Here is a 115343-nt window from a genome sequence, read left to right as displayed (position 1 = left end):
AGCGACAGCGACTGGCAGGAATTCTGAGACCCACCCGCGGCGGCTTCGGCCGCCGCCTCTGCCGATGGACACGTCCCCCGTGCAAAGTCCTACTCCCATCGTTACCGGCCCGCGCGAATTCGAGTTTGCCGACCGTGATTTCCGCCGCGTCTGCGACCTGATCTACCAGCGCGTGGGCATCGCCCTCGCCCCGGCAAAGCGCGACATGGTCTACGGCCGCCTGTCGCGCCGCCTGCGCACGCTGGGCATGCGCAGCTTCCAGCAGTATCTGGACCATCTGGAGCAGGAAGACGGTGACGAGTGGCAGGCGTTCACCAACGCCCTGACCACCAACCTGACCTCGTTCTTCCGCGAGCCGCACCACTTCGACAAGCTGCGCGAGGAGCTGCAGCAACGCTCCAGCCGCACGCCGCTGCTGCTGTGGTCGTGCGCCGCCTCCACCGGCGAAGAGCCCTACTCGATGGCGATCACCGCCTGCGAAGCCTTCGGCACCCTGAAGCCACCGGTACGCATCATCGCCACCGACGTCGATACCCAGGTGCTGGCCACGGCCGGCCGTGGCGTCTACAACATCGACCGCGTCACCAGCCTCGATCCGGATCTGCGCCGCCGCTACTTCCAGCGCGGCAGCGGCCCCAACGAGGGCCAGTGCCGCGTGCTGCCGGCGCTGCGCGAGCTGATCGAGTTCCGCCCATTGAACCTGCTTGCCCCGCGCTATGACGTCGGCGGCCCGTTCGACGCACTGTTCTGCCGCAACGTGATGATCTACTTCGACAAGCCGACCCAGCGCGCGATCCTCGGCCGGCTGGTACAGCACCTGTCCGACGATGGCCTGCTCTACACCGGCCACTCGGAGAACTACCTGCACGCCGCCGACCTGATCCAGCCCTGCGGACGCACCCTGTACCGCCGTGCGGCAAAGGCAGGCGCATGAACGCATCGCTGCGCACCGATGATGTGATGCGTTACCAGGACGCGCGCTTCAAGACCATTGCAGCCAAGCTGCTGCCGACCCAGTACCTGGTGGTCGATGACACCACTGCGCTGACCACCACGCTGGGCTCCTGCGTGGCGGCCTGCCTGCGCGACCCTGTGCTGAAGATCGGCGGCATGAACCACTTCCTGCTGCCCGAAGGCAACGCCGGCGACGGCGCACCCGCGCGCTACGGCAGCTATGCGATGGAACTGCTGATCAACGACATGCTCAAGCGCGGCGCACACCGCAAGCGCATCGAGGCCAAGGTGTTCGGCGGCGCCAACGTGCTCAAGGGGTTCACCAGCAATCCGGTCGGCACCCGCAACGCTGAGTTCGTGCGCCAGTACCTGCAGGCCGAGCACATTCCGATCATCGCCGAGGACCTGTGCGGTATCCATCCGCGCAAGATCTGGTTCTTTGCCGATACCGGCCGCGTGGTGGTGCAGCGCCTGCCGCACGCACACGAAGCCGAAGTGGCCGCGACCGAATCGGCCGTGCGTGCTCGCCTGTCCAAGGCCCCGGTCACCGGCGGCGTGGAGCTGTTCGAATGACCCTGACCGGCAACGCCCCCTGCCGGGTCCTGATCGTCGACGACTCCGCCGTCGTGCGCCAGATGCTCACCGAGATCCTGTCCAGCGATCCGTCCATCGACGTGGTCGGCACCGCCGCCGACCCGCTGCTGGCACGCGAGAAGATCAAGCGCCTGGCCCCCGACGTGATTACCCTGGACGTGGAAATGCCGCGCATGGACGGCTTGGCGTTCCTGGAAAACCTGATGCGCCTGCACCCGCTGCCGGTGGTGATGATCTCCTCGTTGACCGAACGTGGCGCCGACACCACCCTGCAGGCGCTGGCGCTGGGTGCGGTGGACTTCGTCTCCAAGCCGAAACTGGACGTGGCGCGCGGCCTGCAGGGCTACGCCGACGAGATCATCGCCAAAGTGAAGATGGCGGCGCGCTCGCGCGTTCGCCCGCTGGTGCGCGCTGCCGCACCGAAGCTCCTGCTGGACGCCTCCCCAGCGACGCGTCCCGCCACGCCCCAGTTCCGCACCACCGACCGGCTGATCGCGATCGGCTCATCGGCCGGTGGCACCGAAGCGCTGCGTGTGGTGCTGGAAGGCATGCCCGCCGACGGCCCGGCCGTGGTAATGACCCAGCACCTGCCGGCCAGCTTCAGCAGCGCCTTCGCCGAACGCCTGGACCGGCACTCGGCGATGGCCGTACGCGAGGCCAGCGACGGCGAAGCCGTGCTGCCCGGCCACGCTTACCTGCCACCGGGTGGCAAGCACCTGCGCATCATCCGCGACGGTGCGCGCTGGCGCTGCCGGGTCGACGACGGCCCGGCCGTGAACCGGCACAAGCCCGCGGTGGATGTGCTGTTCCGCTCGGTCGCGCAGAACGCCGGCGGCAACGCCATCGGCGCCATCCTCACCGGCATGGGCGATGACGGCGCACGCGGCCTGCTGGAAATGCGCCAGGCCGGCGCACCCACGCTGGTGCAGGACGAGGCCACCAGCGTGGTCTGGGGCATGCCCGGGGCCGCCTTCAAGCTGGGCGCCGCCGAGGAGCAGGTGCCACTGGAACGGATTGCCGAGCGGTTGCTGGCACTGGCCCGCGGGTGATGGGGAGCTGGAGAGCCGAAGGCAACGGCAGGAGCCGTTGCCAACGTCGCTTGCGACGGCCCGTAGGGGCCGCGCAAGGACACCCGGCATAGCCCATGCTCGGCTCCGCATCGGCCAAACGCACCGGCCAGACGACGCATTCAACCCGTTTGCGCTTGCAGCAACCTCGGACAGCGGCGTTTCAACAGTGCTACTTGCGTACATCGGCGTCGTAATCGCCTCACTTGCACCCGGGGATGGCCCCTCGTCGATCCGCCACATTGGACGTGCTTCCCCTACCCCCGCAGCGTGAGGCTCCCTTCCATGGAGCCTCCCCTTGCCCCTTCTCACCCATCACGACATCGGCACCGGCTTTCCGCTTGTCCTCGGCGGCAGCTATCTCTGGGGCCGCGACATGTGGGCACCACAGATCGAGCTGCTGTCGCGGCGCTATCGCCTGATCCTTCCGGAGCTTCCCGGCCACGACAACGATCTGCCCCTGTCAGCCGCCTTCACCACACCCGCGTGCCTCGCGCGCGAAGTCGGCCGCTTGATGGATGCGCTGGGCATCCGGCACTACGCGGTGGCTGGCTTGTCGGTCGGCGGCATGTGGGCAGCGGAACTGGCGCTGCAGCGCCCCGAGCAGGTCCGCTCGCTTGTCCTGATGGACACCTACCTCGGAGCGGAACCGGAGGCCTCCCGGCAACGCTATTTCGGCATGCTCGACATGATCGAACAGCTGGGCTGCATCCCCGAAGCCATGGCCGAACAGATTGTGCCGCTGTTCTTCCGCCCAGGCATCGCCATCGACGATCCGATCCGGTTGCTGTTCCGGCAACGGCTGCTGTCCTGGCCCCGCGAGCGCCTGCTCGACGCGGTCGTGCCGCTGGGTCGCCTGATCTTCGGCCGCCCGGACCGGCTGGGCGCATTGAAGGATCTGGACCCGGAAACAACGCTGATCCTGAGTGGCGAACACGACCTGCCACGCCCCTTGACCGAAGCGCGGCAGATGGCGGACCAGATCGGCTGCCGGCTGCAATCGATCCCCGATGCCGGCCATATCTCCACGCTGGAGAATCCGGCATTCGCCAGCGTGCGCATTGATGCATGGTTGCAGCAGTCGCTGCACGTCGCCTGCTAGCAAGCGGCCGGATGCTGGGTGGCGTCCCACCGGATGCCCCCCCGGCGCTGCACCTCGGCCTTGGAGCACAGCTGCACCGAGTCGTATAGTCAGACGTCGCAGAGCAATGGAACGCCGATGAACGATACGCCGCAATGCCCCGTGGCACGGGTACGCAAGGATGAAGTGCCGGCGCGCCCCCAGCATGAAATGCGCAGTCCGTCGCATTTGCCCCGAGATGCCCTTCATGGCACCGTCGTCTGCGGTGTAATCCCCTATTCCGCGATTCAACGAGCAGGGCAATCCAGTCGGCGTTCTCAGACGCAGAGCACCATGCTCCGTAGTAGCGCTTTACCGGCGCACCCGCGTAATACCTCCATCAGCGACGTGGACCGCTCATGCTGAAATCCGTCCCCAGCCTTGCTCATGTTGCGTTGATCGCATTGATCACACTGGCCATTCCAGGCTGCAACAAGGAACGCTCGTTCCCGGTCTATCGCGAGAATCCTGCGCCCAAGGATGCGCTGCCGATTGTGATTCGGGTCCACGATGCACCCGTGGATGTCCCCGTTCCTTCGGTCTTCGTCACGTATGAGATAGACCCACTCTGTCTCCCTCCGGTCAACAATTGGGAGGGGGTGCAGTACGAGCCGAATCAGCACAAGGTTGAGCTTCAGGCACAGCGCCTCAGTGCTACTGAATTCAGCAGTGTTGTATTCAACGACGGCATGGAAGTTGCCGATTATTACGGTCGCGGCCCGTGCACTTGGACACCCGTGCTCGTGGAAGCTTCATTCGCCTTCATCATCGATGATCGCCCTATCCAAGCAACCGCATGGACTTCATTCACAAAGCTTGAAACCGAGAAACTCTCTACTACCTACGTACATCGCGCCTTACGCCCCATCACTTCAGGGGGATCGCCAGAGTGGACGCCTACCGAGCCTTCGACTTGGTACGAGAAGATGTCTCCAGATAAGCGAAAGAATTACTTCCCAATCGAAATCTCCACGCGGACTGAAGGAACAGCCCAATGAATCCTGGAGCAAATGCAGCCCTCTCAGATCATGTCTACAAGGATCCGCTCCCTGAGCCCAGGGCCATTGTTACCATTGCCGGGACGGAATATCGTGTATTGGCCAGCCTAAACTCCGCCACCGGCTACCAAGGCGTCATTTACCATAATCTCGAATCCAAAGAAGTAATCGTCACCCATCGCGGTACCGAGTTTGATCGCCAGCCTCTGATTGACGGCGGCATCGATGCGGCGATGGTCACCGCCAGAATCAACGCGCAGATTGATGATGCCCTCGCGCTGACCAAGCAGGCAATCGAGCTGGCTGACGCAAATGGATATGGCCAGGTATCCGTTACCGGCCACTCCCTGGGCGGTGCCCTCGCGCAGATCACCGCCCATCACTACAACCTCCCCGGCGACGCCTTCAATCCTTACGGTGCCGCCGGGCTGGCGTATCGCCTCCCTGAAGGCCAGCCGGCCAATGCGGCGCCCTTCACCAACCATGTGATGGCAGGCGACCTGGTCAGTGCGGGCGGCCCTCATTACGGCAAGGTTGAGATGTATGCGCTGCCCAGGGAACTGGAGGTTCTGCGCAACGCCGAGCAGGGCCAGCGCATCGCCTCGCTCGGAACGCTCGGGATGAAAAGCGGCCATGTCATGTCCGCCGCCGTCGCGGTCCAATTGGGTGACTCCCATCGATTGGTTCATTTCCTTGATCGCACGACCGACAAGGGTCCGGTGCAGTCTGTACTGGACAACCCCCAGGCCCGGGTCACGGATCCTGAAGACCTGCGCCGGATTGCCGACTACCGCAGTGATGTTCATCAGCTGCGTGCGGCGGCGACCGTGCTTGTCGGCGGTGGACCGGGTCTGCTGCGCGACGGGGTCAATTACCTGCGCGGCACGGAGGAAGCTGGTGTGCATGCCCGCCACGAAGCTGAAGCCGCGCAGCATGCCCGCAATGCGCTCAAGCCTGGAGAGCAACTGATCCAGGATGCAACCGACCAGGGCGCGCCCTCCCTCGGCAATCCCGGCTTCTCTCCCAGGAACCCACTGCAGGAGAGCATTGAATCCACCTTGGACAAGGCGGGCCTGGATCCCAGGGAGGAAGGCCACCCAGACCAACTTCTCTACCGGCAGATTCGCGACGGTGTATCCGCTGTGGATGCCAGGCACGGGCGCAGCTTCGATGAAACCAGCGAGCGGATGACAGCCAGCCTGCTGGCGGCGGCCAAGAGCAGCGGCCTGGAACGCGTCGATCATGTGGTCCTGGGCAATCCACCCAGCGACGGCTCGGGCCCTCGCATGTTCGTTGTGCAGGGAGCGCCCGACAATCCGGCACACCTGCGGGCGTCGGTAGTGATCAGCGAGGCAATCAGCACGCCCGTGGAGCAGTCGCTCGCCAAGGTCGAACAGATGTCGCAGGTACAGCAGGTTGCCCAGCAGGACCACGCCCAGGAGCAGACCCGGACGGCGATGCGCATGGGCTAGGCCACCTGGCCCGGCGCCCACAAAAAACCCCCGGCTTTCACCGGGGGTTCTTCGTTTCAACGGGATGCCGGCCAGCGGCCGGCACTACCCTCAGGCAGCGACCGTCTTGGCCACGTCCTGGTATTCCTCGATCTGGTCGAAGTTCATGTAGCGGTAGATCTCCGCACCATTGGCGTTGATCACGCCGATGTCCGCCATGTACTCCTCCTTGGTCGGGATGCGGCCCAGACGCGAGCAGATCGCCGCCAGTTCCGCCGAACCCAGGTACACGTTGGTGTTGCGGCCCAGGCGGTTCGGGAAGTTGCGGGTCGAGGTCGACATCGCGGTGGAGCCTTCGCGGATCTGCGCCTGGTTGCCCATGCACAGCGAGCAGCCCGGCATTTCCATGCGTGCACCGGTGGCGCCGAAGGTGCCGTACACGCCTTCCTTGGTCAGCTCCGAGGCATCCATCTTGGTCGGCGGGGCCACCCACAGGCGGGTCGGCAGGTCACGCTTGCCTTCCAGCAGCTTGGCAGCGGCTCGGAAGTGACCGATGTTGGTCATGCACGAACCGATGAACACTTCGTCGATCTTGGCGCCGGCCACTTCGGACAGGGTCTTCACGTCGTCCGGGTCGTTCGGGCAGGCCACGATCGGCTCGTGGATGTCGGCCAGGTCGATCTCGATGACGGCAGCGTATTCGGCATCGGCATCCGGCTCCAGCAGCTCCGGGTTGGCCAGCCACGCTTCCATCTTCTCGATACGGCGCTGCAGCGAACGCGGGTCCTGGTAACCCTCGGCAATCATCCACTTCAGCAGGGTGATGTTGCTGTTGAGGTACTCGATGATCGGCTCCTTGTTCAGGCGCACCGAGCAACCGGCCGCCGAACGCTCGGCCGAGGCGTCGGACAGCTCGAACGCCTGTTCGACCTTCAGCTCCGGCAGGCCTTCGATTTCCAGGATGCGACCGGAGAAGATGTTCTTCTTGCCAGCCTTGGCCACGGTCAGCAGGCCCGACTTGATCGCGTACAGCGGGATCGCGTTGACCAGGTCGCGCAGGGTCACGCCCGGCTGCATCTTACCCTTGAAGCGCACCAGCACCGACTCCGGCATGTCCAGCGGCATCACGCCGGTGGCAGCGGCGAAGGCAACCAGGCCCGAACCGGCCGGGAACGAAATGCCCACCGGGAAACGGGTGTGCGAGTCACCACCGGTACCAACGGTGTCCGGCAGCAGCATGCGGTTGAGCCAGCTGTGGATCACGCCGTCGCCGGGGCGCAGCGAGACGCCGCCACGGGTGGAGATGAACTCCGGAAGGGTGTGGTGGGTCTTCACGTCCACCGGCTTCGGGTAAGCGGCGGTATGGCAGAACGACTGCATCACCAGATCGGCCGAGAAGCCCAGGCAGGCCAGGTCCTTCAGCTCGTCACGGGTCATCGGGCCGGTGGTGTCCTGCGAGCCGACCGAGGTCATCTTCGGTTCGCAGTAGGTGCCCGGGCGCATGCCCTGGCCTTCCGGCAGGCCACAGGCGCGGCCAACCATCTTCTGCGCCAGCGAGAAGCCCTTGCCGGTATCGACCGGCTGCACCGGCAAGCGGAACAGATCGGTCGGGGCCAGGCCCAGCGCTTCGCGCGCCTTACCGGTCAGGCCACGGCCGATGATCAGCGGAATGCGGCCACCGGCGCGCACTTCGTCGAACAGCACTTCGGACTTGACCTGGAACTCGGCGATCACTTCGCCATTCTTCAGCGCCTTGCCTTCGTACGGACGCAGCTCGACCACATCGCCGTGCTCCATCTTCGACACGTCCAGCTCGATCGGCAGTGCACCGGCATCTTCCATGGTGTTGTAGAAGATCGGAGCGATCTTCGAACCCAGGCAGACGCCACCGGCGCGCTTGTTCGGGATGAACGGAATGTCATCACCGGTCCACCACAGCACGCTGTTGGTGGCCGACTTGCGCGAGGAACCGGTGCCGACCACGTCGCCAACGTAGGCGACCAGGTGACCCTTGTCCTTCAGGTCGAGGATCTGCTGGATCGGGCCGCGCTTGCCGTCTTCTTCCGGGGTGAACGGCGCGTCGTCGCGCTTGTTCTTCAGCATCGCCAGGGCGTGCATCGGGATGTCCGGGCGGGTGGTCGCGTCCGGTGCCGGCGACAGGTCGTCGGTGTTGGTTTCGCCCGGCACCTTGAACACGGTGACGGTCAGGCTCTGCGGCACTTCCGGGTTGCTGGTGAACCACTCGGCGTCGGCCCAGCTCTGCAGCACGGACTGGGCGTTGGCATTGCCGGCCTTGGCCTTTTCCTGCACGTCATGGAAGGCATCGAACACCAGCAGGGTCTTCTTCAGACCGTTGGCGGCGATGGTGCCGACGCTGGCGTCGTCCAGCAGCTGCACCAGCGGGGCGACGTTGTAACCGCCGAGCATGGTGCCCAGCAGTTCGGTGGCGCGCTCACGGCTGATCAGCGGGTTCTGCTCGCTGCCCAAGGCGATCGCCGCCAGGTACGAGGCCTTGACCTTGGCCGCGTCATCGACGCCGGCCGGCACGCGGTGGGTCAGCAGGTCGAGCAGGAACTCGGCCTCGCCCTGCGGCGGGTTCTTCAGCAGTTCGATGACATCGGCCGTCTGCTGCGCGCTCAGCGGCAGCGGCGGGATGCCAAGCGCAGCGCGCTCGGCGACGTGGTGGCGGTAGGCTTCCAACATGACAACTCCCGGGTAATGCGTAGGTTGAAAAAAAGTGGGCTCAGGCTTGCGGCACGATCAGCTTCAGGCCCTTGAAGTAGTCGCGGTAAAACGTGTCGTTCCAGGTGATCAGGCCATCGCACTGCAGCAGTGCGTGGGCGCCGACCATGAATTCGTCCAGGCTGCGGCGGCTGCCGCTGCGCTGGCGGTGGCGGCGGTGCATCTCGCCGGCGCGCAGCGCCGACTTGGCTTCCATCGGGTTGAAGTGCACGCCCATTTCTTCCAGCGCTTCGAGCACCTCGGCACCGCCACGCAGCGATGCGCAGACCTCGGCCAGGGTCGCGCCGCAGACCACCACACGGCCACCGACCAGGCTCTGCCTGAGGATGGCTTCCACGGCATCGGCCTGCGGGCCATTGCTGAGCAGCTCGACCAGCACCGGAGAGTCGACGGCGATCATCACGGCTTATTCCTCGTCACGCACCGCACGTACCGCTGCGTCGGACGATTCGAAACCGTCCAGCGCGAACTTGCCGCGCGCCCGTGAAATGGCATCGTCAACACTCTTGCGCAGGATGATACGGCTGCCGTCCAGCTCGACCTTCAGCAGCGTGCCCTTGGTCAGGCCGAGGGCATCACGCACCGCCTTGGGCAGGGTGATCTGTCCGCGTTCTGCAACAGTGGCTTCCATCGGTAGGCCCTCCAGAGTATGCACAAATTATACATACTTCTCCGGGCATACTTCCACCCTGAACAGGACCGGCACCCCGCCAGCCCTTGCCTCGCAAAGGATCGGCCACAAACGTGACATACGCCATACACCTTCCCCTGTAGTCTGGAACCGATGCCGCAGGCCGGAACCCGGCCCGGGTGAATCCATTCAGTTTCGGGTTCATACTGGAACCACCGGGGCCGTCAGGCCCGCGGCGACCGCAAGCAGGTCCGCCCATGCGCGGGCCACTGCAAGCCATCCGCAAGAAGGAGTTACCCCGCATGAGCGATTCGTTCTCCACCCGCAGCCAGCTGAACGTCGGCGGCAAGACCTACGACTACTTCAGCCTGCCCACGCTGGGCCAGCGCTTCGATATCTCCCACCTGCCCTACTCGATGAAGATCCTGCTGGAGAACCTGCTCCGGCACGAGGACGGCGGCATCACCGTCGGCAAGGACCACATCGAAGCCGTGGCCCGCTGGAACCCGGCGGCCGAGCCGGACACCGAAATCGCCTTCATGCCGGCGCGCGTGGTCCTGCAGGACTTCACCGGCGTGCCCTGCGTGGTCGACCTCGCCGCGATGCGCGACGCGGTGGTCAAGCTCGGCGGCTCGCCTGAGCAGATCAACCCGCAGATTCCCTCCGAACTGGTCATCGACCACTCTGTGCAGGTCGACGTGTTCGGCAAGCCGGACGCGCTGGACCTCAACGGCAAGATCGAGTTCCAGCGCAACCAGGAACGCTACGGCTTCCTGCGCTGGGGCCAGAAGGCCTTCGACAACTTCAAGGTAGTGCCGCCGAACACCGGCATCGTCCACCAGGTGAACCTGGAGAACCTGGCCCGCGTGGTGATGACGGCGGACAAGGACGGCAAGGCGGTCGCCTACCCCGATACCGTGTTCGGTACCGACAGCCACACCACGATGATCAACGGCATCGGCGTGCTGGGCTGGGGCGTGGGCGGCATCGAAGCGGAGGCGGCCATGCTCGGCCAGCCGTCGTCGATGCTGATCCCGCAGGTGGTCGGCTTCAAGCTGACCGGCAAGCTGCCCGAGGGCGCCACCGCCACCGACCTGGTGCTGACCGTCACCCAGATGCTGCGCAAGCTGGGCGTCGTCGGCAAGTTCGTCGAGTTCTACGGTGACGGCCTGCAGCACCTGCCGCTGGCTGACCGTGCCACCATCGGCAACATGGCGCCGGAATACGGCGCCACCTGCGGCATCTTCCCGATCGACGCCGAGTCGCTGAACTACCTGCGCCTGTCCGGCCGCAGCGAAGAGCAGATCGATCTGGTCGAAGCCTATGCCAAGGCGCAGGGCCTGTGGCACGAACCGGGCAGCCCGCACGCGCAGTACAGCACCACGCTGGAACTGGACATGGGCACGGTGAAGCCGTCGCTGGCCGGCCCGAAGCGTCCGCAGGACCGCGTGCTGCTGGAAGACGTGCAGAAGAACTACCGCGAAGCCCTGGTTGGCCTGACCACCAACCGTGACAAGCGCAGCGAAGATGTCTCCTCGTTCGTCAACGAAGGCGGCGGTGCGGCGGTCGGCAACGAGCAGCTGGCCAAGGGCTACGCGGACATCGAAACCGAAGGCCGCAAGGTCCGCCTGAAGGATGGTGCAGTGGTCATCGCTGCCATCACCTCCTGCACCAACACCTCCAACCCGGCGGTGATGATCGGTGCTGGCCTGCTGGCCCGCAACGCGGCCGCCAAGGGCCTGAACCGCCAGCCGTGGGTGAAGACCTCGCTCGGCCCAGGTTCGCGCGTGGTCACCGATTACCTTGAAAAGGCCGGCGTACTGAAGGAGCTGGAGAAGATCGGCTTCTACGTGGTCGGCTACGGCTGCACCACCTGCATCGGCAACTCCGGCCCGCTGCCGACCGAAGTCAGCGCCGGCATCGCCACCGGCGACCTGGTCGTCACCTCGGTACTGTCCGGCAACCGCAACTTCGAGGGCCGCGTGCACCCCGAAGTGAAGATGAACTACCTGGCCAGCCCGCCGCTGGTGGTGGCCTATGCCATCGCCGGCACCACCGACATCGACCTGACCACCCAGCCGCTGGGCACCGGCAGCGATGGCCAGCCGGTGTTCCTGCGCGACATCTGGCCGAGCAACAAGGAAATCGGCGATGTCATCGCCGCGACCATCGGCCCGGAGATGTTCAAGCAGAACTATGCCGACGTGTTCAAGGGTGATACCCGCTGGAACACCATCGCCTCGCCGGACGGCAACCTGTACGAGTGGAGCGATGCCTCCACCTACATCAAGAACCCGCCGTACTTCGATGGCATGACCATGCAGACCGGCAGCATCGACGACGTACACGGCGCACGCGTGATGGGCCTGTTCGGCGATTCGATCACCACCGACCACATCTCCCCGGCCGGCAACATCAAGAAGGACTCGCCGGCAGGCCGCTTCCTGCAGGAGCGCGGCGTGCAGCCGGCCGACTTCAACAGCTACGGCAGCCGCCGCGGCAACGATGACGTGATGGTCCGCGGCACCTTCGCCAACATCCGCATCAAGAACCTGATGTTCGGTGGCGAGGAAGGTGGCAACACCCTGTACTACCCGGCCGCTGGCGGCCAGCCGGAAAAGCTGGCGATCTACGATGCAGCCATGAAGTACAAGGCCGACAAGGTGCCGCTGGTGGTGCTGGCCGGCAAGGAATACGGCACCGGCTCGTCGCGTGACTGGGCGGCAAAGGGCACCCTGCTGCTGGGGGTGAAGGCGGTCATCGCAGAGAGCTTCGAGCGCATCCACCGCTCCAACCTGGTCGGCATGGGCGTGCTGCCGCTGCAGTTCCGCAACGGCGAGAATGCACAGAGCCTGGGCCTGGACGGTTCGGAAGTGATCGACATCACCGGCCTGCAGGACGGTGCAAGCAAGCGCGCCACGGTCACCGCAACCAAGGCTGACGGCACCAAGAAGACCTTCGAAGTCTCGGTGATGCTGCTGACCCCGAAGGAAGTCGAGTACTTCCGCCACGGCGGCCTGCTGCAGTACGTACTGCGCCAGTTGGCAGCCAAGTAACTGGTAGCGCCGGGCCATGCCCGGCGGATCCCGGAAGCAAACGCAAAGGGCCGGATCCTCACAGATCCGGCCCTTTGCTTTCGCGTTTGCCGGGCAGGGCCCGGCGCTATCTACCGCCGCGGTGCGTCCGGGTCGGTGCGCAGGGCCTTCAGCAGGCCCCACATGTAGAACGCCAGGGTGAAGGAGAACGGCAGGCCGCACAGCACCACCGCGGTCTGCATCGCACTGAAGTTGCCGGCCAGCAGCAGGCCGACGCTGGCCACGGTGATGCCAGCCGCCCAGAACACGCGCAGCCAGATCGGCGCGTCGTGGCCATCCTCCACGCCGTCGTCAACGCGACGGGTGCACAGGTTGGCGATCATCAGCGTGCCCGAGTCAACCGGGGTCAGGAACAGCACGAAGCCGATCACCACTGCGGCACCGGCCACGTACGGCGCGCCGGGCAGGTACTCCAGCAGCTTGAACAGGGTCATCGCCGCATCATGCTGGGCCACGTCACCCAGGATCGCCTGGCCATGGTTGAGCACCAGGTCGATAGCCGTGTTGCCGAAGATCGACAGCCACGCCAGGGTGAAACCGAGGGGGATCAGCAGCACGCCCATGATCACTTCACGGATGGTGCGGCCACGCGAGATGCGCGCCACGAAAAGACCGACGAACGGCGCCCAGGCGATCCACCACGCCCAGTAGAACAGCGTCCACGAGCCCATCCACTCACGGCCCTTCGGGTCGTTGAGGTACATGTCGAAGCTCTTGCGCACGAATGCGCCGAGATAATCGCCGGTGTTCTGGATCAGACCATCGAACAGGTGCAGGGTCGGGCCAGTGACCAGCACGAACAGCAGCAGGCCGCACAGCAGGCGCACGTTGAGGTTGGAGAGCCAGGCAATGCCCTTCTCCACACCCGCCACCACGCCGATGGTGGCCACCACCATCATCACCAGCACAATTGCCACCAGCACCTGCGGCGTATCCGGAATGTGGAACAGGTAGACCAGGCCGGACTGCACCACCAGCGCGCCGATGCCGAGGTTGGTCACCATCGAGATCAGCGTGGCAAGGATGCCGAAGCCATCGACCATGTCGCCGATGCGGCCATGGATGCGCTCACCGAAGATCGGGTACAGCGCCGAACGCAGCGCCAGCGGCAGGTCGCGGCGGTAGGCGAAATAGCCCAGCGCCACGCCGACCAGCGCATACAGCGCCCAGCCGTGCAGGCCCCAGTGCAGGAAGGTCAGCACCATCGCCTCGCGGCCGGCGGCCACGGTCCCGCCGGGCTGCCCGGGCGGATTGAGGAAGTGGTCCAGCGGCTCGTAGGCGCCGTAGTACAGCAGCGCGATGCCGATACCGGCCGAGAACAGCATCGACACCCAGGCCACGTAGCCGAACGCCGGTGATTCCTCGTTGTGGCCCAGGCGGATGCGGCCGTACTGCGAGAACGCCAGCCACAGCACGAAGCCCAGGCACAGCACGATCAGCAGCATGTACCACCAGCCGAACGCCGCCGAGACTTCGGCCTGCGCCCACTGCAGCCAGTGCTCGCTGCTTTCGGGATAGAGAACGGTAAGCAGCCCGAGGATGCCGATCGACACCGAGGAGCTGAAGAAGACAAAGCGGTTCAAGCGCAGGGGCGAACGCTTGGGATGAGCCAGGGAAGACATGGGGTCGTCTCATCAAGTCCGAGGGAGCACATGGGCGGGGCCGGACCGGTAAACCGGGCCCATGGCGTGGGGCGCGAGCGCATCCTAGGGTTTATTGATTGAACGTTCAATCAATAAAAAGCATAATGGCGGGCAGCCCGATCCTTCGGGTCGCAATCCGTGGAGAGACAATGCCGAAGAAAGGCGTGGAACCGGTACGGCGCGAACAGCTGATCCGGGCCACTTTCCAGACCATCGACGAGATCGGCATGGCCGATGCGACCGTCGCCACCATCGCGAAGAAGGCAGGGCTGTCCAGCGGCATCGTCGCCCACTACTTCGGCGACAAGGACGGTCTGCTCAATGCTGCAATGCGGCAGATCCTGCGCGAACTGAAGGACGCAGTGGCCCGCTACCGCGCCGGCGCCGGCGACGACCCGCGCGAGCAACTGCGCGCCATCGTCGACGGCAACTTCGACGACAGCCAGATCAACGGCACCGCGATGCGCGTCTGGCTGACCTTCTGGGCCGCGAGCATGCACCAGCCGGAACTGGCCCGCTTGCAGCGCGCCAACGACCAGCGCCTGTTCTCCAACCTGTGCCACCAGTTCAACCGCCTGCTGCCCCACCCGCAGGCCCGCTTGGCCGCCCGTGGCCTGGCCGCGATGATCGACGGCCTGTGGCTGCGCGGCAGCCTGGTCGGCGGCCAGTTCAACGCCGAGAAGTCCCGGCGCATTGCTTACGGCTACATCGACTTCCAGTTGCAGGCTGTCGCGCTATAAGCGCTTCAGCACCCGCCCCCTTCCAAGGAGTACGCCCCATGACCACCCTGCCCGTCCAACAGCTCTACATCCACGGCCAGCGCGTCGATGCCACCAGCGGCAAGACCTTCAAGACCGTGAACCCGGCCACCGGTGACGTGATCGCTGAAGTGCAGGTCGCCAGCCAGGCCGACGTCGAACGCGCCGTGCAGAGCGCGGCCGAAGGCCAGAAGGTGTGGGCGGCGATGACCGCCATGGAACGCTCGCGCATCCTGCGCCGCGCCGTCGAGATCCTGCGCGAGCGCAACGACGAACTGGCCCACCTGGAAACCCTGGACACCGGCAAGGCGCTGGCCGAAACCACCACCGTGGACATCGTCACCGGCGCCGACGTGGTCGAGTACTACGCCGGCCTGGCCACCGCCATCGAAGGCATCCAGCTGCCGCTGCGCGAATCGAGCTTCTTCTACACCCGCCGCGAGCCGCTGGGCGTGGTCGCCGGCATCGGCGCCTGGAACTACCCGATCCAGATCGCCATGTGGAAGTCGGCCCCGGCCCTGGCCGCCGGCAACGCGATGGTGTTCAAGCCGTCCGAAGTGACCCCGCTGACCGCGATCCGCCTGGCCGAGATCTACACCGAAGCCGGTGTGCCGGCCGGCGTGTTCAACGTCGTGCAGGGCCCGGGCCGCGAGATCGGCCAGTGGCTGACCGAGCACCCGGTGATCGAGAAGATCTCCTTCACCGGCGGCGTCGCCACCGGCAAGAAGGTCATGGCCAGCGCCGCATCCTCGTCGCTGAAGGAAGTGACCATGGAGCTGGGCGGCAAGTCGCCGCTGGTGATCTGCGATGACGCCGACCTCGACCGCGCCGCCGACATCGCGGTGATGGCCAACTTCTTCAGCTCCGGCCAGGTCTGCACCAACGGCACCCGCGTGTTCGTGCCGCGCAGCATGCTGGCCGCGTTCGAAGCCGCCGTGGTCGAGCGCGTCAAGCGCATCCGCATCGGCGACCCGATGGCCGCCGAGACCAACTTCGGCCCGCTGACCAGCTTCCCGCACATGGAAAACGTGCTGCGCTACATCGAAAGCGGCAAGGCCGAAGGCGCTCGCCTGCTGACCGGCGGCGGCCGTGCCACCGAAGGCGCGCTGGCCAATGGCGCCTACGTGCTGCCGACCGTGTTCTCCGACTGCCGCGATGACATGACCATCGTCAAGGAAGAGATCTTCGGGCCGGTGATGAGCATCCTCGCCTACGACGACGAAGACGAAGTGGTGCGTCGAGCCAACGACACCACCTTCGGCCTCGCCGCCGGTGTGGTCAGCAAGGACGTCAGCCGCGCCCATCGCATCATCCACCGCCTGGAAGCCGGCATCTGCTGGATCAACACCTGGGGCGAATCTCCGGCCGAAATGCCGGTCGGCGGTTACAAGGAATCCGGCGTCGGCCGTGAGAACGGCATCTCCACCCTCGGCCACTACACCCGCATCAAGTCGGTGCAGGTGGAACTGGGCGACTACGCCAGCGTGTTCTGATCGGCGCGCCGCGAGCGCGCACCTTCGTCCGGCCACCGCGCCGATCCGACATTCCGCCGGGACGCCTGCACGCAGCGCGCCCCGGCCTGCAGGAGACACCCATGAGCACCCATAACGAGTACGACTACATCATCATCGGCGCCGGTTCGGCCGGCAACGTGCTGGCCACCCGCCTCACCGAAGATGCCGATGTCAGCGTGCTGCTGCTGGAAGCCGGTGGCCCGGACTACCGGCTCGACTTCCGTACCCAGATGCCGGCGGCACTGGCCTTCCCGCTGCAGGGCAAGCGCTACAACTGGGCGTACAAGACCGATCCCGAGCCCTTCATGAACAACCGCCGCATGGACTGCGGCCGCGGCAAGGGTCTGGGCGGCTCGTCGCTGATCAACGGCATGTGCTACATCCGCGGCAACGCGATGGACTACGACAACTGGGCCAGCATGCCGGGCCTGGAAGACTGGACCTACCTGGACTGCCTGCCGTACTTCCGCAAGGCCGAAACCCGTGACATCGGCGCCAACGACTACCACGGTGGCGACGGCCCGCTGCGCGTGACCACGCCGAAGGCCGGCAACAACGAGCTGTTCGCTGCGATGGTCGAGGCCGGCGTGCAGGCCGGCTACCCGCGCACCGACGACCTCAACGGCTACCAGCAGGAAGGCTTCGGCCCGATGGACCGCACGGTGACCCCGAAGGGCCGTCGCTCCAGCACTGCCCGCGGCTACCTGGACCTGGCCAAGCCGCGCCCGAACCTGACCATCGTCACCCACGCGCTGACCGACCGCATCCTGTTCTCGGGCAAGCGCGCGGTGGGCGTGCAGTGGCTGCACAACGACCAGCCGCAGCGTGCCACCGCCCGCCGCGAAGTGCTGCTGTGCGGCGGCGCCATCGCTTCGCCGCAGATCCTGCAGCGCTCGGGCGTCGGCCCGGCCGACTTGCTGCGCAGCCTGGACATCGACCTGGTGCACCACCTGCCGGGCGTCGGCGCCAACCTGCAGGACCACCTTGAGATGTACCTGCAGTACGAGTGCAAGAAGCCGGTCTCGCTGGCGCCGGCACTGAAGCTGTACAACCAGCCGGCCATCGGTGCCGAGTGGCTGTTCCTGGGCACCGGCATCGGCGCCAGCAACCAGTTCGAGGCCGGTGGCTTCATCCGCAGCGACGCCGAATTCGACTGGCCGAACCTGCAGTATCACTTCCTGCCGGTGGCGATCAATTACAACGGCTCCAACCCGATCAAGGCACACAGCTTCCAGATGCACGTCGGTTCGATGCGCTCGCCCAGCCGCGGCCGCATCCACGTGCGTTCGAAGGATCCGCGCGAACATCCGAGCATCCTGTTCAACTACATGTCGCACGACCAGGACTGGCGCGAGTTCCGTGCCGCGATCCGGATCACCCGCGAGATCTTCGCGCAGCCGGCGCTGGCGCCGTACAGCGGCCGCGAGATCTCCCCGGGCAGTGCGCTGCAGACCGACGCGCAGATCGATGCGTTCGTCCGCGAGCATGCCGAGACCGCCTACCACCCGTCGTGCTCGAACAAGATGGGCCACGCCGATGATCCGATGGCGGTGGTCGACGGCCAGGGCCGCGTGCACGGGCTGGAAGGCCTGCGCATCGTCGATGCCTCGATCATGCCGCAGGTGGTGACCGGCAACCTCAACGCGCCGACCATCATGATGGCCGAGAAGCTGGCCGACGTGATCCGTGGCCGCACTCCGCTGGCCCGCAGCACCGCGCCGTACTACAAGGCCAACGGCGCACCGGTACGCAAGCAGGGCTGACGCAAGCGCCCCGCTTGGGGCCACGGTCGTGCCGGCCGCTGGCCGGCATCTACCGGAATCCCGATCGAGCGCAGATGCCGGCCAGCGGCCGGCACTACCAAGCAAAGAGGCCCCTCGGGGCCTCTTCGCGTTTTCCCTACGGCGGGGTATGCTGCAATGAACGGCCATTGTCGATACGCTCAGGGCCGTAACCTAAAACATCACGATTCCTGGAGGGGGAATATGAGTCTGGATCGTCCCTGGCTGCAGAGCTATCCGAAAGGCGTTCCCGCCGAAATCGACGTCAACGAATTCCATTCGGTCGCCTCGGTCTTCGACGCTTCCGTCGCGAAATTCCGCGACCGTCCCGCCTACTCCAGCTTCGGCAAGGTCCTCACCTATGGTGAGACGGACGCGCTGGTCACCCAGTTCGCCGCCTACCTGCTGGGTGAGCTCAAGCTCAAGAAGGGTGACCGCGTCGCCCTGATGATGCCCAACTGCCTGCAGTACCCGGTGGCCACCTTCGGCGTGCTGCGCGCCGGCCTGACCGTGGTCAACGTCAACCCGCTGTACACCGCGCGCGAACTCAAGCACCAGCTGGTTGATGCCGGCGTCAGTGCCCTGGTGGTGGTCGACAACTTCGGCGACACCGTCGAACAGGTCATCGCCGATACGCCGGTCAAGCACGTGGTCACCACCGGCCTGGGCGACCTGCTCGGCGCCAAGGGCGCGATCGTCAACTTCGTGCTGAAGTACATCAAGAAGATGGTGCCCAACTACCACATCAAGGGCGCCGTCCGCTTCAAGCAGGCGCTCAAGCTGGGCAGCCGCCACGCGCTTCCGCCGGTCGAGATCGACCACGACGACATTGCCTTCCTGCAGTACACCGGCGGGACCACCGGCGTGGCCAAGGGTGCGATGCTGACCAACCGCAACCTGATCGCCAACATGCAGCAGGCGTCGGCGTGGCTGTCCACCTCCGGCATCGAGCCGGGCAAGGAAGTGATCATCACTGCCCTGCCGCTGTACCACATCTTCGCGTTGACCGCGAACGGCCTGGTCTTCATGAAGTTCGGTGGCTGCAACCACCTGATCACCAACCCACGCGACATGAAGGGCTTCGTCAAGGAGCTCAAGGGCACCCGCTTCACTGCCATCACCGGCGTCAACACGCTGTTCAACGGCCTGCTCAACACCCCGGGCTTCGACGAGATCGACTTCTCTTCGGTCAAGTTCACCCTGGGCGGCGGCATGGCGGTGCAACGTGCCGTGGCCGAACGCTGGAAGAAGGTCACCGGCGTGACCCTGGTCGAAGCCTATGGCCTGACCGAGACCTCGCCCGCGGCCTGCATCAATCCGCTCACCCTGCCCGAGTACAACGGTGCCATCGGCCTGCCGATCCCGTCCACCGATGCCTGCATCAAGGACGACAACGGCAACATCCTGGCGCTGGGCGAAGTGGGCGAGCTGTGCATCAAGGGCCCGCAGGTGATGAAGGGCTACTGGCAGCGTCCGGAAGAAACCGCCACCGCCATCGATGCGGACGGCTGGCTGCACACCGGCGACATGGCGAAGATGGACGAACAGGGCTTCTTCTACATCGTCGACCGCAAGAAGGACATGATCCTGGTGTCCGGCTTCAACGTGTACCCGAATGAGGTCGAAGACGTCATCGCGATGATGCCGGGCGTGCTGGAAGTCGCCGCCGTCGGTGTCCCGGACGAAAAGTCCGGCGAAGTGGTCAAGGTCGTGATCGTGAAGAAGGACCCGAACCTGACCGCGGAAATGGTCAAGGAACATGCGCGGGCAAACCTGACCGGTTACAAGCACCCCAGAATCGTAGAATTCCGAAAGGAGCTGCCGAAGACCAACGTCGGCAAGATTCTCCGTCGCGAGCTGCGTGATACGCCCGCCCAGTAAGGGTTTCCGGGCAACGGGAGAGTACAGGGACCCCGCCGGAGACGGCGGGGTCTTTTTATTACCGGAACATGGCCGGTACAGCGCTTGCGGGCGGTTCACGACGGGTGCATAGAATCAGTCGCCGCCGCACGTTCAGCCCGCCCCCTCACTCCTCTCCGTCCGCTCTGCGGTTGGCCGGACGGTCACACGGAGAACTCCCATGTCCGCAGTACGCCCCATCATCACCCGTCCCTCGCAGCACCCTACCCTGCGTATCACCGAAGAACCCGAGCGGGATGTCTACTGGATCCACATGCACGCCAACCTGGTCAACCAGCCGGGCCGGCCGTGCTTCGCCTCGCGCCTGGTCGATGACATCGTCGACTACCAGCGCGAACTGGGCGATCGCCTCAGCGCCTCGCACGCTCTGTCACCCCATGTCGTTCTTGCCTCGGACAGCGACGTGTTCAACCTGGGTGGCGATCTCGAACTGTTCTGCCGCCTGATCCGCGAGGGCGACCGGGCCCGCCTGCTCGACTATGCCCAACGCTGCGTGCGCGGCGTGCATGCCTTCCATGCCGGCCTGGGCACCCGTGCCCACAGCATCGCCCTGGTCCAGGGCAATGCACTGGGTGGCGGCTTCGAGGCCGCACTGAGCTGCCACACCATCGTCGCCGAGGAAGGCGTGCTGATGGGCCTGCCCGAGGTGCTGTTCGACCTGTTCCCGGGCATGGGCGCCTACTCCTTCCTGTGCCAGCGGATCAGCCCGCGCCTGGCCGAGAAGATCATGCTGGAAGGCAACCTCTACACCGCCAGCCAGCTGAAGGAGATGGGCCTGGTCGACATCGTGGTGCCGGTGGGCGAAGGCGTTGCCGCGGTCGAACAGGTGATCAAGGAAAGCCGGCGCATTCCGCACGCGTGGGCGGCGATGCGTGAGGTCAACGAGATCGCCACCATGGTGCCGCTGCATGAAATGATGCGGATCACCGAGATCTGGGTGGACACCGCCATGCAGCTCGGCGAGAAGTCCCTGCGCACCATGGATCGGCTGGTACGGGCGCAGGCCCGGCGCAATGGCGACCCGGCCTGACCGTCTGGCGGGTCAGGACGGGCTGCGCTCGCTGTCGTCGCGGTGCGATGCTCCCGCACTACGGGCAGCCAACGCATTCCTGCCGTTGCGCAGGGCAGTCGCCAGGCTGCCGAGGCGGGCGTTCCATTCACCCTTCAGCTGCCAGTCCGCCATGCGCATGATTTCGCCACTGGAGGCGGCAACCTGGACAAGCCCCAGGTTGCTCGCCACACCGCGCAGCGCGTGTGCGTGCTCGCGGAAATCCTCCCAGGCCTGGCGCTCGCCGCAGCCCTGCAGCTGGCCCATGCTCGCGTCGACGTCCGCCAGGCACTGGTCGATGAACTTGCGTTCGAAGCCATCGCCCATACCCAGCGACGCCAGCTCGTCCAGCACCGCGGTATCGAGCACGCCATCGCCAACCGGCAATGCCGGCACCGACTGGATGCCGGACTCGGCGCGGGTGTTGGCGGCGACATCGGCCAGCACTTCCAGCAGACGGGTGGCCACCACGGGCTTGGCAAGGAAGGCGCGGGCACCGGCCTGCTCGCAACGCAGGATGGACTCGGGGGTGACGTCCGCGCTCAGCACCATGACCGGAACGTAAGGCATGCCACTGGCCTGCATCACCCGCAACTGTTTGAGCAGGTCCAGTCCGCTCATGCCGGGCATGTGCAGATCGACGATCGCTGCGTCGTAACTGGCCTGCTCCAACGCATCGAGCACTTCGGCGCCGCCATTGACGCAGGTGACCTTGTGGCCGGCCTTCTCCAGCAACCGCTGCAGCACCATGCGGTTGGCTTCGTGGTCGTCGGCCACCAGCACCCGCAGGCTGCGCACGCGCGCACGATGGCGCAGGAAGGGATTGGAGAACGCGATGACATTGCCGGCTTCAGCCACCTCGGACGGAACCGCCGGGGCTGATGAGGTGTCTGCGACGTCCAGCGTGATCTCGACCCAGAACACGCTGCCGCGCGGGCTGTTCGGCGCATAACCGACCTGCCCGCCCATCGACTCGACCAGGCCCTTGGCAATGGCGGTGCCCAGACCGGTGCCTTCATGGCGGCGGGCCAGGCCGACATCGCCCTGCTCGAAGGCATTGAACAGCCGGCCGCGCAGCGCCACCGGCACCCCGATGCCGCTGTCGACGATCTCGAATCGCAGGCGCATCCGCTCGCTGCCCAGCACATCGGGGCTGGACACGCGCAGATGCACGTAGCCGCTGTCGGTGAACTTGACCGCGTTACCCATCAGATTGAGCAGGATCTGCTGCAGATGACCGGCATCACCCAGCAGGCGCGGCGGCACGTTGTCATCCACCTGCACGCGATAGTCCAGCGATTTGGAGCGGGTCTGCGGCGTCAGGATCAGGTTGATCGCCTGCAGCACGTCGGCCAGCGCGAACTCGTGCCACTCCACGCGCACCTTGCCGGCTTCGATCGCGGAGATGTCCAGCACCTCTTCCACCAGCGCCAACAGGCTGCGGGTCGAGGCCTGGATGGTGTTCAGGCACTCGCGCTGTTCGTCGTCCAGGCGGGTGGTGGCCAGCACTTCGGTCATGCCGGCCAGCCCGTTCAATGGCGTGCGGAACTCATGGCTCATGTTGGCCAGGAAACGGCTCTTGGCTTCGTTGGCCTGGCGCGCCTCTGCCACCGCCCGGGTCAAGGCATGCAGCAGCGAATCGAAGTACAGCGGAATCGCGCCCAGGCCCAGCAGCAGGCCCCAGCCCAGATAGTCGTGGCCGCGCCAGTACGGCGACAGCATCACCGTGCACAGGAAGGCCAGGCAGCCCATGGCCGTGGCCACGCGCAGGTAGGTGCTGCCGTAGCGCATGCCGTTGCCGATCGTGACCCACAGCATCACCGCATACAGCGGTGCCGCCGGCTCACCCTGGATGGTCATGATCCAGGCCATGCAGGTGTAGTCGGTCAGCATGCCGATCACCCGGCGCACATGCGACACACCCGGATTGACCAGGATCGCGGTCAGCAGGCCGGCGGAGATGGTCAGCTCGAAGGCCAGGATCAACCAGGTGGCGGTCAGCGCCTCACCGCCGCCGCTCAGCGAGCGCCAGCCGAGGTAGCTGATGAACAGCGCCGTGATGATGATGCGGATCAGGTTCTGCGCGTGCTCGCTGTCCTCGCGCCCGGACAGGCGCTGCTTGAAGCGGGCCAGCAGCGAGCGCTTGTCGGAACCAGCGGCGGGAGTCGTATCCATGGTCGGATGTCGCATCCTTCGGCGCAGCAGGGAGGAGCAGCACAACGGTACTGCCAGCAACCCCAACCACAGGGAAATGGCCAGCCCCAGGTTGGCCTGCCAGTAAGGGGTCAACAGCACGGTGGTGCCGAAACTGACCATCGCCAGCACGATGGCAGCGGCCAGGTAACGCGGCCCGAAGCGCAGGCCGTTGCCCACCGTGACCCACATCACCACCGCATACACCCACGCCAGCGGCTCACCCATCTGGATCATGCCGACCGCGATCAGGCCGTAATCGGCCAGCATTCCGGCCACCCGCCGCGGATCGGAGCGCTCCGGCTTCCACAGCAGCCAACCGAACAGCAGCAGCGAAAGTCCCAATCCGGTCAGTACCGTCGCCAGCACGCCCTGGTACTGCTCCAGACGGTGCAGGCGCGCACCGGACAGCAGCACATAGACCAGGATCAGCGAGATCAGCACCACCCGCACGATCGCCTGGCCATGTTCCGAATCCGGACGCTGCGCCAGCCGACGCCTCACGCGTGCGAACAGGTCCTGCATGTCACCCACCCGGTCGCGTCGATGCCGTCGAGTGCTGGGCGCAGATATCCATCAACTGCTGGTGGCCGCGCATCAGCGCATCCACGCAGCGTGGATCGAACAGGCGGCCACGCTGGGCATACAGATAGGCCAGTGTGGCTTCCATGGTCCATGCTTCCTTGTACGGACGGGGTGAGATGAGTGCGTCGAAGACGTCGGCCACGGCGACGATGCGCGCTTCCAGCGGAATCGCCTCACCGACCAGCCCATCCGGGTAGCCGCTGCCGTCGTAACGTTCGTGGTGGCGCAGCGCGATCAATGCGCCGACCTGGATGAAGCGGTTCTGGCTGCCACTGAGCAGCTCATGGCCGATGCGCGGGTGCCGCCGCATGATCGCCAGTTCTTCGTCGTTGAGCTTGCCCTGCTTGAGCAGCACTGCATCGGGAATGGCGATCTTGCCCATGTCATGCAGCGGCGCGGCCATCTCGATCAGGCGCACGTCATCTTCGGGCAGGCCGAGCTGCTCGGCGATCAGCCCTGCCACGCGCGCCATGCGTTCAAGGTAGGCACTGGTACCGGCATCACGGAACTCGATCGCCCGTGCCAACCGCGACAGGGTCTCGCGTTCGCGCTCCTCGACCTCGTGCATGCTGGCCAGCAAGCGCTGCTCCAGCGACAACGCGCGTTGCTTCACGTTCTCGGTCTGCTGGCGCAGTTGCAGCAGGTTGTAGCAGCGCGCACGCAGTTCGCGCGGACGGATCGGCTTGACCAGGAAGTCGATGACACCCGCTTCCAACGCGGCCTGCCGGATCGGCTCGTCACCGACGACGGTGATCAGGATCACCGGAATGTCGCGGTGCTTGGGCAGGCGACGGAAACGGCGGGCGAATTCCAGCCCGTCCATCTCCGGCATGCGGTAATCGAGCAGCAGCAGGTCGACCGGATGCGCCTCGCACCAGGCCAATGCGGTCAACGGATCACCGAAGTCATACACGCTCAGTTCCGGCGCGATATCTTCGATGACGTGACGCAGCATCGTCCGCGCGGACGTCTGGTCGTCAACAATGACGATGTTCAACGCGTACTCTGCCTGGCTTCTCGACCATGCTGGATCATCAGCAGGCGAGGATACCCTGCCGCTGCGAACGCTCGCACCCTGCATCGGCCTGACTCCCGTGTCATGCGTCCCGGTTCATGATCGTCATCACATTGTGAAGCGGACTCTCCACAATGCGCACTCCCCCTGGCGCCGATCAAGCCATAACAGACGTCAAGGTAGTGCATTAACGATACGCCGAGTGCGGGAGGCGTCAATCGCGCCGTCTCATTTCGCGACGGCGCGCACAAACAGGAGTCAAAAAGACGACTTACTGCTCCGGACGCATGTACGGGAACAGCAGCACGTCACGGATCGAGCTGCTGCCAGTCAGCAGCATCACCAGGCGATCGACGCCGATGCCGAGGCCGCCGGTCGGGGCCATGCCGTACTCCAGCGCACGGATGTAGTCGGCGTCGTAGTGCATGGCCTCGTCATCGCCGCCTTCCTTCGCGGCTACCTGGGCCTGGAAACGCTGGGCCTGGTCTTCCGGGTCGTTCAGCTCGGAGAAGCCATTGGCCAGCTCCTTGCCGTTGACGAACAGCTCGAAGCGGTCGGTGTAGCCCGGATCGTTGTCGTTGGCACGGGCCAGCGGCGAGACCTCCACCGGATGGTCGGTGATGAAGGTCGGCTGGATCAGGGTGTGCTCGACCGTGGCCTCGAAGATCTCCAGCAGCAGCTTGCCCCAGCCGTAGGACGGCTTGACGCGGATCTTCAAGCGCTCGCAATGGCGCAGCAGTGCATCGCGGTCGGTGCAGTCGGCAGCAGAGATTTCCGGGTTGTGGTGGCGCACAGCCTCGTCCATGCGCCAGCGGCGGAACGCCGGGCCCAGGTCGATCTTCGCGCCATCCCACTCCACCTCGGTGCCGCCATTGACCGTCCTGGCCACGTCACGGATCACGCCTTCGGTCAGGTCCATGATCTCGTTGTACGTGGCATAGGCCTCGTACAGCTCCATCATGGTGAATTCCGGGTTGTGGCGGGTGCTGACGCCTTCATTGCGGAAGTTGCGGTTGATCTCGTACACGCGCTCCAGGCCACCCACGGTCAGGCGCTTGAGGTACAGCTCCGGCGCCACGCGCAGGTACAGGTCCAGGTCCAGCGCATTGTGGTGGGTGGTGAACGGCTTGGCCGCCGCGCCGCCGGGGATGTAATGCATCATCGGCGTTTCGACTTCCAGGAAGTCGCGGTTGTCCAGCCACGCGCGCATCGCGCGGATGATCTTCGAGCGCTTGATGAACACCGCGCGCGACTCCGGGGTCACGATCAGGTCGACATAGCGCTGGCGGTAGCGCTGCTCGACGTCGGCCAGGCCATGCCACTTGTCCGGCAGCGGGCGCAGCGACTTGGTCAGCAGGCGGATCGATTCGGCCTTGACCGACAGCTCGCCGGTCTTGGTACGGGTCAGGCCGCCTTCGACGGCGATGATGTCGCCCACGTCCCAGCCCTTGAAGGCGGTGTAGGCATCGCCCAGCACCGTGCCCTGCAGGAACAGCTGGATGCGGCCGGACTCGTCCTGGATCTGCGCGAAACTGGCCTTGCCCATGATGCGCTTGGCCATCAGGCGGCCCGCCATCTTCACCTGGCGGCCGTTGCCTTCCAGGGCCTCAGCGGTCCACTGCTCGGCGTCGGCGAATTCTTCCTGCAGGCGGCCGGCGAAGTCCTCGCGACGGAAATCGTTCGGGTACGCGATGCCCTGCCCACGCAGCGTTTTGAGTTTCTCGCGGCGCTCGGCGATCAACTTGTTTTCGTCAACGGGGGGGGTATCGGTAGCTTCGCTCATGGATCTGCGGGAATCGTGTAGTGAGGGGGGATGTTGCGCCCGGCACAGCCGGTTGCCCAGCATACCAAAACCGCCCCGCCCCGGCCCCTGGCCGGGCCCCGGCCCGCTGCCCGGTTGCCGCCAACCTTGGTTGGCGGTCCGCGTGTCGACCAAGGTCGACACCTACCAGGCCCACTGCCCGCCGCCTGGTAGCCGCCAACCTTGGTTGGCGCTCCATCGTGTCGACCAAGGTCGACACCTACCAGGTCCGCTGCCCGCCGCCTGGTAGCCGCCAACCTTGGTTGGCGCTCCATCGTGTCGACCAAGGTCGACACCTACCAGGTCCGCTGCCCGCCGCTCTGGTAGCCGCCAACCTTGGTTGGCGGTCCGTGTGTCGACCAAGGTCGACACCTACCGGATTCCGGGGAACCGATGCCCCGGTAGGCGTCAACCGTTCCCGGGGAACGCCTGCCGCAGCTCGTCCACCAGCACCCGCTGGTTCTCCGAGTAGTCGATCGGCACCGATACCAGGTGCACCCCACCCCCGTTGAACGCCGCCTCCAGCGTGGGGATGAACTGCTCGATGGCCGTCACCTCATGCCCCTTGCAGCCATAGGCTTCCGCATACTTCACGAAATCCGGGTTACTGAACGTCATGCCGTAGTCGGTGAAGCCATCCACCGCCTGCTTCCAGCGGATCATCCCGTAGGCGCCGTCGTTGAGGATCAGCACCACCAGGTTCAGGCCCAGCCGCCGCGCGGTCTCCAGCTCCTGGCTGTTCATCATGAATCCGCCATCGCCGCACACCGCCAACACCCGCCGCTGCGGGTACAGGATCGAGGCCATGATCGCCGACGGCAGGCCCGCGCCCATCGTCGCCAGCGCGTTGTCCAGCAGCAGCGTATTGGCCACCTGGGTGCGGTAATTGCGCGCAAACCAGATCTTGTACATGCCGTTGTCCAGCGCCACGATGCCGTCCGGCGGCATCACCTGGCGCACGTCGTGCACCAGCCGCTGCGGGGTGAATCCAGCTTCCTCGGCACGGTCAGCCAAGTGTTCCAGAATGGTCGCGCGCAGTGGCAGCAGCGCGTCGGCGTTCGGCACTGCACCTTCGATACGGTCGGCCAGCTGGGTCAGCGAACGGCCGATGTCACCGATCACTTCCACCTGCGGGAAGTACACCTGCTCCACCGCCGCCTGCGAATAGCCGATATGGATCACGGTCGGCCCACCCGGGCGCATCACGAACGGCGGCTTCTCGGTGACCTCGTGGCCGATCGTCACGATCACGTCGGCCTGGTCGATCGCCATGTGCACGTAGTCGCGCTCGGTCAGCGCGGCGGTGCCCATGTACAGGCCCGAACCACCGGCCACCGCACCCTTGCCCATCTGCGTGGTGAAGAATGGAATACCCGCGCGCAGCACGAATGCCGACAACGCTTCGCTGGACTGCGGCCGCGACGCCGCCGAGGCGATCATCAGCAGCGGGCGCCTGGCGTTGCGGATGATCTCCGCCGCGCGGTCCAGTGCTTCCGGACTGGCAATGGGACGATCCACCGCGTGCGGCGGAATCAGCGCTACGTCCCCGACCTCATCGGCCGCGATGTCTTCGGGCAGCTCCAGCAGCACCGGGCCCGGGCGCTCTTCCAGCGCGGTACGGAACGCCTCGCGGACGATGGTCGGAATGGTGCGCGCCGACACGATCTGCCGCGCCTGCTTGGTCAGCGGCTTCATCGTGCTGACGATGTCGACGATCTGGAAACGCGCCTGCTTGCTGGCGACGATGCCCTTCTGGCCAGTGATCATGATCACTGGCCACGCGCCAAGCAGCGCGTAGGCGGCACCGGTGGTGAAGTTGAGCGCGCCCGGGCCAAGCGTGGCCAGGCACACGCCCGGCTTGCCGGTCAGGCGGCCATAGGTGGCCGCCATGAACACGGCCGCCTGTTCGTGGCGGGTGATGACCAGCTCGATGCTGGAATGGCGCAGCGACTCGACCACGTCGAGATTCTCTTCGCCGGGAATACCGAAAATACGCTCGACGCCTTCGTTCTCAAGCGCGGCGACGAGCAGATCTGAACCCTTGGACATTGGAATGCCGTCCTTTTCGCTGGACTGATGATGGATCGTTGCAGGAAGGATGGAAGCTGCGCGTCAACGCTTGTCGAACCACACCGTCTGCGCGTTGACGAATTCGCGGATGCCGAAGTGCGAGAGCTCGCGGCCGAAGCCGCTCTTCTTCACGCCGCCGATCGGCACGCGCGGGTCAGAGGCGGAGAAACCGTTGACGAACACGCCGCCGGTCTGCAGCCGGCGCGCCAACTGCATGGCCCGTGCGCGGTCGCCGGTCCACAGGTTGCCGCTGAGGCCGAACTCGCTCTGGTTGGCCAGTTCCACCGCATGATCGGCATCACGGGCGCGGCTGATCGAGGCAACCGGACCGAAGGTCTCGGTATCGAAAGCCTGCATGCCCGGCTCCACGTCGGCCAGCACGGTGGGGGCGTAGAACGCGCCCGGGCGATCCAGCTGATGGCCGCCGACCAGCAGCTTCGCGCCCGCGTCCACCGAGGCCCGTACCTGCGCATCCAGCTGTTCCAGCAGGTCCTGGCGTGCCATCGGGCCGATACGGTTGCCGGCTTCACGGCCGTCGCCGATGGTCAGCGCCTGCACCTTCTGGCAGAACTGCGCCACGAAGCGGTCGTACACCGCGTCTTCAACGATGATGCGCTTGCCGGCGATGCAGACCTGCCCGGTGTTCTGGAAGCGCGAGGCCACCGCCGCATCGACGGCCGCATCGAGGTCGGCGTCGGCCAGCACGATGAACGGATCCGAGCCGCCCAGTTCCAGCACCACCTTTTTCAGCGCCTGCCCGGCCTGGGCGGCAATGCTGCGGCCGGCGGCCACGCTGCCGGTCAGGGTGACGGCGGCGATGCGGTCATCGGCGATCGCACGGCTGGTGCCCTCGCGGCTGATGTTGGCGGCGATGAAGGTGCCTTCCGGCAGGCCTGCGTCGCGCCAGGCGGCGTCAAGCAGCTGCGCGGTACCGACGATGTTCTCGGCCGGCTTCAGCAGGAAGCCGTTGCCGCCCATCAGGATCGGTACCGCCGCGCGCATCACCTGCCAGTACGGGAAGTTCCACGGCATGATGCCCAGCACCACGCCCAGCGGCAGGTAGGACACGTAGGCCTTGTCGTCGGGCACCTGGGTCGGTTCGTCGCGCAGGAACTGCGCACCGTGGTCGGCGTACCAGTCGCACAGCACGGCACACTTCTCGATCTCGGCCAGCGATTCGGCCTGCACCTTGCCCATCTCGGCGGTGGCCAGCGCGGCCAGCTTTTCACGGTCACGGCGCAGTACCACCGCCATCGCACGCAGTACGTCTGCACGCTGTTCAAGGCTCCTGGCGCTCCAGGCCGCAAAGCCAACCTGGCCGCGATCCAGGATTGTTTCCAGTTCGGCGTCGGTGGCGAAGGGATGGCTGGCGATCTGCTGGCCGGTGGCCGGATCGCGGGAAATGGCGGTGCTGGGGGCAGCGGACATGCAGGTCTCCTGGTGTCTCGACAACGGGCGGCGGCCCGTCTCCTGCACAGGAATGTGGACCCGATGGACGGGCACAACAAGGCGTCTGCTTATCCTGTGACCTGCACTTACCTGCCTGAATGGGGTTATCGGCAGGGCTGCGCCCTGGGTACGCGCCATCGCATGCGCGCTGCCGCTCCCACGCTTCGCTACGCGAACCGCGGGCCCCACTTACCAGCTCCCAGACCCCCGCCGCTTCGCGGCCGCCCCCTGACTCAGGGGGCTCTGCCCCAGACGCAAGTCGGTCGCCACAGTAGATCCACGTCATTCGTGGCTGAATCTCTTTCGGAATCAAATATCTCCAATTGAGATCGAAAACCATCCACGCATGGCGTGGATCTACCAGATCACGAGAAACTGTCAAAGGCGGGGCGGTGTCGGAGTGCGGGGTGTCAGCCGCATGGGCCCGAGGCATGCCTCGGGCGGGTTGGGCAGGACGCCCAACCCCGGTCTTGCCGTGTGCGCAGGACTGCGCACGCGAGCAAGCGGCTGCCAAGCCTACACGGACGTACTTGCGGCATCCCCGCACTCCGACACCGCCCCGCCAACCCACGGATAGCTCGCTGTTGCTGTTGCCGTTGCTTCGGCTTGAAGCAGGTGCAGGGCTGCAAGCCCTGCCGAACAACCCCCTACCTACGCGGCAGGTAGGTAACCAGTGACAGGTCGTGCCGACTCTCCGGCACCAGCGCCACGTACTGCAGGTCCAGCAACCCGCGCGTGGGGTGGTTCAGCTTCTTCGCACCTTCGTCGAACCGGCGCACGTCGTGCTCGGGCCACCACTGACGGAACTCCTCGCTGTGCGCGGCGATGTCCTCGGCCAGCGCCAGGAACGGGGCCTTGTCCGGCGCCTGCGCCATCGCCGCGCGGAAGCCGGCCAGCAGGCCGCGGGTCATTTCTTCCCAGTTGAGGATCAGCGTGCGGTACGGCGGGTACAGGAACATCAGCCGCAGCGTGTTGCGCTCATGCGGCGCCAGCTGGCTGTAATCCACGAACAGCTCGGCGATGGCCGGGTTCCACGCCAGGATGTCGTAACGGGTATTGCGCACGTAAGCCGGGATCGGCTGCATCGCTTCGACCAGCTGGCGCAGGCCATCGGTCACCGTTTCGTCGGGAGATTCCAGTGGCACGCCGTAGCCGGACAGCGCGAACGCATAGGCGCGTTCGTCGTCGCTCATGCGCAGCACCTGTGCGAGCCGCTCCAGCACTTCAGGCGAGGCGCGCACTTCACGGCCCTGCTCGATCCAGGTGTACCAGCTGACGCTGACGCCGATCGCCAGTGCGACTTCCTCGCGCTTCAGGCCCGGAGTACGCCGGCGCCCGGCCGGGAGGCCGAGCGTGGCAGGATCGACACGTGCCCGGCAGGCCTTGAGGAAGCCGCCGAGTTCCTTGCGTTCACTTTCGCTGCGCATCATCGCCACCGCCATACCCGTTGTAGCGTCGAGCCATGCTCGACGCATCTGCCACCGCGCGAACAGCAACCGAGCATGGCTATGCCCGGTCGTCCTGACCGGCACCCTGCGGGCCGTCGCGAGCGACGTTGGCAGCGGCTCCTGCCGCTGCCTTCGGCTCTACAAAAAACCGGTTCAACCACCCTCGGCGTTGCGCACGAGAGTGACGATATCCGCGCAGGCGCGTCGATCAGGCATCGACGCGCTTGGAGCCCACGGCCAGGCCGGCCTTCAGGCTGGCTTCGACGAACTCGTCCAGGTCGCCGTCCAGCACCTTCTGCGTATCCGAACGCTCGATGCCGGTACGCAGGTCCTTGATACGGCTCTGGTCGAGCACGTAGTTGCGGATCTGGCTGCCCCAGCCGATGTCGGACTTGGTGGCTTCCACGGCGTCCTTCTCGGCGTTGCGCTTCTGGATCTCCAGCTCGTACAGCTTGGCGGCCAGCATCTTCATCGCGTTGTCGCGGTTCTGGTGCTGGCTGCGGCCGGTCTGGCAGGCCACGACGATGTTGGTCGGGATGTGGGTGATTCGCACCGCCGACTCGGTCTTGTTCACGTGCTGGCCACCGGCACCGGACGAGCGGTACACGTCGGTCCGCAGGTCGGCCGGGTTGATGGTGATGTCGATGTTGTCATCGATTTCAGGCGACACAAACACCGAGGTGAAGCTGGTGTGGCGGCGGTTGTCCGAGTCGAACGGCGACTTGCGCACCAGGCGGTGCACGCCGGTCTCGGTCTTCAGCCAGCCGTAGGCATAGTCGCCTTCCACGCGCAGCGTGGCCGACTTGATGCCGGCGACGTCGCCACCGGAGACTTCCATCAGCTCGGTCTTCCAGCCGCGCGATTCACACCAGCGCAGGTACATGCGCAGCAGGATCTCGGCCCAGTCCTGGGCTTCGGTGCCACCGGCACCGGCCTGGATGTCGACGAACGCGGCAGCATTGTCCATCTCGCCGGAGAACATGCGCTGGAACTCCAGCTTCTCGACGTGCGACTGGTGCTTGTCCAGGTCAGCGACCACGGCCAGTGCGGTGTCCTCGTCCTGCTCGGACTCGGCCAGCTCAAGCAGTTCGGTGGCATCAGCCAGGCCGTCCAGCACCGAGGCGATGCCGCCCACGGTCTTTTCCAGGCTGGAACGCTCGCGGCCCAGGTTCTGGGCGTATTCGGCGTTGTTCCAGACGTCGGGGCTTTCCAGCTCCCGCGTTACTTCTTCAAGACGCTCTTTCTTGGCGTCGTAGTCAAAGATACCCCCGAAGCGACAGCACGCGATCGGTCAGATCGGTGATGCGCTGGCGGACAGGATTCAGTTCGATCATGTCGGCGGTTATGCATTCAAAAGATGACTGGTAATGATACCGCAGGCCGGGGATGCCCGGAATGAGGGCCTCACCCTGCCCCCAGCGCCTGCCGCAGCAGCGGTAGCTGGCGCCGGCTGCAGGGCACCTTCGCCCCGTCGGCCATGTGCAGCAGGGCCTCGCCGCCGTCCAGCGGCTCGATCGAGCGCAGCTGGCCCCGATGGATCAGCCAGCTGCGGTGCGGACGCAGGAACTCGCCCGGGTCCAGCCGCTGTTCCAGTACCGCCATGGTGATCCGCAGCGGGTAGTCGTGGCCGCGTACCCGCAGGTTCACGTAGTTCCCCGCCGCCTGGGCGTACTCCACGTCGGCGGTGGCGACCAGGAACTCCTTGCCCAGCTTGCGCACCAGGAAGTGCTGGGGGCGCTCGACCGGCTCCACCGGCGGGCCGACATCGGGCTCGGCCAGCAGGTGCGCTTCACCCTGCCGCTGGCGGCCGAACCAGGCCACGGCGTGCACGGCAATCACCAGCAGGCTGTAGGTCTGCACGTCCTTGAAGAACTCGTAGAACCACTGCGCCGGCCAGGCGCCATAGGTGTAGTGCTGGCCAATCAGGGCGAAGGCCAGCTTGCGCATCAGCACCATGGCACTGACATGCAACAGCCACCAGGCAACGCCACCCAGCACGTAGAAGCCGATCCGGCGCCGCCAGGTGTCTGCATGCAACGGCCAGCGGTGAGCGGCGGCATGCAGAAGTGCCAGCAGGCCCAGGCTGGCAAGCGCACTGCTGAACTCCTCGATCGAGACAGTCCCTGCGGAAAAGGGCTGCGCGTCGCGCAATGCCCGCATCCACTGCGCCAGCACATTGCCTGCGGCGGTGCCCAGGAACAGCAACGACCAGAATGCGACGGCAAGCCCGGGGCGACGCGTTCGTTCTGCAACTGGGGCGGTCAGCGCCGCCGAATCTCCATTCTCCATGCCTCCATTGTTGCCCATCCGGCTCCATGCGCATCAGCCATTGGTCCCAGCCATCCCACCACTGGCCCCTGAACGTCCGCCATCGCGCCCCATCCACTGGCATCCGGGCCTTGGCTGGCAGAGCGTGCAGCTTCCTCCCGAAGCCCGCCGCTCATGCACCGTCGCCACGACTTGGACACCCTGCGCATCGCCGCCTTCGCCCTGCTGATCCTCTACCACGCCGCCATGGCCTACGTGGCCGGCTGGGACTTTCACCTCAAGAGCACCTACACCTCCGAATGGCTGCAGTGGCCGATGATCGCGCTGAATCGATGGCGCATGCCGCTGCTGTTCGCCATCAGCGGTATCGCGCTGGGCCTGTCCCTGCCCGACCGGGGCCGGTTGCAGCACACCCTCCGCCGTGGCTGGCGCCTGCTTCTGCCATTGCTGTTCGGCATCGTCGCCGTCGTGTCCCTGCAGGCCTACTACGAAGCGCTGGACAAGGGCGACGTGGCACCGGGGCTGGCCCGGTTCCTGTGGCGCTACTGGCAGTTCCAGCCGTGGCCGGGCGCGCATTTCAGTGGTGCCGCCTACGGCTTCACCTGGAACCACCTGTGGTATCTGGCCTACCTGCTGCCTTACACCGTACTGGCGGTGGTACTGGCCAGCCTGCTGCGTCCACTGCGCAAGCTGCTGCCAGGCTGGCAGCCGAGCGACCGCCTGCTGGGCGCCTCACTGCTGGTAGTGCCAGTGGCCTGGCTGGCCTGGTCCCTGCTGGTACTGATGCCGCGTTGGCCACCCACCCACGCCCTGCTGGACGACGTTTATGTACATGCCGAGTCGCTGCCGCTGTTCCTCGGCGGCTTCCTGGCGGCGCGCTGGCAGCGCGGCTGGGATCTGCTGGTGCGCGGGCGCCGCGTGACCCTGGCCCTGGCGGTGCTGGGGCTCTGCCTGGAGCTGGGCATCCGCGCACTGGCCCGCCTGCCCCATGTGGGCGATCTGGATGCATGGGTGCTGGCACTGCCGTGGGCCCAGACCGAACGCGTCGGCCGCGCGTTGTATACGTGGTGCATGCTGCTGACCCTGTTCGGCTGGGCGCGGGTGCTGCTGTTCCGCCCGTGGCCAGGCCTGGGCTATTGCCGGGAAGCGGTGTTCAGCTGGTACAGCCTGCACCAGACCGTGCTGATCGTCTTGTTGTACGCGCTGCGACCGTTGCAGCTTGGCCCGTGGCTGGAACCCGCCCTGCTGGTGGCCGGCACCATTGGCGGCTGCCTGCTGATCCACGAACTGCTGATCCGCCGCGTGCGCTGGCTGCGCCCGCTGTTCGGCCTGCGCAACGACGCGTCATCGCTGCCCGTGGCACGTGTTGCGCCGGTGTAGAGCCGAGTCCACACTCGGCTGCTTTGGCGCGGTTCACCCTGGCCCGCTTACCAACGGATGATGAGGACAACGGATGTTCCAGACGCAATGGCACCTGTGGTTGCAGCACACTTTCGACACCGGCTGGTTCCTGTCGGTGATGCAGTTCATCAGCCTGCTCGGTTACGAGATGGCCTATACCGCGCTGATCCTGGTGTGCGCGTTCGGTGCGCGCCTGCGCGCCGGCCTCTGCGTGATGCTGGCGGTGCTGCTGATGGCCTGCGCCACCCATGCGATCAAACAGAGCGCCGCCCTGCCCCGTCCCTCCGACGTGGATGCAGCGGTACTGGACAAGGGCGAGCCTTCGCACCCGTTCGTGGTGGATGGTGGCGGCCACACGTTCTGGTCGCTGCCCGATGCGAAGGCCACGGCGATGCTGCGGGCCCAGCCGCACGCCGACTATGGCTTCAACAGCGGCCACGTGGGCATCACCACTGCAGCGGGTGTTGCCCTGCTGCTGGCGTTCGGCATCCGCCGCCGTTGGCTGCGCTGGACGCTGGTGCTGGGCTGGCCCCTGCTGATGGCGATCTCGCGCATGTATCTGGGCCGGCACTTCCTGGCCGATGTGCTGGCCGGGTGGCTGATCGGCCTCGGGGTGGCCGTGCTGGCGTGGCAGTTGATGCCGGGACTGCGTGGAGAGAGGCGCTGGCAGCTGCCGGTGCTGCTGGGCCTGGGCGTGATGCTGGCATGGGCTTCGCTGTGGACGCCCCTGGTGCCGCTGGGCGAAGCTTCGCGCCTGTTAGCGTTGGCGCTGCTGGTGGCGTGGCTGCAGTGGCGCGGCTGGCCGGCAGACCCGCAGGGTATCGTGCAGCGGGTGCTGCGCGTGTTGGCCGTGGTGGTGGTCTACCTGTTGGCGCGACCGGTCATTGGTTGGCTCGCAGACGTCATTCCGCTGCCGGATGTTCCGATGACCGGGTTGCTGTGGCATACCGTCGGCACGCTGCTGATCCTCGGTGGCGGCGTGGCAGTGGCGCGATTGATTCCGCGCAGGGGCACTGAGGCCTGACATTTGCAACTATTCGCATTGAATATTCCATAGCGCCTTGCCAGCTTAGGAGGTCGCCTTCCCGACGGAAGGCTCCTTTGCCTGGAGGCCTGCAATGGATCAATCCGACATCAATCTGCTGGTAGACTTTGTTGACTCAGAAGAAGCCGCGCTTGCTGAGGAACATCAAGGCGACATCTACCCGAGTTATCACTACCAACTCGGAGCACTTGCACCGAAAGCAGGTCGCCACCTGTCCGGGGAAATGCTGCAGCGCTTCTACTTCCACTGGCTGCGTGTTGGAGACTGGAAGGTCGCCGGACTCCCTGAGAGAGACTTTCCCACCCTTGTTGCAGCCTATCTGGAACTCACAAAGCTTCCGGTGGGCTACGACACGCGCCCACCCAGCCGAACCCTCGAGCACCTGTTCTGCTTCGGCTTCAATGAACATGGCGAGCTGCCAAGTGGCACGGTTGCAAACGCAGCCGATCTGAAACAGCGCGCCCGCCTGGTGGAGCATTGCAGGAAATACCAGTCGTTCCAAACCCAGCGAGAGAAGGTCGAAAAATTCCTTCCATTCCGTTCCTCTGCCCCCATCATTCTCGAAGCCAGCCGATTCCTGCAACACGATATCGGGGGCGTGGGGTCAATCCTCTATTGGGGCATGGCACTCATCGTGCAGCTCAATGAGGACACGCGTATCCAGATGGCACATGACCTGATGCTCAGGAACTCGCCGGGAGACGAAGATCAAAACCATGTGCTCTCCGTGCTTTACCTGACCGCCGAGGCCGCTCGACCATTCTGCGCGGAGAACAACGAGTACGCCGCGCTTTGTGAGCATCTCGCGCAACTGCATGACACGCGGATCATGGCGGGGGACGCTGTCCAGCTGCTGCAGCGCCAAGGCTGGCACGTGCAGAACATCCGAGACTGGAGCGCCAGAATCACCCTCTGTCAGGATGGCGAGTACAGCAGCGAGAGCGGGCATCCTCGGATCAGCCTGACTCTCAACAGTTGGCCTGACAGCCCTTGGTCAATCAACCTGACATCTGGTAATGGCTCCTACGTCGCCTACCAGGACGAACCAACCAGCAATGACTTCAGTTTGCCGCCAATCATTGGCGCCAAGCTTGATCATTTTCCCGAATGGGTCAAGCAGATAAACGCACGACTAGGAATCAATCTGGTTCCAGGCACTGGCTCAGCTGCATCTGCCTACAAGAATCGTACGTTGGCTAGACAACTCGACGCATGGATGCGCGGGAAATAGCAGCAGGATTGCGTCGTATAGAGCCGAGCATGGGCTCGGCTCTACATCGAGGCAGTCGAGCAAGCTCGACTCTACATATGCCTGGGGTCGGTCATTTCACCTCGAACTCACCCACCAGCACCGTCTCGGCACGATCCTTCAGTCGCATCGTGACCATCTGGTCCTTCTGCTTCGGCGTGCCCCAGTGCGTGGTCAGGCGCAGCATCAGGGTCGTCGCACCGGTCACCAGCTGCTGGCGGCTGCCGAAGTAATTGGCCTCCACCTTGTACTTGCCGGGCTTGGCATTGCGCAGCGAGAACTGCTCGGGGCCATAGCCGCCGGTGAAGTCCTGCGACATCTGCCCGCCTTGGTAGGTCAGGCGGTTGCCGTAGTACGCGCGCTCGCCGTTCGGGTCGGTCACCCACAGGTCCATGTCGCTGTTGTCGGCATCCCACGACAGCACCACGCGCAGGTCCAGCGGCATCGCCTGCAGCAGGCGCGGGTCGATGCTGCGGGTATCCAGCCGTGGCGTGCTGCGTGCCACCAAGTTGTTCAGCTCATCCAGCGCGATCAGGGCGATGCCGTCGAAGCGGTTGTCCCACGGCCGCACCACCACCTGATACAGCGGCGCCAACGCCTGCTGCGGCTTGCCGGCAGCCGCCAGTGCCAGGCCAAGATCGCGGAAGCTCTGCGGTTCCTCCTGGCCCATCGCCAGCACCTGCTCGAACACCGGCACCGCCAGCGCGGGGGCATCCGCCTGCATCAACCGGTAGCCGAGCACACGCAGCAGGTGGCGGTTGTCCAGGTCCATCTCGGCCAGGTTCGACAGCACGCGCAGTGCAAGTTCGCGCTGGCCCTGCTCCAGCAACAGATCGGCCACATCGAGGAAGAACGCGCTGCTGTCGGCATGTGCATCGCGCTCGGCCAGGTAGCGGTCATAGAGTTGCGACGCCGGGCCTTGGCGCAGGCGTTGGGCGATGGCCGAGTCCGGCTGCCAGGCGGCAAGCTGGATGCCGAGCTCGCCCTCGTTGGCGGCAGCGGGCGCAGCGACACGACCACCAGTGACCGTGATTGAATCCAGGGCCTTGTTCGATGTGGACGCTGAGCGACGTGCACGCGCGCTGCTGGCTTCCATGCGTTGCTCGGCGGCAGCCATCGGTGCCGGCGCGGGCGGTGCCGCGGGGGCCGGCGCAGCGAGCATCGCCACCGGCGCCGAGTCCATCGCGTAGTCCGCGGATGCAACTTCCAGCGCCCCGCCCTTCAACTGCGGAGGCGCTCCCTTCGGCCAGCTTCGGTTCCACCACTGCTGGCGCTCCTTCCAAACTGCGGCAACCTGGTCCAGGCGCTGGTGATCGGCAGCGGCGCGATCGCTCACCTGCCGTGCGAAGCGGGCATCGTACTCGGCGCGCAGCTTGCCCGAAGGGCGGATCGCATAGCGCAGGTAGTCCTCCAGGGTCTCCAGCACGATCAGCGAGGTGTCCGGTCCGACCAGGCCGAACTGCTGCGACAGCAGTTGCATTGCCTCGCGGTTGCCTCGGCGGTCGGCGCCGAGTTGCTGCAGACGGGCCTGCGCCCACAAGCCGGCCAGCAGTTCACCGTCGTCACTCTTCTGCGTTGCCGGCAGCGCCTGCCATTCACCGCCGCCCACGCGCACCCGCATCGGCACGCCGTCCGCCGCAAGGCGGGCATGCAGCCATAGCCAGCCTTCGGCCTCGCTGCGACGATCGATCACAACATCCTGTACGCCACGGCCCGCATCGACCTGCACGTCCAACGGCGACGACAGCAGTTCGCGAGCGGCCGCATCAACATCCTTGCCCAGCGCGACAAAGCGACCGCCATGCGCTTCGCTCCAGCCGCGCAGGCGCACTGCATCGGTTCGCGCACCAGCACTGCTGACCGCGAACAGGCGCTGCTGCGGTGCGAGTGCTGGCAATGCTTCCGGTCCATAGGTCAGCAGGCCATCGCTGACCAGCAGGTATTCCTTCACGCTCGGTTGCGGCTGCCACTGCGCCAGCGCGCTGGCACCGTCGGGACGTACGGCCTGGAGTGCTGCACGCAGCTCGCTCCAGTTGCCTGCACGGACACGGAAGCGACGCATCGGTTCGGCACGGTCACGCAGCACGGTCAACGCCACGGTGCCGTCACCCATCGCTGCGAAGTAGCGATCCAGCAGCGCGAACTCACGTGTGCGGTCGCGCTGACCCGAGGATCCGGAGCCGTCCCACAGCAGGCCGATCTCGCTGGGAAGTGTGCGCGGCGTGCGACTGACTGCCACCGGCAGCTGCGCCAACAGGTAGTGCCCGTCCTGCCAGGGCGCCACTTGGACCTGCGCCTGACGTGCCGCCGGCAGGCTCCACTGCAGCTGCGTCGGCAACTGCGCGCCCTTGCCCTGCCAGTGCAGCTGGCCCGCATTGATGCGGAATGGGGCCGAACCTGCGGTGGCCGCTTCCGGCGCCTGCAGCTTCAGCTCAACCGATGCAGCGCCAGCGGCGAACTGCAGCGGCAGCGTCCACTGCCAGCCCTGGCCAGCGAAGGCCAGCGGTTCGCGAATCACCAGCTGCACGCGTCGGCTGCCACCGGCCGGCAGCGGATAGATACGCAGGCGGAACTGGTTGCCGGCAGTCTGTTCCAGCAGGCCCGGGTCCACACCACGGCGGGCGATTTCCTCGAACACCTGGCGGCCACGGTCCTTGGGCACCGGCACGGCGTCACGCAGTTCACCGTTGATGTCCAGCGCGAAGCCGCTGATCTGCTGGCCATCGGCCAACGGGAACTGCAGCTCGCCCTCCAGCACGCGTCGGTTCGGGTTGTGGAATTCGAGGGTGATCCTGGTCTGGGCGATGCCGGCCTGGACCTCGCCTTCGATGCGGGCACGCTGCAGCTGCACCGGCTGTTCGGCGGCGGGCGCGATCAACAGCGGGGTGGTGGCTTGCGGCCTGGCAATACGTGGCGACTGAGCGCCGACAGGCCCAGCCGCGAGGGCCAGCAACAACACAGCGCAGCAACGGACGAAGACCATGACAGGGCTCCAGTGGGATCGTGGACATTTGAACGCACGGACAGCCGGAATGGGGTTGGACCGTGCTCGGCTTTTCTTTGCCCCCATCCACAGGCACCATGCCCCACGCTCCCACACGCGCAAGGATGCCGATGCGATTGCCCCTGCTGGCCACTCTGTTGGCACTGGCCTGCCCCCTGACGGCCCTTGCTGCGGCTCCGGCCAAAAGCCTGTATTTCCAGCACCACGACTGGGTCGTGGCCTGTGACAACACCTTGACCTGCCGCGCCGCCGGCTACGCCACCGACGATGACAGCACCCTGAGTGTGCTGCTCACCCGCAAGAGCGGCCCGGATCAGGCCATCCAGGGCCGCCTGACGCTGCAGCCGGAAGAAGGCCAGACCCAGCCCAAGGGCGCACTGCATCTGCGCATCCAGCAGCAGGATCTGGGCGTTCTCGCAACCGCAAAGGGCGAAGGCACGCACAGCTTGAATGCCGCTCAGACCAGCGCACTGTTGTCCGCACTGGTACGCGATGGAGGAATCAGCGTGACCGATGGCGCTGGCCATCGCTGGCCGCTGTCGGACAAGGGTGCCGCAGCGGTACTGCTGAAGATCGATGAGTACCAGGGCCGCCTCCGCACGCCCGGCGCCGTGATGCGCAAGGGCAGCACGCCTGAATCCAGCGTCCCCGCCGCACTGCCGGTGCCGGTTGTGCGCAAGGCCGCCACCCTGGACTCGACTCCGGACGACCCGGCGTTCGCGCGGCTGGCCGCCTCACCCGCCCTGCGCGCGGCACTGCGTGCCACGCTGGAGGGCGACAGCTGCGAAGGCCTGCAGGAAACTGATGCCGACGTTCCGCTCAGCAACTCCCCGCTGCAGGTCCGGCGCCTGGACGCGCAGCATGTGCTGATCACGGTCCCGTGTTGGCGCGGGGCCTACAACATCGGCGATGGCTATTGGGTCGCGCGCCCGCAGGCGCCGTTCCAGGTGCAATGGGTGACCAGCGATGCGATCGACTACGCCGACGGCCAGATCATTGCCGCGCAGAAGGGCCGCGGCCTCGCTGACTGCATGTCGCACGCAGCCTGGACGTGGGACGGGACGAACTTCATCGCGACGTCCGAGGTGGCACCGGGTCTATGCCGGGGCGTGCCCGGTGGCACCTGGGAACTGCCGATGCTGGTCAGCGAGGTCCGCTGACGCCACAGAAAAAGGGGACGGAGGGGATTAAGTCGCAAGTGGCAAACAAGGCACAAGCGACTTAATCCCCTCCGTCCCCTTTTTTCATGCAGGCAGGCAGTGCTCGACGATCAGCTGGATGGCGCTGCCGCCACGATAGTCATCGCAGGCCAGCCGATAGGCCAGATGCACATGACGGCCGGGTGCGTTGCCGTGCCAGCCGCCGAAGTGGATCGCGTTGATCGTGCCGGGTACGCCTGGCAGGCGCAATTCAAGCTTGAGGTGGCGTTCCTTCAGGACGCGCCAGTTGGCCACTTCGAAGTGGCCGTCGAACAGCGGTTCGGGGAAGCCCTGGCCCCACGGTCCAGCCAGGCGCAACGCATCGGCGTGGCGATGATCCAGCTCGTCTGCGGCCAGTTCGCCGTCGCTGAGAACCTGCTGCTGCAGTGCCGCGGGCTCGAGCATTTCCAGCACGACAGCCACGAAGGCCGCCTTGAAGTCATCGACGTGATCCAGCCGCAGGCTGAGGCCCGCCGCCATGGCGTGGCCACCGAAGCGTTCGATCAGGCCCGGATGGCGCGCGTCGACCAGTGCCAGCGCGTCACGGATGTGCAGGCCGGGAATCGAGCGCGCCGAGCCACGCAGCGTGTCGGCGCCCGGTTCGGCCGGGGCGAAGGCAATGACCGGGCGATGCAGGCGATCCTTCATCTTCGATGCGACCAGGCCGACCACGCCCGGGTGCCAATCGGCATCGAACAGGCAGGCCGCCACCGGGCGCTGGCCGGCCATGTCCAGCACCACGTGGGTCAACGCCTGCTCGGCGTCATCGGTCATCGATTGCTGCACCGCGCGCCGTTCCGAATTGATCTGCTCCAGCGTCTGCGCGATCTCGCGCGCCTGGCGCGGATCTTCGGTCAGCAGCAGCGCGATGCCCAGCGCCATGTCCTCCAGCCGGCCCGCCGCGTTCAGGCGTGGGCCGAGTGCGAAGCCGATGTCGGTGGCAGTCAGTCGCGTGGCGTCACGGCCGCTCGCTTCGATCAGCGCACGCAGGCCGACACAGCCCTGCCCCGCGCGCAGCCGGCGCAGGCCCGCGCTGACCAGTGCACGGTTGTTCGGATCCAGCGCCACCAGGTCGGCGACGGTGCCGACCGCCACCAGGTCCAGCAGCGTGGTCAGGTCAGGCCCCTTGCCATCGGCAAAGACACCGGCCTCGCGCATCTGCCGGCGCAACGCCATCAGCACGTAGAAGATCACGCCGACACCGGCCAGCGATTTGCTGGGAAAGGCATCACCATCCAGATTCGGATCGACGATGACATCTGCCGGCGGCAGCTGCGGGCCGGGAAGATGATGGTCGGTGACCAGCACCTGCCAGCCACGCGCCTTGGCCGCAGTCACACCCGCATGGCAGGCAATGCCGTGATCGACCGTGACCAGCAGGTCCGGTTTCAGCTCGGCCAACTCCTCCACCAGTGAAGGTGACAGGCCATAGCCGTGCACCATGCGGTTCGGCACCGCGTGGAAGACATGCTGCGCGCCGAGCATGCGCAGGCCACGCACACCGACCGCACAGGCGGTAGCACCATCGCAGTCGAAGTCGCCGACCACCAGGATGCGCTTGTCGTTGGCGATGGCCTCGACCAGCAGGCCCACTGCATCGTCGATGCCGGTCAGCAGCTCGGGCGCATGCAGGCTGCCCAGCTTCGGCAGCGCCAGCTCCGGGGTACCGGCACCGCGACTGGCGTAGAGCCGCGCCAGCAACGGCAGCGTGCCCTCCGGCCAGTTGGCGGGCGCAACCGCATCGCGGCGGCGGATCGTCGGCGTATCAGAGGAGGGCTGCACGGCATCGGCGGCAAGGGACATCGGCATCGCCGGTTACGAAAGACAGAGGGATGATACCGCGCGCGGGAGAGGCTGGCGGGATTGTGCCCGGCAGCTGCGGTAGTGCCGGCCGCTGGCCGGCAACCCCGGCAAACGTCCAGGGTCAGAGCCGTTTTCCGATGGAAAACGGATCCGATCCCGCTCAATCGTGAAGCTGCCGCGGCTTTTTCCAGAACTGCCAGCGCTGGCCACGATCCAGCTGGAACTGCAGGCCATCCTCGAAATCCAGCACCAGTCGCGGCAGCTCGCCGCGTTTCAGCGCGGCCAGCAGTGGCCGGATCGCATCATTGCCGAGCTGCTGCAGGGAGCGCAGCTGGCGCAGGTCGACCAGTGCATCCACCGCCTGCTCGCCATCCACGGCCACGCCCGCCGCCAGAGCCAGGCCCTGCAGCAGGGCATCACGACTGCGCACCTGCGCATGCGCCGTGCTGACCGACACTGGCATCACGCCACCGCCCCAGAACCACAGCGAATTGATCGGCTGTTGTCCCTGCGCGGCGCGCTGCTGGTTCCAGGAATGGTTGTGCAGCAGCACCTGCGCTTCGGTCATGAGCGCCCGCCAGCGGCGACCGCCCTCGCCTTCCGGCAGGTGCGAGAACAGGTCATCGCCCAGCACCTCGTCCGGACTGTCGAAGTCCGGCAGGGCCAGGTCGATCGGAAGCCGCAGGTACCAGCGCGAGGGATCGGGCGCGTCGAGCACGAACCCGGCATCGGCGAACAAGGGCTGCAGCACCGGCAGCAGGGCCAGGCAGTCGGCCAGCGTCGGCCGCAGCGTTTCGCCGTAGGCCATCATCCGCGCGCCATGCATGTCCGGCACCATGCAGGCCGGATCGGCGCGCAGCCAGCTGGCGCCGGCGGCATCGCCGACGTCGCGCTGGCGGGTCAACGCGGCCACCGGCCAGTGCGGCGCGGCAACCGTGAAGTGGCGCGTCAGCTGCGCGCGTTCGCCCGGCGCGACCTGCACCGCCGTGGCGCGGCCGAGCGCACGCGCCACATCGTCCGGCAGCGCAGCCGCGGCAAAGCGGCTGCGCGCCGGCAACAGCAGGGTCGCCGTTGCCACCGGGTCAGTCCACGTAGCTGACGCTGACGATCTCGTACTCGCGCTGGCCGGCCGGGGCGTCGATCACGATCGAATCGCCTTCCAGCTTGCCGATCATCGCGCGCGCCACCGGCGAGGAGATGGCGATCAGGCCCAGCTTGATGTCCGCTTCCAGGTCACCGACGATCTGGTACTTCTTCTCTTCGTCGGTTTCCACGTCGGCCAGAGTCACGCTGGCGCCGAACACCACCTTGGAGCCGGCATTGAGCTTGCTCACGTCGATGATCTCGGCGTGCGACAGCTCGCCTTCCAGCTGCTTGATGCGGCCTTCGATGAAGCCCTGTTCCTCGCGCGCGGCGTGGTACTCGGCGTTCTCCTTCAGGTCGCCATGCTCACGCGCTTCGGCGATGGCCGCAATGACCTTCGGGCGCTTGACCGACTTCAGGTGATCCAGTTCGTCGCGCAGCTTCTGCGCGCCCTTCATCGTGATGGGGGCTCTCATGCATTCAACTCCTTGTGCAGCTCCTGCAGCGACCAGACGGGGCCGGTGCCGCGGAATTCCAGTGAATCCACCAGCGCCTTGGCGCCGGCAATGGTGGTCGAGTAGGTGACGCGATGCTGCAGCGCCTCGCGACGGATCGAGAACGAGTCGTTGATCGCCGAACGACCTTCGGTCGTGTTGACGATGTAGACGATCTCGCCGTTCTTGATCGAGTCGACGATGTGCGGACGGCCTTCGACCACCTTGTTGATGATCTCGCAGTCCATGCCGTGCTGCTGCAGCCACGCGGCGGTGCCACGGGTGGCGACCAGGCTGTAGCCACGCGCCAGCAGTGCCTTGGCCACCGGCAGCACGCGCTTCTTGTCCGGATCGCGGACCGAGACGAAGGCCTTGCCGACCGGCGGCGCCTTGATGCCACCGGCTTCCTGCGCACGCGCGAAGGCGGCGTTGAAGGTGCGGCCGACGCCCATCACCTCACCGGTGGAGCGCATTTCCGGCCCGAGGATCGGGTCGACGCCCTGGAACTTCGCGAACGGGAAGATCGCTTCCTTCACCGAGTAGTAGTCCGGCACGATTTCCTTGGTCGCGCCCTGCTCGGCCAGCGTTTTGCCGGCCATGCAGCGGGCGGCGATCTTGGCCAGCGGCATGCCGGTGGCCTTGGACACGAACGGCACGGTGCGCGAGGCACGCGGGTTCACTTCCAGCAGGTAGATGGTGTCGGCACCTTCATCGCTGGTCTGGATCGCGAACTGGGTGTTCATCAGGCCGACCACGTTCAGGGCCTTGGCCAGTTCCACCACCTGACGACGCAGCTCGGCCTGGGTTTCAGCCGACAGCGAGTACGGCGGCAGCGAGCACGAGGAATCGCCCGAGTGCACGCCGGCTTCTTCGATGTGCTCCATCACGCCGCCGATCAGGACGTTGCCCTGGGCATCGGCAATGATGTCGACGTCGCACTCCACGGCATTGTCGAGGAAGCGGTCCAGCAGCACCGGCGAATCGTTGGACACCTTCACCGCGTCGCGCACGTAGCGGGCCAGGTCGGCTTCGCCGTAGACGATTTCCATCGCACGGCCGCCCAGCACGTAGCTCGGGCGCACCACCAGCGGGTAGCCGATCTCGCGGGCCAGCAGCAGGGCTTCCTGGTCGTTGCGGGCGATGCGGTTCGGCGGCTGCTTCAGGCCCAGCTTGTCGACCAGCTGCTGGAAGCGCTCGCGGTCTTCGGCCAGGTCGATGGAGTCCGGGCTGGTGCCGATCACCGGCACGCCGTTGGCTTCCAGCGCGCGCGCCAGCTTCAGCGGGGTCTGGCCGCCGTACTGCACGATCACGCCCTTCGGCTGTTCCAGTTCGACGATCTCCAGCACGTCTTCCAGGGTCAGCGGTTCGAAGTACAGGCGGTCGGAGGTGTCGTAGTCGGTCGACACGGTTTCCGGGTTGCAGTTGACCATGATGGTTTCATAGCCATCCTCGCGCAGCGCCAGTGCCGCGTGCACGCAGCAGTAGTCGAACTCGATGCCCTGGCCGATGCGGTTCGGGCCACCACCCAGGATCATGATCTTGTCGCGGTTGCTCGGCGCGGCCTCGCACTCGTCCTCGTAGGTCGAGTACAGGTAGGCGGTGCCGGTGGAGAACTCACCGGCGCAGGAATCCACGCGCTTGTAGACCGGGCGCACCTTGTGCGCACGACGCAGCGCGCGGATGGCGGCTTCGTTGGTGCCGGTCAGCTGCGCCAGGCGCGCGTCGGAGAAGCCAGCGCGCTTCAGCTTGCGCAGGCGGGCGGCGTCCAGCGCGTCGATGCCACCGGCAGCGACTTCGGCTTCGGCCGCGATGATTTCCTCGATCTGGTCCAGGAACCAGTGATCGATGAACGACAGTGCGTAGATCTCTTCCACGCTCATGCCGGCGCGGAACGCATCGGCGACGAAGAACAGGCGCTCCGGGCCCGGGGCCTTCAGCTCGCGGCGCAGGGTCTGCAGGTCTTCTTCGTTGCTCAGGTCCAGGCCGGTCGGGTCGAAGCCGACCTTGCCGGTCTCCAGACCGCGCAGTGCCTTCTGCATCGATTCCTGGAAGGTGCGGCCCATCGCCATCACCTCACCCACCGACTTCATCTGGGTGGTCAGGCGCGCATCGGCGGCCGGGAACTTCTCGAAGGCGAAGCGCGGGATCTTGGTGACGACGTAGTCGATCGACGGCTCGAACGAGGCCGGGGTCAGGCCACCGGTGATTTCGTTCTTCAGTTCGTCCAGGGTGTAACCCACGGCCAGCTTGGCGGCGACCTTGGCGATCGGGAAGCCGGTGGCCTTGGAGGCCAGCGCCGAGGAACGCGACACGCGCGGGTTCATCTCGATGACGACCACGCGGCCGGTCTTCGGGTTGATGCCGAACTGCACGTTCGAGCCACCGGTATCGACGCCGATCTTGCGCAGCACGGCGATGGAGGCGTCGCGCAGGCGCTGGTATTCCTTGTCGGTCAGGGTCTGCGCCGGGGCCACGGTGATCGAGTCACCGGTGTGCACGCCCATCGGGTCCAGGTTCTCGATCGAGCAGACGATGATGCAGTTGTCCGCGGTATCGCGGACCACTTCCATCTCGAACTCCTTCCAGCCCAGCACCGACTCTTCCACCAGCACTTCGGTGGTCGGCGACAGTTCCAGGCCGCGGCTGACGATCTCGACCAGCTCTTCGCGGTTGTAGGCGATGCCGCCACCGCTGCCGCCCAGGGTGAAGCTGGGGCGGATGATGGTCGGGTAACCGACGCGGGTCTGGATCTCCAGCGCTTCGTCCAGGGTGTGGGCGACGGCGGCGGTCGGGCATTCCAGGCCGATCTCACCCATGGCGACGCGGAACAGCTCGCGGTCTTCGGCCATGCGGATCGCTTCGCGTTTGGCGCCGATCAGCTCGACGTTGTACTTCTCCAGCACGCCGTTGTCGGCCAGGTCCAGCGCGCAGTTCAACGCGGTCTGGCCACCCATGGTCGGCAGCAGCGCATCGGGCTTTTCCTTGGCGATGATCTTCTCGACCGTCTGCCAGTTGATCGGCTCGATGTAGACGGCGTCGGCCATCCCCGGGTCGGTCATGATCGTGGCCGGGTTGCTGTTGACCAGCACCACGCGGTAACCCTCGTCACGCAGGGCCTTGCAGGCCTGGGCGCCGGAGTAGTCGAACTCGCAGGCCTGGCCGATGACGATCGGGCCAGCACCGATGATGAGGATGGTCTTGAGGTCAGTGCGCTTGGGCATTTTCTTCTCTAAGTCAGTACAGCGTGACAAGGGGGGTGATCGCACGCTGTCGATCAGGAATCTTGATCCGCAGCGCCGCGCCAGCGGCAGCAGCGTTGCGGGGTTTACGGTCCATCGCGACGCCACCGGGGGGCCGGCGGCGTACTGATCACGCCTTGGCCTGCTCCATCAGCACCACGAAGCGGTCGAACAGCGGACCGACATCGGTCGGGCCCGGCGACGCTTCCGGGTGGCCCTGGAACGAGAACGCCGGCACGTCGGTGCGGGCGACACCCTGGTTGGTGCCATCGAACAGCGAGCGGTGGGTCACGCGCAGGGTCGCCGGCAGGGTCGCTTCATCGATCGCGAAGCCGTGGTTCTGCGAGGTGATCATCACCCGGCCGCTGTCCAGGTCCTGCACCGGGTGGTTGGCACCGTGGTGGCCGTGGCCCATCTTTATGGTCTGCGCGCCCGAGGCCAGGCCCAGCAGCTGGTGGCCCAGGCAGATGCCAAAGGTCGGGATCTTCACGTCGATGAAGGTCTTGATCGCTTCGATGGCGTAGTCGCACGGTTCCGGGTCACCCGGGCCATTGGACAGGAACACGCCGTCCGGCTTCAGTGCCAGCACTTCGGCGGCCGGGGTCTGTGCCGGCACCACGGTCACTTCGCAGCCGCGCTCGGCCAGCATGCGCAGGATGTTGGTCTTCACGCCGAAGTCGTAGGCCACGACCTTGTACTTGGCCGGCACGCTGACGAAGGCGTTGGCATCCAGGTCCAGCTGGCCCTCGGTCCAGGTGTAGGTCTTCTCGGTAGTGACGACCTTGGCCAGATCCATGCCCTTCAGCCCCGGGAACTTGCGGGCGGCTTCCAGTGCCTTTTCCACGTCGATGTCACCGGCCATCAGCGCACCGTTCTGCGCGCCCTTCTCGCGCAGGATGCGGGTCAGCTTGCGGGTGTCGATGCCGGCGATGGCGACCACGCCGCGCTGGATCAGCCAGTCCTGCAGCGACACCTGGCTGCGCCAGTTGCTGGGACGGCGGGGAACATCGCGCACGATCAGGCCGGCCGACCACACCTTGGACGCTTCATTGTCCTGGTCGGTCATGCCGGTGTTACCGATATGCGGATAGGTCAGCGTGACCATCTGCCGGGCGTAGGACGGGTCGGTCAGCACTTCCTGGTAGCCGGTCATGGCGGTGTTGAACACCACCTCACCGACGGACAGGCCGGGCGCGCCTACGGATTCGCCCTCGAATACGGTGCCGTCTTCGAGGACGAGGATTGCGGCTTGGGTCACGGGAATCTCACTTTGGCTACCGAGGGGGCTGCCGAAGTCACGCCTGCGCTTCACGGAAATCCGGTTGCAAAAAAGCGCGGACGTGCGGTCTGGGACCGGTCCGGCTTTCGTGATTCGGCGAGTGCGAATTGTAGCGCTGCCGGGGCGCTCGCGCCAGCGGTTATCGAACTTCATGAACAGGCGATTGCGCATTCATTTCAATCCGGCGGCGTATGCGGGCCGCCATGACCCTGGTAGACGCCAACCTTGGTTGGCGCTTCCCGGAAAGCCTGCCAACCAAGGTTGGCATCTACCATCGGCCTGGACCGTTACCGGGGGCCGTCCAGCAGGTCCCGCACCCGGTAGCTGCCCGGGGCGCGGCCCTGCAGCTGGCGGGCGGCAAACAGGGCGCCGCGGGCGAAGATGTCGCGGTTGGTGGCCCGGTGCACCAGCTCGATGCGCTCACCCAGTCCTGTGAACTGCACCAGATGCTCGCCGACGATGTCACCGGCACGCAGGCTGGCGTAATGCGGCTCCGCCCCGCCCCGCTGCGCGGCCGCGCCCAGGGTCAGCGCGGTGCCCGACGGCGCGTCCTTCTTCTGCGTGTGGTGCGATTCGACGATGTCGCAGTCCCAGCCGGCCAGCGCCTGCGCCGCGCGCTCGACCAGCTCGTCCAGTACCGCCACGCCCAGGCTGAAATTCGACGCCCAGACCAGCGGGATGGACGCCGCCGCGGCCTCCAGCGCCTGCCGCTGTGTGCTGGAGATGCCAGTAGTGCCCGAGACCAGGCCCGCACCCCGCTCCACGCATAGCGCCAGCATCGGGTCGAAGCCCTCCGGCAGGCTGAAGTCGATCGCCACATCGAACACCGGCGCGCCAGGCAGTTCGCTGGCGCCGAAGAACGGCACGCCGTCGACCACGCGCTGGGTCGGCGCACGGCCGGTTACCGCAGCCACGATCTGCAGGGTTTCGGGATGTTCGGCGGCCAGCCGCAGCAGGGCCTGGCCCATGCGCCCGGAGGCACCGTGAATGAGCAATCGCAGGGGAGTCTGGTTCATGCCTGCAGGCTAGCGGCAGCACGCCCGCTCCGGCAAGCGCCATCGCTGCTACGCTGCATGCCCTTTCATGCAATGGATGGCAGCTCCTTCATGCAGATCAGCGAACAGCTGGTGCTGGTCACCGGCGCCGGCCGCGGCCTTGGCAAGCACATCGCCCGCGCCTTCGCCGCCCAGGGCGCCCGCGTCATCATCAACTACCACCGCAGCGAAGCCGCCGCACGTACGCTGGCCACTGAGCTGGGCGGACAGGCGATCGCGCTGCCGGCCGACGTCACCGACCGCGCCCAGGTGGATGCAATGCTGCAGCACGCGCTGGCGCACTTCGGTCAGGGCGTCACCACCGTGGTCAACAACGCGCTGGCCGCCTTCTCGTTCAATGGCGACGCCCGCGACAGCGCTGCCGACATCGGCTGGCCGGCCTTCCAGGCCCAGTTCGAGGGCAGTGTGCGCGGTGCGTTGAACACCGTGCAGGCCGCCCTGCCCGGGATGCAGGCGCGCCGCTTCGGCCGCGTGATCAACATCGGCACCAACCTGTTCCAGAACCCGGTGGTGCCCTACCACGACTACACCGCTGCCAAGGCCGCACTGCTGTCGCTGACACGCACCCTGGCCGGCGACCTCGGCCCGCACGGCATCACCGTGAACATGCTGTCCGGCGGCCTGCTGCGCACCACCGATGCCAGCGCCGCCACGCCGGAAGCGGTGTTCGACTACATCGCCGCCAACACCCCGCTGCGCAGCGTCACCACCCCGGCCGAGTTCGCCGATGCGGCGCTGTTCTTCGCCAGCCCGTGGTCACGCGCGGTGACCGGGCAGAACCTGGTGGTGGATGGCGGACTGGTGCGGGACTGAGCCGATGCGCATCTCCGAGGTCAGCCGCCTGACCGGGGCCAGCGCCAAGGCCATCCGACTGTACGAGGCGCGCGGCCTGTTGCCGCCGGTGCCACGACTGAACCGCTACCGCGACTACAGCGAACAGGACGTGGCCTGGGTGCAGCTGATCCGCCAGGCGCTGGGGCTGGGCATCACGCTGGCGGCAATCTCGCGCCTGCAGGGCCGCGACGGGCGGCTCGACTGGCAGGCAGTGCTGGCCCTGCTTGAGCAGCAGCGCAGCCGCATTGCCAGCGAGCGGGCACGGCTGGCGCAGGTCGAGCTCGACCTGCAGCAGGTCAGCGACGAACTGCAGCAGTGGCTGCTCTCCGGCAGCAATGACTGCGTGCTGGAACCCAGCGGCTGCACGACCCAGGCTTGACTCTGCCCTTGGGGCAGACCGCAGCCTCGCGCACTTTCCATTGCCCGAGGTTGCCGTGTCCCGTTCCATCCTGATCCTGCTCGGCCATCCCGACCGCAACAGCCTGTGCGGCGCCCTCGCCCAGCGCTACGCCACCGCCGCCGAGAATGCCGGCCACCGGGTGCGCTTGATCGCATTGGGTGAACTCGAGTTCGATCCGGTGCTGCGGCATGGCTACCGCCAGATCCAGCCGCTGGAAGCCGACCTGCAGCACGCAGCGGAAGCGATCGAGGCCTGCGATCACCTGGTGCTGGTCTATCCCACCTGGTGGGGTGCGATGCCGGCGCTGCTGAAGGGCTTCTTCGATCGCGTGCTGCTGCCGGGGTACGCCTTCCGCTACCGGCACGATTCGGTGTGGTGGGACCGGCTGCTGGCCGGGCGCAGCGCGCGGGTGATCACCACGCTGGACACGCCGCCCTGGTACTACCGCTGGATCTACCGCGACCCGGGCATCACCCAGATCCGCGCCCCCCTCCTGGAATTCTGCGGCATCCGCCCGGTGCGGGTCAGCCGTCTCGGTGCGGTGCGCAGCAGTACCCCAACACAACGCAGCAAGTGGCTGGCGTTGGCAGCAGAGCTGGGTTCACGCGCCAGGTAGATCCACGCCATGCATGGATGAAATGCCGGCCACGTTCCATGTGTCGCGTTTGCCAATTGACCGCCAGGCACCGCGCCTCAAGGCTGTGAGCCCCCCTTCCGGCCCAGGCAAAGCCCATGAAATCCTCGACTGTCTTCAGCAAGTGCGCCAGGAAGACGGGCTTTTCCGGCACGTCGACGACCCGCTACCGCTTGCTGGATGCCGCCCTGCTTGTCGTCAATCACCAGCGCGCCAGCGAAAGCCGGGGCTTCTATGTGAATGCTGGGCTCTACTTTCCAGAACTGCTCGAGCATCCCCTTGCGCCTGACGATCTTGAAACGGCTTTCCGGTACCGCTCCAGCATTCCCACGCCCCATGTCGACTGGCGGATCGAAGAGACGCCCGGCCTGCGCCGGGCTTTCATCCAGCAGGATCTGGATGATCTGCTGGAGGCCGGCAATCGCGATGGGATGAAATGCCTGCTGCTCGATGCCCTTGCCGACGTGGCGGGCTTCGCGGCAACCCATGGAAACCGCGAGTCGGTGCGGCGATTGAATCAGGACGGGAACTTCCGCGCGCTCATCCGCAGAGAGGTTTGAACCCCGGGAGCGTGCGAACCAAGGTTCGCACCTACCAGGACACATTCAGTGCTGTTTGGGCGGCGTCGGCCCGCAGCTGTCGCAACCGCCACAGGCACCACCGCCGCCCGTGGCCGGCGGCGCGATTTTCCGTCCCAGCGTCTGCATCCAGGCGGCGCGGCCCGGCTTCAGCAGGGCCAGCGCAAGCGCGCCACGCAGCTTGCGCACGGTGCCGGGGAACTGCTTCTTCAACACCACCCAGGCACTGACCAGTACGGCCACCGCGATGATCAGGTACTGGATCAGCAGGCCGGTATCCATCAGCCGCCTCCCAGCGCCTTGGTCACCTGGTAGGTGATCAGCGCCGCCACGTAGGCCGCAGCAAACAGGTAGAACGCCGAGAAGGCCATCGTCTTCCACGAATTGGTCTCGCGCTTGATGGTGGCCAGCGTCGAGATGCACATCGGGGCGTAGATGTACCAGACCAGCAGCGACAGCGCGGTGGCCAGCGACCAGCCGTCGCTGATCAGCGGGGTCAGTGCCTGGCTGGCGGCATCGTCATCGGCCGCCGACAGCGCGTACACGGTGGCCAGCGAGGACACCGCCACTTCGCGCGCGGCCAGGCCCGGAATCAGCGCGATGCAGATCTGCCAGTTGAAGCCCAGCGGCGCAAAGAACACCGCCATCGCATGGCCGATCTGGCCGGCGTAGCTGTAATCGATGGCCGGCATGGTGGCGCCGGCCGGAGCCGCCGGGAACGAGAGCAGCACCCACAGCAGGATGGTCAGCGCCAGGATGATGCCGCCGACGCGCTTGAGGAAGATCATGCCCCGCTCGTACAGGCCGACCGCCAGGTCGCGCACGTGCGGCAGGCGGTATGACGGCAGCTCCAGCATCAGCGGGTGCTCGCTCTTGTCGCGGCGCCACTTCTTCATGATCCACGACATCGCCAGCGCACTGAGGATTCCCGCCGCATACAGGCCGAACAGCACCAGGCCCTGCTGGTTGAACACGCCCCACACCGTCTTCTGCGGGATGAACGCGCCAATCAGCAGCGCGTACACCGGCAGGCGTGCCGAGCAGGTCATCAGCGGCGCGACCAGGATCGTGGCCAGGCGGTCACGCGGGTCCTGGATGCTGCGCGTGGACATGATGCCCGGCACCGCGCAGGCGAAGCTGGACAGCAGCGGGATGAACGAGCGGCCGGACAGGCCGGCGGCGGCCATCATGCGGTCGAGCAGGAACGCCGCACGCGGCAGGTAGCCGGATTCCTCCAGCACCAGGATGAAGAAGAACAGGATCAGGATCTGCGGCAGGAACACCACCACGCCACCCACACCTGCGATGATGCCGTCAGTCAGCAGGCTGGCCAGCGGGCCTTCCGGCAGCACGCTGCCAACAAACGCACCAAGCCAGGCGAAACCGGCCTCGATGCCGTCCATCAACGGTGTCGCCCAGGCATACACCGCCTGGAAGATCAGGAACATCACCACCGCCAGGCTGATCAGGCCGAACACCGGGTGCAGCAGCCAGCGGTCCAGCGCGTCGTCGACTTTGGCGGTCCGTGCCGGCATGCGCACGGCCACCGACAGGATCTCGCGCACCTTGGCGTGGTAGTCGATGCCACCTTCCGGGCCCGGCACCGGCGCATCCAGGTGCGGCACCATCGCATCGAGGCGCTCGACCAGGGCCTTGGCGCCCTGCTTGCGCACCGCCACGGTTTCCACCACCGGCACGCCCAGCTCGCGCTCCAGCGCGGCCACGTCCACCTGGATGCCACGGCGCTGGGCCGCATCGACCATGTTCAGCGCAACCACCATCGGCTTGCCCAGCTCGCGCAGTTCCAGCGCGAAGCGCAGGTGCAGACGCAGGTTGGTGGCGTCGATCACGCACAGCAGCACGTCCGGTGCAGCCTCGCCCGGGTAGAAGCCCCGGCACAGGTCACGGGTGATTGCCTCGTCCAGGCTGGCCGGGTGCAGGCTGTAGGCGCCCGGCAGGTCGAGTACGGCGAACTCGCGGCCGGACGGCGCGCGCAGGCGGCCTTCCTTGCGCTCGACGGTGACGCCGGTGTAGTTGGCAACCTTCTGCCGGCTGCCGGTCAGCTGGTTGAACAGCGCGGTCTTGCCACTGTTGGGGTTACCGACCAGCGCAATGCGCAGGGGCGCGGTAGAAGTTGCAGCGGTCATGCGCGACGCTCCTGGCGGTTGGCGTCGACCACGACGCGCTTGGCTTCACTGATACGCAGCGCAAACCGGGTAAACCCGACCTGCACCAGCAGCGGCTCGCCACCGACCGGGCCCTTGGCCACCAGGCGCACTTCCTCGCCCTTCACGAAACCCAGCTCGCGCAGGCGACGGGCGATGGCATCGTTGGCATGGAGGTCCTGCACGGACTCGACCACGGCCGAGGCGTGCAGCGGCAGTTCGGACAGCGTCATCTAGCGCATTCTCTGCTGGATGTAAATGGTTCTCGATTCTAACATTCCCGCGTCGCGTCATGGCCCATGACCAATGGCCCGCTATGATCCATACAGGTATGGAGTGACCCTGGAATCCCATGAACGATGCTTTGCAGATCGAGCGCAGCGGCGCCGTCCTCACCCTCTGGCTGAACCGGCCCGAGCTGCACAATGCCTTTGACGCCGGCTTGATAGCGCGGCTGACCGCCGCCCTCGAAGCCGCCGGACGCGACGACGCGGTGCGCGCGGTAGTGGTGGCCGGCCACGGCGCCTCCTTCTCGGCCGGCGCCGACATGCAGTGGATGCGTGGCATGGCCGCCGCCAGCGAGGCCGACAACCGCGAGGACTCGCTGGCCCTGGCGCGGCTGATGCGCACCCTGGACGAGCTGCCCAAGCCGACCCTGGCCCGGGTCCACGGCGCGGCCTTCGGTGGCGGCGTCGGCCTGGTCGCCTGCTGCGACATCGCCATCGCCAGCACCGCGGCCCGCTTCGGCCTGACCGAAAGCCGCCTCGGCCTGCTGCCAGCGGTGATCTCGCCCTACGTGATCGAGGCCATCGGCCCGCGCCAGGCGCGGCGCTGGTTCGCCACCGGCGAGCATTTCGACGCCGAGACTGCGCTGCGCATCGGCCTGGTCCACCAGCTGGTCGAGCCGGAACGCCTGGACGAGGCCGTGCAGCGCCAGCTGGCCCTGCTCGACAAGGCCGGCCCGATCGCTTCCTCCAGCGCCAAGCAGCTGGTGCGGCAGGTGCGTGACAGCCATGACCGCGATGCCCTGGATCGCGATAATGCCGCCCTGATCGCGCGCCTGCGGGTGTCCGCCGAGGGCCAGGAAGGCCTGGGCGCCTTCCTCGACAAGCGCGCGCCCCACTGGGTCACGGAAGCCTGAACATGCTCGATCATCTTGGTTTGACCAGCGCCGACCTGGCGCGCAGCAAGACCTTCTTCCTGCAGGCGCTGGCGCCGCTGCAGATCGGCGTGGTGATGGAAGTCACCGCCGAACAGACCGGCGCGCACGACCACATCGGCTTCGGCAACGACGGCAAGCCGTTCTTCTGGCTTGGCAATGGCGGCACCGCCAGCCACGGCGTGCACGTGGCCTTCGCCTGCGCCAGCCGCACCCAGGTGGACGCCTTCCATGCCGCTGCCCTCGCCGCCGGCGGCCGCGACAACGGCGCGCCGGGCCTGCGCCCGTGGTACCACCCGGATTACTACGGCGCCTTCGTGCTCGACCCGGATGGCAACAACATCGAGGCGGTATGCCACCGCCCTGCCGACGAGGTGGCCGCATGAGCGACTATGTCCGCATCGTCGAGGTCGGCCCGCGTGACGGTCTGCAGAACGAAAAGCAGTCGGTGTCCACCGCCGACAAGATCGAACTGATCAACCGCCTGTCGGCCACCGGCCTGCGCAGCATCGAGGCGACCAGCTTCGTCAGCCCGAAGTGGATCCCGCAGCTGGCCGATGCCGCCGAGGTCTACGCCGGCATCCAGCGTCGGCCCGGCATCCACTACCCGGTGCTGGTGCCGAACGAACAGGGCTACGACCGCGCCCGTGCGGTGGGCGTGGAGGAAGTGGCGGTGTTCACCGCCGCGTCCGAAGCGTTCAACCGCACCAACACCAATGCCGGCATCGACGAATCGCTGGCCCGGTTCGAGCCGATCCTGCGCCGCGCCGCCGCCGATGGCGTGCGCGTGCGCGGTTACGTGTCCACCGTGCTCGGCTGCCCTTACCAGGGCGAGGTGCCGCTGGCCGACGTGGTGCGGGTGGCGCGCGCCCTGCACCAGATGGGCTGTTACGAAATCTCGCTGGGCGACACCATCGGCGTCGGCACCCCGCGCAAGGCCCGGGCGATGCTGCAGGCGGTTGCCGCCGAGATTCCGATGGCCGCACTGGCCGTGCACTTCCACGACACCTATGGCCAGGCCATCGCCAACATCGCCACCTGCCTGGAAGAAGGCGTGCGCGTGGTCGACAGCGCGGTGTCTGGCGCCGGTGGCTGCCCGTATGCCAAGGGCGCCAGCGGCAATGTCGCCAGCGAGGACGTGGTCTACCTGCTGCAGGGCCTGGGCCTGGACAGCGGCGTGGACCTGCCTGCACTGGCCGAGACCGGCCGCTGGCTGGCCGGCCTGCTCGGCCGCGCCACTGCCAGCCGCACCGGCCAGGCATTGGCCGCCGCCGGCTGACCGCTGCACTGCGCCGCCCTGCACCGGCGGCGCAGTGCACAACAGCGGCGGTCACGGCTTCCGTTAGAATCGGCGGTTCTCGAACCTGCAGGACCGTTCAATGCAGCTGTCTTCCGTACGTGCCGTGATCACTGGCGGCGTCTCCGGCCTCGGCCTGGCCGTGGCCCAGCACCTCGTCGCCCAGGGCGGCAAGGTGGCCCTGTTCGACCTCAACGACGACAAGGGCGCAGCCGCCGTTGCCGGGCTGGGTGCCGACAAGGCCCGCTATTTCAACGTCAACGTCAGCGATGAAGCGGCCGTTTCGGCAGCCATCGACCAGGCCCACGAGTTCCTCGGCGGCCTGAACGTGGCGATGAACTGCGCCGGCATCCTCGGCGCTGGCCGCGTGCTGGGCAAGGAAGGTCCGATGCCGCTGGCCGGCTTCCAGGGCACGGTGATGGTCAACCTGGTCGGCAGCTTCAACGTGGCCAAGGCCGCGGCCAACCGCATGCAGCACAACGAGGCCGGTACCGATGGCGAGCGCGGCGTGATCATCAACACCGCCAGCATCGCCGCCTACGAAGGCCAGATCGGCCAGGCCGCGTATGCCGCCAGCAAGGGCGGCGTGGTGTCGATGACGCTGCCGATGGCGCGCGAACTGTCGCGCTTCGGCATCCGCGTCAATACGATTGCTCCAGGCGTGTTCTGGACGCCGATGGTCGACGGCATGCCCGAGGCGGTGCAGCAGTCACTGGCCGCGTCGATCCCGTTCCCGTCACGCCTGGGCAAGCCGGAAGACTTCGCCAGCCTGGTTGGCTTCATCCTCGGCAACACCTACCTCAATGGCGAGACCATCCGCCTGGACGGCGCTACCCGCCTCGCTCCGAAGTGATTCCCCCGGGCGCCGGGACGGCGCCCTCCCCCAACGACCTAGATCACCATGAAAGCCAACGACATCAAGAAGGGCAACGTCGTCGAGTACAACAACGGCGTGTACCAGATCCGCGACATCGAGCGCAGCTCGCCGCAGGGTCGCGGCGGCAACGTCCGCTTCCGCTTCATCATGTACAGCGTGCCGGGCGGCAACAAGCTCGACGCCAGCTTCGATGCCGACGACAACCTGGTCGAAGTCGAACTGCTGCGCCGCCAGTCCACCTATTCGTACAAGGACGGCGATGCCTTCGTGTTCCTCGATGACGAGGACTACACCCCGTACACCCTGGACGCGGACGTGATCGGCGACGACGCCGGCTACATCACCGACGGCCTGACCGGCATCTACGTGCAGGTGATCGACGAGCAGCCGGTGGCGATCCAGCTGCCGGCCTCGGTGGTGCTGGAAGTGATCGAGACGCCGCCGGAACTGAAGGGCGGCACCGCCACCAAGCGCCCGAAGCCGGCCAAGCTCAACACCGGCATCGAAATCATGGTGCCGGAGTACATCGTCAACGGCGAGCGCGTGCTGGTGAACACCGCCACCGGCGAATTCGCTGGCCGTGCCGACTAAGCGCCTTGCGCTGATCGGTTGCCTGTCCCTGCTTGCGGCATGTTCGCCGCAGGCAGCGGACAATGCTGCCGACGCCACGCCAGCCGAACCGGCCGTGACCGCCGCACCAGCGGTGGAGGCACCGGCCGCCATGGAGGCCATCGCCGAAGCGGAGCCCGCTACCGAGCAGCCCTCGGGCGATGAGGACCTGGACAAGGTACGTGCAGCCGCAGGCTGTCCGGTCCCGGAGGATGTGTATGACGTCGACGACGTGCGCATCTACTGCGCGATGCCGGCCGACGTGCAGGCCTTCCTCGCGCGCGAGAACACCTGCCAGCATTTCGCCGGCGAAGAGCCGTACGACGACGAGCGTCGCCGTGAACTGGAAGAGGCCAGCGCCAAATACTGCGAAGGCCGCGAGAAGAACTTCACCGATCTGGTCGCGCGTCATCGCGGTGACTGCGCTGTCCGCGCAGCGCTGATCGGGATCAACGGCCGCTATGACCTGGACTTCGATCTCGACCTGAAGCCCTGCGGGGGCTGACCCCTCGATGATGTAGAGCCGAGCGTGGGCTCGGCTCTACAGATGGCTTACGGCTGCTTCGCGCCGAAGTTGCCGCAGCCGTGATACTGGCGGGTGCCGATGGTCAGGTTCACCTTGGCCTCGAACGCCTCGCCACTCATGTCGTCCTGGCAGGTGGTGCGCTGGAAGCTGAGCTTGACGTCAGTACCGTCGGACGCCTTGCCGCTCCAGCCGTCAGCGCCTTCGGTGGGTTTGGCCACGTCGAAGCGGCGCTCACCGTAATCGACTTCCACCTGCAGGCCTGGCGTGTCGCCATCTACGACCGCGAGCCACCCCGGTTCGTTGCCGGTGGCACGGAACGCGGCATTGCCGGCGCTGCCATCGCCTTCGGTGGCTTCGACCGCATGGCACTCGCGATCGGCCTCGCCCTTCAGGCTCAACAGGCCGTCATCGCTGCCCTTGGTCCAGAAGCTGTTGCCCTGGCCATCGCCATACTTCGCGCCCGACGCCGCACGCTCGGAGGTCATGGCGAAGGTACGTTCGCCGATCACTACCGTCGCCGCATCCTCGCCATTGAAGGTCGCGCGCACGTTCAGATCACCACACCGGTACATGGTCTCGCTGCCGGTACCGGCGCCGGTGCTGGCAGCCGGTTCGGGCGCGGCCGGCGGCGCGGCATCAGTGCCGCCCGCAGCGGGTGGCTGTGCCGGCTGGCACGCGGCCAGGACCAACCCGAGGGAGGCTGCCAACAGACTGGGGACTACACGCATGGCTCGACTCCTTGTCGACACTACAGAGATCTTCGACCCTACCACCTGCCGGTGAGCGGGGCCTGAAAGCGGCCTGACCGCGTTCATGCGGCCAGTACCGCCATCGACAGCAGCTGCGCGCCGCTGTCGCCGGAACTGCAGGTCCAGACCCGCAGCAGGCGCAGTTTCAGCTCGCGCTCCTGGCCCTGCCCGCGCACCGACAAGCGCACGTCGCTGGACAACAATGCCAGGCGTCCGCACAGCAGCGTTTCCACCGCGTACGATTGCAGGCTGCTCACCCGCAGGTTCCCGGCCAGCCAGTCGCCCAGCCAGGGCAGATCGAGCATGCGCCCGCCCTGCCCATCCATCATGAACAAGGCCGGCGATACCAGCGCGGTCAGCGCATCGTGGTCGTCATCCAGCAATGCCTGCCGCAGGCGCTGTTCCAGCGCTGCCAGCTGCCGCTCATGCAGGTCTTCAACGATGTCCCGTTCCATCCACGGATCCTTCCGGCATCGGCCGGCGCCTGCGCAGGCGTTGCGCGATCCACTGCCGCGCGCCCTGCACTACTACATAGAAGACCGGTACGAAGAACACCGCCAGCACGGTCGCACTGACCATGCCGCCGAACACACCGGTTCCAATCGCCTGCTGGGTTTCCTTCGACGCGCCCTGTGCCAACATCAGCGGCACCACGCCCAGCGCAAACGCCAGCGAAGTCATCACGATCGGCCGCAGGCGCAGCCGTGCCGCCTCCAGCGCCGCTTCCACCAGGCCACGGCCCTGCTGCTGCAGCTGGCGTGCGAACTCGACGATGAGGATCGCGTTCTTCGCCGACAGCCCGATCACCGTGATCATGCCGACCTTGAAGAACACGTCGTTGGGCATGCCGCGCAACAACACGGCCGCGACCGCACCGAGCAGGCCCAAGGGCACCACCAGCATCACCGCCAGCGGAATCGACCAGCTCTCGTACAGCGCCGCCAGCACCAGGAACACCACCAGCATCGACAGCAGCAACAGCCACGGCGCCTGCGCACCGGATTCGCGCTCCTGCAGCGACTGGCTGGTCCATTGCAGGGCGAAGCCGGATGGCAGCGTCTCCGCCAACCGCTCCATCTCCGCCATCGCCTGGCCGGTCGACACGCCGGAGGCCGGGGCGCCGGACAGATTCAGCGCCGGGAAGCCGAGATAGCGCTGCAGCTGCAGCGGCGCCTCGGTCCAGTGCGGGGTCACCAGTTCGGACAGCGCCACCATGCCGCCCTCGCTGTTGCGCACGTACAGCTTCAGCACGTCCTCCAGTTCCATCCGGTGCGGCGCGTCGGCCTGCAGGATCACCTGCTGCAACCAGCCCTTGTTGGGGAAGTCATTGACGTACTGCGAGCCCATCGCCGCCGACAGCGTGCTGCTGATGTGTTCGAAGCCCACGCCCATCGCCTCGGCCTTGGCCCGGTCGATGTCCAGCCGCACGCTGGTGCCGGCCGGCAGGCCATCGGCATGCACCTCGGACAGCAGCGGGCTGGCCTCGGCCAGCTTCAGCAGCTGCTGCAGGGCCGCGCGTAGTTCGGCCTGGCTCTGCCCGGTACGCGCCTGCAGGGCGAGCGAGAACCCGGACGAACGGCCCAGGCTGTCGATCGCCGGCGGCATCACGCTCATCACCTCGCCCTCGGCAATCGTGGCCATCGCCTTCTGCGCGGCCTCCACCTCGCCGGCCGCGGTGGCGCCTGCGCGCTCGCCCCAGTCCTTGAGCATGGTGTAGGTCAGCGCCGCGCTCGGACCGGAGCCAGAGAAGCTGTAGCCAAGGATCGACTGGTTGGAGCCGATGCCCGGGCGTGACGCCACATGCCGTTCGTAGGCTTCGACCACGGCCAGCGTGCGCTCGGCCGTGGCTTCGGCCGGCAACTGGATCGAAGTCATGAAATAGCCCTGGTCTTCTTCCGGCAGGAATGCGCCCGGCAACCAGTGCAGGCCCAGCAGCAGCGCCACCACCAGTGCGGCGAACACGCCCATCACCCGCCCACTGCGCTGCAGCACCGAGGCCACGCCACGCTGGTAGCGCCCGGTCATCGCCTCGAAGCCACGATTGAAGGCGCCGAACAGCCCGCCCCGACCATGATGACCATGGGTGTTCGGGCGCAGCAGGGTCGCGCACAGTGCCGGCGTCAGGCTCAATGCCAGCAGCGCCGAGAACAGGATCGACACCGCCATCGCCACGGTGAACTGGCGGTAGATCGCGCCCACCGAGCCGCTGGCCAACGCCATCGGAATGAACACGGCGGTCAGCACCAGGGTGATGCCGATCACCGCACCGGTCAGCTCGCGCATCGCCTTGATGGTGGCCTCGCGCGGCGGCAGTCCTTCCTCGGCCATGATCCGTTCCACGCCCTCGACCACCACGATGGCGTCGTCGACGATGATGCCGATCGCCAGCACCATGCCGAACATGGTCAGCACGTTGATCGAGAAGCCCAGTGCCAGCATCACCGCGAAGGTGCCGAGCAGCGCGATCGGTGCGACCAGCGCCGGAATCAGCGTGTAGCGCCAGTTCTGCAGGAACAGGTACATCACCGCGAACACCAGCAGCATGGCCTCCAGCAGCGTCTGCACCACCTTCTGGATCGAGATCTTCACGAACGGTGCGGTGTCGAACGGAATGCTCGACTCCACGCCGCGCGGCAGCAGCGGCGCCAATTCGGCCATGCGCTCGCGTACCGCCGACGCGGTGCGCACTGCGTTCGCGCCAGGACGCAACTGCACCCCGGCGGCGGTCGCTGGGTGGCCATCCTCACGGGTGCCCCACGCATAGCTCTGCGCGCCCAGTTCGACGCGGGCGACATCGCCCAGCACCACCCGTGAACCGTCTGCCCCGGCGCGCAGCACGATGGCTGCGAACTGCTCCGGCGTGGACAGCTGCCCATCGGCGCTGAGCGGCACGGTGATGCGCTGGCCCGGAACACCCGGCGAATCACCGATGCGTCCCGGCGAGATCTCCAGGTTCTGCTGCTCGATGGCGGTGGCCACATCGCCCATGGTCAGGCCGTAGCCGGTCAACCGGGTCGGGTCCAGCCAAACGCGCATCGCCTGTTCGGCACCGAACAGCTGCACGCGGCCGACGCCATCGATGCGGCGCAGCTCTTCGATGATGTTGCGCGCCATGAAATCGCCCAGCGCGGCCTCGCTGACGCTGGCATCCGGCGAACGCAGGCCGACCAGCATCAGGAAGCCGGAATCGGCGGCCTCCACGAACAGGCCGTTCTGGCGCACGCTGCGCGGCAGGCGCGGCTCGATCGCCTTGATCCGGTTCTGCACGTCCACCTGCGCCAGCTCCGGGTTGGTACCGGGCTTGAAGGTCGCAGTAATCGAGGCTTCGCCGGAGGTGTCCACCGACGATTCGAAGTACAGCAGGTGCTTGACGCTGGACAGCTCGCGCTCGATCAGGCCGACCACCGCATCATTCAGCGTCTGCGGGCTGGCACCCGGGTAGCTGGCATAGATGCTGACACTGGGCGGCGCGACCGCCGGATAGCGCTCCACGGCCAAGCGCGGAATCGCCAGTACGCCGGCCAGGATGATGAAGATCGCCAGCACCCAGGCGAACACCGGGCGATCGATGAAGAAACGTGCCATGTTGGATTTTCCTGGAGGGGCTGGCCCGGGAAAGGCTCAGCCCTTGCTGCCGGCCTGCACCGCGCCGGCGCTGGCGACCGGCACCTGCCAGTCGCGCGCATCGACCACCACGCCTTCCTGCAGGCGTTCCTGGCCCTCGACCACCACCTTTTCGCCCGCCTTCAGGCCGGTGCGCACCAGCCACTGGCGATCAACGCTGCCGTCGACCTCCAGCGTGCGGATCACCGCCTTGCCATCGCCACCGATCACCCAGGCATAGGCCTGGCCACCGGCGCTGCGCAGCACGGCCTGCTGCGGCACGGTCAGCGCGCTGGCCGGTGCACCCCGCGGCACTTTCGCGCGCACATACATGCCGGGCAGCAGCTGGCGCTGCGGGTTGTCGACCAGGATGCGGAGGATCACATCACCGGTACGCGCATCGACGTTGATGCCGGAGAACAGCATCTGGCCACGCTCGGACAGCGGCTTGCCGGCGGCACCGATGATCGTCACCGGCAGCTCGCCACCACCGGCAGCACTGCGCTGCAGCGATTCCAGCTGGGCCGCCGGCTGGCGCACATCGACGTAGACCTGGTCGATCTGCTGTACCACCGCCATCGGCTCGGCATCGGCCACGCCGACCAGTGCGCCTTCGGTCACCAGCGCCTGGTCGATGCGGCCGGCAATCGGCGCGCTGACCGTGGCATAGCGCAGGTCGAGCTGGCGACGGGCCAGGATCGCGCGCGCTTCATTCACCGCGGCACGGGCCTGTTCGTACTCGGCACTGGCATCGTCGCGATGCTGCTGGCTGACGGCCTGTGCCGCGGCCAGTGCATGCAGGCGCTGCGACTGCACGCGACTGCGGCCCAGGGCGGCCTCACTGCGCTGCAGCGCGGCCAGTGCCGAATCGACATCGGCACGGAAGGCCGCCGGATCGATCTGGAACAGGGCCTGGCCGGCGTCTACTTCCGCGCCCTGGTCAAACAGCCGGCGCTGCACGATGCCACCCACCTGCGCTCGGATCTGCGCGGTGCGCACGGCGGCCACGCGGCCAGGCAGTTCGTCGTCACGCTGCACCACCTGCGGGCCGACGGTAACCACGCTCACGCGGGGTGCGGCTTCGGGCGTGGCTTCGGGGGTGGAGCAGGCCGTCATGGCCAGGGCGAGGGCCGCGATCAACGCGACCGGAGTCCTGAAGGTTCTCATTGCTGTGCACAATGCCGCGCGGGCGGCTGATAGGTTCTGAAGAACGCAGTGTGCGTGGCGATGATGGGGTTTCGATGGAGGAACTGTGGAGATACGATGGAGGCAAGCACCTTAAGGCCCCGCCCCTGCATGCATGCCGCCCCTGCCCTCGCCGCCCTCGTCCTGATCGTCGAGGATGAGGCCGAGATCGCCGACATTCTTACCGCCTATCTGGAACGCGAAGGACTGCGTACGCTGCGCGCCGCCGACGGCCACAGCGCACTGGACCTGCATCGCAGCGCCCGCCCCGACCTGGTCCTGCTCGACGTGCAGCTGCCGCGGCTGGATGGCTGGAGCGTGCTGACCCAGCTGCGCCAGCGCGGCGAGACGCCGGTGATCATGCTGACCGCACTGGACCAGGACCTGGACAAGCTGACCGCACTGCGCATGGGCGCTGATGACTACGTGGTCAAACCATTCAATCCGGCCGAAGTGGCGGCGCGCGTGCGCGCCGTGCTGCGGCGTACGTTGCGCGCCTCGCGCGTGGACGCCCCGACCGCGCTGCGGGCGGGCCCGCTGCTGATCGACTCGGCCACCCACGCCGTACACGTGGAAGGCGAAGGCTACAGCCACGAAGTGCTGCTCACGCTCACCGAGTTCAAGCTGCTGCACTGCATGGCGCTGGCGCCGACCCGCATCTTCAGCCGCAGTGAACTGATGCACGAATGCCTGCCGGAAAGCGAGGCGCTGGAGCGCACGGTCGACAGCCATGTCAGCAAGCTGCGCCGCAAGCTGGATGAAGTGGGCATGGTCAATGTGCCGGCCAGCGTGCGTGGCGTCGGCTACCGGTTGATGGCCGACCGCTGATGGCCCGCCTGCGCCGCTCCGGGCTCAGCCGCCACATCATCGTCTCGATGTCGCTGATGGTGATCGGCGTCATCGTGATGATGATCCTGTCATCGTGGCTGCTGTATGCGGTCCTGGTCGAATTCTTCCCCGGCACTACCGAGGAGCCGGAAAGCTGGCTGCCGACCGGCCCTGAACTGGCATGGATGGTCGGCGTGATCCTGACCGGCCTGGCGCTGGCCATTGCCGCCTCGTTCCGCCTTGCCCATCGCATCCTGTCGCCGTTGAATTCGCTGGTGGACAGCGTGCGCGCGCTCGCGGGCGGCGACCTCGGTGCCCGTGCCAGCGTCGAGGAAAACTCGCCGGGCGAAGTGGCCACCTTGGTCGAGGACTTCAACGCCATGGCAAGGCGGCTGCAGCACGTGGAAAGCGAGCGTGCGATGTGGCACGCAGCCATCGCCCATGAACTGCGGACTCCGGTGACGATCCTGCGCGGCCGCCTGCAGGGCCTGGCCGAGGGCGTCTTCCAGCCGGACGAATCACAGTTCCGCAGCCTGCTCGCCCAGGTCGAGGGCCTGTCACGACTGATCGAGGATCTGCGCGTGCTGAGCCTGTCCGACAATGCGCGGCTGGACGTGCGCCGCGCACGTACCGACGTGGTGGCCGAAGTGCATTCGGTGATGACCCTGGTCGATCCCCAGTTCCGCGCCGCCGGCTTCGTGCTGGAGCTGGAAACCAGCCGCGAAGAACACAACGCGCACTGCGACCCGACCCGCCTGCGCCAGGCGCTGCTGGCGCTGCTGGAGAACGCGCGCCGCTATGCCAGCCCGGGCAAGGTGCGGATTGCCGTGCATGACACACCGGGCCATGTGCAGGTAGCGATCGAGGATGAGGGCCCGGGCATCGACCCTGAGCTGCACGCCGACATCTTCTCTCCGTTCATGCGTGCCGACGGTTCGCGTTCGCGCCAGGGTGGCGGTAGCGGGCTCGGCCTGGCGGTGGTCAAGGCCATCGCCGACGCGCACGGCGGCCGCGTCTACTGCACGGAGGGCAACGCTGGTGGCAGCCGTTTCGTTATCGAGCTGCCGCGCCAATAGCCGGCGTGGCTGCCTGTTCCCGCAGGCGGGCACCGAGCGCAGCGAGGTTGGCGTCGATCGCATCCATTTCGTTGCGCTGCTTCTCCGGCAGCTGCTGACGCAGCTGTACGCGCAGCGCCTGCCAGGCCGGCACCGCCTGCGCGCTGGCAGTGGCAACCGCTTCGGCCAGCACCGCCTGCTCATCGGCCAGCGGCAACCCGTAGCCGCCGTCCGCCAGCAGCGTACCCGGGCGCATCCATTGCCCACCCTGCTCCAGCAACTGGCGCAGGCCCCGGGTCTCGGCACTGTCCGGTGCGGCCAGCAGGCGCCGTTTCAGCACATCTCGCGCGCGCAGCTCGGCGCGGCGTTGCGCAGCCTGTTCCAGCAGCAGCAGGCCGGCGCTTGCGCGCAGGTCGCCCTTCAGCAACCACGGTGCCCGTTGCCGTGCAGGCAGCTTCAACCAGCCGCGTACATCGCGTGCGGGCATTGCCAGCTGGGCTGCCGCCACGCCGAACAACTGCTGGTAGTGATCGCGTGCCGAGGCGAAGTAGTAACCCTGCGCCTGTGCTGCATTGCGGTCCGTGAGTACCTGCTCGTCCAGCACATGCAGCTGCGACAGCCGACGCTTCAAACCACGCGGACTCAGCTGGGCCAGCCCGGCCTCCCCCAGCCGAGGCACACCCGCCTGCAGCAGCTTGGCGGTTTCCACCGCGCAGTTGTTGCTGACGAAGTAATAGCGCCCGTCATAGCTCCAGTGCACCTGCGCAGTGCGCTCGAGCAGGCTGGCGATCTCGCCGGGCGACAACTGCAACGGCAGCGACTGCAACCCGCGCAGCTCGACCTTGGTGTACTCGTCCACCACCTGCTGCAGCGGCAGCACGAACAGTCGCGACGGGTAGCCACCGGTAAGGCCACGCCAGTTGGAAATCTGCACGTCACCAACGAAGGCACGGAACGAAAGCACACGGTGGTATTCCAGGTCCAGGCGACAGTCCGGCCCCGGCGCACGGCCCGGCCGGCAGATCACCAGCCGCAGCATGCTGTGGCCCCAGCGGCTCATCGGCTGCGCGCTGCCTTCGGCAAACAGGTAATCCACCGCGTAGACGCGTGCCGGGTCGAGTTGCAGCAACGACGCCGCGCCCTCTTCCGATTCGGCCTGCAGCAACGGCAGTGTCGTAGCGCATTGCGGCTGCGGCAACGAAGGCGGCGTTCCAAAATGCATCTGGTACCACTGCGCCAGTGCCGGTCGCCGGCAAGCGAATTCACTGTCGAGCACGAAATGCTCGGCGTTCACTGCCAGGTACTCGGCCGGATCCTTCAGTTCATAGGCGTCCGGACTACGGTCACGGAAATCGTTGTCGCCACGGCCGATATGCCAGGGCTTGCGCTGCCATCCGGCCAGATCACGCCAGCGCATACTGCGCGACCAGTTCGCCGCCGTACGGTCGGCAACATGGGTCAGTTCGTGTACCAGCGCGCTGCGTCGCGCACGCCGGGCGCCGGGCATGCCGTCATCCAGCAGATCGCGGCGCAACGTGATGCGGCCGGCGAAGGCGCGGCCATGCACCTCGGCGGGAAGGCCATCACTCCAGCGCACCTGCACCTGCGCCGGCAGGGCGCGCAGCAGGCCATCTGGCAACAATGACTGCACGTCGGCCAGGGTCTGCGTCGCCACCTGCTGCTGTGCAGGGCTCAACCCCGCAGGATCGAGCTGCAGGCGGTCAGCCGCGTGCGCGACGTGGGCGATCAGCAGTAGAGCCACGCCGTGCGTGGCTGCGTTCCTTGCAGTTGTCATGGCGTTGCCGGCCAGCGGCCGGCACTACCCGAAGGCAGGATCAACGTGCCAGCAGCGCGCGGGCCAGTTCCAGGTCGCTCTGCTGCTGTGCGGCAGTGCTCTGCTCACGCAGGTGGACAAGCGCCGCCTGCAGGCGAGCGCCACGGATCTGGCCGTCGCTGGCGACGAACGCAGCGGCATCGTCGCGTGCAGCCAGCACCACCTTGTCGTCACCCGAGCTGCTGCCCGAGGAACCGGAGGACGCACCGGTGGCCGAGCCGGCCGAGGTGCCGGCGAAGCTGGAAGCGAAGCCGGCCAGCGGCAGGGACAGCAGGGCAAGCAGCAGAAGCGGACGGGTCATCGGTTCGAAGCCGGTTGTTAGGAAGCGTGGAGCGTAACGGGTGCGTGAAGGATTTGCCCGGCTCAAACGTCGAACAGCTTGCCGGGATTCAGCCGCGCTTGGGGATCGAACGCGCGTTTGACCGCCTTCATCAGGGCGATCTCGGCCGGGCCGCGGGTGCTGTCCAGGTAGCCCTTCTTGACCAGACCGATGCCGTGCTCGGCCGAGATGCTGCCGTCGAAGCGGGCCAGCACCTGCGCCAGCAGCTTGGTTACGTGCTCGCATTGCGCCACGAAATCAGCGTCGCTGGTGTCGTCCGGCTTGAGCACGTTGATGTGCAGATTGCCGTCACCGATGTGGCCGAACCAGACCACGTCGAAATGCGGATAGGCCTGCCCGATCAGCGCCTGGGTCTCGGCCAGGAACGCCGGCATCGACGAGATCCGCACCGAAACATCGTTCTTGTAGGGCTTGTAACGGGCAAGCGACTCAGTGATGCCTTCGCGCAGGCGCCACAGCTGCGCGGCCTGCGCGTCGCTGGCACTGATCACGCCATCGCTGACCCAGCCATTGCCCATGCAGTCCTCGAACGCGGCCATCGCCGCCGCTTCCTGGGCCTCGTCGCCCGCGGCGAACTCGGTGACCACGTAGTACGGATGCACCTCGTCGAACGGTGCCTGCGCGCCATGCGCCAGCACGTGCTCCAGCGCCCGGTCGGTGAAGAACTCGAAGGCCTGCAGCTGCAGGCGCGCGCGGAACGCAGCAAACACCTGCATCAGCACGTCGAAGCTGGGCAGCGCCAGTAGCATCACGTTGCTGGCCGGCGGCGGGTCGGTCAGTTTCACCGTCGCCTCGACGATCACGCCCAGCGTGCCCTCCGAGCCGATCAGTAGCTGGCGGAAGTCATAGCCGCTGGAGTTCTTGATCAGCCCCTTGTTGAGTTCCAGCAACTCGCCGTCAGCGGTGACCACCTTCAGCCCCGCGATCCACTCACGGGTGTTGCCGTAGCGGATCACGCGGATGCCACCGGCATTGGTAGCGATGTTGCCGCCGATCGAGCAGGACCCGCGCGCAGCGAAATCCACCGGGTAGATCAGGCCGTGATCCAGCGCGGCGTTGTGCACGGCCTCCAGCGGCATGCCGGCCTGCACCACCAGGGTGCGATCGACCGCGTCGTAGGCCAGCGCCTTGTTCATCCGTTCCAGGCTGAGCACCAGCTCGCCGTTGGCGGCCACCGCGCCACCCGAGAGGCCGGTGCGGCCACCGGACGGCACCACGGCCACGCCCTCGCCTGCACTCCAACGCATCACCGCCTGCACTTCCTCGACCGTGGCCGGCAGTGCGATCGCCAGCGGCGCCGGCGTCCAGCGCCGGGTCCAGTCGCGCCCGTAATGCTCCAGGTCGGCCGGGTCGGTCTTCAGCTTCAGGCCGGGACAGGCCTGCTGCAGCGAGGCAATGCGGGAATCGGTCATGACAGTCCAGCGCGGTGCGTGAAGAACGGGCAAGCGTGCCAGCGGCACGCGCCAGCGTCCAGCCCCGCAGCCGTGCAGATAGCTACGGATGCAACCAATTGCGCACTGCACCATGGTCGCTGCGATCTGGCATAGTGGTCAGCCCCTGTCCCACTGGCCGTGTCGCCCCATGTCGCCGAAGAAGACCTCGTTCCCGAAGCAGGATATCCGCGTGCTGTTGCTGGAGGGGGTCAGCCAGACCGCCGTGGAGGTATTCAGCGCCGCCGGCTACAGCCAGATCGAAGCGCACACCAAGGCGCTGCCCGAGGACGAACTGAAGGCGCGCATCGCCGAGGCGCACATCGTCGGCATCCGTTCGCGCACCCAGCTCAGCGCCGAAGTGCTGGCCGAGGCCAAACGCCTGATCGCGGTGGGCTGCTTCTGCATCGGCACCAACCAGGTCGACCTGGACGCGGCCGAGCTGGCCGGCATCCCGGTGTTCAACGCGCCGTACTCCAACACCCGCAGCGTGGCCGAGCTGGTGATCGCCGAGGCGATCATGCTGACCCGTGGCATTCCGCAGAAGAACGCTGAATGCCATCGCGGCGGCTGGTCGAAGTCGGCCAGCGGCAGCCATGAAGTGCGCGGCAAGACGCTGGGCATCATCGGTTACGGCCACATCGGCACCCAGGTCGGCGTGCTGGCCGAATCGCTGGGCATGCAGGTGATCTTCCACGACGTGGAAACCAAGCTGGCACTGGGCAATGCCCGTGCGGCGGCCAGCCTGGACGACCTGCTGGCGCGCGCCGACATCGTCACCCTGCACGTGCCGGAGACCCCGTCCACGCAGTGGATGATCGGCAGCACCGAGCTGGCGAAGATGCGCAAGGGCGCGCACCTGATCAACGCCGCGCGCGGCACCGTGGTCGACATCGATGCGCTGGACGCGGCCCTGGCCAGCGGCCACGTCGGCGGCGCCGCGCTGGACGTGTTCCCGGTCGAACCGAAGGGCAATGGCGATATCTTCGAATCGCCGCTGACCCGCCACGACAACGTGATCCTGACCCCGCACGTGGGCGGCAGCACGCTGGAGGCGCAGGACAACATCGGCGTTGAAGTGGCCGCCAAGCTGGTGCGCTACAGCGACAACGGCAGCACCCTGTCGGCGGTCAATTTCCCGGAAGTGACCCTGCCCGAGCACGCCGACAGCCTGCGCCTGCTGCACATCCACCAGAACGTGCCGGGCGTGCTGTCCAAGGTCAACGAGATCTTCTCGCGCCACAACGTCAACATCGACGGCCAGTTCCTGCGCACCGACCCGAAGGTGGGCTACGTGGTGATCGACATCACCGCCAGCGAGGAACAAGCCGCCGCCGTGCGCGACGAGCTGGCCGCGATTCCGGGCACGCTGCGCACGCGCATCCTGTACTGAAAAAAGGGGACGGAGGGGATTAAGTCGTTTGCGGCACATGCGGCGTAAACGACTTAATCCCCTCCGTCCCCTTTTTCTTCAGCGCGTCAGCCACCGGCGCGCCATGCGCTGCATGGATTCGTCCGATTCCGGATCGGCCGCGACCTCGGTCACCGGCCGCCAGGCCAGTTCCAGTGACTCCTCGCTGAGCACGAAGGCTTCGCCACCCAGCGCGCGGATCACGAAACGTACGTCGTAGTGCCAGTGGCCCGGCACCTCCTTGCGCTCCGGAATCCAGTGCTTGTCGATATCGAAGATGCCCGGGTCTTCCAACACCAGGCCGCTCAGTCCCGATTCTTCTTCGGCTTCCTTCAGTGCCACCTGGGCCAGGTCGCGGTCGCCGTCGGCGTGGCCGCCCAGCTGCAGCCAGCGCTGCAGCTTGCGGTGATGGGTCAGCAGCAGGCGCTGGCCGTCGGCACTGACCAGCCAGCAGCTGGCGGTGAAGTGGCCGGCCAGCCGCTCGCGCCGGAACGGATCTTCCGGATCGTCCAACAATGTGCCGAATTCGGCAGCCAATGCGTCGTGGGCGGGCTCGCGGCGGGCGTAGTCCCGCAGCAGGCCACGCAGGCGATCGTCAAGCACGGCAAGGGTTTCGGCGGTCTGGCTCATGAATGGGCGGCGTTTGGAAAAATACTGCTCATTATCGCCGTTCATTGTTGCGATTGCGCTTGTGCGTTGGCTTCAGCTTTGGCTAAGGTACAGCGGGCCGTTCGCGCGGCCTTCACCATTCCAGGGTTGCCGGCAACGTATCGGCGGCCCACCCAATCCGATCACTAGGAAGTACTGCATGCTGAAAGCTCTGTTGAGGGTCAAGCCGGTTGAACCGGCCGGGCACGTCGATGCTGGCGAACCCATCGAAGGCAGCCTGGACGGCGAAGCCACGTTGAAACGGACCCTCACGGCTAAACACCTCATCCTGCTTGGCGTGGGCGCGGTGATCGGCGCAGGTATCTTCGTGCTGACCGGCCAGGCTGCGGCCAACCACGCTGGCCCGGCAGTGATGCTGTCGTTCGTCATCGCCGGTTTCGCCTGCGCCCTGGCGGGCCTGTGCTACGCCGAATTCGCGGCGATGATGCCGGTCTCCGGCAGCGCCTACTCCTACTCCTACGCCACCCTCGGCGAGGGCATGGCCTGGTTCATCGGCTGGTGCCTGGTGCTGGAATACCTGTTCGCCTCGGCCTCGGTCGCGGTGGGCTGGTCGGCATACCTGATCAGCTTCATCACCACCACGCTGCACATGCCGTTCCCGGATGCGCTCAGCGCAGCCCCGATCGCCTGGACCGGCAGCGAGTTCATCGCCTCGGGCAAGCTGTTCAACCTGCCGGCAGTACTGATCGTGGCGGCGGTGTCCGGCCTGCTGTACGTGGGCGTGACCCAGTCGGCCTTTGTCAACGCGATCATCGTGGCGATCAAGGTCACCGTCATCTGCCTGTTCATCGGCATCGGCGCGGCCCACATCGACCCGGCCAACTGGCAGCCGTTCATCCCGGAAAACACCGGCGTGGCGGGTGAGTTCGGCTGGAGCGGCGTGTTCCGTGCGGCCACCATCGTGTTCTTCGCCTACATCGGCTTCGATGCGGTCTCCACCGCCGCCGGCGAAACCAAGGACCCGCAGCGCAACATGCCGATCGGCCTGCTCGGCTCGCTGGCGGTGTGCACCATCGTCTACATCATCGTCTGCGCGGTGCTGACCGGCATGATGCCGTACCACCTGCTGGGCACCGACAAGCCGGTGGCCACCGCGCTGGAACCCTACCCGACCCTGTCCTGGCTGAAGACCCTGGTCGAGATCGGCGCCATCGCCGGCCTGTCCTCGGTGGTGCTGGTGATGATGATGGGCCAGACCCGCATCGCCTACACCATCTCCCGCGACGGCCTGCTGCCGAAGTTCTTCGGCAGGGTCCACGCCCGCTTCCGCACCCCGTACGTCGCCACCATCGTGGTCGGCGTGATCGCCGCGGCACTGGCCGGCCTGGTACCGCTGAACGTGCTGGGCGAACTGGTCTCGATGGGCACCCTGCTGGCCTTCGCCACGGTCTGCATCGGCGTGCTGGTGCTGCGCTATACCAAGCCGGAGATCCACCGCCCGTTCCGCGTGCCGGCGGTGTGGATCATCTGCCCGCTCGGCGCAGCCACCTGCCTGTTCCTGTTCTGGCAGGCGTTCGTGGTGCACTGGCACCTGTTCGTTGGCTGGACGCTGCTCGGCCTGCTGATCTACCTGGGCTACGGCATCCGCAACAGCAAGCTGGCCAAGTCGCCCTGATCCGCCTACGGGCCGGCCTCGCGCCGGCCCGTCCGTTTTCCCCGCGCGCCGGTCATGGCGCGCTTCGACAAGACCACCACACATGTTCAAGCAACTGTGGGCCACCAAGCACCCGCATGCCGCCCATGAAGACGCCAACGGCCTGAGCCTGCGCCGCCACCTCGGCCCCTGGGGGCTGACTGCCCTGGGTATCGGCGCGGTGATCGGCGGCGGCATCTTCGTCATCACCGGCCAGGCCGCCGCCAACCACGCCGGCCCGGCCATCATGCTGTCCTTCGTACTGGCCGCCATCTGCTGCGCCTTCTGCGCGCTGGCCTACGCGGAATTCGCCTCGATGGTGCCGGTCTCCGGCAGCGCCTACACCTACACCTACGCCACCTTCGGCGAGCTCTCGGCCTGGTTCATCGGCTGGATGCTGGTGCTCGAGTACGGCGTCTCCGCCTCGGCGGTCGCGGTCAGCTGGACCGGCTATTTCCTCAGCCTGCTCAGCCAGTTCGACATCCATCTACCGGCGGCGCTGGTCAGTGCCCCACTCGATGCACAGCTGCGCCCGACCGGCGCGATCGCCAACCTGCCCGCCGCCGCACTGGTGCTGCTGCTGACCTGGCTGTGCTACGTCGGCATCAGCAAGTCCTCGGCGATGAACATGGCGATGGTCGTGCTCAAGACCGGCCTGATCGTGCTGGTCATCGTGGTCGGCTGGAAGTACGTGGACACCAGCAACTGGACCCCGTTCATTCCGGCCAACGAAGGCCCCGGCAAGTACGGCATGGAAGGCGTGCTGCGCGGTGCGGCGATGGTGTTCTTCGCCTACATCGGCTTCGAGGCGGTGTCGGTGGCGGCGCAGGAATCGAAGAATCCACAGCGCGACATGCCGTTCGGCATGATGCTGTCGCTGGTGATCTGCACCGTGCTGTACATCGCGATGGCCGCAGTGATGACCGGCCTGGTGCCGTTCCAGCTGCTGGGCACCGACGAGCCGGTGGTGACCGCGGTGGCCGCGCATCCGCAGCTGGGCTGGTTGCGCTGGGTGGTCGAGGTCGGCGCACTGGTCGGCCTGTCCTCGGTGGTGCTGGTGATGATCATCGGCCAGCCGCGCATCTTCATGATCATGGGCCGCGACGGCCTGCTGCCGCCGGTGTTCACCAAAATCCACCCGAAGTACCGTACCCCGCACATCAACACCGTGATCACCGGTATCGGCATCGCGCTGCTGGCGGCGCTGTTCCCGCTGGATATCCTCGGTGAGCTGACCTCGATGGGCACGCTGATCGCGTTCGCTGCGGTGTGCGCGGGCGTGCTGATCCTGCGCCGCACCCAGCCGGACCTGCCGCGTCCGTTCCGCATGCCGATGGCGTGGCTGATCTGCAGCCTGGGCGTGCTGAGTTGCCTTGCCCTGCTGTCGGCGATGACGATGCACAACTGGATGCTGATGGGGGTGTGGACGTTCGTCGGCTTCGTGATCTATTTCTGCTACGGGTTCAGGCACAGCCGCCTGCGGGGTAAGTGAGGTTTTTTGCATTGCAGGGCCTGCGGCCCTGCACCCGCCTTTGAAGCCGGAGCAACGGCAACAGCTGGGCTGAGGGGTTTGGCGGGGAGGCATGGGTTCGCGGGGGACGCCGTGAATCCGTCCATGGAGGCTTAGCCGCGCCATCCATGGCGCGGATACCCCCGCGAACCCATGCCTCCCCGCCCATGACAGTCTCCCGGCGCATCCGGTGGATCCACGCCATGCGTGGATGAAGCGTTCCCGGAAACGAATGTATCGGAACGAATCTGTTGTAGAGCGGAGCCATGCTCCGCTCCGAGCAAGCGCAGCGAAGCGACCCGCTTTTCGCTTTTCGCTTTTCCTTCTTCACTCCGTGGCTGGCCGTACGCCGGAACCTGCCAGAGGCGTGGCGGGTGGGCCGTGCAGGGGCGTTGGCGCCATGGATGGCGCCATCGAGCTTACATGGACGTACTTGCAGCGTCCCCTGCACGGCCCGCCCGCCACGCCCCGTCCATGAACCGCTCTACACGACCCGCCACGAGGGGCTCAGCCGTTGGCCGAATCCAGTAAAATCGACGGCATGAACGCCCCCACCTTCCCGTACGACACCGCGCGCCTGAGCGAACTGGCCCAGCTGCTGATCGACAACGTCCGCGAACTGGCCCACGCCGGCTGGACCCCGGCCACCAGCAGCAACTTCTCCCACCGCCTGGACGACCGCCACGCCGCGATCACCGTCTCCGGCAAGGACAAGGGCCGCCTGATCGAGGACGACATCATGGTGGTGGACTTCGACGGCCTGGCCGTCGGCCGCCCGCTGCGCCCGTCCGCCGAAACCCTGCTGCACACCCAGCTGTACCGCCGCTTCCCGGAAATCGGCTGCGTGCTGCACACCCACTCGCCGGTGCAGACCGTCGCCTCGCGCCTGTACGCGCCGCAGGGCCACATCCGCCTGGAAGGCTACGAGCTGCTGAAGGCCTTCGCCGGCAACAGCACCCACGAGATGGCCATCGACGTGCCGGTGTTCGCCAACACCCAGGACATGAACGTGCTTTCGAAGCAGGTCGATGACCTGCTCGACCGTCAGAACCTGTGGGGCTACCTGATCGACGGCCACGGCCTGTATGCCTGGGGCCGCGACATGGCCGAGGCACGCCGCCACCTGGAAGCGTTCGAGTTCCTGTTCCACTGCGAGCTGGAACTGCGCAAGCTGCGCGGCTGAACCCGCACACAGGTGCAGATGCCGATCCGGAATCTGCACCTCGTGCCCACCCTGCTACCCTGTCTTCCCCCCGAGACGTTCAAGCTGCCGCCATGAGCCGACTGCGCATCTACGACGACACCCGCCCCGAATCACCGCTGCTGGACACCCAGGACGGCGCGGTCATCGCTGCCGAGCTACAGAAGATCGGCGTCACCTTCGAGCGCTGGCAGGCCACCGCACCGGTCGCACCGGGCGCCAGCCAGGATGAAGTGTTCGCCGCTTACCGCGCCGACATCGACCGCCTGGTTGCCGAGCGCGGCTTCAAGAGCGTGGACGTGGCCTCGATCGCCCCGGACAACCCGAACCGCGCCGAGCTGCGCAGGAAGTTCCTCGACGAACACTTCCACAAGGAAGACGAGGTGCGCTTCTTCGTGGCAGGCTCCGGCCTGTTCACCCTGCACGTGGGTGACAAGGTCTATGAGATCGAGTGCGTGAAGGACGACCTGATCGCCGTACCCGATGGCACCACCCACTGGTTCGACATGGGCGACGAGCCCAGCTTCGTGGCGATCCGCTTCTTCACCGAGCCGGATGGCTGGGTCGGTCACTTCACCGGCACCGACATCGCGCAGAAATTCCCCCGTTACGTACCTACCCAGGCCTCCTGATCCATGCAGCCCCGCGTCATCCTGACCGATATCGAAGGCACCACCAGCAGCATCTCGTTCGTCAAGAACGTGCTGTTCCCCTATGCCCGCAAGGCGCTGCCCGCGTTCGTCGCCGAGCACGGCCAGCAGCCGGAAGTCCGCCGCTGGCTGGATGCGGTGGCCACCGAGATCGGCGGCGCCTGCCAGGACAGCCTGGTGGCCGAGACGCTGCAGGGCTGGATCGACCAGGACCGCAAGCACACCGCACTGAAGGCGCTGCAGGGCCTGATCTGGGACGAAGGCTACCGCCGCGGCGACTACACCGCGCACTTCTACCCGGAAGTGGCGCCGGTGCTGAAGGGCTGGCACGCCTCCGGCCTGCCGCTGTACGTGTACTCCTCCGGCTCGGTGCCGGCGCAGAAGCTGTTCTTCGGCTTCAGCGACGCCGGTGACCTCAGCCCGCTGGTGTCGGGCTGGTTCGACACCGAAGTCGGCGGCAAGCGCGAGGCCGACAGCTACCGCCGCATCGTGCAGGCCATTGGCGTGCCGGCCGGCGAGATCCTGTTCCTGTCGGATGTGGTGGAAGAACTGGATGCCGCCCGCGAAGCCGGCCTGCAGACCCGCCTGATTGATCGCCTGGATGACTACCCGCTGCCGCGCACCGGACAGGCCGCCAACGGCCACGAGCGCGTCGAGAACTTCCAGCAGATCCAGCTGTAAACGCGGCCCGCCGATGGGCTCTGCGGCATCGGCTACCCGGTACCGCTCTTGGTAGATGCCAACCTTGGTTGGCATACGACCGATGTGTCAACCAAGGTTGACACCTACCAAAGCGGCGGAGAAGAGCTGGATGCTGCCCGCGAAGCCGGCCTGCAGACCCGCCTGATTGATCGCCTGGACGACTACCCGCTGCCGCGCACCGGCCAGGCCGCCAACGGCCACGAGCGCGTCGAGAATTTCCAGCAGATCCAGCTGTAAACGCCGCCCGCCGATGGGCTCTGCGGCATCGGCTACCGGGTACCGCTCTTGGTAGATGCCAACCTTGGTTGGCATACGACCGATGTGTCAACCAAGGTTGACACCTACCAAAGCGGCGGAGAAGAGCTGGATGCCGCCCGCGAAGCCGGCCTGCAGACCCGCCTGATTGATCGCCTGGATGACTACCCGCTGCCGCGCACCGGACAGGCCGCCAACGGCCATGAGCGGGTCGAGAATTTCCAGCAGATCCAGCTGTAAAGAAGAGATGTGTGCGGACCAACGGTCCGCACCTACCCGTCTCCGCTTCTGGTAGATGCCAACCTTGGTTGGCATGTTCGGGGTGTGCCAACCAAGGTTGGCACCTACCAAAACAGGATGCGCCGCCTTCAACGATCGTTGAGGGTTTTTACCTTCAGCGCTTCGCGCAGCGTCGTCAGATCCACCGGGCCACGCACTGCGATGTCGCGGGTTTCGCCCGGCAGCAGATCCAGCAGGTTGTCTTCCACCTGCACGTCCAATGCACCGAAGTCGATCCACGCCGAACGCATGTAGGCCGCGCTTTCCAATCGCAGACGGTAGTGGTCGCCTTCAATGGACAGGCTGGCCTTGAGCTTCTGCCGCGGCAGGATCTGATCCTTGGCCTCGACGAAGCCGACCACCTGCCGCGCGATCACCGCCCCGTTCTGCAGCAGTTCGAACACGGCCACCGTGCGCTTTGGATCGGCACCGGCCAGCAATTCGGCGTCGCGGAAATCACCGATCGAGGTGACACCGGCAGCGGCCAGCGTCACTGCCTCCTCGCGACGACGCAGCACCTTGCCGTCCACATCCATCACCCGCAACCGCCAGCGTGCATCCAGCGCGGCACCGTCGTTGATCAGGCGCACCCGCGTACCGCCCTCGTCGCGCAACGCCGCCACCGCCACCGGCGCGAAGAAACGCCGCGCGGCGAAGTGCAGCGCCTTCCAGCGACCGAAGTAGTCCACGCTGGACCATGAAGCACCTGGCCAGACGTCGTTGAGCTGCCAGTACAGCGAGCCCATCGTGTACGGCCGCGAGGCGCGATGATGCAGCGCCGCCAGTGCGATGCCATCGGCCTGCATCACCTGGCTGAGGTAGACGAAGTCCTCGAAATCCTTCGGCGTGCCGTAGCCCAGTTCGATGTAGTGCAGCAGGCGGCTGTTGCCCTCGCCGGCCATGAATTTCTGGTGCGCGCGGATCACCGGGCTGTCGATGCGCTGCTCGGCGCGGGTGGCGATCTGGTCCACCGTCGCCACCGACGGCCACGCCTGCAGCCCGTACTCGGACATGAAGCGCGGGGTCTCACGCAGGTAGGCCTGCACCGGCAGCGCTGGATTGCCCCAGACCTGCCAGTAGTGCTTGTCGCCACGCGTTGAATCGTTGGCCTTCTCGTCAAGGTCGTTGCTGGGCGAGCTGGACCAGTACGGCACGCCCAGCCCTTCCTCGCCCACCACCTGGCGCAGGTCGTTGCCGAACAGGTCGACGTAGCCCTGCCAGACCTTCGCCGCAAATGCCGGGTCAGCCGCCTTCAGGTCGCGGCCGTGGCCCCAGTCCTTCCAGGCGGTTTCTTCCTCGTTGTTGCCACACCACAGCACGATGCTGGGGTGATGGCGCAGCCGGCGCACGTTGTCGCGCGCCTCGGCCACCACGCTTGCCCGGAAGGCCGGATCGTAGCCCGGCTGCATGCCGCCGCCGAACATGAAGTCCTGCCAGACCAGCAAGCCCAGCTCATCAGCGATGTCAAAGAACGCATCGTCCTCGTAGTAGCCACCGCCCCAGTTGCGCAGCATGTTCATGTTGGCATCGCGCGCGGCGGTCAGCACCTGGCGCAGGCGTGCGGCATCGACGCGTGCGGGGAAGGCGTCGAACGGAATGACGTTGGCGCCCTTGGCAAAGATCTCCACACCATTGATGACGAAGGCGAAGCCCTGCCCTCCTTTGCCATCTTCCTCGCGGCGCAGTTCGACCGTGCGCAGGCCGATGCGCTGCTCGCGCGCCAGCGTTGCATCGCCGCCACCATCCAGGCGAGCCTTCACGGTGTAGCGATCCTGCGCACCATGGCCCACCGGCCACCAGCGCCGCGGCGTGGCCAGCTCAACCGGCAGCTCAACCGTATTCTGGCCCGGCTTCAGCAACACCGTGCGTTGCACCTGGGCCACGTTGCGGCCCTCCGGATCCTGCACATCCACAGTGACCATCGCAGAACCGGCAGCGCTGCCCTGCTCCACCTGCAGCAATACCGCCAGCTTCGCCTGCTCTGCACTCAATGCATCGGTGCGCACGGCAAGATCGGTCAGACGGTGCGCGTCCCAGGCCTGCAGGTCGACCCCGCGCCACACGCCGGCGGTGACATAGCGCGGGCCCCAGTCCCAGCCGAAGTGATAGGCCGGTTTGCGCGCGAAGTTGCCGACCATCGCGTCTTTGGGCTCATCCCCATAGGGTGAAGGATAGTTGCCGGCAATCTTGTGCGGCATCGCCTGTACGCTCGGCAGCAGCGTGCGGATCGGTGAGCGGAACACGATCTGCAATTCGTTGCCGCTCGCGCGCAGGCGCCCGTCCACACGTGCATGCCATGTGCGGTGCGCGTTGTCCGCGCGCAGCAGCGGCTTGCCGTTGAGGCTGACCTCGGCGTAGGTATCCAGCCCGTCGAAACGCAGCTCGGCATTCGGCTTGGCCAGCGTCGCCGCATCCACGTCAAAGCGGGCGCGGTACTCCCAGGCAGCCAGGCCGATCCATTGCAGCTCGGCCTCGGGTGCACCGACGTACGGATCGCGGATCAGCCCATGCGCCAGCAGGTCGGTGTGCACGCTGCCCGGCACCTTCGCCGCACGCCATTGCTGCAGGCCTGGACGCGCGGCGCCCTGCGCGTCGCCGGGCAGCATGCGGAATTCCCACTGCGCCTGCAGCGGGGCTGCGGCCACCGGGAAGGAGATGGCTGCAGTCAGCAGCAGGAGCAGACGGACAACGAGGGAAAGGCGATGCACGTGGCGCTCCTGTTTTTCCGCTGGGCGTGACCCAGCGCTACCGATTTCGGATTGCCAGGCATGGCCTGGCACTACTGCATTCGAACGATCTTCAACGCACGACGTTCAACACTTCGTAGCACGCGCCCATGGTGTGGTAATCCACCTTGCCGGCAGGGCTTTTCTCGTCGCTGTACTTGCGGTTGTCGGCATCGAGGATGCGGAACCATGCACCGTACTGGTGGTCGACGAAGTGCTCCCACGAATACGCCCAGATGCGTTCGTACCACTGCCAGTAGCGGTCATCGCCGGTACGCTTGGCCATCAGCGCGGCGGTCGCCAGCGTTTCGGCCTGCACCCAGAAATACTTGTCGTCGTCGCAGACGAAGCTGTCGCCGCCGATCGGGGCGCCGTCCATACCGGGCTGCCGGCGCGATTCAGGTGCGAAGCCGTAGTACAGGCCACCACGGGTGTCGTCCCAACTGCGTGCGACGGCGACGTCGAACAGATGCTGCGCGGTCGGCACCAGCCAGTCGGCCTGTACATGGCGATCAAGGATCAGCAGCAGTTTGGCCCACTCGGTCTGATGCCCCGGCTGGAAGCCCCACGGGCGGAACAGGTGCTTGGGATCGTCCAGGTTGTAGTCCCAGTCGATTTCCCAGTTCACATCGTAATGTTCCCAGACCAGGCCACCGGCCTTGGCGGCCTGGCGGCGGGTCATGTTGTCGGCCAGCTGCAGCGCGCGCTCGACATAGCGCTGCTCGCCACTGGCCTCGAACGCGGCCAGCATCGCCTCGCACATGTGCATGTTGGCGTTCTGGCCGCGGTAGCCAGTGAAGCTCCACTGGCCGTCAGCCTCGTCCTTGTACAGGCCATGCTGCGGCTCCCAGAAGCGTGCTTCCAGCAGCTGCCAGGTCTCGTCCATCCAGTCGCGCGCCTGCTCGATGCCCGCCTTCAGCGCGCAACTGTAGGCCAGCAGCACGAAGGCCACGCCGTAGCAGTGGTTCATATCGTCCTCGACCTTGCCGTCGCGCAGGGTCCAGGCATAACCGCCGGTGGCCGGGTTGCGGTGCACCTCGCGCAGATAGCGCACGCCGTGCTCGACAGCCTCCCGGTATTCGGCATTGCCGAACTCGCGGTAGGCCATCGCATAGTTGAAGACGAAACGGGTGCTGCTCACCAGGTGGCGGTGGCTGGCATCGTAGATGCTGCCGTCATCACGGAAGTAATGGAAGAAGCCGCCGTCCGGATCGATGCAGCGCGGGTGGTAGAACGCCATCGTATCGGCGATGTGCGCGCGCAGGAACGCGGGCGAACGGAAATCGGGCGAGGTGCTCATGCGGTAATGTCCTGGGCCTGCAGCAGCTGCTGCACTTCATCGAGCGAGGGCATCGCGGCGAACGCGCCCTTGCGGGTAACAGCCAGCGCACCCACGGCGGCACCGAAGCGCAGCGTGGCGGCGATCGCCTCCGGGTCCTGGCAGAACGCGGCGAAACCCGCGCCCGCCCCACCGCGCTCCAGCAGGCCGACCAGCACGCCACCGACGAAGGCATCGCCGGCGGCCGTGGTATCGACGGTGGCCACGCGGAAGCTGGTGACCGTGCCGTGGTTGTCGCGCGTGTACCAGTGCAGCGTGGCCGCACCATCGGTAACGATTACCCAGCGCGCCTGCGCGGCCAGAAGGCGCTTGAGCACCACTGACTCGCCATCGGCACCCAGCGGTGCCGCCAGGTAATCCAGCTCCTCGCGCGACAGCTTGACCAGGTCGGCGCGCTCCAGCGCCTGCCACAGGCGCGGCGTCGGATCTTCGTTGGCTGGCCACAGAGCCGGGCGCAGGTTGAGGTCCAGGCTGACCACCGCACCGGCGGCACGGGCGCGCTCCATGCCGGCGAAGGTCGCCTCGGCGATGGCCGGCTCGGTCAGGCTGTTGGAACAGACGTGGAAGCACTGCGCGCTGTCGAAGCACGCGGCCTGGAAATCGCTGTCACGGAACAGCAGGTCAGCCGCCGGCGGGCGGTAGAAACTGAAGCTGCGCTCGCCACTGGCATCCAGCGCGACGAAGGCCAGCGCAGTCTTGGCGGCGTCGGTGCGCACGATGTAATCCGTGCCCACGCCGTGCTCGACCAGACTGTCGGCCAGGAAGTCACCGAACATGTCGCGGCCGAGCATGCCGACGAACTGGGTCTTCGCGCCCAGCCGCGCAGCCGCCACCGCGACGTTCGCCGGCGCACCGCCGGCGTACTGCAGGAACGCGCGCGGGGTATCGGCCGAGGCCGGCGGCTGCGCTAGTAGATCGATCAAAATTTCGCCGAAGCAGACAATGGCACCCATTTCCGACTCAGCCTCCCTGCGTTGCGGAAGCCGGCGGGCGCGAACCCACCAGACCGTAGAAGATGATGTAGACGTAGCAGACCACCGGCAGCACGAAGCTGAGGTGCAGACCGATGCGGTCGGCCAGCATGCCCTGCAGCAGCGGGATGATCGCGCCGCCGACAATGGCCATGATCAACAGGCTGGACGCCTTGTTGGTCAGCGGGCCCAGGCGTTCGATGGCCAGCGAGAAGATGGTCGGGAACATGATGGAATTGAACAGACCGGTCGCCACGATGCCGTACAGCGCGACCTTGCCACCCGACGCCAGCGTGACGCCCAGCAGCACCACATTGGCCACTGCGAATCCGGCCAGCAGGCCGCGCGGCGAGTACTTGGCCAGCAACCACGCACCTGCAAAGCGACCAACCATGGCGCAGCCCCAGTAGGCCGACACATAGTGCGTGGCCTGCTGTTCAGTCATGCCGCCGATCTCCGGCAGTGCCAGGTAGTTCACCATCAGGCTGCCGATGGACACCTCAGCACCGACGTAGAAGAAAATAGCCAGCACGCCGAAAAGTACGTGCGGATGCTTGAGTGCATCCAGCAGCGTGTGGTGGCCGCTGTCGGCCTGCTCGGTGGTCTCGGTCAGGCTGGGCAGGCGGAACAGGTAGACGAACACTGCCAGCAGCACCAGTGCGATGGCCAGGCCCACGTACGGGCCCTGCACCGACTGCGCTTCGGCGGTACGGTAGGCAATCTGTTCGGCCACGGGCAGCGCGTTGATCTCGTCGCCGCTCTTCACTGCGGTGCTCAGAATCAGGAAACCACCAAACAGCGGCGCCAGCGTGGTACCCAACGAGTTGAGTGCCTGCGCCAGGGTCAGACGGCTCGATGCGGTCTGTTCCGGGCCCAGCAGCGCGACGTAGGGATTGGCTGCCACCTGCAGCACGGTAATGCCGGTAGCAAGTACGAACAGCGAACCAAGGAACGCTTCATAGGTGCGCAATGCAGCCGACGGCCAGAAGCCCAGCGCGCCCACGCCGGCGATCAGCAGGCCGGCGATGATGCCCTTCTTGTAGCCCAGGTGGGCCACCAGCCGACCGGCCGGCACCGACATCAGGAAGTACGCGCCGAAGAAGGTGAACTGCACCAGCATCGCGCGGGTGTAATTCAGTTCGAACACCGCCTTCAGGTGCGGAATCAGCACGTCGTTGAGGCTGGTCAGGAAGCCCCACATGAAGAATATGGTGGTGGCAACCGCCAGAGCAGCACGGACATTCATGACCGGCGCCTGGCTGCTGGAGGTACCCGATGGACGGGGCGTTGCGGAGATCGGCATGCGGTACGCGCCTCGATGCGCGGAAGGTCGTTGTTGCGTGGAAGGGGTGTACGGAGGAATCAGTTCGGTCGTGAGGCACTGCTTTCGCGGATGCGCAGCTGCACCGGCGCAACCGTGCGCCGTGGCGGCGCATCCGGCTCGTCCAGTCGTTGCAGCAACAGCGCGGCAGCTTGCCGGCCCCGCTCGCGCGGATCGGCAGTGAGCGTGGTCAACGGCGGCACCGCGACCGACGCCTCGGAAATGTCGTCGAAACCGGTAACGGCAAAGTCGCCACCCGGACGGATGCCACGCGAGTTCAAGCCCAGCATCAGGCCCAGCGCGACGGTGTCGTTGTAGCAGACCGCTGCACTCGGCCGATGGCCATCGGCAAACAGCTCATCGGTGCGCGCTGCGGCTTCCAGGCGGTTCGGTGCCGACTCGATCATCCAGCCTGGCGGCAGCGACAGACCGGCCTCGGCCAGCGCCTGCTGGAAACCGGCACGGCGCTGGTGGCACGAGCTCGATGCAGCGTGGCCGCCGAAGAAGGCAATCTGGCGATGGCCGCGTTCGATCAGGTGGCGCGTGGCCAGATAGGCGCCGTGCTGGTTGTCCAGGGTCAGGAAATCCCAGTCGGCCCCGTCCAGCTCGCGGTTGAACAGCAGCACGTTGGCATTGGCACCTAGTGCCTGCCGCAGCAGCGCGGTATCGCTGCCCTCGGCCGGCGACAGGATCAGGCCGGCCGGGGTGTGCTCCATCAACGTGGACAGCACCGCCTGCTGCCGCTCCGGCGATTCACCGGTACTGCCGAGCAGGGTCACGTAACCGCGTCCGCCCAGCGCCTCATCCACGCCGGACGCGAATTCGGCGAAGAACGGGTTGGACAGATCGTTGATCACCAGCGCGATGCTCGACGAGGTCCGCCGGCGCAGGTTGGCCGCCGCGCGGTTGTAGACATAGCGCTGGCGGCGCAGTTCGGCCTCGACCTTGGCGCGGGTATCGACGTTGACCAGCGGGCTGCCGCGCAGCACCAGCGACACGGTTGCCCGTGACACGCCGATGGCACGCGCGATGTCGGTCACCGTCACCGCCTTGCCGGCGCGCTTGCTGGGACTGCTGCCGTTGTCGTTCATCGTCTTCCCGGACTCCGCTGGAGGCTCAAGCCTAATGGATCAGGGCCGTGTCGTGCCGTGCCGTTCGCTGGGTCACCGCGAACGGCACAGTCCGTCTCAGCGCAGCTGGCTGCCCGGTGCCGCGCACCAGGATACCGGCAGGTCCTTCACCGCCGTACCCCAGCCCTGCTCCGGCGCCTTCGCGTCGAGCGCGAACTGCAGGCGCGGGCCCTGCTGCAGCTGGTTCCAGTCCAGCCACACCGGCGCATGCGCCTGGCCATCAACCTTCACGCCCTGCACGTACTGCAGGCGGCGGCCATCGGCACCCGGCGCGTCGATGCGCAGGGTGCGGCCATTGCCCATGTCCACTTCCACCTTGCTGAAACGCGGGGTATGCAGCAGGAACTGGCCGCTGCCCGGCACCGCCGGATACACACCGATGGCACTGAACAGGTACCAGGCCGACATCGTGCCGAGGTCATCATTGCCGGTCACGCCATTCGGGGCATTGGTGAACAACTGCTGCGCGGCGCGCACTACCGCAGCGGTCTTCCACGGCTGGCCGATCAGCGTGTACAGCCACGGCGAGTGCAGGTCCGGCTCGTTGTTCGGGTTGTAGCGGAACTGGTTGTAGTAGCTGTACGGCCCGACCACCCACTCCTTGCGGGCTGCATTGAGCGGGTCGGCCTGCAGCGCGTCCATCGCGAAGAAGGCATCGAGGCGGCGGCCGGCCTGTTCGCGGCCGTCCATCGCGTCGACCAGGCCCGGCACGTCCTGCTGCGCCAGCCACTGGTACTGCCACGCCGTGCCTTCATGGAAACCGTGGTGCGAGCGCGGGCTGTAATGGCCATCGGCCGGCGTGTACCACTGGCCGTCCTCGGTACGCGGGCGCGGGAAACCGGTGAAGCCGGTCTCGGCGTCACGCACCTGCGGGTCCCACACCTTGCGCCAGTTGCGGCCGCGCTCACGCAGCGTCGCCGCGTCCTGCGCATGGCCCAGGCCATCGGCCATCTGCGAGAGCGCACAGTCGGCCAGCGCGTATTCCAACGTGGCCGAACCGCCGTGGTGCGGATCGACGTCCATGCCCTTGGATGGGAATGCGCGGTCGTAGACCACGTAGCCCTTGTCCAGGTAGGTCGGGTTGCCGGAACGGCCGGCCATCCGCGAGTTCAGCGGCGGCGTGCCGAACGCGTTGCGGCGCAGCGCATCCCACGCCTGCGATTCACGGCCCTTGAGCGCACCGAAGCGCCACAGGTCGACCATGAACGGCGTGACCGGATCGCCGGTCATGATGTTGGTCTCGAAGTTGGCATAGCCCCAGCGCGGCAGCCAGCCACCCTGCTCGTCGATCGCCAGCAGGGTACGGCCGATGTCACGCGCCACGTCCGGGCGGGTCAGTGCCAGCCACTGGTTCTGCGCGCGGTAGGTATCCCACAGCGAGAAGTACTCGTAATAGGTCCAGCCATCGGCGCGGTGGATACCATCGTCATAGCCGCGATAGCGGCCGTCGGCATCATTGCCGGTCATCGGCTGCAGCAGCGCGTGGTAGGCCGCGCTGTAGAACACGGTGCGGTCATCGGCCGTACCGCCCTGCACACGTACCCGCCCCAGCTGCTCACGCCACGACTGCTGGGACAGTGCGCGCATGCGGTCGAAACCGAGCAGCGCCCCACCCTGCATGCCGTCTGCGCGCAGATTGATGCGCGCGCCTTCGGCGTCCACATGCGAGATCGCGCTGACCGCCGTCACCGACTGGCCCTTGGCCAGGTCGAAGCTGAGCCAGGCACCGTTCGGCTTCTGCTCGCCTTCCATGCTGTGGCGCGCGCCGGGCAGGCCACCGCCCTCACCCCAGGTGCCATGCCCCTTGAACGGGCGGTCGAACTCGATGCGGAACCAGGTGGTGTACTGATGGCCGCCGCAGAAACTCTTGGTGACCAGCTTGCCTTCCACCACGCGGTCGCCGACCACATCGACCACGCTGCCGATCACCGAGTGGCGCTCATTGGCCTGGCCGACGTTGACCAGCACGTGGCCATCGCCACTGCGCTGGCTGAAGGTGTAGCGCTCGGCCGCGGCACGCGTACGCGCGGTGGTCTCGGCGTCGATGCCGCCGTAGCTGGTCAGCCGCACCTTGTAATAGCCCGCCTGGCCGATCTCGCCGTCATGCGTGTACGACGCGGCATAGGCCTTGTGGTCAAACTTCTTCGCGTTGCCGGTATCGAAATCGCCGCCGGGACCGATCGAACCGGTCACCGGCAGCACCGACACCTGCCCGCCCTGCTCCCAGCAACCTGCGCCGGAGATGAAGGAGTGGCCGAAACCGCGGATCTTCTCGTCGTCGTAGCGCCAGCCCGAATAGTGGCTGCCGATCGGGCTGACCTGGATCAGGCCGAACGGCGCCGACGCGCCCGGGAACGTGTTGCCGTCGTCCTTGCTGCCGATGAAGGTGTTGACCTCGCGCTCCAGCGCAGCCGGCGCGGCCTGCAGCAGCACCGGCACTGACGACAGTGCGAGCAGGCAGGCCAGGCGCAGCAGCGGGCGCGAGGACACTGGGACGGCGGGAGCGGACGGCACTGGACGCATGTCGGGTTCCTGTAGTCGATGAGGCGGAGGCAGACGGCCGGGGCCGTCCGGCACCGTTCCGCTGAGCCCCGCCATGACTGGCAGAAAGCTCCCCCTGGAATGACGCCCGACCCACCAGACCGTGAATTTAGATCGATTCAAGTAGAGCATGCAGGTTCAGCCGAATGCATTCTGCGGCGCAGCATGAGAGGGGGGTGTTCGGCAGGGCTGCGCCCTGCACCCGCTCCGAGCTGGAGCAACAGCAACACCAACAGCAGAAGCTGATTTCCTGTGGGGAGGCGGGGTGGGTCCGGTTGCGGGGGCCGCTGCAAGTACGTCCATGTAAGCTCGGTCGCCGCATCCATGCGGCTCACGCCCCCGCAACCGGACCCACCCCGCCTTCGACAGTTTCTCGCGATCTGCAGTAGATCCACGCCATGCGTGGATCAATCTCTGTCGGATAACGAAATCAATCGGGATCAGATCCGTTTTCCAACGGAAAACGGATCTGACCCCATGACCTCGCGTGATTCCAAGACCTATCCAACCGTCACCAGGAAACTGTCGGGGGTGGGGCGATGTGGGCTGGCAGGACCGTTGGCGCCATGGATGGCGCCATCGAGCCCCCATGGGTGAGGGCGCTTTGCTTGCGAAGCACTGCTTCGCAAGCGCCCGAACGCCCAGCCGCCAGCGGCTGGGCCGGACCCCGGAGGGGGGTTTACGGCGGGTCCTGCCAGCCCACACCGCCCCGCCAAACCAGCAGAAACCCAGAGCCGCTTTGGCTTTGGCTGTTGCCGGCCAGCGGCCGGCACTACAGCAGGTGCAGGGCGCAGCCCTGCCGCCCCACCCTACCCTGCGCACGAAAACGATTTCACTGATTTCAGCAAACCGTCATGCCTTCGCCACGCCAGTACCATATTGCGGAGCAGCATGCGCCCGCGGGCGACCCATGCTAAAAAACGCCCGCCCATCGCTTAGATCGATCCAAGAACGACACTGCGATGGCCGGGAGTTGGGGGAGCAGCAACAGGACGTACCAGGCCACGCGCACGGTGCTACTGCCACTGCATGGCAATAGCGACAATGTCACTTCAAATTAGATCGATTCAAGTTGTCCGTGCCACGTCACCGGATCAATCCAGGAGAGAGGGAGAGATGGGAATGAAGCATTCAACACGTACGCATGGCCAGGACGCACTGGCGCTGGCCATCGCGCTGGCCTTGGCCGCCGCCGTCATTCCGGCTGGCGCCGCCGCGCAGCAGGCCGCTTCCACCGGCTCGCAGGAAGCCACCAACCTGGACAGCGTCCAGGTCACCGGCTACCGCTACGCCATTGAAAAGAGCCTTGAGCAGAAGCGCGACGCCAACGCCGTGGTCGAAGTGATCACCGCCGAAGACGTCGGCAAGTTCCCCGACAAGAACGTCGCCGACGCTCTTCAGCGCGTGCCCGGCGTGGTCATCACCCGCAGTGGCGGCGAAGGCAAGAGCGTCAGCGTGCGTGGCCTGGCACCCGACCTGACCCTGACCCAGTTGAACGGCAATTACGTGGCCACGTCGGAAACCAACGACGAAGCCACCCGTTCGTTCAACTACACCCTGTTGCCGTCGAACATGCTGTCCAGCGCCGAGCTGTTCAAGTCGCCGGAAGCACGCATCGATGAAGGCGGCATCGGCGGCACGGTCATCCTGCACACCCGTCGCCCGCTGGACATGGAATCCAACTCGGGCTTCGTCACGCTCGAGGGCACCTCCTCCGATACCCACCACGATATCGACCCGCAGGCGTCGGCCCTGTATTCGTGGCACAGCAAGGACGAGCGTTTCGGCGTGCTGGTCGGCGTGACGCAGCAGAAGCGCACCACCCGCACCATGGAAGCCAGCACCGAGGACTACCAGTGGTATGGCGCCGGCAAGGCGCGCGATGCCTATGGCAACGTGCAGGCGCAGGATGGCATCCACTACTGGTGGGGCAAGTCCGGCTTCAACAACCAGACCGGGGGCAACTACAGCGACTTCTTCATGCCGACGTCGGTCAACTTCGCGGTGAAGGAAGAGAAGCGCGAACGCAAGGGCGGCCAGCTGACCTTCCAGTTCAAGCCGGTCGACAACGTTACGATGACGGCCAACTACTTCCGCTTCGAGCTGCAGGGTGACTACACCCAGAACATGCTGAAAATTCCGGAATGGAGCATGGCCCGCTTCAACGGCGATGGAAACTGGGCCGGCGGCCGCCTGCTCAACGGCCTGGATTTCGATCCCAGCGGCAACACCGTTACCGGCGCCCAGTTCGAAAAGCTGGCCGGAAAGACCTACTACTGCAGCGAAGACCAGGCCAAGGCCGCTGGCCTCAAGCCCGGCGGCTGGGGCCCGGACGACTGCACGGTTCCGACGCCGCAGCTGACCGGTGGCTACAGCAAGGAAAAGGCACTCTCGCAGACCGCTGACCTGACCATCGACTGGGACATCAGCCCGCTGTGGAAGGCCTCGTTCACCGGTGGCCGTACCTGGTCCGAAGGTGGTCCGTCGATGAACTTCCGGATGTCGGCCAAGCCGCGCCGCAAGGTCGGCAACGATTACCTGTCGGGCAACCTGTACAGCGCCTGGGACCTGACCGGTACGCCGTCGGCCACCTTCTCGCCCGACCTGCAGCAGCAGCTGATGAACGGCATCGCCGAAGTCGACACCGGCTCGACCGATTCGTCGTGGAAGCGCACCGAGGTCAAGCAGAACTACTTCCAGGCCGACGTCACCAAGCTGTTCGAGTCGGGCTGGCTGGACTCGATCCAGTTCGGCGCCAAGTACCGTGACGGCAAGGTCCATCGCAATACCGGCAACACCTACTGGGTGTGCCCGGGTCGCGACCCGGCCGACTATGACAACAGCCGCTACCAGAGTGGCTGCGATCCGACTGCGGGCGACGCGCAGCCGGGCTTCTTCCTGTCCAATCCGATCAACAACATCGCGGGCGGCTTCAATGCCAACGTGTTCCCGGGCATCAACTACCCGGCCTACATCGATTACCTGAACAAGACCTACGGTGGTTCGCACAACCGCACCGAGGAAGACTTCGTCTACAACGTCAACGAGAAGATCTACTCGGGCTACTTCCAGGCCAACTTCCGCACCGAACGCGTGCGCGGCAATGTCGGCGTGCGCGTGGTGCGCACCAAGCAGTTCGCGCAGTCCTCCGACTCGATCGAGAAGTTCAACGACTACTTCCTGGACAACGCGTCCGGCGCGCCGATGGCGTGTACCGATCCAGCTGCTGCGGCCTACCCGACCTACAGCTGCGAGAGCGGCTTCGTGCGCCTGCCGCACGACCTGGCGCAGAGCAAGACCTACAGCCTGATCGGCGTGGACCGTACCTACACTGACGTACTGCCGAGTTTCAATATCGCCTGGGACATCACCGACACGCTGGTGCTGCGTGGTGCCGCGTCGAAGGTGATCGCCCGCCCCGGCTACACCGACATCGCAGCACCGGGTGCACTGAGCTACTACAGCGAGGAGTACGTCAATGATCGCCGCGTTGCCGGTGGCGCATCGACCGCAGGCTGGGTCGGCCAGGGCAGCAACAAGCAGCTGGAACCGTTCAAGGCCACCCAGTTCGACCTGGGCCTGGAGTGGTACTTCCAGCCGGGCGCGGTCGCCGGCGTCGGCCTGTTCCGCAAGAACGTGGACAACTTCACCCTGCCGGTGGTGCGCGACACGCCGATGGTCATCAACGGTGAAGCGGTGAACGTGCAGCGCTACGAGACCCAGGCCAATGGCCGCGATGGTGTCTCGCAGGGCGTCGAGCTGTATGGCCAGTACACGTTCGATTTCGGCTTCGGCGTGCAGGCCAACTACACCTACAACGACACCAACCTGGCTTCCATTGTTCTGGACGGTCAGGAAATCGGCTCCTCGCCACTGGTCGGCAGCGCCAAGAACCAGGCCAACGTGACGGTGTTCTACGAGAACGAGAAGTTCCTCGCGCGCGCCTCGTTCAACCGTCGCGGCCAGGTGGTCGGTGGGCTCAACAATGGCCTCACCGTCTACACCGAGCCGTATGACCAGCTGGATCTGAACGTGGCCTACAACCTGACCCCGGACTGGACCCTGACCGCCTCGGTGATCAATGCCACCAAGTCCGAGCAGCGCGTGCACCTGGGCAGCGACACCAAGGCACGCCTGATCTCCAATACCTACGCAGGCCGCCAGCTGTACTTCGGCGCTACCTGGAAGTTCTAAGGCAACACCGGGTTGCCCGGGCCCGCCCCGGTGCAACCCACGCCCCGCCCTGGCGGGGACGTTCCTCCACGGCAGCCGCGCTGGTACAGGTGGCTGCCGTTTTCATTGGTGCGCGCTCATTGGTGCGTTGTCATTGGTGCGTTGTCATTCAGTCCAGCGCTTGACCCTGCCATCGTTGGAAGGTGCACACTGGCCCCATCCCAAGAGCATCGAAGGAGCTACAGATGGAATTCCATGTCGACGGCATGACCTGCGGCGGCTGCGCACGCAGCGTGACCCGTGCGATCCAGCAGATCGATCCGAACGCCAGCGTGGTGGCCGATCCGCCAACCGGTCTGGTCAAGGTGCAGACCACCGCCTCGCAGGAACAGGTGTTCGCCGCGGTGAACGATGCCGGTTTCCCGCCGCGCACGGCCTGATTCCCTGCCCTGCCTGCACAACGAAGCCTGCCTCGTGCTTTGGCACGACGCAGGCTTCCTGGTCTTCACTCCCGGGCACCGGATTTGAGCGGAGTACACCGAAGCACGGCATCACCGCCACATGACCTTGCACGCTCAAGAAATGCAGTCACGTTCCGGCATCTGGCCTGGATTCCTTGCTAAAGACTGCCAATGCACCCACCAGCCATTACGTCGCTGGGTAGAATCATCATGTAACGTTTCCATCGACTACGCCGTTGATGGATGCAGTCCGCGACCGGAATAATCGAGTTCCGGAAACGCTATTTGCGCAAGCGTGGAGCCATTCATTTCCCGCAGCACGCCAGCTGCTTCGGGGGCCGGGCCATATGACAACAGTGAGCGCCCAGCAATCGACTCTGCTAGTGCCAGCCTCGCTCAACGAATGTATGCAGTCCAGCGTGCAACGACCCGTAACGATGGGGATGCACCACATCAACGGCAAGCACAATCGATTACGCCTGCTCGCATGATGGGGACCAGAGCAACATCAACAATGGCCATTCCTCAATGACACTGTCAGCACACGCCGGTTTCAATAACCTCACTAATGGGCTTTTGTCCATTCATGGACTATCTTATGCTCGATGCGAGCAGCGAGACCCTGTCGATGGAAGACTTGGACCTCAGACACAATGACGTGCGCACGTGGTGATACGAGATTGGCAACGCAAGCCCACCCAACGCCCGGCGACCCTTGACCGCGGAAAAACATAGAACAATAACCATGCAGATAGCCAAGGCCGCCCAACTAGCAGTACACAACGTACTCAAAGAAGGACCGACCGACATATTTTCTCGCCCGTTCGAGATCGACCTTCTTAAGAATGAAAACTTCGCAAAGGAGGTCATGAAGAATGTCGAATCCCGGCTCAAATCAGGATCACTGAGCGGGCTTAAAACACACCCCATCCAGCACGTGTTGTTTCCGAAGAAGGATCCATTTGATTTTCGCCGAGCCGCGCTAATGCAGCCAATGGATACGATTACGTATCTAGCCCTTGCACTCACAATTGCTGACGAACTGGAAACCCATCGCCCTCAGCCCGCCAAGCATCGCGTCTTCTCGTATCGATTCAAGCCGAAGGACGGATTTCTATTCAACCCGGCGTATAATTTCACATCATTTGAACAGCATGTCTCAAACAGCGTAAGACGGCCGAAAACGAAGGTTCTGGTCAAGTGCGATATCTCGAGCTTCTATGATCGCCTCAACCTTCACAGACTGGAATCCACGCTACTGGGCCTCCCCCTGGACAAGGGGCCGGTCAAGCTCATAAATGAACTTCTTCTTTTCTGGGCAAACCGCGATTCTTACAGCCTCCCCATTGGCGGGAATGCCAGTCGGATCCTTGCAGAAGCAGCATTGATATCAGTCGACGACTATCTATTGTCGAATGGAGTCAACTTCTGCAGATTCGTTGATGACTATCGCTTCTTCGCCCCGGATATAGAATCCGCGCATGCTTGGCTGACTCTCTTTGTTGAGCGGCTCTTTCTGGAAGGCCTTTCGATCAATCCAGCAAAGACCTCGATCGAAGACGTTGCATCGCGGCGCACGAGCATTGCTGTCGTTGCGCCCCCCACCCTGCCACACAATCCGAAGCGCGATCTAGGCCCGGCCCGCCTGATCGTCGGATATACAGGAATCATCCCAACCAAATTTCGCGAACTCTCGGAGAGAGAGTCTGCTGAACTTATGCATGAAGACCTCGACTCAATACTGAAACAACTGAAAGAGAAAGTGGTCGTACTTCCCGACGATATTCGCCGCCTCCTGCGCATACTTGTGGCCCAGAGTGCTTTCAACAAGCTAAGCTCGCTGCCCGAGATCCTGAACCGGTTCCCTCAATTCACACCCCTAGCGGTTGACCTCCTGATAAAGAAGTCAGGCAATGTGCCCTCGGAGGTTCGTGACAACCTGACAAAGTACTTCATAGGCAAGACGAACATCTCGGAGAAAGTTCCGGAATACATATTGATCGCAGTGGTCCGCCTTCTTGGCGCCGAGGGATACCAGCGAAAAGATGCACTGCTCGATATCTTCCGGAACCAGAAACGAAACGCGGGCTCGTACATCGGTCGATGCATTATTGATGCCATACATGAACCGGCGACCCGGAATGATGCACTGGAAGTGCGACAGTACTTCAATCGTGCAGATGCCTGGGAACGGCGAGCGATCATTCGCCTCGTCAAGAGTAAACTACCTGAGGAAGAGACGCGCCCATGGCTGAAGAACGTGAGAATTCACACTGCCGATGATCACTTCGCCATTGAGTCATTTGAACCAAAGAAGAAGTGAGATCGAAAGATGATTTCCTAGTTATTGACAGAAATTCGGCAAGCGTCCCGGCGTATTCAGAGCTTCACGCCAATGTCAGCAGACAGTCCACACTCCAGATCGATGGGGCACAACGGCTTCTCGCTGCTACTCAGGCGGCGTGGCTGCGCCGCCGCACCGCGCCGGTCTTCGCGGCAACGACCGGCACCGGAGCCTCATCGTCTTCGCCCAACCGCTCCAGGATCGGGCATTCCGGGCGCTCATCGCCCGCGCAGCAGCTGATCAGTGACTTCAACGTGTCGGCCATCTGCCGCATCTGCTCGATGCGCTGTTCCAGATCGGCGATGTGCTGTTCGGCCAGGTGCTTGACGTCGGCACTGTGGCGCGAGGTGTCGTTCCACAGGCCCAGCAGATCGGTGATCTCGGCCACCTGGAAGCCGAGATCGCGCGCGCGACGGATGAAGCGCAGACGGTGGATGTCCGCCTGCGAGTACGCCCGGTAGCCCGACTCGGTGCGATCAGCCGCAGGAATCAGGCCGATCTGTTCGTAGTAGCGGATCATCTTCGCCGAAACGCTGGACGCCTTGGCGGCTTCACCGATGTTCATGCGGTTCTCCTTCAGTGGCTCGCAGCGAGGGCATCCGCCATCGGCGGCTGGAAGCGGCGCAGGCGCAGTGCGTTGCCCAGCACGAACACGCTGGACAGCGCCATCGCACCGGCGGCGAACACCGGCGAGAGCAGCACGCCCCAGACCGGGTACAGCACGCCGGCAGCCACCGGAATCAGCGCGGTGTTGTAGGCGAAGGCCCAGAACAGGTTCTGCCGGATGTTACCCAGCGTCGCCTTCGACAGCGCGATGGCATTCGGCACACCCTGCAGGTTGCCCGACATCAGCACCACATCGGCCGACTCCACCGCGATATCGGTGCCGGTACCGATGGCCAGGCCGACGTCGGCCTCGGCCAGCGCCGGCGCATCGTTGATGCCGTCACCAACGAAGGCGACATGGCCGTGCGTGGCCTTCAAGCGACGCACCGCTTCGACCTTGCCTTCCGGCAGCACCTCGGCAACGACTTCATCGATACCCAGCTGGCGTGCGATCGCCTGCGCGGTGCCGGCATTGTCGCCGGTGATCATCGCCACCTTCAGGCCCAGCTGGTGCAGCGCCGCGATCGCGGCCGGCGTGCTCGGCTTGATCGGATCGGATACTGCGATGATCGCTGCCAGGCGTCCATCGATGGCCGCGTACAACGGCGACTTCCCCTGCGCGCCGAGTTCGGCCGCCAGCGCTGCAAACGCGGTGATATCCACGCCAAGATCGCGCATGAAACGATCGGCGCCGACCTCCACACGCGCACCCTCCACGCTGGCGCGTACGCCCATGCCGGTGACCGACTCGAAATCAATCATCGACGGCAGCGCGAGGCCCTGCTCGGTGGCTGCATCGACAATGGCGCGGGCGATCGGATGCTCCGAACGTGATTCCACGGTGGCGACGGCGGCCAGCACTGTGGCGCGATCAAAGCCGTCGGCGATCTCCAGGTCGGTCAGGCGCGGGCGGCCTTCGGTCAGCGTGCCGGTCTTGTCCACCGCCACCACCTGCGCGTCCTTCAGCAACTGCAGTGCTTCACCCTTGCGGAACAGCACGCCCATCTCGGCGCCACGACCGGTTCCGACCATGATCGACGTCGGCGTAGCCAAGCCCATCGCGCAGGGGCAGGCAATGATCAGCACCGCCACCGCATTGACCAGCGCGAAGCTCAGCGCCGGCGATGGGCCGAAGATCAACCAGACCGCGAAGGTCGCCAGTGCGGCCAGCATCACCGCCGGCACGAACCACAGGGTGACCTTGTCGACCACCGCCTGGATCGGCAGCTTCGAGCCCTGTGCCTGTTCGACCATGCGGATGATCTGCGCCAGCATGGTCTGCGCGCCCACCGCCGTGGCACGCACGGTCAGTGCACCTTTCTGGTTGACCGTGCCGCCGACCACGCTGCTGCCCGGCTGCTTCTCGACCGGAATCGGTTCGCCACTGATCATCGACTCGTCGATGTAGCTGCGCCCCTCGATCACCTCGCCATCGACCGGCACGCGCTCGCCCGGGCGCACTTCCACCACATCGCCGCTCAGAACCTCGTTGACCGGGATCTCGATCGTGCGGCCGTCACGGATCACATGCGCGACCTTGGCCTGCAGGTTGACCAGGCGCTTGATCGCCTCCGAGGTACGGCCCTTCGCGCGCGCCTCAAGGAAGCGGCCGAGCAGGATCAGCGCGACGATCACCGCCGCTGCTTCGTAGTAGACGTTCACCGTGCCCGGCGGCAGCAACCGCGGTGCAAAGGTCGCCACTACCGAGTAACCGAACGCTGCGGCGGTACCCACCGCCACCAGCGAGTTCATGTCCGGTGCCAGCCGCAGCAGTGCCGGGAAACCCTTCTGGTAGAAACGGCGGCCGGGAATGGCCAGCACCAGCAGGGTCAGTACGAACTGCAGGTACCAGCTGGTCTGCATGCCGATGGTGGCCATCACCCATTCGTGCATGCCGGGAATCAGGTGCGACCCCATTTCCAGCACGAACACCGGAAGTGCAAGTGCGGTGGCCACGATCAGGTCGCGTTTCAGTTCGGCGCGCTCGGCATCCTTCTTTTCCGCCGCTTCGTCATCGGATTGAACGCCTGCTTCGATGGCACGGGCGGCATAACCGACCTTGTCGATGGCCGCTACCAGCGCATCCACAGCGGCCACGCCGCGCACCGTGGCGCGTTCGGTGGCCAGGTTGACGCTGGCCTGGCTGACGCCCGGTACCGCCAGCAGCGCGCGCTCGACGCGGCCGACGCAGGAGGCACAGGTCATGCCTTCCACTGCCAGCTCGATGGTGCCGGCCGGCACGTCATAACCCACCCGCTCCACCGCCTGGATCAGCGCGGCGCGATCGACCGGACCGGACGCGCGGATATCCGCACGTTCGGTGGCCAGATTGACCGAAACACTGCCGACGCCCTCGACCTTGGACAGCGCCGCTTCGACACGACCGACGCAGCTGGCGCAGGTCATGCCCTCGATGGGCAGGCTGATGGTGGACGGGCTTGCGGGGACTGCAGTGGCGCGGGGCGTGCTCATGATCGGATTCCCGGGGTTCCTTCTGGATGCGGACAGGCTAAACCTTGCCATCGTGGGAAGGTCAAATCCAGCCACCCCGGGGTTCATGAAGGGGTTCATCCACGCATGGCGTGGATCTACCGGGCGGACGGGGGCGCCTTGCGGATCAAGGCCCGACGCCCCCGCCGTCCACCTCAGAAGGTGAACACGTATTCCAGCGCGAACTCGCGGCCAACCGCGCCGAGCAGGCGGGTCGGAGCGAAATCGTAGTCCAGCTTGTACGGGTCCTTGTGGTTCCAGCTGGCCGAGTTGAACGCGTTGTTGACGTAGACATTGACCTTGGCGTGCTCGGTCACCTGGTAGCCCACGTTGAAGTTCCAGGTGATGAACGGCCCCACCCGCCCGTAGTAGCGCGCCGTCTGCTGGCCGGCGTTGGGATTCGGGTTGGGCGAGCCATCCGGACGCGTGGCCGGTTCCAGGCAGTTGAGCGACGGGCTGTCGCTGGGCACGTAACCATCGGCGAACGGCAGGCAGCCGCCAGGATTGTTCAGGCGATCGGTGCCCCAGTGGTAGCGTACGCCCGGCACCGAACCGATGCGATCGGCATAGACGTTGGCATTCCAGTTGCCACGCTGCCAGGCCAGGCTCGCGCGCAGCTTGCTGCGCAGGTCACGGTCACGACGCTCCGGGTTCGGATCGTTGGCGTAACGCTGTTCCTTGGTCGAGATCTGGTTGGTGTAGTTCAGGCCGAGCTGGAAGCTGCCCCACTGCGCGGTTTCCAGGCGATAGCGCGCGGTCAGGTCGATGCCGCGCACTTCGCGGCTGGCCAGGTTGAACGGGCCGCGCTCGATCGATACCAGGCGGCCGTTGCTGTCACGGTTCACGCGGGCCAGGATGCCGGCGCAATACTCGCCACCGGCCGGATTGGCCCACGGCGTACCGTCCATGTTCTTGCCGGTCAGGCAGCCCGCTTCGCTGGCCAGCACCTCGTCGGCGCCAACGTCGACGATCATGTCTTCCAGCTTGATTGCCCAGTAGTCGGCACTGACCGAGAGATTGGGCATCACGTCCCAGACGAAACCGACCGTCCACGAATCACCGGTCTCCGAGCGCAGCAGCGGCGTGCCACGCCGGTTCACGTCGAACGTGTACCAGACATCGGTATTGCCCACGCCACAGTTGTTGACCAGGTACGCGCCGCTCTGGATGCAGCGCAGGCGGTCATAGGTCTGCACTTCGGAGCTGCTGGGCTGGCCCAGCAGGTAGTGCATGTCCGGCGCATGGAAGCTGGTGGCATAGGAGCCACGCACCAGCAGCGACTCCACCGGGCGCCATTCCAGGCCGACATTCCAGGTGGTCTCCTTCTGGCTGCCGATGTCCAGCGCTTCGCCGCTGTTGTCAGCCTTGTAGCTGCCATAGCGGTCATAGCGCGCGGCCGCAGTGGCGGTCACGCTTTCCAGCAGCGGGATCTTGAACTCGACGCCGGCCGAATAGCGGGTACGCTCGCCGCCACCGCGATCGACGTTCTGCAGGTCGAAATCGATGCCGGCGCGCGGATCGGGACTGAGGTGATAGCCCTGCTGCGCGACTTCGGCCACCGCCGCGAACGAGATCGGGCCGGCCCAGCCCTGGAACAGCTCGCCGGTGATGTCCGCCGAAGCCTGATTGACCCATGAGGACGCACGGTTCTTCGCCACGGTGCCCATCTGCCAGTACTGATCCGGCGTCAGCGGGTTCCACCAGCGCGATTCGTTCAACGCATAGATCGCCTCGCCGTCGGCGGTAGTGCCCAGCTTCGGGCCGAGGAAGTAGTCGTACGACTTCTGCTTGTCGACCACGTTCTGCCGTTCTTCCACGCGGTAATAGGAACGCCCCACCGTGGCGCTCCAGTCGAAGCGATCGGCCAGGCGTCCACGCAGGCCCGCACTCCAGTCCCAGGACAGTTCGCGGTTGGTGTTGCGCAGCGTATCCAGGCCGCCCACCTCGTTCGGGGTGAACTGGCGCACGCCGAGGATCGGGCGGTTGCGGTTGGCATCCCAGTAGTAGCCGTTGTCATCGTCGATCAGCGACACGCCGGGCGGATTGGTGCCCCAGATCGCTTCGGAGCGGTACACCGCCAGGTTGGTCCAGGCCTGCAGGTCATTGCTGAAATCGAAGGTGGCATACAGGTTGCCGGACACGTTCTCGGCACCGCCGGTGAGCAGCCAGTTGGCGTAGTCGGCGCTCATGCCGCACAGGCGGCCGGTGTTGGTGATGGTGTTCGCGGCGTAGTTGTAGACCAGGCGATCGGCGGTGTAGTACTCGCCATCGAACTTCTCGCAGGTGCCGGTGGGCGGCGCCAGGCGCTGGCCGGTGGTGGGATCGATCAGCGCCAGGCCGGCGGTGGGACGGAAGCCGACCTTGCGTTGTTCCATGTTCCAGGACGGGTACGGCGCATCGTCGGCATCGTCCATCTGCGGACGGTCACGTCCGAACAGCGGATCGCGCTTGGTGTACTGCAGCGCGTAGGTCACGCTCCAGTTGTCGCCGGTCTTGCCGCCGGCCCAGGATAGGTCCCAGGTATCGCGCCCGCCTTCGGTGGAGGTGCCGCCGCGCACGCGCACTTCGTCGCCGTCGTACTTGGTTTTCAGGATGACGTTGACCACGCCGGCGATCGCATCGGAACCATAGATGGCCGAGGCACCACCGGTCAGTACTTCGATGCGCTCGACTGCGGCAGCGGGAATGTTGCCGTAGTTGGAGAAGTTGGTTTCGCCACCGTAGGGCAGCGGGTAGTCGGCCACGCGGCGGCCGTTGACCAGCAGCAGCGAGCGGTTCGGGCCCATCCCGCGCAGGTTCAGGCCGCTGGCATTGGGCGTATGCGAGCCCCACTGCGAGGCCGCCTCGACGGTGCCGGTGGCTTCAGTGAGTGTCTTCAGCGCGTCGTACACGCTGACGAAGCCTTCCTTCTGGATCTGTGCGGCAGTGATCACGTTGACCGGCGCCGGACCTTCGACGCTGGCGCGCTTGATGCGCGAACCGGTGACGGTGACCGCGTCGAGATCCTTGGTGGACGAGTTGGCGGCCTCCTGCGCGCTGGCCGCCAGGGGCAACAGGGCCAGGACCAAGGCCTGGGACAGCAGGTGACGACGCTTGCGGACGATCTGAGCCATGGGTGGTTGCTCTTCGAAAGTGTGGACGCACGGACGGGTGGTGGCGCGGCACTACGGCTGATCCGGGCACCTGGATCGGTTCAAGACCGATACGGCGCCCTCCCCTGTGGATCGATCCAAACTAAAGCACAGCTGAACCACGCCCGGCATGCGGCGACGCAGCAACACGTGGCGTAATGCCGTTATCGGCTGCAGGTATCCAAAACAATCAACGGGTTGCGAAACATCGCTGAGAAGACGGCGCACACGTCAATGACACGATCGCGACAATCGTGCGCGGAACTATTTTGTCCGTGGCGGGCCGGCGTACGGGGTCGGATCCCCTCAGGGAAGGGCTCTGACCCGACTGCATCCAGATGGGGTCAGAGCCCTTCTGCGAAGGGATCCGACCCGGGGCTTGCGATCAGGCGTCCAGCGCCTGCCGCAGCGCGGCTACGGTGGCGGTTGCGGTCTGGCTCCAGTCCGGGTCCAGCCCTCGCAAAGCCTGGTTCTGGAACTGCATGGCCGAGCGCCGCAGCCCCTTGGCCGAGGCGTGCAGTTCGGTGCAGCCGGTCTGCCTTGCCACGGTAGCGATGTTGCCCGGTGCCAATCCGGCACCAGCCATCACCGTAATGCGGCCTGCTGCCTGGGTAACGAGGCCTGCCAGCACATCGGCACCCGCCTCGGCACTGACCTGACCGCCCGAGGTCAGCACGCGCTGGCAGCCCAGCCCGATCACCTGCTCCAGCGCGGCGGGCAGATCGCGGGCGGCATCGAAGGCGCGATGGAAGGTCACCTGCAACGGCCCGGCAGCCTGCACCAGCTCGCGGCACAGCGCCACGTCGATCCCACCCTGTACATCCAGCGCGCCGATCACCACGCCATCGCAGCCCAGTGCGCGGCACTGCGCGATGTCACGCAGCATCAGTTCGGCTTCCAGCCCGTCGTAGTGGAAGTCGCCCGGGCGCGGCCGCACCAGCACGCACAGCGGAATCGACAGGCGTTCGCGGGCAATCGCAATGCTGGCGAACGACGGTGTGGTGCCGCCTTCGGCCAGGTTGTCGAACAGCTCGATGCGGTCGGCACCGCCGGCCTGCGCGGCCAGCGCCGATGCAAGCGAATTGCTGGCGATCTCCAGGGTGAGCCGCGTGCTCACGTCTGGGTGCTCGTGTAGATCGATGGCGAGTCGCGCAGGTCATCCTGGCGCTGCCCATCGCAGACCGCGTAGACAAAGCCGCGATGCAGCGCGTAAGCGCCGACCTCGCCCTGCTTGTTCATGGCCAGGAAGCAGACCTGCAGTGTCTTGCTCGCTTCCGGGCGCTTGCGCACCACGCGGTCGATCGCTTCGCGGCAGGCCTGCGCCGGCGAGCGCCCCTGGCGCATCAGCTCGACCACCAGGAACGAGGCGGCGTTGCGGATCATCTCTTCACCCACGCCCGAAGCAGTGGCCGCGCCCACGTCGTTGTCGACGTACAGGCCGGCACCGATGATCGGACTGTCGCCAACGCGACCGTGCAGTTTCCACGCCATGCCGCTGGTGGTGCAGGCACCGGCCAGATGGCCATTGGCATCCAGTGCCAGCATGCCGATGGTGTCGTGGTTGTCGCTGTTGCCGGGAATACCGCGGCGCTCGGCATTGATCTGCGGCTGGTACTTCTCGGTCTTCAGCCACTCGCGCCAGGCCGCTTCGGCCTGCGGCGTCAGCAGGTGCTTGCGCTCGAAACCCTGCTGCACCGCGAACTGCTGCGCGCCCTCGCCCACCAGCAGCACGTGCGGGCTGTTCTCCATCACTTTGCGGGCCACCGACACCGGATGCAGGATGTCGACCAGCGCGGCCACTGCACCACAACGGCCATCGCCGTCCATGATGCTCGCATCCAGGCTCAGCACGCCGTCGCGATCCGGGTTGCCGCAATGGCCGACGGTGGGGTTGCACAGCTCGCTCTCGGCCCAGCGTGCGCCGGCTTCCACCGCATCCAGCGCGCTGCCGCCCTGCGCCAGCACCTTCCACGCGGCCTGGTTGGCCGGCACGCCGAAGTCCCAGGTCGAAACCACCCTGGCACCACCCTGCGTGCGCGCCTGCACGCCCGGCAATGCCGCCATGCCTGCGGCCAGGGCACCGGCCTGCAGGAACTGCCTGCGATCCACCATCTTCCCCTCCCAGTCTGCAATGCATGGCCGGCCCGATGCCGGCCCTGCCGATCAGTCGTGCGTGGGTTGCCGCGCTGCGTGCCAGACCGCTGCACCGAGCACGCCCAGCTGGCCGTGCTCCACCCGCCATACCGGCACCTGGCGCAGCACCTCGGTCAGCACGCCCTTGTTGAGGAAGCGCTCACGGAAGCGGCCATCGGCCAGGAAATCCTGCACATGCGCGGAAATGCCCCCGGCCAGGTATACCGAGCGCGCGCCGACGGCGATCGCCGCGTCGCCGGCCAGGCTGCCCAGCCAGGCACAGAACACCTGCAGCGTTTCCACCGCCAGTGCATCCTCGGCGCTGCGCGCCGCGCCGATCAACGCCTCGGTACTGGTCCACACCGGGGTGACATCGCGCAGTTCGCACAGGCACGGATACAGGTTCATCAGGCCGCTGCCGGACAGCACTCGCTCGTTGTCCACGTGCGCCCAGCGCTGCAGCAACTTGCCCAGCACCTGCAGTTCCAGCGCGTTGCCGGCGCCGAGCGCGGCATGGCCGATCTCACTGGCCAGCACCGGGCGCTCGCCATCGGCGAAACGCAGCGCGGCACCCAGGCCGGTACCGGCACCCAGCACCAGCGCCGGGAAGGCCTGGGCTGGATCGGCGTCGCCGTTCAGCGGCACCAGGGTTTCCGGCTGCAGGTACGGGATGGCCAGCGCCACCGCTTCGAAATCATTGATCAGCTGCAGTTCGCGCAGGCCGGACTGTTCGCGCGTGGTCGACAGCGAGACTGTCCACGGCAGGTTCGAGTTGATCAGCACATCGCCATCGAGCAGGCCGGCGATGGCGACCACCGCGGTCTGCACCGGCTGGCCAAGGCCTGCGGTGAAATCGGCCAGGATCGCGGCCAGGCTGGGATGCTCGGCGCAGGCATAGGTGCGATGGCTGCCCAGCAGCGGCGCGTGGCCGGGTTGGGTCTCAGCCAAGGCCAGGCGGGCGAAGGTGCCGCCGACATCGGCAACGACCAGATGGCGCGGAAGACCGCCGCGGGCGGAGTCGGAGGAAACCGGGGACGCTGCTGCGATGGTCACGCTGGCCTGCTTGGATCGATTGAATCGCCCCGATTCTCAGGCATCGGGGCGGCTTTGCCTAGCACGCCGATGGTTCAGGTTGGCCTACATGCCTTCCTGTTCGGCCACCTGCACACCATCCACCAGCACGCGCAGGCGCTGCGGGCGGAAGCCGGCAAACAGCAGTGGCCGGGTGCGCTCGACCAGCACTTCGTGGCCGGCGATGTGGCGCAGCCACGACTGTACCAGCGAGAACGAGAAGTGGGTGCCCGGATGCAGCGGGTGTTGCACCCAGACCTTCTCGGTAGCGCTCTGCAGCAGCATCGCGCCGGTGAACCAGTGGCGGCTGAGGGTCACCGGCGTAGTGCCGGCCATGAAGCGGATATCCATGCGGGGTCCTTTCGCGTTGGGCAGCGACGCCCTTGGATCAGGGCTGGGCAGTCTGCAGGCTGTAGCTGGTGGTGGCGGTGAACACTGCACCATCAGGCTGGGTGGATCGTACCTCGACCTTGTGGCTGCCCACGGCCAGATCGGTCGGCAACGCGCCGCGCCACAGGTGCGGCGATGCAGTGGCCTCCGGCGAACGGTCGTAGCCACGCAGGCTGCTGGCCAGATCATCGGCCACGTTCTCCACCATCAGGCGCGGATCGGGCTGGCTGACCTGCTTCATAGGCTGCCAGGCGCCGCCATCCACGCGGTACTCGACCACGCTCGCGTCCTCGCCCATGTAGACGTTGGCATAGATGCCCCAGGCCGGGTAGGCGCCCTGGCGCAGCACCTTGGGTGCATGCAGGCCGATCTGCTCGCTGGCCGGCTGGCCGGCCACGCGGTACTGCAGCTTGTAGCTGCCGTTGCCGGCCACGTCGAGCAGCGCATAACCCTTCGGTGTGCCATCGCTCATGGTACTGTCCGGCACGCCGGCGGCATTCTTCACGCCCGACCAGAACGCACCGCAGTTGGCACCGACGTTGTATTCGTGCAGCGGCTTGTCACCGTTCCAGCCCTCGGCCTTGCCGTGGTAGACGTGCTGCTGGGTGTGGCTGTGGCCGCTGAGCACCAGCACGTTGCGGAAGTCCTTCAGCAGATCGAACAGGCGCTGGCGGTCGGCGTGACGGAAAGTCTCGCGCCCCGGCGCCGCGTCGAACAGCGGGATGTGCATGCCCAGCACCAGCAGGCGATCCTTGTGCATGCCCTTCAGGTAGCTGGCGAGGAAAGCGAACTGGTCTTCGCGCAGGCCGCCGATGTACTTCGGCTTCGCCTTGGGGTCGTACACCACGTCGTCCAGGAACACGAAGCTGGCGCCGCCCTCTTCCACCGCGTAGGTGTCCGGGCCGTAGATGTTGCGCCAGCTGTCCAGCGAGTGTTCGTCGCTGGCCGCATCGAAGTCGAGGTCGTGGTTGCCCGGCACGTGGAACCACGGCACGCCAAGCGCGGTGGTGACCTTGTTGATCGCCGGGTACAGGGTCAGGTCGTCGTTGACGATGTCACCCAGGGTGGTGCCCATGCGCGCCCTGGTCTGGCCAACCAGCGGCGCCACGATCGACTGCTGGTAGTAGCCGATGTCCTTCAGGCTGGCGGTCTGCGAATCGGTGAACACCAGCATCTGGAAACCACGGCGGCTGTCATGGCGATCCGACTGCAGCGCGAAATCCCAGTTGCGGGTGACGTCGCTGGTCGCGGCGATGCCACCGTACTTCAGTGCCGGTGAACCGTTCGGGCGGTAGTGGCGCCAGAACGAAGGCAGGCCATCGGCCGCCTTCGGGAACGAATACGCATCGGGCTTGATCACGAACACGGTCTGGCCGTCGCGCACTGGCAGGCTGTAGCTGCCATCGGCGGCGGTCTTGACGATGGCCTCGCCGTTGGAGACCTGCACCCCGGCCAGGCCCGGATCGGTCGCACCGCGCCCGGGTTTGCCGTCACGCTCCAGATAGACCTTGCCGCTGACCACGGTATCCGCGGCCCAGGCCGGCGAGGTCAGCAACAGGCAGCACAGCCAGGCGGCAGGCAGTTTCATGGGCGGTCCGGGAAAGAAAGACCGCCTATTGTAGATTCCGTTGATGACATCGCGCACGCTGTGGCGCATTGCCGGTAGTGCCGGCCGCTGGCCGGCAACCAGCCGATGCCCGACGATCATGAGGTTGCCGGCCAGCGGCCGGCACTACCGCTCTTCAACGATGGCGCTTTTCCAGCACCGCCCGCGCATCATCCAGCGACAGCCCGCGCGCGCGCAGCAGCACCAGCAGGTGATACAGCAGGTCCGAGGCCTCGCCCAGCAACGCCTCGTCATCCTGCGCCACGGCGGCCAATGCGGTCTCCACGCCCTCCTCGCCCACCTTCTGCGCGATGCGGCGGATGCCGCCCTCGAACAGGCTGGTGGTGTAGCTGCCTGGTGGGCGCTGCGCCTCGCGCATCGCCAACAGCTGGCCCAGCCCGCCCAGGAAATCCTTCGGTGCCCCGTCGAAACAGCTCTCGGCGCCGGTGTGGCAGGTCGGCCCGGCCGGGCGCGCCATCACCAGCAGCGTGTCGGCATCGCAGTCGACACTGATCGACTGCACCACCAGCACGTTGCCGGACTGCTCGCCCTTGGTCCACAACCGCTGCTTGCTGCGGCTGAAGAAGGTCATGTGACCGATGGCCAGCGTGGCCGCCAGCGAATCGGCACTGACATAGCCCAGCATCAGCACCTGCAGGGTGTCGGCATCCTGCACCACCGCCGGCAGCAGGCCGTCGCCCTTGCCCCAGTCCAGCGCCTGCAGCGCATCCAGCGACGGCTTCACTTCAATAGACATCCCGCACCTCGATCTGCTGTCCGCGCAGGTAGCGCTTCAATTCTGGAATGGCGATGGCGCCGCTGTGGAACACACTGGCCGCCAACGCGCCGTCGACATCGGCCTGGTCGAAGGCCTCGGCGAAGTGCTCCATCGCACCGGCACCGCCGGAGGCGATCAGCGGCACCTGGCACAGGGCCCGCGCCTGCTGCAGCTGCACGACATCGTAGCCACGGCGTACGCCATCGCTGTCCATGCAGTTCAGCACGATCTCGCCAGCGCCACGTCGTTGTGCTTCGACAATCCAGTCCAGCGTGCGCAGCGGCACCGCCTGGGTCTTGTCCGGGTCGCCACTGAAGCGGCGCACCCGCCACTGGCCATCCGCCTCGCGAACCGAATCGACACCGACCACCACGCATTGCACGCCAAACTCGTCTGCCAACTCGGTGATCAGCTCCGGGCGGCCCAGCGCAGGCGAGTTGATCGACACCTTGTCGGCACCGGCGAACAGCACGCGGCGCGCGGTTTCCACGCTGTCGATGCCACCGGCCACGCAGAACGGAATATCGATCAGGCGTGCGATGCGCTCGATCCAGGCGACGTCGACTGAACGCGCCTCGGGGCTGGCGCCGATGTCATAGAACACCAGCTCGTCCGCCCCCTGGTCGCGATACCGCTGGGCCAGTTCGGCGATGTCGCCCATGTCGACGTGGTCGCGGAAGCGCACACCCTTGACCACGCGGCCGTCGCGCACGTCCAGGCACGGAATGATGCGACGGCTCAACATGCCAGCGCCTCCGCCAGGTCCATGCGCTGCTCCAGCAGCGCCTTGCCGAGGATGGCACCGCCGCAGCCGGCAGCACGCGCCTCGGCCACATCGGCCACGTCACGGATGCCACCGGAGGCCTGCACAGCCACGCCCGGCAGCAGCGCCGACAGGTGCTGGTAGAGGCTGATGTTGGGCCCGGCCAGCATGCCATCGCGGGCGATGTCGGTGCACAGCAGGTGGCGCATGCCGGCACGCGCATAACGCAGGGCCAGGTCATCCAGGGTCACGCCGGCGTTCTCGGTCCAGCCGTGCACCGGCAACTGCCATTGGCCCTGGGCATCCTGGCGGGCATCCAGCGCGATGGTGATGCGCTCGGCACCGAACTCTTGCAGCCAGCCGACCACTTCGTCGGGGTGGCGTACTGCCAGCGAACCCACCACCACGCGGCCGGCGCCGGCATCGAGGATGCGCGCCACGTCGTCGCGGCCGCGCACGCCACCGCCGGTCTGCACCTGCAGCGGCGTCTGCGCACGGATCGACGCCAGCAGCGGCGCAAGGGTGTAGCCACCGGCACGCGCAGCGTCCAGGTCGACCAGATGCAACCACTGCGCGCCCCGCGCAGCGAAGGCCTGTGCACGCGGCAGCGGATCGTCGCCATACGAGGTTTCCTGCGCGTAGTCACCCTGGCGCAGCCGCACCACGCGGCCGTCGCGGATATCCAGCGCGGGGTAGACGATGAAACTCATGCAGCAGTGCCCTCGAGGAAGTTGCGCAGCATCAGCGAACCGGTCTCACCGGAGCGCTCGGGGTGGAACTGTGCGCCGTAGTAACGCCCCTGCTCCACCACCGCAGTGAACAGGCCACCGTGGTCGCAGGCAGCAACAGTGTGGGTATTGAGTGGCGCCGCATAGCTGTGCACGAAGTAGGCGCTGGCGCGCTCCGGCACGCCTTGCAGCAGCAGCGATTCGCGCAGCGGGAGCAGGCGGTTCCAGCCCATGTGCGGCACACGGATGCCGCAGGCCGGTACCAGCTTGCGCACCACGCCCGGAATCAATCCCAGTGTCTCGACGCCGGCCTCCTCGGAGCGTTCGAACAGCAATTGCATGCCCAGGCAGATGCCCATCAGCGGCACCTCCAGTCGCTGCAGCGGTTCCACCAGGCCCTGCGCATGCAGGCGCTGCATGCCGGGACCAGCGGCGCCGACGCCGGGCAGGATCACCCGCTGCGCACCGACCAGACCGTCCGCATCGCGCACCAGCCGCACCGTCGCGCCCAGGCGCTCCAATGCGTAGCGCACCGAGCCCAGGTTGGCACCGCCGGCGTCGATCAGCGCAACGTCGCTCACAGCGCCCCCTTGGTGCTCGGCAGTGCCGTGCCCTGGCGGGCCAATGCCGGGCGCAGCGCGCGCGCCAGTGCCTTGAAGCAGGCCTCGACCTTGTGGTGGTCGTTGTCGCCGCGCACCTGCAGGTTGAGGTTCAGGCCGCTGGCGTCGCACAGCGAACGGAAGAAGTGCGGCACCAGCTCGGTCGGCATATCGCCCACGCGCTCACGCTTGAACTCGCCCTCGAACACGAAATAGGGGCGGCCGCTGAAATCCAGCGCAGCGCTGGCCAGGGTCTCGTCCATCGGCAGGGTGAAGCCGTAGCGGCCGATGCCGCGCTTGTCGCCCAGCGCCTCGCGCAGGGCCTGACCCAACGCCAGCCCGGTGTCCTCAATGGTGTGGTGCTCGTCGATGTGCAGGTCGCCCTCGGCCTGGATGTCCAGCGCGAACCCGCCGTGCTTGCCGATCTGTTCCAGCATGTGGTCGAAGAACGGCAGTCCGGTGGCGATGCGCGCATCACCGGCACGGTCCAGATCCAGTTCAACGCGGATCTTCGTCTCCTTGGTGTTGCGCTGGACCACCGCGGTGCGTGGCGCGTCGGCCAGTGCGTGGGCGATGCCCGGCCAGTCCCACTCGCCACCGAACTGTTCGGTGCGCAGCTGGAAGCCACGGATGTTGAGGTTGTCGGCGAACTGCAGGTCGGTGATGCGGTCACCAACCATGCCCGAACGCGCCCAGTCGATGCTGCGGTCCTGCAGGTAGCCTGTCATCAAGCCGATGCCCGGCTTACGGGTCGGCGCGTTGTCCTGCGGCCAGCTGCAGTCGATCAGCACGTCACGGAAGGTGATGCCCTGGCTTTCTAAGATCTGCAGCATCAGGTCGTTGGGGCCATCGAAGCTGGCGCGCGGGTAGCTGTCGCTGCCGAGGCCATCCTGATTGGTGACGATCACGAACTGGTAGCCGGCATCCCGCAGCTTCAGCAGCGCCGGGATCACCTGCGGCACGAAGCGCAGCTTCTCGTAGGCGTCGATCTGGAAATCGGACGGCTCCTCGATGAGGGTGCCGTCGCGGTCGATGAACAGGATCGGGGTCATGCTGCGGCCCTCCGCGCCGACAGGGCCGCAAGCACGCGGTCATTCTCTTCGGGGTTGCCGATGCTGATACGCAGCGCATCACCCAGCTGCGGCGCGGCGCGCTGGTCGCGCACCACCACACCGGCATCCAGCAAGGTGTCGAACGCTGCCTGCGCATCAGCGAAGCGGACCAGCAGGTAGTTGCCGGCCGAGCGGTACACGCGACGAACGCCAGACAGGCCCGGCAGCGCAGCGAACAGGCGTTCGCGCTCGGCGATGACCGTGGCCACGCGCTCGGCGGTACGTGCCAGTGCGGCCGGCTGCAGCGCCTGCACGGCCAGCTCGGCGCACGGGGTCGGCACAGGATACGGCGCCTGGCAGCGGCGCAGTACGGCAATCAGTTCCGGCGCGGCGATCAGGGTGCCGATGCGTGCAGCCGCCAAGGCATGCGCCTTCGACAGCGTGCGCAGCACCGCCAGATTGGCGTGCGCGGCCAGCAACGTGGTCGCCGACGGGCGCTGCGCATACTCGACATAGGCCTCGTCCACCACCACCAGGGCCTGCCCACGCAGAGCAGTGGCGACGCGCTCGATCTCGTCCAGGGCGATGTCACTGCCGGCCGGGTTGGACGGTGCGCACAGGAAGACCAGCTTGGCGTTGCGCGCCTTGGCGGTATCGATCACAGCATCCAGATCGGCACGCAGGCCGTCTTCGGTATCCACCAGGGGCACTTCAATCAGTGCGGCGCCCTGCAGGCGCGCACAGACCGCGTACATGCCGAACACTGGCGGCGTGACCAGCACGCCATCGCGACCCGGCACGCACAGGGCACGCACCAGCAGATCAATGGCTTCGTCGCTGCCACGGCCGATCAGCAGCTGCGGCGGCGTCACGCCGTACAGCGCCGCCAGGCCCTCGCGCAACGCCAGCGGCTGCGGTTCCGGATAGCGCCGGCTGTTGCCCGCCGCATCAGCCGGATTGGCCCAGGCCGACTCGTTGGCGTTCAACCAGACCTCGCCCTGCACCGCCGCGCTGCGCGCCGAGCTGTAGCCGGCGAAGGCCTGCAGATCCGGGCGCACCAGCGCCAGCACATCATCGATATTCGCGTTCATGCCGCCGCCTCCATGCGAAGCGCAACCGCACGCTCATGCGCATCCAGGCCCTCGGCGCTGGCGATGATGCGCGCACAGCCGCCGATTGCCGCCAGTCCAGCAGCGCTGGCGCTCTGCACGCTGATCAGGTTCTGGAAGCTGGCCACGCTGACACCGCTGTAGGCACGCGCGGCACCGGCGGTGGGCAGCACGTGATTGGTGCCGCTGCAGTAGTCGCCCAGCGCTTCGGGCGTGTAATCGCCGAGGAACACCGAGCCGGCAGCCTGCACCTGGTCCAGCCAGTCGCGCGGTTCGCGCAACGCCAGGATCAGGTGTTCGGGCGCATAGCAGTTGCTGATCGCGAAGGCCTCGTCCAGCGAATCGACCTGGATCAGACGCGACGCCGACAACGCCTGTCGCGCGATCTGCTGGCGCGGCAGCAGGGCCACCTGGCGCTCCACCTCTGCCTCGACCGCCGCCAGCATCGCGGGGGCGTCGGTCAGCAGCAGTACCTGCGAATCCGGACCGTGCTCGGCCTGCGACAGCAGGTCGGCGGCAACGAACGCCGGATTGGCGCCGGCATCGGCGATCACCAGTACTTCGGAGGGACCAGCCGGCATATCGATGGCGGCGGCGCCATCCTGTGCGACCTGCTGCTTGGCTTCGGTGACGAAGCTGTTGCCGGGCCCAAACAGCTTGTCACAAGCCGGAATGCTGGCCGTGCCATAGGCCATCGCGGCGATCGCCTGCGCACCACCCAGCTTGAACACGCGCTGCACGCCGGTCAGGCGCGCGGCTACCAGCACCGCCGGATCGGCGCTGCCATCGGCGCGCGGTGGCGTGCACAGCACCACCTGCGGGCAGCCGGCCAGCTGCGCCGGAACACCCAGCATCAGCGCGGTGGACGGCAGCGGCGCGCTGCCGGCCGGTACGTACAGGCCCACCCGGCCGATCGGACGCAGCATGCGCTCGCAGACCACGCCCGGCGCGGTTTCAACTGCATAGGCTTTGCCCATGCCCGCGGCGTGGAAGCGCGCGATGCGTTCGGCGGCTTCGACCATCGCCTGTCGCAGTTCGGCGGGCACGGCGGCTTCGGCAGCGGCAAACTCGGCTTCGGAAACTTCAAACGAAGCCAGCTCGACACCATCGAAACGCGCAGTAATCGCACGCAGCGCGTCGTCACCCTGCGTGCGTACCTGCGCGATCAGCGCGGCCACGGCATCGCGGGTCTGCTGCGCCACGGTCTGCACCGGGCGGGTCAATGCCGCGCTGCGCGCGGCCTCATCAAGTCGGGACCAGATCAGACGGTTCATGCCAGCGACCGCTCCACGCTCAGTACCATCAGGCCCTGCGCACCCGCACGCTCGAGTTCCTCCATGCGCTGCCAGCTCAACGGGCCGGGGCACATGGTCTGCAGGCGCAGCGCGCCGCCATCGGCCGGCAACCGCACCAGCGGCTCGGCATCGGCCAGCAGCTGCGCCAGCGCGTCGACGCGGTCCTCGCTGGCACGGAACATCAGCAGCTTGCGGTCCTGTCGCTGAACCACGCCGTCGAGGCGGCGCAGCAGCATCGCGCGCAGCGATGCACGTGCATCATCCGGCACGCGCACCGCGCCGGCCAGCACCGCCTCGCTGTCCAGCAGGTTGTGCACCGGGGTCAGCTGGTTGGCGCGCAGGGTGGCGCCGCTGGAGACCAGATCGCAGATCAGGTCGGCGGTGCCCAGGCGCGGGGCGATTTCCACCGAACCGGACAGCTCGACCACCTGTGCGTCCACGCCCTGCTCGGCCAGCCACTGCTTGAGGATGGCCGGGTAGCTGGTGGCGATGCGGGTGCCGGCCAGCTGCGCCGGACCCTGCCACTGCCATTCCTCGGGCACCGCCAGCATCAGCCGGCACTGGCCGAAGCCCAGCCCGCGCAGCGCCTGGTAGGCGTCCGGCAGGCCGATCTGACGGCGTGCCGCGGCCTGTTCGTCCAGCTCGTTGCGGCCGACGATGCCGAGGTCGCAGACGCCGTCGGCGATCAGGCCGGGGATGTCGTCGTCGCGCACCAGCAGCAGGTCCACCGGCAGCGATTCGCCGTAGCAGAACAGCTTGTCGCGGCTCTCGCGCCAGCTCAGGCCGCAGGCGCTGAGCAGGTTGCGGGCGGGTTCGGCCAGCCGGCCACTCTTCTGGATGGCGATACGCAGCCGGTCTCGTGCCGGCGCTGCCTGGGTTGCACTCATGGGGGATGTCTCGAAGTTCGGAACGGGGCGCGGATCAGCGCGAAGCAAGGCGGTCGATGGCGGCGGCATAGCCTTGATGGCCATGCTCGAGCGTGCGTGCCACCCGTCCGGTGGTGGTCACGCTGACGCCGGTGCGCTCGTGAATCTCGCGGTACGGCACGCCCTGCTGCAGCAGCGGCACCACCTTCCAGCGGTCAGCCATGGCTTCCAGCTCGGCCGGGGTGCACAGATCACGCAGGAAGGCTTCGACCTGTTCCGGCTCGCGCAGGGCGGCAAAGGCTTGGGCCAAG

91 protein-coding genes and 2 pseudogenes (2 of these 93 only partly in view) are annotated in these 115343 nt (G+C 66.3%); 40 read left to right on the top strand and 53 right to left on the bottom strand.

What is annotated here, in order from left to right; genetic code table 11:
• From ACZK5G_RS10375 to ACZK5G_RS10345, 7 genes are all read left to right on the top strand, one after another.
• Positions 1 to 27: the 3' portion of a methyl-accepting chemotaxis protein gene (locus tag ACZK5G_RS10375; protein ID WP_182267754.1), read on the top strand. It extends 2250 nt beyond the left edge of the window; 27 of the gene's 2277 nt are visible here — the last part of the coding sequence; the start codon falls outside the window, past its left edge; its stop codon occupies positions 25 to 27.
• A 37-nt stretch (positions 28 to 64) separates the two neighbouring features.
• On the top strand, positions 65 to 934 hold the full coding sequence (locus ACZK5G_RS10370) for a CheR family methyltransferase (protein WP_050509861.1): 870 nt from the start codon (positions 65 to 67) through the stop codon (positions 932 to 934).
• Positions 931 to 1527, top strand: a complete 597-nt coding sequence (gene cheD / locus ACZK5G_RS10365) for a chemoreceptor glutamine deamidase CheD (protein WP_008264676.1) — start codon at positions 931 to 933, stop codon at positions 1525 to 1527. The genes ACZK5G_RS10370 and cheD overlap by 4 nt, the downstream gene beginning before the upstream one ends.
• On the top strand, positions 1524 to 2597 hold the full coding sequence (locus ACZK5G_RS10360) for a protein-glutamate methylesterase/protein-glutamine glutaminase (protein WP_121503191.1): 1074 nt from the start codon (positions 1524 to 1526) through the stop codon (positions 2595 to 2597). Before cheD ends, ACZK5G_RS10360 begins: the two co-directional genes overlap by 4 nt.
• Before the next feature lie 316 nt (positions 2598 to 2913).
• Entirely contained in the window at positions 2914 to 3717 is an 804-nt protein-coding gene (locus tag ACZK5G_RS10355; protein WP_478466298.1) for an alpha/beta fold hydrolase, read from the top strand.
• Positions 3718 to 4094: 377 nt separating this feature from the next.
• Positions 4095 to 4733 (top strand): hypothetical protein, encoded by a 639-nt coding sequence (locus ACZK5G_RS10350; protein WP_478466297.1) that lies wholly within the window; start codon positions 4095 to 4097, stop codon positions 4731 to 4733.
• Positions 4730 to 6205, top strand: coding sequence for an XVIPCD domain-containing protein (locus ACZK5G_RS10345; RefSeq protein WP_478466296.1), 1476 nt, complete (start codon positions 4730 to 4732; stop codon positions 6203 to 6205). Before ACZK5G_RS10350 ends, ACZK5G_RS10345 begins: the two co-directional genes overlap by 4 nt.
• A 90-nt stretch (positions 6206 to 6295) precedes the next feature.
• Here the strand turns inward: ACZK5G_RS10345 and acnB are convergent, their stop codons facing one another.
• Genes acnB through ACZK5G_RS10330 form a run of 3 tightly spaced genes read right to left on the bottom strand, consistent with a single transcriptional unit; the run spans position 6296 to position 9557 of the window.
• Positions 6296 to 8887, bottom strand: coding sequence for a bifunctional aconitate hydratase 2/2-methylisocitrate dehydratase (gene acnB, locus ACZK5G_RS10340; protein WP_032129839.1), 2592 nt, complete (start codon positions 8885 to 8887; stop codon positions 6296 to 6298).
• Positions 8888 to 8927: 40 nt separating this feature from the next.
• Positions 8928 to 9326 (bottom strand): type II toxin-antitoxin system VapC family toxin, encoded by a 399-nt coding sequence (locus ACZK5G_RS10335; protein WP_008267153.1) that lies wholly within the window; start codon positions 9324 to 9326, stop codon positions 8928 to 8930.
• A 6-nt stretch (positions 9327 to 9332) separates the two neighbouring features.
• Positions 9333 to 9557: an AbrB/MazE/SpoVT family DNA-binding domain-containing protein gene (locus ACZK5G_RS10330; protein ID WP_005409505.1), complete on the bottom strand. Its 225-nt coding sequence runs from the start codon at positions 9555 to 9557 to the stop codon at positions 9333 to 9335.
• Between the two features lie 302 nt (positions 9558 to 9859).
• Between ACZK5G_RS10330 and acnA the strand changes: the two genes are divergently transcribed.
• A complete protein-coding gene (gene acnA / locus ACZK5G_RS10325) occupies positions 9860 to 12613 on the top strand; it encodes an aconitate hydratase AcnA (protein WP_478466295.1) in 2754 nt (917 codons plus the stop codon).
• Between the two features lie 110 nt (positions 12614 to 12723).
• Here acnA and ACZK5G_RS10320 read toward each other — a convergent pair whose 3' ends face one another.
• A complete protein-coding gene (locus ACZK5G_RS10320) occupies positions 12724 to 14274 on the bottom strand; it encodes a BCCT family transporter (RefSeq protein ID WP_478466293.1) in 1551 nt (516 codons plus the stop codon).
• A 170-nt stretch (positions 14275 to 14444) separates the two neighbouring features.
• Here ACZK5G_RS10320 and betI point away from each other — a divergent pair, with 170 nt between their 5' ends.
• The 5 genes from betI to rpfF all read left to right on the top strand — a co-directional run bounded on the left by betI (position 14445) and on the right by rpfF (position 21298).
• Entirely contained in the window at positions 14445 to 15035 is a 591-nt protein-coding gene (gene betI, locus ACZK5G_RS10315; protein WP_110712191.1) for a transcriptional regulator BetI, read from the top strand.
• A 38-nt stretch (positions 15036 to 15073) separates the two neighbouring features.
• Positions 15074 to 16546, top strand: a complete 1473-nt coding sequence (gene betB, locus ACZK5G_RS10310) for a betaine-aldehyde dehydrogenase (RefSeq protein ID WP_478466291.1) — start codon at positions 15074 to 15076, stop codon at positions 16544 to 16546.
• Between the two features lie 101 nt (positions 16547 to 16647).
• The gene (gene betA, locus ACZK5G_RS10305; protein WP_006441623.1) at positions 16648 to 18330 is read left to right on the top strand and encodes a choline dehydrogenase; all 1683 of its coding nucleotides are present in this window, start codon (positions 16648 to 16650) and stop codon (positions 18328 to 18330) included.
• A 222-nt stretch (positions 18331 to 18552) separates the two neighbouring features.
• Positions 18553 to 20229: a long-chain fatty acid--CoA ligase gene (locus ACZK5G_RS10300; RefSeq protein ID WP_032129834.1), complete on the top strand. Its 1677-nt coding sequence runs from the start codon at positions 18553 to 18555 to the stop codon at positions 20227 to 20229.
• 199 nt (positions 20230 to 20428) lie between these two features.
• Positions 20429 to 21298, top strand: a complete 870-nt coding sequence (rpfF, locus tag ACZK5G_RS10295) for a diffusible signal factor synthase RpfF (RefSeq protein ID WP_012480080.1) — start codon at positions 20429 to 20431, stop codon at positions 21296 to 21298.
• Between the two features lie 12 nt (positions 21299 to 21310).
• Here rpfF and ACZK5G_RS10290 read toward each other — a convergent pair whose 3' ends face one another.
• From ACZK5G_RS10290 to ACZK5G_RS10255, 8 genes are all read right to left on the bottom strand, one after another.
• On the bottom strand, positions 21311 to 24034 hold the full coding sequence (locus tag ACZK5G_RS10290) for a response regulator (RefSeq protein WP_285303176.1): 2724 nt from the start codon (positions 24032 to 24034) through the stop codon (positions 21311 to 21313).
• Between the two features lies 1 nt (position 24035).
• Positions 24036 to 25175, bottom strand: coding sequence for a cyclic di-GMP phosphodiesterase response regulator RpfG (gene rpfG / locus ACZK5G_RS10285; RefSeq protein ID WP_478466289.1), 1140 nt, complete (start codon positions 25173 to 25175; stop codon positions 24036 to 24038).
• A gap of 205 nt (positions 25176 to 25380) precedes the next feature.
• Positions 25381 to 26892, bottom strand: coding sequence for a lysine--tRNA ligase (gene lysS / locus ACZK5G_RS10280; protein ID WP_049424637.1), 1512 nt, complete (start codon positions 26890 to 26892; stop codon positions 25381 to 25383).
• A gap of 426 nt (positions 26893 to 27318) precedes the next feature.
• On the bottom strand, positions 27319 to 28959 hold the full coding sequence (locus tag ACZK5G_RS10275) for an acetolactate synthase large subunit (RefSeq protein ID WP_478466288.1): 1641 nt from the start codon (positions 28957 to 28959) through the stop codon (positions 27319 to 27321).
• Between the two features lie 63 nt (positions 28960 to 29022).
• Positions 29023 to 30408 carry an NAD-dependent succinate-semialdehyde dehydrogenase gene (locus ACZK5G_RS10270; protein ID WP_478466287.1) on the bottom strand — a complete coding sequence of 462 codons (1386 nt, stop codon included), beginning with the start codon at positions 30406 to 30408 and terminating at the stop codon, positions 29023 to 29025.
• A gap of 668 nt (positions 30409 to 31076) precedes the next feature.
• Positions 31077 to 31859, bottom strand: a complete 783-nt coding sequence (locus ACZK5G_RS10265) for a helix-turn-helix transcriptional regulator (protein WP_032128808.1) — start codon at positions 31857 to 31859, stop codon at positions 31077 to 31079.
• 226 nt (positions 31860 to 32085) lie between these two features.
• Positions 32086 to 33211 (bottom strand): peptide chain release factor 2 gene (gene prfB, locus ACZK5G_RS10260; RefSeq protein WP_097048047.1). Its coding sequence is split into 2 segments (ribosomal slippage): positions 32086 to 33135 and positions 33137 to 33211, totalling 1125 coding nucleotides; the frame shifts between segments, so codons are not numbered across the junction.
• A gap of 70 nt (positions 33212 to 33281) precedes the next feature.
• Positions 33282 to 34166 (bottom strand): LytTR family DNA-binding domain-containing protein, encoded by an 885-nt coding sequence (locus ACZK5G_RS10255; RefSeq protein ID WP_478466285.1) that lies wholly within the window; start codon positions 34164 to 34166, stop codon positions 33282 to 33284.
• 153 nt (positions 34167 to 34319) lie between these two features.
• Between ACZK5G_RS10255 and ACZK5G_RS10250 the strand changes: the two genes are divergently transcribed.
• The 3 genes from ACZK5G_RS10250 to ACZK5G_RS10240 all read left to right on the top strand — a co-directional run bounded on the left by ACZK5G_RS10250 (position 34320) and on the right by ACZK5G_RS10240 (position 37822).
• Positions 34320 to 35525 (top strand): acyltransferase family protein, encoded by a 1206-nt coding sequence (locus tag ACZK5G_RS10250; RefSeq protein WP_478466283.1) that lies wholly within the window; start codon positions 34320 to 34322, stop codon positions 35523 to 35525.
• A gap of 73 nt (positions 35526 to 35598) precedes the next feature.
• Entirely contained in the window at positions 35599 to 36570 is a 972-nt protein-coding gene (locus tag ACZK5G_RS10245) for a phosphatase PAP2 family protein (RefSeq protein ID WP_032128805.1), read from the top strand.
• Positions 36571 to 36664: 94 nt separating this feature from the next.
• Positions 36665 to 37822: a hypothetical protein gene (locus ACZK5G_RS10240; RefSeq protein ID WP_478466282.1), complete on the top strand. Its 1158-nt coding sequence runs from the start codon at positions 36665 to 36667 to the stop codon at positions 37820 to 37822.
• A gap of 91 nt (positions 37823 to 37913) precedes the next feature.
• Here ACZK5G_RS10240 and ACZK5G_RS10235 read toward each other — a convergent pair whose 3' ends face one another.
• On the bottom strand, positions 37914 to 40823 hold the full coding sequence (locus ACZK5G_RS10235) for a VIT domain-containing protein (protein ID WP_478466281.1): 2910 nt from the start codon (positions 40821 to 40823) through the stop codon (positions 37914 to 37916).
• A 131-nt stretch (positions 40824 to 40954) separates the two neighbouring features.
• Here ACZK5G_RS10235 and ACZK5G_RS10230 point away from each other — a divergent pair, with 131 nt between their 5' ends.
• Entirely contained in the window at positions 40955 to 42004 is a 1050-nt protein-coding gene (locus ACZK5G_RS10230; protein ID WP_478466280.1) for a DUF1176 domain-containing protein, read from the top strand.
• A gap of 84 nt (positions 42005 to 42088) precedes the next feature.
• On the opposite strand, the gene recJ is transcribed toward ACZK5G_RS10230, so the two are convergent.
• The 6 genes from recJ to ACZK5G_RS10200 form a co-directional block, all read right to left on the bottom strand.
• A complete protein-coding gene (gene recJ / locus ACZK5G_RS10225; protein WP_478466278.1) occupies positions 42089 to 43846 on the bottom strand; it encodes a single-stranded-DNA-specific exonuclease RecJ in 1758 nt (585 codons plus the stop codon).
• A 160-nt stretch (positions 43847 to 44006) separates the two neighbouring features.
• Positions 44007 to 44924 (bottom strand): phosphoglycerate mutase, encoded by a 918-nt coding sequence (locus ACZK5G_RS10220; RefSeq protein ID WP_478466276.1) that lies wholly within the window; start codon positions 44922 to 44924, stop codon positions 44007 to 44009.
• A 4-nt stretch (positions 44925 to 44928) separates the two neighbouring features.
• Positions 44929 to 45393: a transcription elongation factor GreA gene (gene greA, locus ACZK5G_RS10215; RefSeq protein WP_026347191.1), complete on the bottom strand. Its 465-nt coding sequence runs from the start codon at positions 45391 to 45393 to the stop codon at positions 44929 to 44931.
• Between the two features lie 8 nt (positions 45394 to 45401).
• On the bottom strand, positions 45402 to 48644 hold the full coding sequence (gene carB, locus ACZK5G_RS10210; protein WP_478466275.1) for a carbamoyl-phosphate synthase large subunit: 3243 nt from the start codon (positions 48642 to 48644) through the stop codon (positions 45402 to 45404).
• A gap of 148 nt (positions 48645 to 48792) precedes the next feature.
• The gene (gene carA, locus ACZK5G_RS10205; protein WP_478466273.1) at positions 48793 to 49920 is read right to left on the bottom strand and encodes a glutamine-hydrolyzing carbamoyl-phosphate synthase small subunit; all 1128 of its coding nucleotides are present in this window, start codon (positions 49918 to 49920) and stop codon (positions 48793 to 48795) included.
• 308 nt (positions 49921 to 50228) lie between these two features.
• A complete protein-coding gene (locus ACZK5G_RS10200; RefSeq protein WP_032128797.1) occupies positions 50229 to 50909 on the bottom strand; it encodes a 4-hydroxy-tetrahydrodipicolinate reductase in 681 nt (226 codons plus the stop codon).
• Positions 50910 to 51047: 138 nt separating this feature from the next.
• Here ACZK5G_RS10200 and ACZK5G_RS10195 point away from each other — a divergent pair, with 138 nt between their 5' ends.
• The 4 genes from ACZK5G_RS10195 to ACZK5G_RS10180 all read left to right on the top strand — a co-directional run bounded on the left by ACZK5G_RS10195 (position 51048) and on the right by ACZK5G_RS10180 (position 53424).
• Positions 51048 to 51809: a 3-oxoacyl-ACP reductase gene (locus tag ACZK5G_RS10195; RefSeq protein WP_478466272.1), complete on the top strand. Its 762-nt coding sequence runs from the start codon at positions 51048 to 51050 to the stop codon at positions 51807 to 51809.
• 4 nt (positions 51810 to 51813) lie between these two features.
• Positions 51814 to 52209 carry a MerR family transcriptional regulator gene (locus tag ACZK5G_RS10190; protein WP_121503177.1) on the top strand — a complete coding sequence of 132 codons (396 nt, stop codon included), beginning with the start codon at positions 51814 to 51816 and terminating at the stop codon, positions 52207 to 52209.
• A 55-nt stretch (positions 52210 to 52264) separates the two neighbouring features.
• Positions 52265 to 52846: an NAD(P)H-dependent oxidoreductase gene (locus ACZK5G_RS10185; protein ID WP_478466270.1), complete on the top strand. Its 582-nt coding sequence runs from the start codon at positions 52265 to 52267 to the stop codon at positions 52844 to 52846.
• Between the two features lie 116 nt (positions 52847 to 52962).
• Positions 52963 to 53424, top strand: a complete 462-nt coding sequence (locus ACZK5G_RS10180) for a DUF4304 domain-containing protein (RefSeq protein ID WP_458075142.1) — start codon at positions 52963 to 52965, stop codon at positions 53422 to 53424.
• A 45-nt stretch (positions 53425 to 53469) separates the two neighbouring features.
• On the opposite strand, the gene ACZK5G_RS10175 is transcribed toward ACZK5G_RS10180, so the two are convergent.
• The 3 genes from ACZK5G_RS10175 to ACZK5G_RS10165 are packed head-to-tail and all read right to left on the bottom strand — an operon-like array spanning position 53470 to position 55840.
• Entirely contained in the window at positions 53470 to 53724 is a 255-nt protein-coding gene (locus ACZK5G_RS10175) for a DUF6587 family protein (RefSeq protein WP_478466268.1), read from the bottom strand.
• Positions 53724 to 55589, bottom strand: a complete 1866-nt coding sequence (feoB, locus tag ACZK5G_RS10170) for a ferrous iron transporter B (RefSeq protein ID WP_049400127.1) — start codon at positions 55587 to 55589, stop codon at positions 53724 to 53726. The genes ACZK5G_RS10175 and feoB overlap by 1 nt, the downstream gene beginning before the upstream one ends.
• Positions 55586 to 55840, bottom strand: coding sequence for a FeoA family protein (locus ACZK5G_RS10165; protein WP_032128790.1), 255 nt, complete (start codon positions 55838 to 55840; stop codon positions 55586 to 55588). The genes feoB and ACZK5G_RS10165 overlap by 4 nt, the downstream gene beginning before the upstream one ends.
• A 119-nt stretch (positions 55841 to 55959) precedes the next feature.
• Here ACZK5G_RS10165 and ACZK5G_RS10160 point away from each other — a divergent pair, with 119 nt between their 5' ends.
• The 6 genes from ACZK5G_RS10160 to ACZK5G_RS10135 all read left to right on the top strand — a co-directional run bounded on the left by ACZK5G_RS10160 (position 55960) and on the right by ACZK5G_RS10135 (position 60054).
• Positions 55960 to 56748 carry an enoyl-CoA hydratase-related protein gene (locus ACZK5G_RS10160; protein ID WP_107432688.1) on the top strand — a complete coding sequence of 263 codons (789 nt, stop codon included), beginning with the start codon at positions 55960 to 55962 and terminating at the stop codon, positions 56746 to 56748.
• Positions 56749 to 56750: 2 nt separating this feature from the next.
• Positions 56751 to 57152, top strand: coding sequence for a VOC family protein (locus ACZK5G_RS10155; protein WP_180847784.1), 402 nt, complete (start codon positions 56751 to 56753; stop codon positions 57150 to 57152).
• On the top strand, positions 57149 to 58045 hold the full coding sequence (locus tag ACZK5G_RS10150) for a hydroxymethylglutaryl-CoA lyase (protein ID WP_008268685.1): 897 nt from the start codon (positions 57149 to 57151) through the stop codon (positions 58043 to 58045). Before ACZK5G_RS10155 ends, ACZK5G_RS10150 begins: the two co-directional genes overlap by 4 nt.
• A gap of 100 nt (positions 58046 to 58145) precedes the next feature.
• The gene (locus ACZK5G_RS10145; RefSeq protein WP_132810025.1) at positions 58146 to 58916 is read left to right on the top strand and encodes an SDR family oxidoreductase; all 771 of its coding nucleotides are present in this window, start codon (positions 58146 to 58148) and stop codon (positions 58914 to 58916) included.
• Positions 58917 to 58964: 48 nt separating this feature from the next.
• Positions 58965 to 59531 (top strand): elongation factor P-like protein YeiP, encoded by a 567-nt coding sequence (gene yeiP / locus ACZK5G_RS10140; protein ID WP_005409468.1) that lies wholly within the window; start codon positions 58965 to 58967, stop codon positions 59529 to 59531.
• A complete protein-coding gene (locus ACZK5G_RS10135) occupies positions 59521 to 60054 on the top strand; it encodes a hypothetical protein (protein WP_478466265.1) in 534 nt (177 codons plus the stop codon). Before yeiP ends, ACZK5G_RS10135 begins: the two co-directional genes overlap by 11 nt.
• A gap of 47 nt (positions 60055 to 60101) precedes the next feature.
• Here ACZK5G_RS10135 and ACZK5G_RS10130 read toward each other — a convergent pair whose 3' ends face one another.
• The 4 genes from ACZK5G_RS10130 to ACZK5G_RS10115 all read right to left on the bottom strand — a co-directional run bounded on the left by ACZK5G_RS10130 (position 60102) and on the right by ACZK5G_RS10115 (position 65594).
• Complete coding sequence (locus ACZK5G_RS10130; RefSeq protein ID WP_329893137.1) at positions 60102 to 60803, bottom strand: COG3650 family protein; 702 nt, start codon at positions 60801 to 60803, stop codon at positions 60102 to 60104.
• An 83-nt stretch (positions 60804 to 60886) separates the two neighbouring features.
• Complete coding sequence (locus ACZK5G_RS10125) at positions 60887 to 61279, bottom strand: nuclear transport factor 2 family protein (protein WP_032128783.1); 393 nt, start codon at positions 61277 to 61279, stop codon at positions 60887 to 60889.
• Positions 61260 to 64409: a multidrug efflux RND transporter permease subunit gene (locus ACZK5G_RS10120; RefSeq protein ID WP_478466264.1), complete on the bottom strand. Its 3150-nt coding sequence runs from the start codon at positions 64407 to 64409 to the stop codon at positions 61260 to 61262. The genes ACZK5G_RS10125 and ACZK5G_RS10120 overlap by 20 nt, the downstream gene beginning before the upstream one ends.
• A 36-nt stretch (positions 64410 to 64445) precedes the next feature.
• Positions 64446 to 65594 carry an efflux RND transporter periplasmic adaptor subunit gene (locus tag ACZK5G_RS10115; RefSeq protein WP_032128781.1) on the bottom strand — a complete coding sequence of 383 codons (1149 nt, stop codon included), beginning with the start codon at positions 65592 to 65594 and terminating at the stop codon, positions 64446 to 64448.
• A 129-nt stretch (positions 65595 to 65723) separates the two neighbouring features.
• On the opposite strand from ACZK5G_RS10115, the gene ACZK5G_RS10110 reads away from it, so the two are divergent.
• Both ACZK5G_RS10110 and ACZK5G_RS10105 read left to right on the top strand, forming a co-directional pair.
• On the top strand, positions 65724 to 66440 hold the full coding sequence (locus tag ACZK5G_RS10110; RefSeq protein WP_020424480.1) for a response regulator: 717 nt from the start codon (positions 65724 to 65726) through the stop codon (positions 66438 to 66440).
• On the top strand, positions 66440 to 67516 hold the full coding sequence (locus ACZK5G_RS10105; RefSeq protein WP_478466263.1) for an ATP-binding protein: 1077 nt from the start codon (positions 66440 to 66442) through the stop codon (positions 67514 to 67516). Before ACZK5G_RS10110 ends, ACZK5G_RS10105 begins: the two co-directional genes overlap by 1 nt.
• On the opposite strand, the gene ACZK5G_RS10100 is transcribed toward ACZK5G_RS10105, so the two are convergent.
• From ACZK5G_RS10100 to ACZK5G_RS10090, 3 genes are all read right to left on the bottom strand, one after another.
• A complete protein-coding gene (locus ACZK5G_RS10100; RefSeq protein ID WP_478466261.1) occupies positions 67494 to 69290 on the bottom strand; it encodes an Lnb N-terminal periplasmic domain-containing protein in 1797 nt (598 codons plus the stop codon). The genes ACZK5G_RS10105 and ACZK5G_RS10100 overlap by 23 nt on opposite strands.
• A gap of 40 nt (positions 69291 to 69330) precedes the next feature.
• Complete coding sequence (locus tag ACZK5G_RS10095; RefSeq protein WP_014037036.1) at positions 69331 to 69630, bottom strand: DUF2388 domain-containing protein; 300 nt, start codon at positions 69628 to 69630, stop codon at positions 69331 to 69333.
• A 62-nt stretch (positions 69631 to 69692) separates the two neighbouring features.
• Positions 69693 to 71081: an FAD-binding oxidoreductase gene (locus ACZK5G_RS10090; protein ID WP_478466260.1), complete on the bottom strand. Its 1389-nt coding sequence runs from the start codon at positions 71079 to 71081 to the stop codon at positions 69693 to 69695.
• Between the two features lie 169 nt (positions 71082 to 71250).
• On the opposite strand from ACZK5G_RS10090, the gene serA reads away from it, so the two are divergent.
• Positions 71251 to 72492 carry a phosphoglycerate dehydrogenase gene (gene serA / locus ACZK5G_RS10085; protein ID WP_014037034.1) on the top strand — a complete coding sequence of 414 codons (1242 nt, stop codon included), beginning with the start codon at positions 71251 to 71253 and terminating at the stop codon, positions 72490 to 72492.
• Between the two features lie 78 nt (positions 72493 to 72570).
• On the opposite strand, the gene ACZK5G_RS10080 is transcribed toward serA, so the two are convergent.
• Positions 72571 to 73185 carry an NUDIX hydrolase gene (locus tag ACZK5G_RS10080; RefSeq protein WP_121503165.1) on the bottom strand — a complete coding sequence of 205 codons (615 nt, stop codon included), beginning with the start codon at positions 73183 to 73185 and terminating at the stop codon, positions 72571 to 72573.
• A 133-nt stretch (positions 73186 to 73318) separates the two neighbouring features.
• Here ACZK5G_RS10080 and ACZK5G_RS10075 point away from each other — a divergent pair, with 133 nt between their 5' ends.
• From ACZK5G_RS10075 to ACZK5G_RS10045, 7 genes and pseudogenes are all read left to right on the top strand, one after another.
• Positions 73319 to 74794: an amino acid permease gene (locus ACZK5G_RS10075; protein WP_121503164.1), complete on the top strand. Its 1476-nt coding sequence runs from the start codon at positions 73319 to 73321 to the stop codon at positions 74792 to 74794.
• 82 nt (positions 74795 to 74876) lie between these two features.
• A complete protein-coding gene (locus ACZK5G_RS10070) occupies positions 74877 to 76304 on the top strand; it encodes an amino acid permease (RefSeq protein ID WP_032128776.1) in 1428 nt (475 codons plus the stop codon).
• Positions 76305 to 76863: 559 nt separating this feature from the next.
• Positions 76864 to 77505 (top strand): methylthioribulose 1-phosphate dehydratase, encoded by a 642-nt coding sequence (locus tag ACZK5G_RS10065; RefSeq protein WP_032130340.1) that lies wholly within the window; start codon positions 76864 to 76866, stop codon positions 77503 to 77505.
• 92 nt (positions 77506 to 77597) lie between these two features.
• A complete protein-coding gene (locus ACZK5G_RS10060; protein ID WP_014037028.1) occupies positions 77598 to 78155 on the top strand; it encodes a 1,2-dihydroxy-3-keto-5-methylthiopentene dioxygenase in 558 nt (185 codons plus the stop codon).
• A gap of 3 nt (positions 78156 to 78158) precedes the next feature.
• The gene (gene mtnC / locus ACZK5G_RS10055; protein WP_043397315.1) at positions 78159 to 78854 is read left to right on the top strand and encodes an acireductone synthase; all 696 of its coding nucleotides are present in this window, start codon (positions 78159 to 78161) and stop codon (positions 78852 to 78854) included.
• Positions 78855 to 78974: 120 nt separating this feature from the next.
• Positions 78975 to 79112: pseudogene (locus tag ACZK5G_RS10050) on the top strand (acireductone synthase); the annotation flags it as partial.
• 120 nt (positions 79113 to 79232) lie between these two features.
• Positions 79233 to 79370, top strand: a pseudogene (locus tag ACZK5G_RS10045) (acireductone synthase); the annotation flags it as partial.
• A 128-nt stretch (positions 79371 to 79498) separates the two neighbouring features.
• Here the strand turns inward: ACZK5G_RS10045 and ACZK5G_RS10040 are convergent.
• The 6 genes from ACZK5G_RS10040 to ACZK5G_RS10015 form a co-directional block, all read right to left on the bottom strand.
• Positions 79499 to 82117 carry a beta-mannosidase gene (locus tag ACZK5G_RS10040; RefSeq protein ID WP_478466258.1) on the bottom strand — a complete coding sequence of 873 codons (2619 nt, stop codon included), beginning with the start codon at positions 82115 to 82117 and terminating at the stop codon, positions 79499 to 79501.
• 91 nt (positions 82118 to 82208) lie between these two features.
• On the bottom strand, positions 82209 to 83435 hold the full coding sequence (locus ACZK5G_RS10035) for an AGE family epimerase/isomerase (protein ID WP_100468325.1): 1227 nt from the start codon (positions 83433 to 83435) through the stop codon (positions 82209 to 82211).
• Positions 83432 to 84427, bottom strand: a complete 996-nt coding sequence (locus ACZK5G_RS10030; protein WP_478466257.1) for a carbohydrate kinase family protein — start codon at positions 84425 to 84427, stop codon at positions 83432 to 83434. Before ACZK5G_RS10030 ends, ACZK5G_RS10035 begins: the two co-directional genes overlap by 4 nt.
• A gap of 7 nt (positions 84428 to 84434) precedes the next feature.
• Complete coding sequence (gene fucP, locus ACZK5G_RS10025; protein ID WP_373695424.1) at positions 84435 to 85691, bottom strand: L-fucose:H+ symporter permease; 1257 nt, start codon at positions 85689 to 85691, stop codon at positions 84435 to 84437.
• Between the two features lie 116 nt (positions 85692 to 85807).
• The gene (locus ACZK5G_RS10020) at positions 85808 to 86857 is read right to left on the bottom strand and encodes a LacI family DNA-binding transcriptional regulator (RefSeq protein WP_032130346.1); all 1050 of its coding nucleotides are present in this window, start codon (positions 86855 to 86857) and stop codon (positions 85808 to 85810) included.
• A gap of 96 nt (positions 86858 to 86953) precedes the next feature.
• Positions 86954 to 89419, bottom strand: coding sequence for a GH92 family glycosyl hydrolase (locus ACZK5G_RS10015; protein WP_478466255.1), 2466 nt, complete (start codon positions 89417 to 89419; stop codon positions 86954 to 86956).
• A gap of 1134 nt (positions 89420 to 90553) precedes the next feature.
• On the opposite strand from ACZK5G_RS10015, the gene ACZK5G_RS10010 reads away from it, so the two are divergent.
• The 3 genes from ACZK5G_RS10010 to ACZK5G_RS10000 all read left to right on the top strand — a co-directional run bounded on the left by ACZK5G_RS10010 (position 90554) and on the right by ACZK5G_RS10000 (position 96394).
• On the top strand, positions 90554 to 93631 hold the full coding sequence (locus ACZK5G_RS10010; protein WP_189719532.1) for a TonB-dependent receptor: 3078 nt from the start codon (positions 90554 to 90556) through the stop codon (positions 93629 to 93631).
• Between the two features lie 224 nt (positions 93632 to 93855).
• Positions 93856 to 94050 carry a heavy-metal-associated domain-containing protein gene (locus tag ACZK5G_RS10005; protein ID WP_008267227.1) on the top strand — a complete coding sequence of 65 codons (195 nt, stop codon included), beginning with the start codon at positions 93856 to 93858 and terminating at the stop codon, positions 94048 to 94050.
• Positions 94051 to 94816: 766 nt separating this feature from the next.
• Complete coding sequence (locus ACZK5G_RS10000) at positions 94817 to 96394, top strand: RNA-directed DNA polymerase (RefSeq protein WP_368850829.1); 1578 nt, start codon at positions 94817 to 94819, stop codon at positions 96392 to 96394.
• A gap of 130 nt (positions 96395 to 96524) precedes the next feature.
• Here the strand turns inward: ACZK5G_RS10000 and cueR are convergent, their stop codons facing one another.
• The 17 genes from cueR to ACZK5G_RS09915 all read right to left on the bottom strand — a co-directional run.
• A complete protein-coding gene (cueR, locus tag ACZK5G_RS09995; RefSeq protein ID WP_368850830.1) occupies positions 96525 to 96980 on the bottom strand; it encodes a Cu(I)-responsive transcriptional regulator in 456 nt (151 codons plus the stop codon).
• 11 nt (positions 96981 to 96991) lie between these two features.
• Positions 96992 to 99493 carry a heavy metal translocating P-type ATPase gene (locus tag ACZK5G_RS09990; protein WP_478466254.1) on the bottom strand — a complete coding sequence of 834 codons (2502 nt, stop codon included), beginning with the start codon at positions 99491 to 99493 and terminating at the stop codon, positions 96992 to 96994.
• Between the two features lie 173 nt (positions 99494 to 99666).
• The gene (locus ACZK5G_RS09985) at positions 99667 to 102624 is read right to left on the bottom strand and encodes a TonB-dependent receptor plug domain-containing protein (RefSeq protein WP_478466252.1); all 2958 of its coding nucleotides are present in this window, start codon (positions 102622 to 102624) and stop codon (positions 99667 to 99669) included.
• Positions 102625 to 103027: 403 nt separating this feature from the next.
• Positions 103028 to 103759 (bottom strand): copper homeostasis protein CutC, encoded by a 732-nt coding sequence (locus ACZK5G_RS09980; RefSeq protein WP_478466250.1) that lies wholly within the window; start codon positions 103757 to 103759, stop codon positions 103028 to 103030.
• Complete coding sequence (locus ACZK5G_RS09975) at positions 103756 to 104754, bottom strand: glycosylasparaginase (RefSeq protein WP_049398505.1); 999 nt, start codon at positions 104752 to 104754, stop codon at positions 103756 to 103758. The genes ACZK5G_RS09980 and ACZK5G_RS09975 overlap by 4 nt, the downstream gene beginning before the upstream one ends.
• A gap of 51 nt (positions 104755 to 104805) precedes the next feature.
• Entirely contained in the window at positions 104806 to 105828 is a 1023-nt protein-coding gene (locus ACZK5G_RS09970; protein ID WP_478466248.1) for a glucokinase, read from the bottom strand.
• 84 nt (positions 105829 to 105912) lie between these two features.
• Positions 105913 to 106197 (bottom strand): hypothetical protein, encoded by a 285-nt coding sequence (locus ACZK5G_RS09965; RefSeq protein WP_005409434.1) that lies wholly within the window; start codon positions 106195 to 106197, stop codon positions 105913 to 105915.
• Between the two features lie 37 nt (positions 106198 to 106234).
• Positions 106235 to 107824, bottom strand: a complete 1590-nt coding sequence (locus tag ACZK5G_RS09960; protein WP_478466247.1) for a calcineurin-like phosphoesterase C-terminal domain-containing protein — start codon at positions 107822 to 107824, stop codon at positions 106235 to 106237.
• A gap of 154 nt (positions 107825 to 107978) precedes the next feature.
• Positions 107979 to 108599, bottom strand: coding sequence for a bifunctional phosphoribosyl-AMP cyclohydrolase/phosphoribosyl-ATP diphosphatase HisIE (gene hisIE, locus ACZK5G_RS09955; RefSeq protein WP_478466245.1), 621 nt, complete (start codon positions 108597 to 108599; stop codon positions 107979 to 107981).
• Positions 108589 to 109365, bottom strand: coding sequence for an imidazole glycerol phosphate synthase subunit HisF (gene hisF / locus ACZK5G_RS09950; protein WP_005409431.1), 777 nt, complete (start codon positions 109363 to 109365; stop codon positions 108589 to 108591). Before hisF ends, hisIE begins: the two co-directional genes overlap by 11 nt.
• Positions 109359 to 110093, bottom strand: coding sequence for a 1-(5-phosphoribosyl)-5-[(5-phosphoribosylamino)methylideneamino]imidazole-4-carboxamide isomerase (gene hisA, locus ACZK5G_RS09945; protein WP_201118987.1), 735 nt, complete (start codon positions 110091 to 110093; stop codon positions 109359 to 109361). Before hisA ends, hisF begins: the two co-directional genes overlap by 7 nt.
• The gene (gene hisH, locus ACZK5G_RS09940) at positions 110090 to 110692 is read right to left on the bottom strand and encodes an imidazole glycerol phosphate synthase subunit HisH (protein ID WP_008268504.1); all 603 of its coding nucleotides are present in this window, start codon (positions 110690 to 110692) and stop codon (positions 110090 to 110092) included. The genes hisA and hisH overlap by 4 nt, the downstream gene beginning before the upstream one ends.
• Positions 110689 to 111762 carry a bifunctional histidinol-phosphatase/imidazoleglycerol-phosphate dehydratase HisB gene (gene hisB / locus ACZK5G_RS09935; RefSeq protein ID WP_478466243.1) on the bottom strand — a complete coding sequence of 358 codons (1074 nt, stop codon included), beginning with the start codon at positions 111760 to 111762 and terminating at the stop codon, positions 110689 to 110691. The genes hisH and hisB overlap by 4 nt, the downstream gene beginning before the upstream one ends.
• Entirely contained in the window at positions 111759 to 112853 is a 1095-nt protein-coding gene (gene hisC, locus ACZK5G_RS09930; protein WP_478466242.1) for a histidinol-phosphate transaminase, read from the bottom strand. Before hisC ends, hisB begins: the two co-directional genes overlap by 4 nt.
• Positions 112850 to 114145 (bottom strand): histidinol dehydrogenase, encoded by a 1296-nt coding sequence (gene hisD, locus ACZK5G_RS09925; RefSeq protein WP_478466240.1) that lies wholly within the window; start codon positions 114143 to 114145, stop codon positions 112850 to 112852. Before hisD ends, hisC begins: the two co-directional genes overlap by 4 nt.
• Complete coding sequence (hisG, locus tag ACZK5G_RS09920; RefSeq protein ID WP_010482592.1) at positions 114142 to 115053, bottom strand: ATP phosphoribosyltransferase; 912 nt, start codon at positions 115051 to 115053, stop codon at positions 114142 to 114144. The genes hisD and hisG overlap by 4 nt, the downstream gene beginning before the upstream one ends.
• 34 nt (positions 115054 to 115087) lie before the next feature.
• Positions 115088 to 115343, bottom strand: partial view of a YerC/YecD family TrpR-related protein gene (locus tag ACZK5G_RS09915; RefSeq protein WP_180844071.1) — the 3' portion only. It continues 53 nt past the right edge of the window; the window shows 256 of its 309 coding nt (coding positions 54-309); its start codon lies beyond the right edge, outside the window; the stop codon is at positions 115088 to 115090.

The sequence above is a fragment of the Stenotrophomonas sp. 62841_Sma genome, assembly GCF_056482945.1.
This window is presented reverse-complemented; position numbering and strand designations above follow the sequence as displayed.

Excerpts from the sequence above, each read along its gene's own strand:
- ACZK5G_RS10370 (WP_050509861.1), top strand. The coding sequence starts at position 65 with ATGGACACGTCCCCCGTGCAAAGTCCTACTCCCATCGTTACCGGCCCG.
- cheD (WP_008264676.1), top strand. The coding sequence starts at position 931 with ATGAACGCATCGCTGCGCACCGATGATGTGATGCGTTACCAGGACGCG.
- ACZK5G_RS10360 (WP_121503191.1), top strand. The coding sequence starts at position 1,524 with ATGACCCTGACCGGCAACGCCCCCTGCCGGGTCCTGATCGTCGACGAC.
- ACZK5G_RS10350 (WP_478466297.1), top strand. The coding sequence starts at position 4,095 with ATGCTGAAATCCGTCCCCAGCCTTGCTCATGTTGCGTTGATCGCATTG.
- ACZK5G_RS10345 (WP_478466296.1), top strand. The coding sequence starts at position 4,730 with ATGAATCCTGGAGCAAATGCAGCCCTCTCAGATCATGTCTACAAGGAT.
- acnB (WP_032129839.1), bottom strand. The coding sequence starts at position 8,887 with ATGTTGGAAGCCTACCGCCACCACGTCGCCGAGCGCGCTGCGCTTGGC.
- ACZK5G_RS10335 (WP_008267153.1), bottom strand. The coding sequence starts at position 9,326 with ATGATCGCCGTCGACTCTCCGGTGCTGGTCGAGCTGCTCAGCAATGGC.
- ACZK5G_RS10330 (WP_005409505.1), bottom strand. The coding sequence starts at position 9,557 with ATGGAAGCCACTGTTGCAGAACGCGGACAGATCACCCTGCCCAAGGCG.
- acnA (WP_478466295.1), top strand. The coding sequence starts at position 9,860 with ATGAGCGATTCGTTCTCCACCCGCAGCCAGCTGAACGTCGGCGGCAAG.
- ACZK5G_RS10320 (WP_478466293.1), bottom strand. The coding sequence starts at position 14,274 with ATGTCTTCCCTGGCTCATCCCAAGCGTTCGCCCCTGCGCTTGAACCGC.
- betI (WP_110712191.1), top strand. The coding sequence starts at position 14,445 with ATGCCGAAGAAAGGCGTGGAACCGGTACGGCGCGAACAGCTGATCCGG.
- betB (WP_478466291.1), top strand. The coding sequence starts at position 15,074 with ATGACCACCCTGCCCGTCCAACAGCTCTACATCCACGGCCAGCGCGTC.
- betA (WP_006441623.1), top strand. The coding sequence starts at position 16,648 with ATGAGCACCCATAACGAGTACGACTACATCATCATCGGCGCCGGTTCG.
- ACZK5G_RS10300 (WP_032129834.1), top strand. The coding sequence starts at position 18,553 with ATGAGTCTGGATCGTCCCTGGCTGCAGAGCTATCCGAAAGGCGTTCCC.
- rpfF (WP_012480080.1), top strand. The coding sequence starts at position 20,429 with ATGTCCGCAGTACGCCCCATCATCACCCGTCCCTCGCAGCACCCTACC.
- ACZK5G_RS10290 (WP_285303176.1), bottom strand. The coding sequence starts at position 24,034 with ATGCAGGACCTGTTCGCACGCGTGAGGCGTCGGCTGGCGCAGCGTCCG.
- rpfG (WP_478466289.1), bottom strand. The coding sequence starts at position 25,175 with ATGCAGGGTGCGAGCGTTCGCAGCGGCAGGGTATCCTCGCCTGCTGAT.
- lysS (WP_049424637.1), bottom strand. The coding sequence starts at position 26,892 with ATGAGCGAAGCTACCGATACCCCCCCCGTTGACGAAAACAAGTTGATC.
- ACZK5G_RS10275 (WP_478466288.1), bottom strand. The coding sequence starts at position 28,959 with ATGTCCAAGGGTTCAGATCTGCTCGTCGCCGCGCTTGAGAACGAAGGC.
- ACZK5G_RS10270 (WP_478466287.1), bottom strand. The coding sequence starts at position 30,408 with ATGTCCGCTGCCCCCAGCACCGCCATTTCCCGCGATCCGGCCACCGGC.
- ACZK5G_RS10265 (WP_032128808.1), bottom strand. The coding sequence starts at position 31,859 with ATGATGCGCAGCGAAAGTGAACGCAAGGAACTCGGCGGCTTCCTCAAG.
- ACZK5G_RS10255 (WP_478466285.1), bottom strand. The coding sequence starts at position 34,166 with ATGGAGAATGGAGATTCGGCGGCGCTGACCGCCCCAGTTGCAGAACGA.
- ACZK5G_RS10250 (WP_478466283.1), top strand. The coding sequence starts at position 34,320 with ATGCACCGTCGCCACGACTTGGACACCCTGCGCATCGCCGCCTTCGCC.
- ACZK5G_RS10245 (WP_032128805.1), top strand. The coding sequence starts at position 35,599 with ATGTTCCAGACGCAATGGCACCTGTGGTTGCAGCACACTTTCGACACC.
- ACZK5G_RS10240 (WP_478466282.1), top strand. The coding sequence starts at position 36,665 with ATGGATCAATCCGACATCAATCTGCTGGTAGACTTTGTTGACTCAGAA.
- ACZK5G_RS10235 (WP_478466281.1), bottom strand. The coding sequence starts at position 40,823 with ATGGTCTTCGTCCGTTGCTGCGCTGTGTTGTTGCTGGCCCTCGCGGCT.
- ACZK5G_RS10230 (WP_478466280.1), top strand. The coding sequence starts at position 40,955 with ATGCGATTGCCCCTGCTGGCCACTCTGTTGGCACTGGCCTGCCCCCTG.
- recJ (WP_478466278.1), bottom strand. The coding sequence starts at position 43,846 with ATGTCCCTTGCCGCCGATGCCGTGCAGCCCTCCTCTGATACGCCGACG.
- carB (WP_478466275.1), bottom strand. The coding sequence starts at position 48,644 with ATGCCCAAGCGCACTGACCTCAAGACCATCCTCATCATCGGTGCTGGC.
- ACZK5G_RS10200 (WP_032128797.1), bottom strand. The coding sequence starts at position 50,909 with ATGGGCCAGGCCCTGCTGCGGCTGGCCGCCGAACATCCCGAAACCCTG.
- ACZK5G_RS10195 (WP_478466272.1), top strand. The coding sequence starts at position 51,048 with ATGCAGATCAGCGAACAGCTGGTGCTGGTCACCGGCGCCGGCCGCGGC.
- ACZK5G_RS10190 (WP_121503177.1), top strand. The coding sequence starts at position 51,814 with ATGCGCATCTCCGAGGTCAGCCGCCTGACCGGGGCCAGCGCCAAGGCC.
- ACZK5G_RS10180 (WP_458075142.1), top strand. The coding sequence starts at position 52,963 with ATGAAATCCTCGACTGTCTTCAGCAAGTGCGCCAGGAAGACGGGCTTT.
- ACZK5G_RS10175 (WP_478466268.1), bottom strand. The coding sequence starts at position 53,724 with ATGGATACCGGCCTGCTGATCCAGTACCTGATCATCGCGGTGGCCGTA.
- feoB (WP_049400127.1), bottom strand. The coding sequence starts at position 55,589 with ATGACCGCTGCAACTTCTACCGCGCCCCTGCGCATTGCGCTGGTCGGT.
- ACZK5G_RS10165 (WP_032128790.1), bottom strand. The coding sequence starts at position 55,840 with ATGACGCTGTCCGAACTGCCGCTGCACGCCTCGGCCGTGGTCGAGTCC.
- ACZK5G_RS10160 (WP_107432688.1), top strand. The coding sequence starts at position 55,960 with ATGAACGATGCTTTGCAGATCGAGCGCAGCGGCGCCGTCCTCACCCTC.
- ACZK5G_RS10155 (WP_180847784.1), top strand. The coding sequence starts at position 56,751 with ATGCTCGATCATCTTGGTTTGACCAGCGCCGACCTGGCGCGCAGCAAG.
- ACZK5G_RS10150 (WP_008268685.1), top strand. The coding sequence starts at position 57,149 with ATGAGCGACTATGTCCGCATCGTCGAGGTCGGCCCGCGTGACGGTCTG.
- ACZK5G_RS10145 (WP_132810025.1), top strand. The coding sequence starts at position 58,146 with ATGCAGCTGTCTTCCGTACGTGCCGTGATCACTGGCGGCGTCTCCGGC.
- yeiP (WP_005409468.1), top strand. The coding sequence starts at position 58,965 with ATGAAAGCCAACGACATCAAGAAGGGCAACGTCGTCGAGTACAACAAC.
- ACZK5G_RS10130 (WP_329893137.1), bottom strand. The coding sequence starts at position 60,803 with ATGCGTGTAGTCCCCAGTCTGTTGGCAGCCTCCCTCGGGTTGGTCCTG.
- ACZK5G_RS10125 (WP_032128783.1), bottom strand. The coding sequence starts at position 61,279 with ATGGAACGGGACATCGTTGAAGACCTGCATGAGCGGCAGCTGGCAGCG.
- ACZK5G_RS10120 (WP_478466264.1), bottom strand. The coding sequence starts at position 64,409 with ATGGCACGTTTCTTCATCGATCGCCCGGTGTTCGCCTGGGTGCTGGCG.
- ACZK5G_RS10115 (WP_032128781.1), bottom strand. The coding sequence starts at position 65,594 with ATGAGAACCTTCAGGACTCCGGTCGCGTTGATCGCGGCCCTCGCCCTG.
- ACZK5G_RS10110 (WP_020424480.1), top strand. The coding sequence starts at position 65,724 with ATGCATGCCGCCCCTGCCCTCGCCGCCCTCGTCCTGATCGTCGAGGAT.
- ACZK5G_RS10105 (WP_478466263.1), top strand. The coding sequence starts at position 66,440 with ATGGCCCGCCTGCGCCGCTCCGGGCTCAGCCGCCACATCATCGTCTCG.
- ACZK5G_RS10100 (WP_478466261.1), bottom strand. The coding sequence starts at position 69,290 with ATGACAACTGCAAGGAACGCAGCCACGCACGGCGTGGCTCTACTGCTG.
- ACZK5G_RS10095 (WP_014037036.1), bottom strand. The coding sequence starts at position 69,630 with ATGACCCGTCCGCTTCTGCTGCTTGCCCTGCTGTCCCTGCCGCTGGCC.
- ACZK5G_RS10090 (WP_478466260.1), bottom strand. The coding sequence starts at position 71,081 with ATGACCGATTCCCGCATTGCCTCGCTGCAGCAGGCCTGTCCCGGCCTG.
- serA (WP_014037034.1), top strand. The coding sequence starts at position 71,251 with ATGTCGCCGAAGAAGACCTCGTTCCCGAAGCAGGATATCCGCGTGCTG.
- ACZK5G_RS10080 (WP_121503165.1), bottom strand. The coding sequence starts at position 73,185 with ATGAACGGCGATAATGAGCAGTATTTTTCCAAACGCCGCCCATTCATG.
- ACZK5G_RS10075 (WP_121503164.1), top strand. The coding sequence starts at position 73,319 with ATGCTGAAAGCTCTGTTGAGGGTCAAGCCGGTTGAACCGGCCGGGCAC.
- ACZK5G_RS10070 (WP_032128776.1), top strand. The coding sequence starts at position 74,877 with ATGTTCAAGCAACTGTGGGCCACCAAGCACCCGCATGCCGCCCATGAA.
- ACZK5G_RS10065 (WP_032130340.1), top strand. The coding sequence starts at position 76,864 with ATGAACGCCCCCACCTTCCCGTACGACACCGCGCGCCTGAGCGAACTG.
- ACZK5G_RS10060 (WP_014037028.1), top strand. The coding sequence starts at position 77,598 with ATGAGCCGACTGCGCATCTACGACGACACCCGCCCCGAATCACCGCTG.
- mtnC (WP_043397315.1), top strand. The coding sequence starts at position 78,159 with ATGCAGCCCCGCGTCATCCTGACCGATATCGAAGGCACCACCAGCAGC.
- ACZK5G_RS10035 (WP_100468325.1), bottom strand. The coding sequence starts at position 83,435 with ATGAGCACCTCGCCCGATTTCCGTTCGCCCGCGTTCCTGCGCGCGCAC.
- ACZK5G_RS10030 (WP_478466257.1), bottom strand. The coding sequence starts at position 84,427 with ATGGGTGCCATTGTCTGCTTCGGCGAAATTTTGATCGATCTACTAGCG.
- fucP (WP_373695424.1), bottom strand. The coding sequence starts at position 85,691 with ATGAATGTCCGTGCTGCTCTGGCGGTTGCCACCACCATATTCTTCATG.
- ACZK5G_RS10020 (WP_032130346.1), bottom strand. The coding sequence starts at position 86,857 with ATGAACGACAACGGCAGCAGTCCCAGCAAGCGCGCCGGCAAGGCGGTG.
- ACZK5G_RS10015 (WP_478466255.1), bottom strand. The coding sequence starts at position 89,419 with ATGCGTCCAGTGCCGTCCGCTCCCGCCGTCCCAGTGTCCTCGCGCCCG.
- ACZK5G_RS10010 (WP_189719532.1), top strand. The coding sequence starts at position 90,554 with ATGGGAATGAAGCATTCAACACGTACGCATGGCCAGGACGCACTGGCG.
- ACZK5G_RS10005 (WP_008267227.1), top strand. The coding sequence starts at position 93,856 with ATGGAATTCCATGTCGACGGCATGACCTGCGGCGGCTGCGCACGCAGC.
- ACZK5G_RS10000 (WP_368850829.1), top strand. The coding sequence starts at position 94,817 with ATGCAGATAGCCAAGGCCGCCCAACTAGCAGTACACAACGTACTCAAA.
- cueR (WP_368850830.1), bottom strand. The coding sequence starts at position 96,980 with ATGAACATCGGTGAAGCCGCCAAGGCGTCCAGCGTTTCGGCGAAGATG.
- ACZK5G_RS09990 (WP_478466254.1), bottom strand. The coding sequence starts at position 99,493 with ATGAGCACGCCCCGCGCCACTGCAGTCCCCGCAAGCCCGTCCACCATC.
- ACZK5G_RS09985 (WP_478466252.1), bottom strand. The coding sequence starts at position 102,624 with ATGGCTCAGATCGTCCGCAAGCGTCGTCACCTGCTGTCCCAGGCCTTG.
- ACZK5G_RS09975 (WP_049398505.1), bottom strand. The coding sequence starts at position 104,754 with ATGGTGGATCGCAGGCAGTTCCTGCAGGCCGGTGCCCTGGCCGCAGGC.
- ACZK5G_RS09965 (WP_005409434.1), bottom strand. The coding sequence starts at position 106,197 with ATGGATATCCGCTTCATGGCCGGCACTACGCCGGTGACCCTCAGCCGC.
- ACZK5G_RS09960 (WP_478466247.1), bottom strand. The coding sequence starts at position 107,824 with ATGAAACTGCCTGCCGCCTGGCTGTGCTGCCTGTTGCTGACCTCGCCG.
- hisIE (WP_478466245.1), bottom strand. The coding sequence starts at position 108,599 with ATGTCTATTGAAGTGAAGCCGTCGCTGGATGCGCTGCAGGCGCTGGAC.
- hisF (WP_005409431.1), bottom strand. The coding sequence starts at position 109,365 with ATGTTGAGCCGTCGCATCATTCCGTGCCTGGACGTGCGCGACGGCCGC.
- hisA (WP_201118987.1), bottom strand. The coding sequence starts at position 110,093 with ATGAGTTTCATCGTCTACCCCGCGCTGGATATCCGCGACGGCCGCGTG.
- hisB (WP_478466243.1), bottom strand. The coding sequence starts at position 111,762 with ATGACCCCGATCCTGTTCATCGACCGCGACGGCACCCTCATCGAGGAG.
- hisC (WP_478466242.1), bottom strand. The coding sequence starts at position 112,853 with ATGAACGCGAATATCGATGATGTGCTGGCGCTGGTGCGCCCGGATCTG.
- hisD (WP_478466240.1), bottom strand. The coding sequence starts at position 114,145 with ATGAACCGTCTGATCTGGTCCCGACTTGATGAGGCCGCGCGCAGCGCG.
- hisG (WP_010482592.1), bottom strand. The coding sequence starts at position 115,053 with ATGAGTGCAACCCAGGCAGCGCCGGCACGAGACCGGCTGCGTATCGCC.